This is a genomic window from Microbacterium sp. G2-16M, assembly GCF_055809115.1.
Map to the genome: position 1 here is coordinate 1532948 of NZ_CM147897.1, position 111201 is coordinate 1644148.

The following is a 111201-nucleotide window of genomic DNA, read 5'->3' on the forward strand; positions in this document are numbered from 1 at the left end:
GCGCAGCAGCACCGCCCCGTCGGCGCCGAGCGTGAGCGCGACCAGCGGTGCGGTCGCCAGCCGCGGCAGGTGCGCGTACTCCCCCTCGTTGACGATGAACAGACCGACCCGGTCCCACAGCACCGGCCCCAGCTCGCGGGCCGGCGAGACGTTCAGGGCGAACAGTCCGGTGCTCGTGCGTGCGACGTGGTCGACCACGTGCGGCGCGACCTCGAGCTGGGCCAGAACGGGCACGGCCGGATCCCGGTCGATCCGCTCCGGGTCGATCTGCAGATTCGCCCCCGGGCACACGACGATCGAGTTCTCGCCGGTCTCGTCCACGACGATCAGCGCGGTGCCGGTGGCCTCGTCGGCGGTCTGGACGGCCGAGACATCCACCCCCGCATCCGCCAGCGCGGCGCGCATCTGGTTGGCCGCGGCATCCGGTCCGACGGCTCCGAGCATCCGGACCGACGCCCCCAGCCGCGCCGCCGCCGTCGCCTGGTTGGCGCCCTTGCCTCCGGGCTGATGGGTGAGGATGCCGTCGGCCACGGTCTCGCCGGGGCGCGGCGCGCGCTCGACCCGGGCCACGACGTCCTGGTTGATCGCACCGAGCACATCAAGCCGAGGCACATCAAGCCGAGGCACATCGAGCCGAGGCACATCAAGCCGAGGCACATCGAGCCGAGGCACATCGAGCCGAGGCACATCGAGCCGAGGCACATCCCCCCGCGGCACATGCCCCGCCCCATCGACCCGATCCACATCCGGCCGCCCGGTCATGACCGCGCCTCGCGCGGCGCCTTCTTGGCGACGACCACCTTCACGCCGCGCTTGCGCAGCCGGTCGACGTGCGCGCGGTCGGTCTCGGCATCCACCACCACCGCGTCGAAATCGCTCAACGGGAGCATGGCGTGCAGCGCACGACGGTCGAACTTCGTGTGATCGGCCAGGAGGATGCGCGTGCTCGCCGACTCGAACATCGCGCGCTTGACATCCACGGTCTCCAGGGTCTGGTGGAACGCGATGTCGTCGGTGATCGCCGAGGTCGACATCACCAGCACGTCGGCGCGCAGCGAGGCGAACGCCTCGACCGCCATGCGTCCCATGAAGGCCGAGCACCAGTTGTAGAACTGCCCGCCCACCGACAGCAGCGTGATCCCGCGTGTGCCCTTGAGCTGCTCCATGATGGTCAGCGTGTTCGTGATCACCGTCAGCGGGGTCTTGGCGTGCAGCAGCGACACCAGGTGCAGCGTGGTCGTGGAATCGTCCAGGATGATCGCCTGGCCGGGCTCGATGAACTCCAGCGCGGCGCGGGCCAGCGCCTCCTTCTCAGCGAGCTGCCGGCTCGACCGGTAGACGTCGCTGGATTCGACCAGCGCCGTCGACATCGCCGTGGCCACCCCGCGGTCCTTGCGCAGCAGCCCCCGGCCCTCGAGCTCGTCCAGGTCGCGATGCGCGGTCATCACGCTGATGTTGAACCGGTCGGCGATCTGCTCGATCCGGATGGCGCCCTCGGCCATAACCGCCTCGGTGATCTCGCGCTGCCGCGTCTGCTGCCGGCTCTGCCGCGACTGCGGCTGAGTCGTCGGTGCGCTCACATCGCCTCCCGGGTCTTGGACTGCATCCTGTCAAGCTGCGTTCAGAGTAGCGCCGCGGCCTCTTCCACCACCCGCTCGAATTGGGCCGGGTCGTGCGCGAACCGGCCGAGGAACAGGCCGTCGACCGCCTCGCCCAGCGTGCCGAGCAGGCCCGGCCCGGCGCTGCCGCCGTAGAGGACGGATGCCGCGGCCACCCGCGGATCGTCGGCCAGGGCGGCGCGCACGGCGACCGCGACGGCGGTCACGGCCGCGGCCGGCGCGGGCTCCTGCGCGCCGATCGCCCAGACCGGTTCGTAGGCGACGATCAGCTCGTCGACCACGGTGCCGTCGGGGATCCCGGCCAGCGCCGAGAAGAGCTGCCCGACGCACGCGGCGGCGGCATCCTCGTCGGGGGTCTGCTCGCCCACGCACAGGATCGGGACCAGCCCGTTGCGCACGGCCGCCGCCAGCTTGCGGCGCACCACGCCGTCGTCCTCGCCGAACACCGAGCGGCGCTCCGCGTGGCCGACCTCGACGTAGCGGCAGCCCGCCTGCCGCAGGTCGGCGCCGCTCACGGCGCCGGTGTACGCACCCCGGTCCTCCCAGAACAGATCCTGCCCGCCGACCTGCACGCCGCTTCCCTCCAGCGCCGCACGGGTCGCCTCCAGCGCCGGCAGCGAGGGCAGCGCGATCAGCGTCACCGCACCGGAGCGCACGGACGCCTGGCGCCGCGCGATCGCGGCGACCTCGTGCGCCCAGCGGACGGTGGCAGGGATGTCCAGATACAGCTTCAGGCTCACGCCCAGAGTCACCGTGGTGCGCCCGCCCATCAGGCGGCGTCTCCGCCCGACCCGGTGCCGCTCGACCCGATGCCGCTCGACCCTGCGTCGCCGGACTCGTAGTCCTTGAGCACCGCGACCTTCGCGGCGGATGACGAGGACTCGTCGAACTCGTAGCCGAGCCATTCCTTCGCCAGGCGGCGGGCCAGCTCCAGCCCGACCACCCGCTGGCCGAAGGTGAGCACCTGCGCGTTGTTGCTGAGCACGCTGCGCTCGACGCTGTAGCTGTCGTGCGCGGTGACGGCACGGATGCCGGGGACCTTGTTCGCCGCGATCGCGACGCCCAGCCCCGTCCCGCAGACCAGCAGCGCGCGGTCGGCGTCGCCGGCGGCGACCTTCTCGGCCGCTGCGATCGCGACGGTCGGGTAGGGGGTGTGCGACTGCGCGTCCACGCCCACGTCGATCACCTCGGCCACCCTCGGATCGTTCTCGAGGTCGGCCTTCAGCGCCTCCTTGTACTGGAACCCCGCGTCGTCGGACCCGACGATCACGCGCCATGTGCGAGCCATCTCAGTTCTCCTTCTGTTCGTCTGCGTGCTCGTGGGCACGCTGCTCGGCCAGCAGAGCGGCCACCGCCGTCATCGCCAGCGCGAGCGAGACCGCGCCCGGGTCGGGCGTGCCCAGGCTCTTCTCCATGTGCGGACGGGCGCGACCCACCCGCGGCAGCAGGTCGGAGGTCGCCGCCGCCGCCGCGGTGGCCGCGGTCGCAGCATCCGTCCATGCCGCCGTCAGCCCGTCACCGGCGTCGACCCGCTCGGCGAGGCGCTGGACGAACGGCACCAGCGCGTCCACGAGGGTCTTGTCGCCGACCTCGGCCTTGCCGAAGCCCTGCACCGCGTCGCGTGCGGCGGCGACGGCCTCGGCCACCGCGCGCGGCCCGGGCGCGTCGGCGTCGCCGAACCGCTCCCCGACCGCACGCAGCCCCGTTCCCCACAGAGCCCCGGAGGTGCCGCCGGCCTTGTCCGCCCATGCGTCGCCGGCACGCGTCAGCACCGTGCCGGCACCCGCTCCGGCCGCCACCGCGTCGGCCGCGGCGGCGTCGGCGGCATGCACTCCCCGCTGCATGCCGATGCCGTGATCGCCGTCCCCGGCGATGGCGTCCAGTCGGCCGAGCTCGTCGACCTCCCGGTCGATCACCGCACGGATGGCGGACAGGGCGGATGCCGCGACCCGGCCCGCTGCGGCGGACTCCGGTGCTCCCGGCGGAATGGTCTCCTGCTCGCCCTGCTCCTCGGCGACGGCGGCGTCGCCGGTGGGCAGGTCGATGGCGCCCTTGCGATACGCGGGCGTGTAGGCGGGTGCGCGCCAGGCCTGCTCGAGGTCATCGTCGAGCCAGACCAGGGTGAGCGAGACGCCGGCCATCTCGAAGCTGGTGGCGTACTCGCCGACCTCCGGCTCGACGATCTGGATGCCGGCATCCTGCAGCGCCGCGGCGATCCCGCCGTAGAGCACGAACAGCTCCTCGGACTTGACCGAGCCCAGCCCGTTGACGATCACCCCGACGCGGTCGCCGGACGTGTCGGGGCGCTCGGCCAGCAGCCGCTGCACCAGCAGCGCCGCCAGTTCGTCGGCGGTCGGCAGCGGCAGCGTCTCGATGCCGGGCTCGCCGTGGATGCCCATGCCGACGGCCATCTGGCCGGCGGGCACGGTGAACAGCGGCTCGCTCGCGCCCGGCAGCGTGCAGCCCGAGAACGCGACGCCCATCGAGCGGGTGCGGTCGTTGGCACGGGCGGCCAGCGCGGTGACCTGGTCCAGCGGCAGGCCCCGTTCGGCCGCCCATCCGGCCACGCGGAACACGACGAGGTCGCCGGCGATGCCGCGGCGCTTCTCGCTCTCGTCCGGACCGGCGCTGCAGATGTCGTCGGTGACCCGCACCGTCTGGCACGGGATCCCCTCGGCGCGCAGCCGCTCCTGCGCCTGATCGAAGTTCAAGGCGTCGCCCGCGTAGTTGCCGTAGGTGAGCAGCACTCCGGCATCGGTGGCCACGGAGCGGGCCACCGAGTGCACCTGCTGTGCGCTGGGCGAGGCGAACACGTTGCCCATCGCCGCGCCGTGCGCGATCCCCGGACCGACGAGGCCGGCGAACGCGGGGTAGTGCCCGGATCCGCCGCCGATGACGACGGCGACCTCGCCGTCCGGCGTGGCCGCGGCTCGGGCGACCCCGCCGCGCACCCGGCGCACGAGGCCGCGGTGGACCGCGACGAAGCCGTCCGCGGACTCATCGGCGAACTCGGCGGCATCGTTGAGTACGTAGCTCATGGTGTCCTTGTCGGATGTGGGCGGGCGAAGATGCTGCCGGATCGGATCGGATCCGGCGGGAGGTACCGGGGGCGGATGCGTGGCATCCGCCCCCGGCGCCGGCCGCACGGGAGCGCACGGCCGTCTGCGGACCGGTCAGCCGCTGTAGGTGAACGGACCGGTCATCTTGTCGACGTTGTCCTTCGTGATGAGGATGCAGTCGAAGGACTGCTTCTCCTGCGCCGGCTTCTTGCCGGTGCGGATGTACTCATCCAGCTGCTGGACCGCCTTCTGCGCGAACACGGCCACCGGCTGCAGCACCGTGTAGGCCAGCTCGCCGGACTTGATCGCGTCGACCGCGTCCGGCGATCCGTCGAACCCGCCGACGACGATGCCGCCCTTGGTGCCGTCCACGGACAGCTTCTTGCCAGCCTGCTTGATCGCGGCGATCGCACCGAGCGCCATCTCGTCGTTGCCCGAGATCACGGCGTTGATGTCGGGGTGCGCCTGCAGGATCGACTGCATCTTCTGCTGCCCCAGCGCGCGGTCCCAGTTGGCGGTCTGCTGTGCGACCTTCTTCCAGTCCGGGTACTGCGAGATCACGGTCTTGTAGCCGTTCGACCGGGTCGCCGCGTTGTTGTCCGAGGGCAGGCCGAACAGTTCGGCGTAGCTGCCCTTGGTGCCGGCGGCCTTGATCCACTGCTGCGCGCCCAGGGCCGCACCCTGCGCGTTGTTGGAGACCAGCTGGCCCAGGGCGACGCCCTGCTCGTTGATCTCGGCGTTGACCAGGAACACCGGGATCTTCTTGGCCATGGCGCGCTTGATGTTTCCGATCGAGCCGTCGGCGTTGGCCGGGTCGAGGATGATGCCGGCGGCGTGCTTCGCGATCGCCGTGTCGATGATCGTCGACTCGGTGTTCACGTCGCCCTTGGACGCCGCGACGGATGCCGTGTAGCCGAGCTTCTCGGCCTCGGCCTGCGCGACGTTGCCCTCGGTCAGCCAGTACGGGTTGGACGGGTCGTTGACGACGATCTGGATGAAGCCGCCAGCCTTGCCGCCGCCGGCGCTCTCGGACGACGACGGGTTCGAGCCGCTCTGGCCGGAGCAGCCGGCCAGGGCCAGAACCGCGGTCAGCCCGAGGGCTGCGACCGCAGCGAATGATCTACGGGACATATCTGTTTCCTCTTCTTCTCTTCGGTGAGCAGGTGCCGGCGGTCAGCCGGCGTTCTCGGTGACGACTTTCTCGGCGGCGTCCGGTCCGGCCGCCGGTGGTGCGGCGGCGTCCGGCGGTGTCGCCGGGCCGGCCTTGCGACCCTTGCGCGAGCGCAGCTGGATGCCGTTCAGCAGCACCGCGAGCACGATGACGGCGCCGGTGAACACGGTCTGCACGTAGGCGGAGATGCCGACGATGGTCAGGCCCGCAGCCAGGAAGCCGATCACGAAGGCGCCCAGCAGCGTGCCGCGCACGTTGCCGGTGCCGCCCATCAGCGACGCCCCGCCGATGACCACGGCGGCGATCGCGGTGAGCTCGTACGAGGTGCCCTGGGTGGGCCCGGCGCTGGTCAGCTCGCTGGTGAGGATGACGCCGGCGATCGCGGCGCAGACGCCGGCGATCACGTAGGCGCGCACGCTGACCTTGCGCACCGGCACGCCCGACAGCTCGGCGGCCCGGCGGTTGCCGCCCTGCGCGTACAGCCAGCGGCCGTACACGGTGCGGCTGAGCAGCAGGCTGGCCGCGAGGCTGACCAGGACCATGATCCAGACCCCGACCGGGATGCCGAGGATCGAGTTGAACCCGAGCCAGGCGAAGCCGGTGTTTCCCAGCTCCTCCTTGCCGCCGAGGTTGTTCACGGTCAGGCCGTTGGTGGTCAGCTGGGCGAGGCCCCGCACGACGTACATGGTGCCCAGGGTGGCCACGAACGGGGCGACGTTCAGCCGCGCCACCAGCACGCCGTTCAGCAGTCCCACCAGGGCCCCGGCGGCCACCGCGAGGACCACCACCACCCACACCGGCGGGTAGAGGATCACCCCGCCGACCGGGAAGCCCTGCAGGGCGAGACCGGCGACCATGCCGGACAGTCCGAGGGTGGAGCCGACGGACAGGTCGATGCCACCGTCCATGATCACCACCAGCATCCCGATCGCGAGGATCGCGTAGACCGAGACCTGCTGGCACATCACGATGATGTTCGACAGGGTCGGGAACGCGGCGGGCGCGAGGAACGAGAAGACCGCGAAGATCACCACGAGCGCGAGGAAGGCCCGCGCTTCGAGGAGGACCGCGGCGGGCGTGAGCCCTTGGAAGGGGCGGCGCTTGCCGGACAGGAGTGCTTCAGCCATGAGATTTCCTTAGGGACGGGGGCTAGGCCCCGACGACCGCTTCACCGGAGGCGGCCATGATCTGTTCCTTGGTGACGGTGGGATCGAACTCAGCGACGATGCGGCCGCGCGCCATCACGACGATGCGGTGTGCGATGCTCAGGCATTCGCCGACCTCGCTGGTGGAGTAGACGACGGCAAGGCCGGTGCGGGCGCGCTGGGCGACGAGCTTGAAGACCTCGGCCTTGGCGCCGACGTCGATGCCGCGGGTGGGCTCGTCCAGCAGCAGCACCTTCGGCCCGGTGGAGACGATCTTGCCGATCACCACCTTCTGCTGGTTGCCGCCGGACAGTGAGCCGATCGGGGCGCCGCCGCCGTCGGTCTTCACGTGCACGTCGGCGATCGCGTCGGCGCTGTGCGCCTTCTCCTGCGCGCGGGAGACGAACACGCCCTTCACGAACGTGCTGACCGCGGCCAGCGAGATGTTGCGACCGACGCTGAGGGTCGGCACCAGACCGTCGCGCTGGCGGTCCTCCGGCACGAGGCCCAGGCCTGCGGCGAGCCGGTCGCGCAGGCTGAGATTGGTGATCTCGCCCTTGCTCATCCGGACCGCTCCGCCCACCGTGGGGCGACGCCCGGCGACGGCCTCGAGCAGCTCGGTGCGGCCGGCGCCCATCAGTCCGTAGATGCAGACGATCTCGCCCTCGCGCACCTGCAGCGACACCTGGTCGACCAGCATCCGGTCCGGCTCCTTCGGATCGGCGACGCTGACGTCGTCGATGTCGAGGGCGACGGGGCCGAACTCGTACCCGACCGGCGGCGAGCCCAGGTCGAAGTGCTCGCCCACCATGTTGCGGACGATCCACTCCAGGTCGATCTCGTCCGCCGGCGCCTTCGCGGTCATCGCGCCGTCGCGCAGGACGACGGCCTGGTCGGTGACCTGGAGCGCCTCCTCCAGATGGTGCGAGATGTAGACGATCGCCACGCCCTTGCTGGTCAGGTCCTCGATCACCCGGAACAGGATCTCGACCTCGTTGGCCGACAGCGCCGAGGTGGGCTCGTCCATGATGAGGATGCGCGAGTCGGCCAGCAGCGCCCGGGCGATCTCGATCAGCTGCTGCTCGCCGAGCCGCAGCTCGGACACGAGCACGTGCGGGTCGATGTCCAGTCCGAGGTCGGACATCGCCTCGCGGCTGCGCTGCTCCTGCCGGCGGTAGTCCACGCCCAGCCCGCGGCGCAGCTCGCGGCCCATGAACAGGTTGTCGCGCACGGAGATGTTCGGCGACAGGCTCAGCTCCTGGTGGATGATCGAGATGCCGTGTGCGCGCGCGTCGTTGGTGTCGGCGAACGTCACTTCGGCGCCGTCGAGCAGGATCGTCCCGTCGGTGGGCTGCTCCACACCGGACAGGATCTTCATCAGCGTCGACTTGCCGGCGCCGTTCTCGCCGAACAGGGTGGTCACCGTGCCGGGGTACACGTCGAAGTCCACGCCCTTCAGCGCGCGCACTCCGCCGTAGTTCTTGACGATGTGCCGGGCCGACAGGACCGGCTCTCCGAGCTGCTGTGGCGCGTTCATGCGATCACTTCTCCACCGTGATCTGCGACGGCGTCACGTTCCACTGCTGCGGGTTGATCAGGGTGAACGCCCCCTCGACCTTCACGGTCTGGCCCTCGAGCCCGGAGGCGTCCATCTTGGCGAGGTTCTTCTTCAGCTCCTCATTGATGGCGGCCCCGGCATCCTGGTACTGGATCTGGTTCTCGAAGTCGTTCAGCGTCACCGTGCCGGTCACGTCGCGCAGGTCGGTGCCGTTGACGGCCGGGCCCAGCTGCAGGCCGACCTTGATGTCGTCGGGCAGGCCGGTGACGGTGATCGGCGTGTAGCCGGATGCCGGGATCGTGCCGACCACGCCGGTGAACGTCACCGGGATGATGTAGGTCGCCCCGTCCGCCGACTTGCCGTACTGCTTCGCGGCAGCGGCGGCATCCGCCTTCACCGCTGTCGCCAGGGTGGACGCGTCCACCGCGTTCTTGGCGATGTAGTCCTGGATCTTCGGGAACTGCGTGGCCCCGTACTCGGCCGCGTTGAACTGCTGCGTGCCCTGGGCCAGTTCGGAGTCCTTGGGCACGACCTTGGTGCTCAGAGCCATCGCGATCACGAGGAGCACGAGCACGCCGATCCAGATCAGGCGCTTGACCAGGGGGCTGAGGCCCTTGCGCTTGACCGCGACAGAGGTGGTGGCGGCGCTCATGGGATCAGCACCCGGGACTCGCTGTCGTTCGGGCGGATCTGGAGCTTGCGCCCGGTGCCCGCGCGGAACATGTCCAGCGCCTCGGCGTAGTCGTCCAGCGTGAACGAGTGGCTGATCATGGCCTGGGCGTTGATCGCGCCCGCCTCGAACAGCTCGACGGCGCGGCCGAACGAGTTGAGCACGGCCATCGTGCCGACGATCGAGATCTCGTCGCGGTACACGCGGAACGGCGAGAACTGCGCCGTCCGGTCGGCCGGCGCCACGCCGAAGTCCTGGAAGAAGCCGGCGGGCTTGACGCGGGTCAGGGCGTCTTCGATCGCGCGGATGTTGCCGGTGCAGTCGATGACCACGTCCCACTTCTCGCGGTCGGCCTGATCGGCGCTGGTGAAGCGGTTCTGGATGCCGCACTCGGCGGCGACCTGCAGTCGGTCCTCGTTCAGGTCGACGATGCTCACCGTCGAGGCGCCGGCCCGGCCCGCGAGCTGCGCCATGAGCAGGCCCATCGTGCCGGCGCCGTAGACCAGGACGTGGTCGCCGAGGCGACGGGGCAGGACGTCCCAGCCGCGGATGGCGCAGGCCAGCGGCTCGATGAGGGCGGCCTGGTACAGGTCGGTCTCGGGCTTGAGCTTGTACACGTTGGTGGACGGCGCGGTGAAGAACTGCTGCGAGGCACCGTCGGAGGCGACCACGCCCAGGCCGTTCCACTTCGGGCAGAGGTTCTGGTGGCCGTTCAGGCAGAACTCGCACTCCCCGCAGGTGGTGCTGGGGTTGATCGCGACGTGGTCGCCGACCTGGAAGTCGTAGACGCCGTCGTTGACGCCCTCACCGAGCGCCACGATGGTGCCGGTGGCCTCGTGCCCGGGAACCAGGGGGAACACGGTCCCCTCGAACTCGCCGTCGAAGACGTGCGTGTCGGTGCCGCAGATGCCCACCGCCGCCGTTTCGATCAGGATCTGCTTGTACCCCGGTTCGGGGACCGGCCGTTCTTCGAGAGTGAGCTCACCCTCGGCGGCGAATACAACTGCGCGCATCTTTGCTCCCGTTCGCGGCGCGGCCACCGTTACGGGCGGTGGTCGTTCACCTCGTGTTATTTTCAACGTGATCTTGTCACATGATCACGTTAGATACACCATAGGAACAGTGGCGCACGGATGTCAACACACCGTGTCCGACTCGTGACCGAACAGAGGAGCCGACGATGCCCGTCCCCCAGAAGATGCGCGCTGCGGTGCTCGCGCAGGCCGGTGAGATCCGCCTCGAGGAGCGGCCGGTGCCGGTCCCGGCGGCCGATGAGGTCCTGGTCCGCGTGACCGCGGTCGGGGTGTGCGGATCCGACGTGCACTTCTACCACGAGGGCCGCCTCGGCGACTGGGTCGTGGACGAGCCGCTCGTGCTCGGACACGAGTCCGGCGGCGTGATCGTCGCGGTCGGGTCGGGCGTGGACCCGACGCGGATCGGCGAGCGCGTCTCGGTCGAGCCGCAGCATCCGTCGCCGTCGTCGCCCGAGACGCTGCGCGGCGACTACAACCTCGACCCGCAGATGCGCTTCTATGCGGTGCCCGGGACCGACGGAGCGTTCCAGGAGTACGTCACGATCCAGGGCCACTTCGCCCACCGTGTGCCGGACAGCGTCAGCGACCACGCCGCGGCGCTGCTCGAGCCGCTGTCGGTGGCGATCGCCGCCGGGCGCAAGGCCGGGTTCGCCGTGGGTTCGCGCGTGCTCGTGACCGGTGCGGGCCCGGTGGGCCTCGCCGTGGCGCAGGTCGCCCGGGCGGCGGGCGCCGCCGAGGTGATCATGACCGACATCAGCCCGGCCCGGCGCGAGGCGGCGCTCCGGTTCGGCGCGACATCCGCGCTCGACCCGGTGGCCGAAGCGGACGCCGTGGCCGGTGCCGCGGTCGATGCGTTCGTGGATGCCTCCGGCGCCGGTGCCGCGGTCCGGGCCGGGATCGACGCGCTGCGACCGGCGGGACGAGCGGTGCTGGTCGGGATGGGCCTGGCCGAGCTGCCGCTGCCGGTGACCCGGATCCAGAACAACGAGCTGGTGGTGACCGGCGTGTTCCGCTATGCGAACACGTGGCCGACGGCGGTGGCCCTGGCCGCCGACGGCCGGGTCGATCTGGACGCCATGGTGACCGGGACCTACGGCCTGGCCGACGTGCGCGCCGCCCTGGAGTCGACGACGGCGCCCGGCACCATCAAGAGCGTGGTCGAGCCGCAGCGCTGAGCCCGGGGGATGATAGCGGCCCGTCGGCGCGAAGTCAGTCCCCTCGACCGATGGGGTTTCGTCGTGTCCACTTGAGGCTCACCGTTGCGAGGAGTGTGCGATGAACGATCCCGATGGGGTGGCCGCCGACGATCCGGATGAGCCGCGGAAGGGGCAGGAACCCGACGCGGCGGGGGCTGAGGGTGGGGATCCGCCGCCCTCGGCCGAGAGCCTGCCCGACGGGCAGTTCGACGACGCCGAGATGCCGACCACCGACGGCGAGCCGGCGGAACGCGATCCCCGTCCCGATCCTCCGACGAGGCACGCCGACCGCAGCTGAGCCACACGGCGGTGCGGGAGCCCGTGGCCGTTTCGACTGCGCCGGTCTCCGGCATCCGCGTCGTCGATCGATCGGGCGCCCGGCCGCGGCGCCCTGACGAGGCGTCAGCGCGCGCGGCGACGTCGCCGCAGGCGGCGGGCCCGGGAGACGGCGCGCAGACGACGGATGCCGCGGCCGATGCGCTCGTGGAGGACCCAGTACGCGGCCAGCGCCAGCAGGGCGAACGGGAGCAGTTCGGGTGCGAGCAGGAACGTGCCCAGCAGCGCCTCCAGACCCTCGAAGCCGACGACGGCGGCCGCGCCGAGGATCATCCAGGTGTTCAGCCTCCACAGCGGCGCGGCCCACAGCTGCATTCGACGACGGGCTCGTAGCCGGAGCAGGCGGAGGCGACGCCGCAGACGGCCGCGGCGAGTGCACGGGGTGGACCGGGTGGCGAGAGAACGGAGAGAAGACATGGCGATGCTTTCGTGAGAGAACGAACACGGATGCGTGTGCCGCCTCGCTGCCGCAGGCCTGCGGCATCCAATCCGTCGTCGTGCATGCCGCATGCGGCATGCATCGAGCGGAGCAAGGCTGACCCGAGCATGTATGCGCGTCAGCGCGACCGTGTCAGCGCGGTGATCGGCACCGGACTGGCGTCAGCACACGCGTCAGCGCAGTGTCGTCAGCGCAGTGTTGTCAGCGCAGTGTCGTCAGCGCAGGCATGTCGACGCGGTGTCGTCAGCGCAGGGCGAGGCGGCCGAGCACGACGCCCGGGGCGCGGGGACCGCGACCTCCGTCGGGGCGGCGCGTCGTCGCCCGTGGCACGGCGAGGCGGAAGAACGGCTCGCGCTCGGTCGCGGGGATGGATGCCGCAGCCAGTCGGCGGACCACGGTGGCCAGCACCGCGGCTGCCACGATCGACAGGACGGCGAGAGCCAACAGGGTGGCAATCAGCATCGTCAGCGAGGTGGAGTGCAGTTCGAGCCAGGCCCAAGTCGACAGCGCGATGACGCTCTGTGACAGCAGGTCCACGCTCGTCCTCGTCTCGCTCTGTGTCGTCGGATCCCCGGGTGTGCCCATTGTGCCACGGCCGCCCGCCAGGCCGCCCATCTGTCTGCCGGCCTGCGGGCCTGCGGGCGAATGCCGTGCCTGCGGGCCTGCGGGCCGCGGGCCTGCGGCCGATGCCGGGCCGTCGTGACGCCGTCCGCGCCCGCGTCCTCGGCCCCGGCGAGCGCCCCAGGTCGTACGCGCTAGCGTTTTCCGCATCCGCGCATGATCCTTTCGGGCGCGAACACCGAAAACGACAGCGCGAGCATGGGCCACCGCCCAAACGACAGCGCAAGCCGGAAACGACCGCGCAACCGGGTCGCGCGCACACTCCCCCGCGTCGCGCTAGCGTTTTCCGCATCCGCGCATGATCCTTTCGGGCGCGAACACCGAAAACGACAGCGCGAACGTGTGCCACCACCCAAACGACAGCGCCAGCCGGAAACGTGCGCGCCAGCCAGCCGCCCGCCCACTCCCCCGCGTCGCGCTACCGTTTTCCGCATCCGCGCATGATCCTTTCGGGCGCGAACACCGAAAACGACAGCGCGAGCATGGGCCACCACCCAAACGACAGCGCCAGCCGGAAACGTGCGCGCCAGCCGGAAACGTGCGCGCCAGCGGGTCGCGCGCCCACTCCCCCGCGTCGCGCTAGCGTTTTCCGCATCCGCGCATGATCCTTTCGGGCGCGAACACCGAAAACGACAGCGCGAACGTGGGCCACCACCCAAACGACAGCGACAGCGCCAGCGCCAGCGGAAAACGACAGCACGATCCGACGCCGAGGCCCGCGCCCGGAGTGACCCCCCGCCGTCGCCGCCCGCCACAGCGCGGTCAGGGGCCGGAGGGCAGAGCCGGGGGCGCGGCGGCGATCTCGACCAGCATCCGGGATGCCCCACGGACGGCAGCACCCCGCCACAGGGCGGTGAGGGGACGGGTGACCGGATCCCCGGCGATCTCCACCCGGCGCACGCGGCCGAGGGCGACCTCGTCCGCGACGGCCAGCTCGCTGAGCACGGCGGGCGCGACTCCGGCCGCGACGGCCGAGAGCACCGCGACCGTGGTGGCCAGTTCCAGCGCGGGATCGGCCGGCTCCGCTCCCATCCGTTCCCGCACCGCCAGCTCGTAGGCGGTCCGCGTGCCACTGCCGCGCTCGCGCGCGACCAGCGGCATCCGCGCCAGCGTCGGCAGGTCGATTGCTCCGGTCCAGGCATGCCCGGGCGGCACCACCACGACCAGCCGATCCACGGCGACCGTCGTCGAGCCCAGGTCGGAGGGCACCAGCGGGCTCTCGATGAACCCGAGGTCCAGCATCCCGTCGCGCAGCAGCCGCGCGATCTCGACGCTGTTGCCCGAGCGCAGGCGCACGGCGGTGGCATCCTTCCCCGCCGCCAGCTGGCGCTCGCGCAGCTGCAGCATCCACCGCGGCAGCAGCCAGGCGGCGATCGTCTGGCTTCCGCCGACGGCGAGGGTCCGCTCGGGCGAGGCGTGCAGCAGATCCAGCGCCGCACCGAGCTTCTCGGCCGCGGCCAGGACGTCGCGCGTCCAGGCGACCACCGATTCTCCGTCGGGGGTCAGCCGCGCACCCTGCGGCGACCGCACGAACAGCTCGACGCCCATCCTCTGCTCGACCGCACGCACCCGGGTCGAGACCGCCTGCTGGGTCACGCGCAGCTCGCGGGCCGCCGCCGACATGCTGCCGGTGCGGGCCACAGCATCCACCAGTTCCAACGCCGCGAGCTCCGGCACCCGTCCACGCATCACAACCTCCGCTTGTATCCCCACAGACTATCCCCGCCTACCGCCGCGCCACCCGGCTGCGCAACGATGGAGCACGTGCAGCTCTCGCCCGTCGTCACCCTTCCGCATCGACTCGGAACCCGCGCCGCAGCCGTCTGGCCCGGCGTCGCCGTCTGCGTGGTGATCGCCGCAGTGGCCACCGTCGTCGGGCACTTCGTGCCGATCCTGGGTGCCGCCGTGCCGGCGATCGTGATCGGCGTCGTCATCACGCTCATCCGTCGTCCCGCCGAACGGCTGCGGCCGGGCATCGCGTACAGCTCGAAGTTCCTGCTGCAGTGCGCCGTGGTGCTGCTGGGCGCGCAGCTGTCCTTGGGCAGCATCGCCCGGGTCGGACTCGAGTCGCTGCCGGTCATGCTGTCGTCGCTGGCGGTGTGCCTGGCCGGAATGTGGGTCATCGGCCGGGCCCTGCGCATCGAGCCGCGCCTGCGCACCCTCATCGGCGTCGGAACCGGCATCTGCGGCGCCTCTGCCATCGCCGCCGTCGCGCCGGTGATCGGGGCGGCCAGCAGCGAGATCGCCTACGCCATCTCGACGATCTTCCTGTTCAACGTGCTTGCGGTGGTCATCTTCCCCGCCGTCGGACACCTGCTGTCGATGGATCCGCACACGTTCGGACTGTTCGCCGGCACCGCCGTCAACGACACCAGCTCGGTGGTCGCGACGGCCAGCGTGTTCAGCGCCGCCGCGCTCGGCTACGCGGTGGTCGTCAAGCTCGTCCGCACGCTGATGATCATCCCGATCACGGTCACGCTCGCCGCCGTCGAGGCGCGCCGCAGCGCCTCATCGGGCATGTCGCTGCGGAAGGTCGGCACGCTCGTCCCGTGGTTTCTCATCGGGTTCCTGGTCGTGGCCGTGGTGAATTCGCTCGGGGTCATCCCTTCGGGCGCCCAGGACTCCCTCGTGCAGGCGAGCATCTTCCTCATCGCGGTGGCGCTCGCCGCCATCGGACTGTCGACGGATGTCGCGGCCCTCCGCCGCGCCGGCTGGCGCCCGCTGCTCCTGGGCGCGATCCTCTGGATACTCGTCGCCGTGACCTCGCTGCTGGTGATCTGGGCCACCGGCGGCCTCGCCTGAACCGCGGGGTGGCGCGTCCGACGCGGCATCGGCACCCGGCATCGAGCACCCGGCACCCCGCACCCGGCGCAGCACCGTGACTCGTCAGAAGGGGTCGGAATCCTCGCACGAATTCCAGCCACTCGCGGCAAGTCACCGCTCGATGCGCGTGATGAACCTCCCGCTCACACAGGGCGACCGGCTCGGTGCACGCCCGGCGTGCCGCGGCGGACGGCCCGCGGCGGTGTGCCGCGGCGCGGTGCCGCGGCGCGACCCGGCGCGGCGCACGGCCCGCGACCGCCGGGCCGCCTCACCCGATCAGCGCGCGCAGGCGACGGGCATCGCGCACGGCGGCGCCCCCGAGGTCGTTGTTGAAGTAGGCGACCACATCGTGTCCCGATCCCCGCCACCGGCCGATCCGGTCTGCCCAGCGCTCGAGTTCCGCATCCGCGTACGAGTCCGTGTACAGCTGCTCCGGGTGCGGCCCGTGGAAGCGCAGATACACCGTCTCGGCCGTCGCCCGCGGCACGCACCGCAGCCCGGCCCCGCTCATCACGCAGTACGCCGCGCCGCGGCTCTCCAGCAGCGCGTACACCGCGTCATCGTCCCAGGACGGATGCCGCAGCTCCACCGCCACGCGGATCTGCGGCGGCATCGCCGCCAGCAGCGCCGCCAACCGCTCGTCGTCGCGCTCGGTGGCGGCAGGAAGCTGGAACAGGAGGAACCCGGCGCGGTCGCCGAGCGCCGCCATGCCATCCGCGAGCCGCGGCATCCACTCCTCCGGATCGCGCAGCCTCCGTGCATGCGTCAGTCCGCGCGGCGCCTTGACCGTGAACAGGAACCCTTCCGGCACCCGATCGCGCCACGTCGCGAACGTCTCCGCACGGGGCCAGTGATAGAAGCTGGCGTTCAGCTCCACTGTGTCGAACTCGTCCGCGTACACCTCCAGCCGCCGCGCGGCCGGCGTTCCCGGCGGATACAGCACGCCCCGCCAGTGGTCATAGCTCCACCCCGACGTGCCGATCCGCACGTCGCCGCCCCGGCGGCCACCACCGCGCACGCCGTCCCGACCCCGGCCGCCGCCCCGCACGACGCCGCCCTCAGACGCCGATCCACGCACCGGCCGCGACCAGCAGCGCCTCGGTGCCGGTCTGCAGCGTCGGCTGCATCACGGGCAGGAACAGCGGTGAGTGGTTCGCCGGGATGTCGGAGTCGGCCGTCCCCGCCTGCACCGCGGCATCCCACTGCTGCGGGTCCGTGCCGCCGACCGACCAGTACACGTACGGCACGCCCAGCGCGCGCGGGAGGTCGCTGAAGTCCTCGCTCGCCGTCTGCAGCGCCATCTGCTCGGCACGCTCGCCGAAGTGCGCGGCGAACGCCCCCGCGACGCGCGCCGTGGCGGCCGGGTCGTTCGACGTGAGCGGAAAGCTGTCGAACACCTCGAACTCGGGCTCGCGGGTCGCGCCGCTGGCCGCGCACTCGGCGCGCACGATCCGCTCGACGGCGTCGCGCAGCCGCTGCCGGGTCTGGTCGGTGTAGCTGCGCATGTTCACCTCGAGCACCGCCTCGTCCGGGATGATGTTGCTCTTCGACCCGGCATGCATCGACCCGACCGTCAGCACGGCCGGCTCGGTCGGCGCGATCTCGCGGGCGACGACGGTCTGCAGCCGCACGACGATCATGGATGCCAGGACCACCGGATCGATCGTGTTCTGCGGCATCGACCCGTGCCCGCCGCGTCCGAACACCCGGATCCGCATGCTGTCGGCCGCCGACAGCACCGGCCCTTCCCGCGTCAGCGCACGTCCCGATGGGCCCCGCAGCACGTGCTGGGCGAGGGCGACATCCGGTCTCGGGATGCGGTCGGCCAGGCCGTCCTCGATCATCCCGCGCGCGCCGTCGCCGGTCTCCTCGGCGGGCTGGAACAGCGCGATCACCGTGCCGCGCCACGCCTCGGGGCGCGCGGCGAGCAGCCGTGCCGCGCCGAGCAGACACGCGACGTGCACATCGTGCCCGCACGCGTGCATCACCGGGACGGTCTGGCCCGCGGCATCCGTCGCTTCCACCGTGCTCGCGTACGCGGCCCCGGTGGCCTCGCGGATCGGCAGCGCGTCCATGTCGGCGCGCAGCAGGACGGTCGGGCCGTCACCGCCGACCAGCACCCCGACCACGCCCGTGCCGCCGACGCCCTGCTCGAGGCGGTAGCCCCACGAGGTCAGCAGCCGCGCGACCTCGGCTGCGGTGCGGGTCTCGTCGTGCGACAGCTCGGGATGCCGGTGCAGGTCGCGATACGTGTCCTCCTGGTCGGCGCGGATCGATCCGTACTGCGCGACGAGGTCTGTGAAAGCCGACATGGATGCCTCCCCCGGCGTCGCTCCACGGGCGCCCGAGCGTCACGATACGCCTAGGGACGCGGGTGGAACCACGGCCCGCGCGCGTGCGGGATCCGCCACCGGAATCGCAGCGACAGCACCCGGAACGCGAACACGAGCGCGGTCACCGCATACAGTGCGATCGGCCCGTACCAGCCGACGTACCAGAGGCCGGCGATCAGGACGGCACCGATGAACGCGGGAACGGCGTACAGGTCGTTCGGATTGAACAGCTGCGGGTCGCGGTTGGCCACGACATCCCGCATCAGTCCACCGCCCACGCCGGTCGTGACCCCGAGCAGGATCGCCGCGATCGGGTTCATCCCCGCCGTCAGCGCCGTGACCGTGCCGGTCGTGCAGAAGACGGCGAGTCCGGCGGCATCGAAGACGAGCAGCGTGCGCGAGTAGCGCTGCACGAGGCCGCTGAGGAAGAACACGAGTACGGCCGCGAGCACCGGCGGGGCGAAGTGGATCGGCTGGGCGAATGCGGCCGGGGGCGCACCGATGACGAGGTCGCGGATGACGCCGCCGCCCAGGCCGGTCAGCGATCCCAGCAGCAGGGACGCGACGATGTCGAAGCCGCGCCGCGCGGCCAGCAGGCTCCCCGAGATGGCGAAGAAGAACGTGCCGAGCAGGTCCAGTGCCAGTCCCCACGTCACACGAGCACCTCCCGGTCGGGGCCAGTGTATCCGGCCGTGCAGGGGGCGCGGATGCGGCATCCGGTGGCCCGCTCACGCCGCCGCTGTCACAGATCGTGGGGCCGCCCGGTCACCCCTGTGGATGCCGCGGCCGGCGCGGCGGAGAGGGCGAGGACATGCGGATCACGGTGGTAGGCGGCACGGGACTCATCGGAACCCGACTCGTGTGGCGACTGAAGGCCGACGGGCACGATGTGGTCGCGGCGGCCCGTGCCACCGGCGTCAACTCGTACACGGGCGAGGGACTCGCCGACGCCCTGGCAGGCGCCGACGTCGTCGTCGATGTGTCGAACTCGTCGTACCTCGACGAGCGCGGTGCCCAGGACTTCTTCTATGCGTCGACCTTGAACCTGCTGACGTACGGGGCGGCGGCCGGTGTCGGACACCACATCGCCCTCTCGGTCGTCGGCACCGACCGGCTCGCGGCCGGCCAAGGCGGGTATTTCATCGCCAAGGCGCAGCAGCAGCGCCTCATCGTCGAATCGGGCCGACCGTTCACCATCGTGCACGCGACGCAGTTCTTCGAATTCGTCCGCAGCATCGCCGAGCAGGCCACCGTCAGCGGCATCACCCACGCGGCCGATGTGCTCATCCAGCCGATGGCTGCCGACGACGTCGCCGCGGCGGTCGCCGCCGCCGTCCGCGGCGGACCGGCGCAGGGCATCGTCGAGAACGCCGGCCCGGAGGTGTTCGAGCTGCGCGAGCTGCTCAGCCGCGATCTGCGCTTCCGCTCCGACCCGCGGCAGGTGGTCGCCGACCCGCTGGGAACGTACTTCGGCGCTGCTCTCGGCCGAGAGGATCTGCTGCCGGGCGCCGATGCGAGACTGTCCACGACACGATTCGCCCAGTGGCAGGAGGGAACGCGGTGAGCGACGACCTCGACCTCGCGGCGGCCCAGTTCGCCGAACACCGCCGTCGGCTGTTCGGCATCGCCTACCGGATGCTGGGCACCGTCGCCGATGCCGAGGACGTGCTGCAGGACACCTGGATCCGGTGGCAGACCACGGACCGATCGGCCGTCCGCGAGCCGGTGGCGTTCCTGACGACGGTCACGACGCGACTGGCGATCAACGCGCTGCAGTCCGCACGCGTGCGTCGCGAGACATACATCGGCCCATGGCTGCCCGAGCCGGTCAACACGGAGGACGATCCGGGTCTGGGTGCCGAGCGCGCTGAGGCGCTCGAATACGCGGTGCTGATCCTGCTCGAGAAGCTCACCCCGACCGAGCGGGCCGCATATGTGCTGCGCGAGGCGCTCGACTATCCGTACGACCGCATCGCGGACGTCGTCCAGACCACGCCCGTCGCCGCCCGCCAACTCGTCAGCCGCGCCCGCAGGCACCTCGCGTCCGAGCGTCGGGCGAAGGCGGATGCCGCTGCCCACCGTCGCCTGCTCGAGGCCTTCCTGGCCGCGGCCCAGCGCGGCGACACCGCACGGCTGGAGGCGCTGTTCGTCGACGACGTCGTCAGCTACACCGATGGCAACGGCGTCAAGCTCGCCGCCCGGATCCCGGTGCGCGGTCGCGCGCGCGTGGCGAAGTTCGTGGCGGCGTTCTCGAGCCACTTCTGGAAGGCCAAGCGGATCGACTGGGTGACCGTCAACGGCCTGCCCGGCGCCGCGCTCGTGCAGGACGGAGTGGTCACCACGATGCTCACTGTCCACGTGGGCGTTGACGGCATCCACCAGCTGCTGTGGATCATGAGTCCCGACAAGCTGCGCCACGTGACCGCGACCGGGCTGTGATGCGTCGCCGGCACGCCGGCGCGGACGCGGCAGCTCAGCGCCTGCTGGCGGCGTGGCAGGCACGGGACGCCGCAGCCGTGACTGCCGTGCTGCACCGCCGCGCTTCGCTGACCGCCGATGGCGTGGGCACCCTCACCGAGCCGGTCCGCGGCGCTGCCGATGTCACCGCGACGCTGCTGCATCTGACCGACGGCGCCGGTCGCCTTGAGCTCACCGAGGCCACCGGGATGCCCGCGATCCTGCTGCGCACGCCGAGCGGCGGGGTGCGCGGGGTGGTGATCGTCGAGTCGCGCCGACACCTGGTCATCCGGCTCTGGGCGATGTTCAACCCGGCCAAGCTGACGATGTGGACCTGACGGTGTCACAGCGCGCCGCGGCATCCGGTCACCACTGCAGAGCGCGCATCCGCGCGCGAAGCGAGAGGAAATGACATGGCACGCATCGTCGTCGTCGGCGGCACCGGACTGATCGGATCGAAGGTCGTCGACAAGCTCACGGCCCACGGACACGACGCGGTGGCTGCCGCGCCGAGCACCGGGGTCGACACCATCACCGGCGAAGGCGTGGCGGCAGCGCTCGCCGGCGCCGACGTCGTCGTCGACGTCTCGAATTCGCCGTCGTTCGAGCAGCGGGCGGTGCTCGACTTCTTCACGACCTCGACCACGAACCTGCTCGAGGCCGAGAGGGCCGCCGGCGTCGGACACCACGTCGCGCTGACCATCGTCGGCACGAACCGTCCGCAGCAGATCCCGTACTTCGCCGCGAAGATGGCCCAGGAGCTGATCATCCGCGAGTCGGGCATGCCGTACTCACTGGTGCACGCGACCCAGTTCTTCGAGTTCCTCGGCAGCATCGCCGACATCTCCGTGGTCGGCGGCGAGATCCGCCTTCCGGGCGCGCTGTGCCAGCCGATCGCCGCGGCGGATGTCGCGACCGCTGTCGCCCAGACCGCGGCCGGGGCGCCCGTGAACGGCGACATCGAGATCGCCGGGCCCGAGCAGTTCGGGCTCGACGAGTGGATCCGCCGCGGGCTGGCCTTCCGGAAGGACCCGCGTCGGGTCGTGCGCGACGACACGGCCCCGTACTACGGCGCCGTGATCGATGAGCGCACGCTCGTCCCCCTCGATGGCGCGCGCATCTTCGCGACGACGCTCGAGGAGTGGCTGCCCGCGAACCCCCCGCGCAAGTAGCCGTCGGGACGAGGGCGCCGCGCATGGTCTGCGCGGCGCCCTCGTGCTGTGGGCTCGCGCGGCTCCGGGCGGCATCCTTGCGCTGGTTCTTGTGCTCCTTGAGCGACCCCGGTGTCTGCCTTCTGGAGACTCACCAGTTGATCCGCCCCGGGGATCAACTGGTGAGTGCACACGACACATGACCGTCGCCGCCCGGGACGGGAGTCTCCGGACGGCGACGGGATCTGCGACCCGCGGCCGGTCACGCCGGCGTGAGCGAGGCGATGTACGCCTTCCCGGCCTCGGCGATGGTCGCCGCGACGGCATCCGGCTGCGACACCGAGATCGCGTGCGATGCGCCGCCGATCTCGGTGATGCCGCGCGAGGCCGCGCGGGCGGCACCGGCGCGGTGGACGGCGACGGGGATGTTCAGATCGGCGTCGCCGAACACGTGCCACGACGGAATGCTCTTCCACGCCGGGTGCGCGGTCGGCAGCGGTTCGGACAGCGCCGCCTCGGTCACCGGGCGCTGGGTGACGGCCATCACGGCCGCCTCGTCCGCGGCCACGTCCGCGGCGAACTGGTGCGCGAACACCTCCTGGCGGATGGCGAACTCGTTGCCGCCGGTGGCCACCGGGGAGGCGTTCAGCGCCGCGCCGAGCGTGCTGCCGGGCGCGCTGGTGGACAGCTCGAACGCGCTCTGGCCGGTGTCGGGCACGAACGCGGCGACATAGACGAGGCCGACGACCGCGTCGTTGTCCGCGGCGGCTTCGGTGATCACCATGCCGCCGTACGAGTGGCCGACGAGGATGACGGGGCCGCCGATCGCCGCGATCACATCGTGCACGTACGCGGCGTCACCGGACAGACTGCGCAGCGGGTTGGCCGCCGCGACGGTCTTCACATCGTGCTCGCGCAGTCGCGCGATCACGCCGCTCCACGAGGCCGACTCGGCGAAGGCGCCGTGAACCAGGACGACGGTGGGCTTGCTTTCGGACATTTTCTTCTTCTCTCTCTATTGGGGGTGGATGTCACCGTGTGGTGGATGTCACGCGCGGCCGAGAGCCTTGCGCAGGATGTGCACGGCCTGCTCGACCGCGGCCGTGGTCGCCGCGGAGGGCCGCAGCGGGTTCAGCATCATGAAGTCGTGGATCGTGCCGTCGTAGCGCACGAACGTGGTGCGCACGCCGGCCTGGATGAGCTTGCGCGCGTAGGCCTCGCCCTCGTCACGCAGCACGTCGTTCTCGTCGACGATGAGGAACGTCTCGGGCAGGCCCCTCAGGTCGTCGACGGGTGCACGCAGCGGCGAGGCCGTGATGCCCTTGCGCGCATCGAAATCGGGCAGGTAGCAGTCCCAGAACCACGCCATCGCCGCGGCGGTCAGGTGATACCCCTCGGCGAACTCGGTGTAGCTGGGGGTGTCCATGGCCGCATCGGTCACGGGGTAGTACAGCGACTGGTGCACGAACACCACGTTGCCGCGGGTCTTGGCCAGGAGCGCGACGACGGCGGCCATGTTGCCGCCGACCGAGTCGCCGGCGATCGCCATCCGCGAGGCATCCAGCCCCTTCTCGGCGCCGGAATCGGTGATCCACTGTGCCGTCGCGTAGGCCTGTTCGATGGCGACGGGGTGCTGCGCTTCAGGCGAGCGATCGTATTCGACGAAGACCACGGCCGCCTCAGCGCCGCTTGCCAGCTCTCTGACGAGCCGGTCGTGCGTGCCGGCGTTGCCGAGCACCCAGCCACCTCCGTGGATGTAGAGCACAGTCGGCAGCGTGCCGACGGCGCCGGCCGGACGCACGATGCGCACGCGCACGTCACCGACGCTCGCGGGCACGGTGATCCACTCATCGACGACCGCGGGCATCTCGATCGGGGCTGCCTGCACACCGTCGAGGAGTGCACGGGCACCGTCGACGCCGCGATCGGCCAGGGCCGGCGGTGCGGCAGCAGCCTCGGCGAAGGCGCGCGCTTCCGGCTGAAGGATGTGATCGAGCATTTCTGCTCCTTTCCTGTAGGGGATACAGGGCAGACCTGGCAACCCGACCTCTTGTGACAGCGACGCCCGATTTCATGACACTATTTATATGCTTCCTATTTCCTCGTGCACGATGTATTCTGCCGATCAGAGAAGAAGTGAACGGACGCCGACCCCAGTCATCCAGGCTCCCGCCGGCGTCGCACGACGGGAGCTCATCATGGCCATCGAGACACCGGAATCGCGGCCGGACGACGGATTGTCCGACTTCATCGCCGCACGAGGAGGCATCTTCGCGGCGGCCTATCGGCTGACCGGCCGGGCCGGCGACGCGGAAGACGCCGTGCAGGAGACCTGGCTGCGATGGCAGCGCCACGATCGCAGCGGCGTGCGGAACCCTGCCGCGTTCCTGGCGACCACTGCGCGCCATGTGGCGATCAACGAGCTGACCAGCGCGCATGCCCGACACGAGGTGGCCACTGCCGAATGGCAGGACTGCGCCGCGCGCGAAGACGACCCCGCCACCCATGCGGAGCGCACCGCAGCGCTGGATGCGGCCGCGGCGAGACTCGCCGCGCATCTCACGCCCGCCGAGCGGGCGGCGTTCGTGCTGCGGGTGGGTTTCGACTACCCCTACGCGCGGATCGCGGCATTGCTGGAGACATCGGCAGCGGGAGCCCGTCAGCTCGTCAGCCGGGCTCGGCGCGACCTTCTGTGCGCACCCGCACGGTCCGAGCCCGGCAGCGTCGCGCACCGCCACCTGCTGCGCGAACTGATCTTCGCGTGTCGCACGGGCGACCTCGAGCGTCTCGAGATGCTGCTTCGACGCGATGCCGGTCTCGGCACCCGGCGACGCCGAGACCCCGCTGCAGGCCGATCCGTGCACGCGGGATGAGGGGTCGACAAATTCACTCGTACACAATGTGATCGCATACGATGGATCGGTGTTATCGTCGTGATGTGACCGATCCCGAATCCCCGAACATCGCCCTGGATGACATGGTCTGCTTCAACCTGCACGCGGCGTTCCGCGCGGTGACGGCGGTGTACCGGCCGCTGCTCGAGCCTCTCGGCCTGTCGTACCCTCAGTACCTCGTGTTGGCGGTGCTCTGGGACCAGGGCGACGTGCCGGTCGGCGATCTGGTCGGGCGCCTGCAGTCCGATTACGGCACCATCACGCCATTGGTCAAGCGGATGGAGCAGCAGGGGCTGGTCACCCGCACCCGCAATCCGAAGGACGAGCGGTCCGTCGTGGTCTCCACCACTCCCGCCGGGCAGGCACTCAGCGAGCACGCGCCGCAGATCTACCGCACCATCACCGAGACGTTCGGGTTCACTCCCGAACGCGCGGAAGTCGCCCTCGACGTACTCCGGTCCATCTCCTCGCGGGCTTTGAAGACCGCCTGATCCGTCACATCACCCGCCGGCATCCGGTCACTTCTGGCGAACGGGTCGAGACACAACCCCGGACGGGAGACGGACTCATGCGCATCGTGGTCTTGGGCGGTACCGGACATATCGGCAGACTCGTGGTGGACCGACTGGAGAGGCGCGCCGAGGCCGTGGTCGTGGCATCCCGCCGCACCGGCGTCGATGCCGTGACGGGTGTGGGGCTCGACCATGCTCTCGCACTCGCGGACGCCGTCATCGACGTGACGAATGCGCCCCACCCGGATGGAGACGGGGCTCGTGACTTCTTCACGACGATGACCGCCCGGACGATCGAGGCGGGGTTGGCCGCCGGTGTACGCCACCACGTCATGCTGTCGATCGTCGGCGCCGATCTTCCCGAAGGCGACGGCCACTTCGCCGCGAAGGCGGCGCAGGAACGAGTCTGCTGCTGGCCGATCGAGACGAACGCTTCGTCGTCGCGGATGAGAATGCTCGCCCGCACGGATTCAACATCGCGTCATCGGTTCTGCTGCCCGGCGACGATGCGATCGTCGGCGAGACGACCCTCGACACCTGGATCCGTGAGCCGCGGCGGCATTGAGCGCGCCACCCTCCCCCTCACCGGGTCCGGGTTTTGTTTCGCCCCGTTGCGGCCCGCTTCGGGATGCCGCCGGCTCCGCCTACTCTCGAGGGATCCCGATCAGAAGGAGATCCCCGTGAACACGCCGCCGACCCGCACAACGCCCCTCTCGGTGCGTGAGCGTGTGGCGTGCATGTGCCAGCACGGCGATGTGTGCTCCTCGTTCGCCCCGGGGCACGCGCTGCATCTGATCCAGGCGCGCCTCGCGTCGGCGACGCCGGCCGAGTGGGTCGACGCCGTCGTGACGGACGTGGATGCCGCGGCCGGCGTGCTCACCGCGCACGCGCTGGACGGCACCCGGCACACCGTGTGGAACGCGGGCGGCGCCGCACTCGAGGCGGCGCCCGGCACCCCCGTCGCACTCCACGTGCGCTATGGCGTGCTGGCCGTCGGCCGCACGCAGTTCAACGTCGCGCTCGCCGCGTGACGACGCACGTCGCGTGACGATGCGACTTCGCTGACGGCCGCGGCTCAGGCGGCCGCCATCATCGCGTCGCGCATCTTGCCGCAGGCATCCATGCACGCCTTGCACGACTGCGCGCACATGCGGCAGACCTCACTGTGGTCGGCGTGCTCCATGCACGCGTCCATGCACATCTGACACATCGCCACGCACGCGTCGAGCATCGCCATCATCGCCGCCGGCGTCATGCCCTGCATCCGCATCATCCCGCGCATCATGGTGTTGCACATGTCGGCGCAGTTCATGCATGCCGGGGCGCAGTCCATCAGCTGCATCGAGCACACGGTGCACGCCTGCTCGCACGCCGAGCAGGCGTCCATACACTCCTGCATCATCGCCATGTCCATGGCGGGCATGCCGGGCATCGACATCATGTCCTTGCTCATGGCGCCCATCATCATCGCGTCCATCCGAGATCCGCCTTCCTCCGGTACGGCGGGCAGGATGTCCGCCTGAGCCTCAGGGTAGCCCTCGCCACGCACGGCGTCGATGGGTGTGCGCCCGCCCTCCGCACGGGCTCGGATCACCGCTGCCGAGCGGCGACGGCCTATCATCGCCGTCATGCGCATCGTCGCGATCCTCTGGCGCTCGACGCACCCCGGGCCGACCGTCGTCGTCACCGTGATCGCGTGCGCGCTCGGGCTCGCGGCCGGCCTCGGCCCGGTCCGGCTGGTCGCCCTGACCGCGGCGGTGCTGGCCGGCCAGATCTCGATCGGACTGTCCAACGACGTCCTCGACGCCGCCCGCGATCGCGCCGTCGGACGCTCCGACAAGCCGCTCGCCCGGCCTGACGCCCCGGTCCGGGCGGCGTGGACCGCGGCGGTGATCGCCGCGCTCGTCGCCCTCGCCGTCTCGGCCGCGCTCGGGTGGTGGCTCGCCCTGGCGCATGCCGTGTTCCTCGGCTGCGGCTGGGCGTACAACGCCCGGCTGAAGTCGACGATCTGGTCGGCCGCGTGCTTCCTGGTCGGATTCGGCGTGTTCCCCTCCCTCGCCCCGCTGGCCCTGCCCATCCCCCACGTCGCGGCGGGGTGGGCGTGGGCGACCGGTGCGGCGCTCGGCGTCGCGATCCACTTCTCGAACGCACTGCCCGACCTGGAGGACGACGCCCGCACGGGGGTGCGCGGGCTTCCGCACCGGCTGGGGGCGCGGGGGTCGGCGGTGGTCGCGTTCGTCGCGCTCCTCGCCGGCACCGCGGCGGCCGTCGTCGGGCCGCTCGCAGCAGGGGCGACCGGCGTGGCGCCGATCACGGCGACCGCGGGCGTGGCGGTGACGGCCGTCGCGGTATGGGGGCTGGCGGCGTCGCTGCGGGCGCGTCCGGGGCGGCTGGTGTTCCGCCTGGTCATGCTGGCGGCGCTGATCCTGGCCGCACAGCTGGTCGTCACCCGGTGAGCCCGTGCCCCGTCCGTCCCGTGCCGATCCGCCCGTCGCGGTCCAGGCCCATGGCGTAGGCGCGGGCCAGCATCGGCCCGAACGGGCCGGACAGCGCACCGGCGAGGGCACCGGTCACGACCCGATGCGCGAGCGCCGATCGCGGTCGCCCCAGAGCGGTGTTCGCCGCGGCCAGCCGCACGGCCGTGCGGGCCGAGGCGAGGCGCTGCCGTTCCCACCGCGCGAGCTCGTCCGAGGACTCCACCTGCGGCAGCCAACGGGCGATCAGCGGCGCCAGGGTCGCGACATCCAGCAGCCCCAGGTTCATCCCCTGCCCGCCGATCGGGCTCACCTCGTGCGCGGTGTCGCCGACGACGAACACGCGTCCGAGGCGCAGGCGGCGGGCGACCGCGCGACGGATGCCGAACCCGGTCACCCGCTCGATCCGCGCCGCCAGGGCGTCATCGCCGGTGCGGTCGGCGACGGCGCGACGCAGCCGGTCGACCGCCGCGGCATCCGAGTCGTCGAGCGGTGCAGAACCGCGATCGGATGCCGCATCCCAGGCGACGAGCCGGCGGCCGCCACCGGGCAGTGGAAAGGACTCGAGCACGCCCGCGGCATCCAGGGTGACCGCCGCGACCTCGGCCGACTCCACCGACGGCCCCGGCACATCGGCCATGAGGTACCGGTCGCGGTAGGCGTGGGATCGGACGCCGGCCGCGGGCACGAGGTGCCGGCCGCCGGCACCGGCCGCGACGACGACCGTGCGCGCGGTGAGCTGCTCGGCGGCCTGAGGCACGGACGGGTCGCCGACGCGACCGGTCTCGCGGGCGGCCGGCGCCGCCACGAGCACGTCGACGACCGTGCCGCGGTCGTGCACGGCGACCGCCCGTGACGCGCGCCGCGGCGGCGGCCCTCCTGCGGCCACGGCCGCCTCGGTCAGCGCCTGGGGCAGCGTCGCCACGAACGGGAATCGGGTGTCGAGCCGGTCGAAGCGCACCTCGCCGAGCACCCGCCCGCCCGCCCGCGCGACGCCGCGCGGCACGCGCGCCGCATCGGCGAGGATGCGGTCAGTGGCGCCCGAGGGCTCCAGCGCTGCGAGCACCGGAGCGTGCACCCCGATCGCGCGACTGCCCGGCGCCGCGTCGGGGCGCGCCTCGAGCAGCACGACATCCAGGCCGAGTCGGGCCAGCTCGGCGGCGGCGAACAGCCCGGTCGGCCCGGCGCCGATGACGATCACGTCGTGGTCGGGACCGCCGCTCACCGCGTCACCGGCCGGTGCACGGCGAGCAGGCGGAACGGCCGGGCGCCGGCGACGGCCCAGCCGGGCGGCAGCGCGGCCGCCAGCTCGCCGGCGGTGAAGCTGCGGCGGATGCTGCGCAGCCCGTCCGTGCGCAGGAAGGTGCCGGGCGCCAGGGGCAGGATGCCGATCGCGTAGGCCGCGTAGGCGGTGCGGCTGCGGGCGATGTCGGCGTGGACCGCCAGCCGGGTGGCGAGCCTGGAGGTGTCGGCGAACAGCGCGGAGCGGTCGCGGTCGTCGAGGTGATGCAGCACGTGGTTCGAGATGACGATGTCGAAGGCATCGCCGGCGGCGACCAGCTGCGCACTCGTCGCGGCGCGGTAGGCGACGCCGCGTTCGGGTCGCGCGGCGCACGCCACCGCGATCGCCCGGGGGTCGGGGTCGATGCCCACCCCCGTCACGGCGAAGCCGTCGGCACGGGCGGTGCGCACGAGGCGGCGGAGGATGTCGCCGCCCCCGCACCCGATGTCGAGGATGCGCACCGGTCCGGCGGCGTCGGCCAGCGCGGGCCGCAGGTGCGTGCGGTACACGCCCGCCCATCCGGCCACCAGCCGGTTCACCAGGGCGAACCGCTCGAGCGTGCGACGCAGGCGCTGCGGATCGCAGGCCGGATCGTCCATCAGCTCGGCGAGCCGGTCGGCGCGCACCGCGAGGCTCACGCCGTCGCCTCCCGGCGGACGAACTGGGCGGTCTCGACGGTCAGGCCCGGTCCGAACGCCAGCCCGACCACCCGTGCGTCGTCGCCGAGCGCACGGTCGGCGAGGATGCGCTGCAGGATGAACAGCACCGTGGCGCTGGACATGTTGCCGAACTCGCGCAGCACCGCGCGCGAGGTCGCCATCGCGGCATCCGGAAGCCCCAGTCCCGCCTGCACCCGGTCGAGGATGCTGCGCCCACCCGGGTGCACGGCCCAGGCGTCCACCGCGGCGATCCGGGCGGCATCGTCGCGGCCGTCCTCGGGCTCGGCGGGGCCGCCGAGCGCGGCGCGGACCACACCGCGGATCTCGCGCCCGACGATGCGCGGCACCTCGGCGGTCAGGATCATCTCGAATCCGGCATCCCCGACGGTCCAGTCCATCGCGGACTCGCCGTCGTCGGTGATGCTGGTCGAGAACGCCCCCAGCTCGAGCACCGCGGCGTCGCGCCGCGGCGGTGCGCCGGCCACCACGGCGGCTGCCGCACCGTCGGCGAAGACGGCCGAGGCGACGATCTGGTCGGGGTCGCTCGATGAGCGCAGGTGCAGCGAACACAGCTCGGCGCACACCACGAGCACGACCGCCTCGGGCTGGGCGGCGCAGATCCGCGCCGCGGCCCGCAGGCCCGGGAACGCGGCCGCGCATCCCATGAACCCGAGGTGGTAGCGCTCGGCGCCGGCCGGGATGCCGAGGTCCCGCACCAGCCGGAAGTCCGGTCCGGGCGCGAAGAAACCGGTGCACGAGACCGTGATCACATGGGTGACCTGGGCCGCCGACATCCGTGCGCGCCGCAGGGCGTCCAGCGCCGCCGCGGCGAACAGCCCGGGGGCCTCACGCCGGTAGACCTCGTTGCGCGCCCCGGTCGACGGCGACCGCAGCCGGTCGTCGGCATCGAGGAACAGCCCCTCCCCGCCGGCGAGTTCGGCGACGACGCTGTGCCGGTGGTCGATCGCGGCATGGTCGAACGCCGCGCCGATCAGCCGCACCGCGCGACGGTCGATGCCGGCCTGCCCGGCGAACAGGTCGCGGATCCGCTGCTGGGTCAGTCGGGTGGGGGGAGCGGCCGTTCCGACCGAGAGGAGTGCCGCCGTCATGTCCCCAGCATGCAACCGCTCCCCCCGGTCACGTCAACGGGCTCGCGCATCCGTCTGCGACCGGCGGCTCGACGAGCCTCGTCCCCCGCCGCGTAGCATGCCGGTGTGACCGCCTACTTCGAACGACTCGGCCCGACCTCGTTCCGCGCGACCGATCACACCCGCGGCGCGTGGGATCCGACCCAGATGCACGTGGCGCCCACGATCGGGCTGCTCGCACACGCTATCGAGTCCGACCGGGACGCCCGCCGCGACGACGGCCTGCTGCTCACCCGCCTCTCCGTCGACATCCTCGGCACCATGCCCGTCGGCACGCTCGAGGTCGCGGTGCGCGTGCTGCGCCCGGGCCGCACCATCGAACTCGTCGAGGCCACGCTCGCGCACGACGGCCGCACGGCGCTCATCGCCCGCGCGTGGCTGCAGCAGGGGTACGACACCGGTGCAGTGCAGTGGAGCGCGCTGCCGTCGATCCCCGGCCCCGACCAGTTGGAGGCCTTCGATCCCGCGGCGGGCTGGGCCGGCACCTTCGCGCGCACGATCGAGGCGCGGCGGCGGCTGGTCGAGCCGGGCCGCGGGCAGGTGTGGCTGCGGCTCGGGATGCCGCTGCTCGACGACGAGCCGGTGAGCACGACCGCGCAGGTGCTGGGCGTGGCCGACATCGTCAACGGGATGACGCCGCGGCTGACCCCGGAGGTCGCGAACTACCCGAACCTGGACCTGACGGTGCACCTGTTCCGGCTTCCCCGCGACGCGTGGATCGGCTTCGACACCGAGGTCTCGATCGGCGCCGACGGCATCGGCCTGACCCGTGCCGCGCTGCACGACGCCGACGGCCCGATCGGCGCGAGCGCCCAGACCCTGACAGTGCGGCTGCGCGACGAGTAACGCACCGGCCCGGCGGCGGTCGGCCGGCGGCTCAGACGGCCGGGTGGTCGTCCAGCCCGCCGGCCTCGACGAACGAGCGGTACATGTCGGTCTGCAGCAGGGCCGAGCCGAGCATCCCGCTGCGCGAGAGCTGCTCCCAGCCGGCCGACCAGGTGAGGCGGGATGCCACGTCCCACGTGGTCGCGTGGGCCTCGGCGGCGATCGCCGCGGCGACCTCGCGCGCCCGGCGCAGGGCGTGGGCCGCCGCGGATCGGCGCCGATCGCCGAGCCCGCGGAAGCGGTAGCCGTGGCCGGGTGCGACATCCCACTCGTCGTACGGCGCGAGCACGCGCAGCGAACGCAGGTAGTCGGCGAGGGGATTCGTCCCCAGCTGGGCGCCGAGTCCCAGCCCCGGGTAGACGGTGGGCAGGATGTGGTCGCCGGAGAACAGGATGCGGCGCTCCTCGTCGGCGATGCAGATGTGCCCGGGCGTGTGCCCGGGGGTGAGCACGGTCCGCCACCGCAGGCCGTCGACCGGGAGCTGGTCGCCGTCGTCCACGAGGATGTCGGCGGTCAGGGCGATCCGGTTCGGGCCGCCGTGCTCGGCCATCCGCTCGCGGAGCGCCCGGGCCGCGGCATCCGGCACGCCCCAGGCCTCCAGCGATGCGAGCTGGTCGGCCGCGCCGCCGGCGCCCGCGGCGTCGATGGAGGCCTGCTCGCGGCGGCCGAGGACCACCCGGGCACCGGAGGCAGAGCGCAGCCGCCCGGCCGACCCGATGTGATCGGGATGCGCGTGCGTGACGACGACCGTGCGCACGTCGGCGAGCCGGCGGTCGATCGTGGCGAGGAAGGCGTCCAGCGCCGAGATCACCGCGTCCGAGTCCCACCCGGGGTCGATCACGGTGACGGCACCGGATGCCGCGCGGTGCACGACGCCGAGCGTGTATGTCAGGAACGAGCCCGGCATCGGCAGCGGCACCGACCACAGCCCGTCGTCGATCCGCTCCGGCTTGGGGATGCCGCCCGTGGTGGCGGCCTGATGCTGCTGCGCGCTGATCGGATGCATGTCAGAGGCGAGTCCCACTGATCCGGTCCGGTCGTTCGCGCACCCGACCGAGCCTACGCCGCGCACGCGGGTGCGCGTGTCACCCGAGCGCGGCGCGCAGCGGGTAGTCCTGGTCCTCGAGGATCACCTGGGATGCCGCACCCGAGGTGCGGTTGACCACCACGGGGGCCAGGAGGTTCACGCTCACCCCGTCGCGGCGGGGGTGGGCCACGACCAGCAGCATCGCGTCGTCCGGCGAGGCCAGCCCGAGGTCGGCCACCTGCTCCTCGCTGAGGATCGGGGCGTAGTCGGATGCCACGGTCTGCGGATCCACGAGGAAGACCCGCAGCTCGGGCTGCTCGGCCGCGTGCATCGCGAACAGCCCGTCGGCCCCCTCGATCGGGGTCAGGGCGAACGCGGTGTGCGGCGCGAAGCCCGGCGGCGGCGCGACGAAGGACAGGGCGACGAAGGACTCGGCGACGGAGGAGGCGGAATCGATCATCGCAGGAAGTCCATCAGCGACGGCTGCAGCACGCGCCCGGTCACGGCCAGCGCGGAGCGGTACACGAGCTCCTGCGACTGCAGCCGCACCAGCACCTCGACCGAATCGACATCCTCCACGGCCGCGCGGCGGGCCTCGAGCGAGACGGCATCGTCCACGGCGGCCTCCTTCGCGCGCTCGATCTGGGACTGACGGGCGCCGACGGCGCCCTGGGCACTGAGCATAGCGGTGCGCCGTTCGTCGATCGCGGTGAGGTGGTGGCCCACATTCGTCCCCGAGCGCAGGTCGGCCACGACCGAGTCCAGCAGCGCGAACACCGAGTCGGCACCGGTGCCGAAGACGGCCGCGCCGTCGGCGTCCACTCGCACGGTGACCCCGTCCGAGATCCGTCGCTGCACCTCGGCCCCCGGCGTCCCGGTGAACCCGTAGGCGGGGTCGAAGGCGACGCCGGCGTCGGATGTCCCGGCGAAGACGGTGCGGCCCAGCAGCGTGGTGTTGGCCTGGGCGAGCAGCTCGGCCCGGATGCCCTCCAGCTCGGTGGCGATCGCCTCCTTGGCCGTGGCATCCAGCGCCCCGTCGTTGGCGCCCTGCACGGTGAGGTCCCGGGCGCGGCCCAGAAGCGCGGTCGACGACGAGATGGCGCTGTCGGCCGTGGTCACCCAGGCGAGCCCGTCGTCGATGTTGCGGGCGTACTGCTGGGTGCGCTGCTGCTGCGCGTGCACCTGCAGGGCGGTCGCCGCGGCGGCCGGGTCGTCGGAGGGCACCGCGAAGGCGCGCTGGGATGTCGCCTGCTCCTGCAGGCGCGCCAGCTGGGCGAGGTTCGCCTGCAGGTGTCGCATCGCCGACTGGGCCATGGCCGGGGCCGTCACACGCGAGATCATCGTGCTCCCTCTCTCATCGGCCGACGATTCCGGTCTTGTTGATCAGCACGTCCAGCGCCTCGTCGATGGCGCTGAGCACGCGGGCGGATGCCTGGTAGGCGGCCTGGTAGGTGACCAGGCTGAGGGTCTCCTCGTCGCCGTCGACGGCCGCCACCGACTGCTGGGCAGTGGTCGCGGCCACCGCCGAGGTCTCGGACAGCCGGGCGCGCTGCACGTCCCCGGCGGTGGACACCCCGAAGCGGAGCACCTGGTCGGCCCAGACGGCGTCCGGCGAGCCGTCGCCGGTGCCGAGCTGCGACATGGCGTCGGCGTTGGTCGCGTCGAACGCGCCGGCGCCGGGTGCGGCCAGGGCCAGATCGGCGCCCGAGGTCGGCACCACGCTCAGCCCGAGCGCGGCCGGACCGGTCGCGGCCAGCGCGAAGAAATCGCCGCCGGCGGTGCCGGCTGCCGTCACTCCCAGGTGGTGCTGCGCGTTGACCCGGTCGGCGAGGGTCGTCGCGACGGTGTTGTACGCGGCGGCGAGCTGGGCCAGCGGTCCGCCCTGGCCGGCCGGCGCGAGCACCGAGAGCGCCCCGCCGAGTTCGCCGTCGCCGAGCGCGACCGGGAACGCGGACCCCTCCCAGCCCAGCGTCACCGGCTGCCCGCCGTCGATCGTGGTCGGACCGCTGACGACGAGGTGCCGGGCCTGGGCGCCGGACACCAGCGCGTTCCCGTCGACCCGGACGGTGAGGGTGCCGTCCGGTTCCTCGCTCGCACGCGCGCCGGCCATCCGGGCGACGTTCTGGGCGAGCACGCCGCGCTGGTCGATGAGCTCGTTGGCGGTGCGGCCGGAGGCCACGGCATCCCGGATCTGGCGGTTCAGCGCGGCGATCTGATCGGCCGCGCCGTTGATCTGCGACACGGTGCGGTCAACGCCCGTCCGGGCGTCGCTCCACTGCCCGGCGACGGTGCGGTACCCCTCGGCGAGGCGGCCGGCCAGCTCCTGGGCCGAACTGAGCACGACCGCGGCGGCGGCGCCGGAGTCCGGGGCGTTCGAGAGATCCTGCCATCCGGACCAGAACGCCGACAGCCGGGCCGCCATGCCGTCTGCGGTCGGCTCGGCCAGCGCCGCCTCGGCCGTGGTGGCGGCCAGCGCCCGCGTCGACCAGAAGCCCGATGCGGCGAGGGTGTCGCGCACCCGGGCATCCAGCAGCGCGTCGCCCAGCCGGGCGATCCCGTCGACGGCCACGCCCTGGCCCGGCACGGCGCCGGTCGAGAACCGGCCGGCCTGGGCCACCGCGGCGATCGCATGCGTGTTCACGCGCTGCCGCGTGTACCCGTCGGTGGTCTGGTTCGCGATGTTCTGCCCGACGACATCCATCCCGCGACGCGCGGCGGCGAGCCCGGATGCCGCGGTGTTCAGCCCGCTGAAGGTGGACATGCTCCCTCGCTCACATCTCGGTGTCGATGATGCGGGCCGCGTCCTCGCGCGTGCGCCCGCCGTGGGTCGTGTACTCGCCGGTGTCGGCGCCGAGTCCGGCGATCGTCTCCTGCGTGGCGCGCATCACCGACGTCAGCTGCTGCACGTTGACGTCGCGCAGCTGTCCGATCTCGGCGACGAGCTGGGTCAGCACTCGGAGGTGATCGGTGAACACGTCGCGCCACGGGTCGGTGGGGGCGTGCTCGACGAGCTCGCGCAGGGTCGCGCCCTCGGGCGCCCCCCACTCCTCGGCGACCGTCGCCGCATCGACGACGCGCGCGATGCCCGTCGTGCGCAGCCGGTCCAGCACCTGCTCGATCTCGTGCGTGGCGAAATGCATCCAGCGGCCGTCTCCGGCGGCCAGCAGCAGCTGCTGGACCTCGAGTTTGAACAGGAGCATCTCCAGCAGCTCACGCTCATGCCAGAGCCGCATCGACAACTCGTTCGTTCCCATCGGCTCCTCCTTCCCCAGTGATCCCCAGTCGCGACGCGCCGATTTCAGCGTTCGTCTTGTCCTATCGACCGACTCTCCCCTATGGTTATGCACGAAGATGAGCGTTTTCTCATTTTCCCCGATCGCGGGGAGAAGGAGAGGCGTCGCATCGTCGGTTCCCAACCGGAGCCGTCGTGATCTGGGGACACCGAAGCTGTCGGGGGACAGCCAAGTAGTGAGAGACATCCAGATGCAGACGCGAGCCGAGCGCAACCGCCTGATCGAGGACAACCTGCCACTGGTCGGATACCTCGCCGCCGAGACCCACGCGCGCGCCACGAACGTGCCGCGCGAAGAGCTGGCCGCCGTCGGCGCCCTGGCACTGGTGACCGCGGCGGACGCGTTCGACCCGACCCTGGGCGTGCCGTTCGGCGCCTACGCCCGACGCCGCGTGCTGGGCGCCTTCGCCGACGAGATGCGCGCGATGGACTGGGCCTCACGCGGCACCCGCAAGCGCATCAAAGAGACCGTCGCCGTCCGCGACACCCTGACGGCAGGGCTGGGCCGCACCGCCACGGTCGCCGAGATCGCGACCGCGATGGGCGTGCCCGCCGAGACCGTCAGCGACGCGCTGGCCGACGCCGCGCGCACGGTCACGACCCTCGACGACCCATCCGCGCAGGATCTGGCCGGCGACATCCCGCTCCCCGAGGAGTCGGCACTGCTGGCCGAGCGCCGCGAGGTGCTGGAGTGCGCCGTCCGGGCCCTCCCCGAGCGGATGCGGCACATCGTGCAGGCCGTCTACATCGACGAGCGGCCGGTCAAGGAGATCGCCGACGAGCTCGGCGTCTCGCACTCCGCCGTCTCACAGCAGCGCTCCGAGGCCGTGCGGCTGCTGCGCGACGCGCTGGACCAGTTCTTCGCCGACGGCGACCGGCCCGAACCGGTCTCGCGGGTCTCGGCATCCGTGCGCGAGGCGTTCTTCGCGCGGATGATCGAGGCCGGCGGCCCGCGGATGGCGAACGCGCTGCGCCCGCGCACGGCCGTCGCCGTCTGAGAGATCCCGACGCGCGCCTAACGACGGCGTATGCGGCGCCGATAGCTGTCTTCGGAAGCCCACGGATGGGCTCCCGGGTACCCCATCACGGAGGAGAAACACCATGGGTATGCAGATCAACACCAACGTGTCGGCACTGAACGCCTACCGCAACCTGTCGAACACGCAGAACGACCTGTCGAAGTCCCTCGAGAAGCTCTCGAGCGGCCTTCGCATCAACCGGGCCGCGGACGACGCGGCGGGCCTGGCGATCTCCGAGGGCCTGCGCTCGCAGGTCAACGGCCTGAACGTCGCGGCCCGCAACGCCCAGGACGGCATCTCGGTCATCCAGACCGCGGAAGGCGCCCTGACCGAGGTCCACTCCATCCTGCAGCGCGTGCGCGACCTCGCGGTGCAGGCCGGAAACGACTCGAACAACGTGGACTCGCGCGCGGCCATCACGCAGGAGGTGACGGGGCTGGTCGATGAGCTCGGCCGCATCGCCGACTCGACGAACTTCAACGGCATCCAGCTGCTGGACGGGAGCGTCGCCTCGCTGTCGTTCCAGGTCGGTGCGGACGGGTCCGCCGCGAACCAGATCTCCGTCGACCTGAGCGGTGCCGACATCAAGACGCTCGCGACCGACCTGAAGACGGCGATCGTCACCACCGACGGCTTCGCCGACGCGACGGTGGCGGCCACGACGATCACCACCGTCAGCGACGCCATCACCACCGTCTCGACGGCCCGCGCGGGCCTCGGTGCGGCACAGAACCGGTTCGAGTCGACCATCAACAGCCTCAACGTCTCCTCGGAGAACCTGGCTGCCGCCGAGAGCCGGATCCGCGACACCGACATGGCGTCCGAGATGGTCAAGTTCACGGCGAAGAACATCCTGTCGCAGGCCGGCACGGCCATGCTCGCCCAGGCCAACCAGGCCAACCAGGGCGTGCTGCAGCTGCTGCGCTGATCACGCTGAGACACCGGGCGGCTCCGCGGGTGACCGCGGGGCCGCCCTCCCCCACCTGACGCGGAAGGACACCCATGGGACTCTCCCTGGACGGCCTCGTCTCGGGCCTGGACACCACGGCCCTGATCAAGTCCCTGATGGACGTCGAGGCGATCCCGCGCAACCTGCTGTCGGCGAAGCAGACCGACAAGAGCGGCATCATCTCGCAGCTGCAGACCCTCAACGCCTCGATCCAATCCCTCGCCGACCGGGCGAAGAAGGCCGCGTCGGGCACGGCTCTCGCGCAGTTCACGACCACCTCGTCCTCCCCCGCCGTCATCGTCACGGCGGGATCCGGCGCCGCGCCCACCTCCGCCGACATCGTGGTCGACAAGGTGGCCCGCGCGCACACCGTCGTCTCCGCGGCATCCGCCACCTGGCCGGACGACCCGCCCGTGCTCACGCTCGAGAACGCCGCCGGCGAGCGAGTGGAGGTCACTGCCGCATCCACGTCGATGCAGGATGTGGCCCGCGCCATCACGGATGCCGGAGCCGGCATCACCGCCACCGTCGTCCGGGCCGGCGCCGACGCCGACGGCAGCCCGGCCTACCGGCTGCAGCTGACGGCGGACGAGACCGGGGAGGCGGGAGCGTTCCGCGTCCTCCGCGGCGATCTCGGCGCTGCCGCCGCCGGGACCGCCGCCGACATCACCACCGCACCGGGGGGCGCGGTGGTGACGGTCGGCAGCGACGCACAGCTGCGGCTGTGGGCGGGGACGGCCGCCGAGCAGGTCGTCACCTCGTCCGGGAACACGTTCACCGGCCTGTTTCCGGGCGTCGACGTGACGGTCGCCGCGGCATCCGCCGAGCCGGTCTCGATCGGCGTGGGCGTCGACGACGCCGCGCGCACCAAGACCGTCGGCGACTTCATCACGCAGGTCGCCTCGATCCTCAGTCGCATCGACAAGGGATCCACCGCCACGGTCGCCGATGCCGCCGGCGGCACCACCACGCTCGGCGTGTTCACCGGCGACAGCACCGTGCGCGCACTGCGCCAGGCGGTCGCCGACGCGATCCAGCACCCGGTGGACGGCGTCTCGCCCTCGACCATGGGGATCTCCATCGACCGCTACGGGGTGCTCTCGTTCGACAGCGAGAAGTTCGCCGACGCCGCGGCCGCCGACCCCGCGGCCGCCGAGGCGATGTTCACCGGCATCGCCGCCCGCGTGCAGGATGTGTCCGAGCGGTACTCCGACAAGTACGACGGGCTGCTGACCACGCGCATCGTCGGACAGCAGAGCGAGGTGAAGGCGCTCGGCGACCAGATCGCCCGCTGGGACGTCCGGCTCGAGCAGCGCCAGGCGTCACTGCAGCGCACGTATGCGCACCTGGAGACGATGCTCTCGCAGATGCAGTCGCAGTCCTCGTACCTGACCACGCAGCTGGCCAGTCTCTCCACCTCGCAGAGCGGATCGAGCTCGTGAACGCCGCGCTGAGGGCCCAGCAGCGGTACCGCGACGACGCCGTCCTCTCGGCCCCGCCGGAGCGGCTCGTCACGATGCTCTACGACCGCCTGCTGCTGGACATCGAGCGCGGCGAGGCTGCGCAGCGGGCCGGCGACTGGGCGGCCGCGGGCATCCACCTGCAGCACGCGCAGGCGATCGTCGCCGAGCTGTCCGGCTCGCTCACCGACGCCTGGGACGGCAGCGACGGGCTGCGCGCGCTGTACACCTTCGTCACCCAGACCCTCATCGGCGCGAACATCGGCCGCGACGCCGACCGCACGCACACGTGCCATGAGCTGATCGCGCCGCTGCGCGACGCCTGGCACGAGGCCGCGGCGCAGCTGAGCGGCGTGCCCGCATGACGGATGCCGCCTGGCCGGCCCTGCTCGAGCGGTTCGAGCAGGATCTGGGCGCCGACGCTTCGGTGCGGCCGTGGGCGCCGCCGTCGACCCCGCTGCCACCCGAGCTCGCCGAACGGGCGGGGCGGCTCTTGGCGCGACAGCAAGAGCGCATCCGCGAGGTGCACGACGAGCTGGACGCGCTGCACCGCGAGATCGTCGCCCTGCGCCGCATCCCGCCGGTGCGCGGCGATGCGCCGGCGCTGCTCGACCTCGATCTGTAGGAGATCGACCCAAAAGAGATTTATGAGAGCCGTCTAACGTATCGCTCCGGGCCGCCGATAGAGCACCGCGAGCAGGGATCGCTCGACACTCGGCCAGGGAACGGCCGCCACTGACCGACTCGACATCGGGAGACGGGGCCGTGCTCGATTCTGTGACCATCTCGGCGCTGACCAGCGCGCTGAACGGGCTCTCGCTGCGGCAGCGCACGATCGCCGACAACATCGCCAACATCAACACCCCCGACTACCACGCCAAGCGCGTGCAGTTCGAGGACGCGCTGGCCGCCTCCGTCGCAGCCGGTGACGGGAGCGCGACCGCGACGGTCGGCGAGTCGCTCGAGCCGACCCGGCTGGACGGCAACAACGTCAACCTCGACACCGAGACGCTGTCCAGCATCGACACCATGCTGCGCTTCCAGTTCGCCTCGCAGGCGGTCGACGGCTCGTTCTCGGCGGTCCGCACGGCGCTGAGGACCACCTCATGACCTTCGACGCGATCGGCATCGCCGGCACCGGCCTGACCGTCCACCGCAAGTGGCTGGACGCGCTCAGCGACAACATCGCCAACATCAACACGGCCGTCGCGCCCGGCGACACCGCGTTCCGCGAGCGCTACGTCCGCGTCTCGGCGGGCGAGATCACCCCCGGCGCGTACGTGGCCGGCACGGCGCTGGGGGATGCCGAGGGCCGCCTCGTGCAGGAGCCGGACAACCCGCTGGCCGACGCGGACGGCTACGTGCGCTACCCCGACATCGACCTGGGCGACCAGATGGCTCAGCTCATCCTCGCCCAGCGCGGCTATGAGGCGAACGCCGGCGTCGTGGACCGGGCCCGCACCACCTACGAATCCGCACTGCAGATCGGACGAGGCCGATGAGCTCCATCCCCGGCATCGGCGCCGTCTCGGCCGCCCTTCCCCCGGCCACGACCACTCCCGCCGTCGCGGCCGTCGGCGACGACTCCGGCTTCGCGTCGAGCCTCGCCGGCGCCGTCGACGACCTGCGCGGGCTGCAGACGACCGCCAACCAGCTCAGCGTGGCGGCGGTGACCGGCGACCTGGATGACATCCACTCCGCGATGATCGCCTCCACCCGCGCCGCGGTCACGCTCGAACTGGTCAGCGCCGTGCGCAACAAGGGCGTCGACGCGTTCAACGAGATCATGCGGATGCAGGCCTGATGCCCCAGCCCGTCACCACCGCGCTGCGCCGCGTCGGAGCCTTCATCGCGGGCTTCACGCTCGCGCAGCGCACGATCGCCATCATCGGGCTCGCCGCCGTGGTCCTCGGCGGTGTCGCGCTGTTCAGCTGGCTGTCCCGGCCGGAGTACACACCCCTGTTCTCCGGGCTCAGCGCGTCGGACGCGAACGCCGTGGTCGAGCAGCTGCGCTCGTCCTCGGTGTCGTACGAACTCGCCGACGGGGGCGCGACCGTGCTGGTGCCGAAGGACGACGTCTACGACCAGCGCCTGGCCGCGGCATCCGCCGGCCTTCCCACCGCCAGCTCCGGCGGCTACACCCTCCTGGACGAGATGGGGGTGACGGCATCCGAGTTCCAGCAATCCGTCACCTACAAGCGAGCGATCGAGGGCGAGCTCGCCGCCACCATCTCGTCCATGGACGGGGTGACGGCGGCATCGGTGAAGCTCGCCATCCCCGAGGAGAGCGTCTTCGTCTCCGAGACGAAGGACCCGACGGCGTCGGTGTTCGTCGAGCTCGGCGACCGCTCGACTCTGTCGGCGCAGAAGGTCGAGGCGATCGTGCACCTGACCTCGGCGGCGGTCAGCGGGCTCAAGCCCGAGAACGTCGCCGTCGTCGACCAGGCCGGGCACACGCTGTCGGCGGTCGGTGCCGGCACCGCCGGCAGCGTCGACGAGCAGGCGGGCGACTACGAGACCCGGATCGCGGCGAGCGTGCAGAAGATGCTCGACTCGGTGGTCGGCGTGGGCAACGCGACCGTCACCGTCGCCGCCGAGATCGACCACTCGTCGAACCAGCGCCAGGACGAGACGTACACGCCCGCCGAGGGCGCGCCACCGGCGAACGAGCAGACCAAGACCCAGACATCCAAGGGCAGCGCGAGCGACGCCGGGGTGCTGGGGCCGGACAACATCGCCGTGCCGTCGGGCGACGCCGGCGGCGAGAGCCAGACCACCGAGGTGACCCGCAACAACGTCGTGAACAAGTCGGTGCAGACCACCACGACCCCGGCCGGAGAGCTGCGGCGCCAGTCCGTCTCGGTGGCCGTGGACGCGACCGCCGCCGGCAGCGTCGACGCCGATCAGCTGCGCGGGCTGATCGCGACGGCCGCGGGCATCGACCAGAAGCGCGGCGACACGGTCGCGGTGGAGTTCGTCCCGTTCAGCCAGACCGAGGCGACCGCGGCGCAGGAGGCCCTGCGCGCGGCGAAGGAGGCGGAGGAGGCCGCCCGTGCCGCCACGCTGCGCAACACCATGATCATCGCCGGGGCGGTCGCCCTCCCCCTCCTGATCGCGGTCATCGCGCTGATCGTGCGCGCGCGTCGGCGTGCGGACGACGAGGACGAGCCCGAGTACGTGCCCCTGCTGGACGGGCGTCCGCGCTCGCTGCTGGGCGCACCGGCGGCCGCGGCGACCGAGCGGCTCGAGCCGGCCCCGGTCGCGACGCTGGAGTTCACCGACCCCGAGCCCGCGCCGGAGCAGCCCGATCCCGAGCACGAACTCGAGCCCGCGCAGGTCAGCCTCGAGCGCCGCCGCGGCGAGATCGACGCGTTCGCCCGGCAGGATCCGCGGCGCACCGCCGAGCTGCTGCGCAGCCTGCTGGACGAACGGCAGGACGCATGACCGTGCTGACCGGGCGGCAGACCGCCGCCGTCGTCGTCCTCAACCTCGACGGCGCCCACGCCGTCGAGGTGATGAAGCATCTGTCCGAGTCCGAGGCCGAGGCCCTCGCGGCCGAGATCGTCGCCATGCGGCAGCTGGATGCCGAGACCACCGCCCGCGCGCTGGGCGAGTTCCATCGGCTCGCCTCCGGCCACCTCCCGCCGGGGCGCGGCGGCCGTGACATCGCCGCGCGGCTGCTGGAGGCATCCCTCGGCTCCGAGCGGGCCGCGAGCGTCCTCGGCCGGGTGACTGCGACGAAGGCGAGCGCGGCCTTCGACTTCCTCGCCGCGGCCGCTCCCGCGGAGCTTGCGACCCTGCTGGACGGCGAGCTGCCGCAGACCGTGGCGCTCGTGCTGGCGCACCTGCCGGCCGAGCAGGCCGCCACCGTGCTGGCGGCACTGCCCGATCCCGCACGCACCGACGTCGCCCAGTCCATCGCCACGATGGGCACCGCCACGCAGGAGGCGATCGCGATCGTCAGCGACGCGCTGCGCGCCCGCACCGGGGTGTTCGCCACTCGCGAGACGCCGGAGATGCTCGGCGGCGTCGAGCCGCTCGTGGAGATCATCAACAGCTCGGACGCCACCACCGAGAAGGCGCTGCTGGCCAGCATCGAGGCGCGCGACAGCGCGCTGGCCGAAGACATCCGCTCGCGCATGTTCACGTTCGCCGACATCGTCCGGCTCGAGGACCGCGACGCGCAGCGCGTGCTGCGCGGCATCGACATCCGCGCCCTCGCCCTCGCACTGAAGGGCGCCCAGCCCGCGATCGTCGAGCTCATCCGCGGCAACGTGTCCGAGCGCAACCGCGAGGTGCTCGACGACGAGACGCGCGCCCTCGGGCCGGTGCGGATGTCGCAGGTCGAAGAGGCGCGGGCCGAGATCGTGCGCACCATCCGGGCGCTGGAGTCATCCGGCGACATCATGGTGCGCCGTTCGGACGAGGACGAATATGTCAGCTGACGCCTTCGCCCCCGCCGTCTTCCCGCGCCTGCACGACGCCGACCTCGAGGCCGAGCGCGAACGTGCGCGCCGGCACGGATTCGTCGCCGGGCACGCGGCCGGGTTCCGGGCGGCGGCGCTGGCGACCGAGGCCGAGACCGAGACCGCACGGGCGCACCGCGCCGCGGCGGACGCCGAGGCGGCCCGCCGGGTGCCCGAGGCCGTGGCGATGCTGCAGACGGCGGCCGCCGCGCTGACCCGGCGCACGCGCGAGCTCACTGCGGCGACGCAGGCGCAGGTCTTCGCGCACGCCGTGGAGCTGGCGACGGTGCTTCTGGCGGGCGAACTGGCCGACGGCGAGACATCCGCCCGGGCCGCGGTGCGCCGCGCGCTGGGCACCGACGACGCCGCCGAGGTTCGCGAGCTGCGGCTGCACCCGGACGACCTGGCCACCCTGGCTCGCCTCGACATCCGTCCCGATGGCGTCGTGCTCACCGCGGACGCGGACCTCGCGCCGGGGGATGCCGTCGCCGTCCTGGACGAGGGGCACGTCGACGCGCGAGTCGGCGCGGCCCTGGAGCGGGCGCGCCGCGCGATCGCGGAGGCGACGACGTGAGCGCCTGGGGCGCGGTCGTTCAGGCCGCCCGGCCCGAGCGCGTGGGGCGGATCTCGCAGGTGCGCGGACTGAGCGTGCAGGTGCGCGGACTGGAGTGCGCGGTCGGCGACCTGGTCTCGCTGGCCGACGGCCGGCACGCCGAGGTCGTCGCCACCGGAGACGACGGGCTGCGCTGCATGCCGCTGGCCCCGCCCGACGGGCTGATGGTGGGCGCGCCGGTCCGCGCCCTGGGCGGGCCGCTGCGCGTGCCGATCGGGCGCGCCCTGCTCGGCCGGGTGGTCGACGGGCTCGGTCGGCCGATCGACGGCCGCGGGCCGGTCACAGCGCCCCGGGTCGGGCTCGACCACGAGCCCCCGTCGGTGATGGGCCGGGACCGCATCGCCGCGCCGCTGCCCCTGGGCGTGCGGGCCATCGACACGCTCACCACGATCGGCCAGGGCCAGCGGGTCGGCCTGTTCGCCGGGTCGGGGGTCGGCAAGTCCTCGCTGCTGTCGATGATCGCGCGGGGAACCGAGGCGGACGCCGCCGTCATCGCCCTGGTCGGCGAGCGCGGCCGCGAGGTGCGCGAGTTCATCGACGACGACCTCGGCCCGGAGGGGCTGGAGCGCGCGGTCGTGGTGGTCTCGACATCCGATCAGCCCGCCATGGCCCGCCTGCGGGCCGCGTTCACGGCCACCAGGATCGCCGAGTCGTTCCGCGACGAGGGGGCGCACGCCATCCTGATGATGGACTCGCTGACCCGCGTCGCGATGGCGCAGCGCGAGATCGGGCTGTCCGCCGGCGAGCCGCCGGCCACCCGCGGATACCCGCCGTCGACGTTCGCGCTGCTGGCCCGGCTGCTGGAGCGCGCCGGCACCGACCGGCACGGCTCGGTCACCGGGATCTACACCGTGCTCGTGGACGGCGACGACCACAACGAGCCCATCGCCGACGCGGTCCGGTCCATCCTCGACGGGCACATCGTGCTCGATCGCGCACTCGCGCTGACCGGGCATCACCCGGCCATCGACGTCCTCGGCTCGGTGTCGCGGGTGGCCGGCAAGGTCGCCTCGGCCGATCAGCGCGCGCTGGTGACGACGATGCGCGCGGTGCTCGCGGCCCGACGCAGCGCGAACGATCTGATCGACATCGGCGCCTACCACTCCGGCGCGAATGCCCGGGTGGATGCCGCGATCGCGCATGAGCGCGAGATCTCGGACTTCCTCACCCAGGGCCTGGGCGAGACCAGCCCGGCGGAGGAATCGTGGCGGCGACTGGCCGCGCTGGTGTCGAGCTTCGGAGGTGTCGGATGAGCCGATCGTTCTCGCTGGCGGGACTGCTCCGGGTGCGCAGCGTGCAGGAGCGCGAGGCGGCGCAGCGGCTGTCCCGCGCGGCCGTCGAGGCGAATCAGACCGCAGCCCGCGACCGGCGGCTGCGCGCGGCGCTGGGGGGTGCCGACCCGGAGACCATGGACTCCGCGTCGCTGGCCGCCCTCGCGGCATCCCGCGCGTCGGCGCGTGCCATGCTCGCCGATGTGTCGGCGCTGTCTGCGCTGCAGCAGCAGGAGGTCCGGACCGCGCGCACTGCGCACGACGCCCGGCGCCGCGAGGTGCGGGGGCTGGAGAAGCTGGCGCAGGCCCACCTCCGGCAGGTGCGCGCGGACGAGCTGCGCGCGGAACAGGTCGAGCTCGACGAGATCGCCCTGCGGATGCGGGCGGAGGACGCATGAGCGGGCTGCGGGGTGTCGCGGCGGGTGTCTCCGGGGCCGGTGGCCGGTGGCCCTCGGCTCGGGCGAGGAAATCTGCCGAGGCGAGGAGCGAATCGGCCCATTCGGCCCTCTCTTCGGCAATTCCCCTCGGCTCGGACGAGGAGGTGGCCGCGTGAGCATCGCGAGTCTCATCGCCGGCCCGGCGGCGACCGGCCCGCGCACCGCGGCGTCTGCGCCCGCCACGGGCGACCCGGCCGCGGCCGCGGCGTTCGACGACGCCGTGCGCGGCGTCGTCGGATCCCCGCCGAACGACCGCCCCGGGCATGCCCGCGGCTCCGGTTCTCCGTCGACCCCCGGTGACGAGACCACCGACCCCGGTGACACGGGCGAGGCGGATGCTGCGACGGATGCGGTATCCGCGGTGCGGGGCGGCGCCGTATCCGGTTCCGTGCCCGGGGATCTCATGCCTGGCCTCGTGCCTGGGGATCCCACGGCGGGCCTCATCCTGGCGAGCCTGGTGGGCGGCAGCCTGGTCGGCGGCGCTCCCCTCGGCGGCAGCCTGGTCGGCGGCGCTCCCCTCGGCGGCAGCCTGGTCGGCGGCGCTCCCCTCGGCGGCAGCCCGGTCGGCGACGACGGACCCGACGCGACCGGCACACGCACCACATCCGGTACACCCACCGCAACCAGCACGGATGCCGCCATGGTCTCAGCCGCCGCCACACAAGGAACGACGCCTCCGCCCACGGGCGCGACAGCACAGACGTCGCCCCTGACACCGAGCTCACCCACGACACCGGGCGGGCAGTCCCCGGTATCCGCCGCCGCGCCCGCGCCTGTCACGACCGTGGATGCCGCCGCCTCGCCGGCGACCGGGCTTGCGCCGGCATTGGGGCCTCCGCCGGCGACCGGGCTTGCGCCGGCGACCGCGATGCCTGCGCCTGGCCGGTCGCCGGGCGACCTCCCACCGACCGGCCAGACCGCGGCATCCAGCGCGCACAGCCGGATCGCCACGTCGACCGATCCGACCCGGCCCGCATCCCCCACCTTCGCCGACTCGGCGAACGGCGCGGCTGCTCCGGTCGCCGCTCCGCCGCTGCCGGCCCCTGCCGCGACCGTCGCACCCGCCGCTGCGCCGACCGCCGCACCGGCCGCCGCACGGGCCGGGCTGGCGCCGCAGGTCTCGGCGCCGGTGCTCGCGCTCGCGCAGGCGCCGAACGGCGACCACCGCATCACGCTCACGGTCTCGCCCGACAACCTCGGGCCCGTCACCGTGCGCGCGCACGTCTCCGACGGCGTCGTGCGGATCGAGCTGCACGCGCCCACCGACATCGGACGCGACGCCCTGCGCGCCATCATCACCGATCTGCGCCGAGACCTGGCCGGCACCGCCCCGCAGGCCTCGATCAGCGTCTCCAACGGGGATGCCCCAGCCGGCGGCGGAGGCGGGCAGCTCGGAGGCGGGCAGGCCGGAGGCGGGCAGGCCGGAGGCGGCTCATCGGGTCCGACCGGCGGCGCGCCCGGACAGGGACGGCCCGGTGCCGCCGACCCGGACCGCCGACCCGACGACGCCCCGACAGCCCGGCCGGCGCGCCCCTCGGCCGACAGCCTGACCTCGACCGGGATCGACATCTTCGCCTGACGCGGAAGGACATCATGACCACCATCGACCCTGTGGCCCCCACCGGCCTCTACACCGGCAGCACCGGACCCACCACCGAGCGCAAGCAGACGCTGGATTCCGAGGTGTTCCTGAAGCTGCTGGTCACCCAGCTGGCGAACCAGGACCCGAGCTCGCCGATGAACACGAACGAGATGATCGGGCAGACCACCCAGCTCGCGTCCATGGAGCAGCTCACGGCGCTGGCCACCACCTCGTCCGAGGGCTTCGCGCTCAGCATGCGCCAGACCGCCGCCGCCCTGATCGGGCAGCAGGCGCAGTACCTCGACGCCGACGGCGTCGAGCAGACCGGCAAGGTCAGCGCCATCTCGTTCGCCGGCGCCGTCCCGCAGCTCACGATCGGAGACGCCAGCATCCCGCTGGATGCCGTCTCCGGCCTGTCCCTCACCTCCTGACCCCCAAGAAAGGCACCACCATGCTCCGTTCGCTCTACTCCGGCATCTCGGGCCTGCGTTCCCACCAGACCATGCTCGATGTCACCGGCAACAACATCGCCAACGTCAACACGACCGGCTTCAAGGCGTCATCCGTGCAGTTCCAGGATTCGCTGTCACAGCTGGTGAAGAACTCCACGCTGCCCCAGTCCGGATCCGGCGGCTCCAACCCCGCCCAGGTCGGACTCGGCGTGCAGGTGGCCGGCATCAGCACCAACTTCGCCCAGGGCGCGTCGCAGTCCACCGGCGTGCCGACCGACCTGATGATCGCCGGCGACGGCTTCTTCGTCGTGCGCTCGGGGGCCGAGACCCGCTACACCCGCAATGGCGGGTTCACGTTCGACGCGAACGCCCGGCTCGTCAGCGCCGACGGCGCGCTCGTCCAGGGCTGGACCGCCCAGAACGGCGTCATCCGGCCGGGACAGGGAGTCGGAGACATCCGCCTGCCCGTCGATGCGACCCTGCCGGCCACTCCGACGACCGGCGCGACGGTCACCGGCAACCTCCCGGCCGAGACCGCGGTCGGCGACCAGCTGGTCCGCGACGTCCGCGTCTACGACGCCGAGGGCGGCAGCACGATGCTCGCGCTGACGTTCACCCGCACCGCCGGTGGATGGGATGTCGCGGACGGCGCCGGCGGGACCGCCTCGCTGGCCTTCACCGACGGGAAGCTGACCGGCGGCGGCACGCTGGTCTCGGGGGGCGTCACGGTCGACCTGACGACGGTCACCGGCTTCGCCGATGTGAACACCGTCGCCTTCGACACGCAGAACGGCGAACCCGCCGGCACCCTGCTGTCGTACGCGCTGTCGGATGACGGGAGCCTCATCGGCACGTTCAGCAACGGCGAGACGCAGGTGCTCGCCCGCGTCGCGCTGGCGACCTTCACGAACCCGGGCGGACTGGAGAAGACGGGCTCGTCGCAGTACGTGCCCAGCGTCAACTCCGGCCAGCCGACGCTCGGCACCGCCGGCGCCGACGGCATGGGCAAGATCGTCAGCGGCGCCCTGGAGATGTCCAACGTCGACCTGTCGCAGGAGTTCACCAACCTCATCGTCGCGCAGCGCGGGTTCCAGGCGAACGCGCGCATCATCACCACCAGCGACGAGGTGCTCCAGGAGCTGACGAACCTGAAGCGCTGACGCATCCGGATGCGCCGTCGATGGCAGACGCTCGCATCGGTTCCTCCACAGGCGACGTGCCGGGAGAGTTATCCACAGAAAACACCCATGACCGGCCATTCCCGTCTCCGTCGATGTCGGAGGTGGCCGGCATGATGGGAGGATGAACACGTCACCGGCAGACCTGATCGAGGCGCTCACGCACCTCGACGACCTGCTGGACGGCGACGTGCGAAACGCCCTCGATGAGGACGTCGGGCGGGTGATGACCGACGACGAACTCGTTGCGTTCACGAGGGTCACCGAGTCACTCGGGCGACGCGTGGACGCACTGCGGGTCACCGCGGCCGGCGAGCTCGATGACCGGTCCCGCACCGAACTCGGCGAGGAACGGCTCTCCGCCCGGGCCGGGTGCATGAATGCCGCTGATCTGCTGACCCGGCTCACGGGGATCGGTGGGACCAGCGCGCGCGTCCGGATCCAGCACGCGCACGCGATCGCGACTCGCACGACACTGACCGGTGAACCTCTTCCTGCCCGGTTCCCGGCGGTGCGCGACGCACTGAGCGACGGGGCGATAGCGGTCGACAGTGTGACCGCGATCGTCACCGCCCTCGCTCCCCTCGCCGACCGGTGCGACCCGACCCATCTGGCCGCCGCCGAGCACGAACTGGTCGCCGCAGCGATCGGCGCCGCCCCTGACGGCGCCCCGGCGTGCTCGGCGGATGACACCCGCATCCAGGCGAAGGTGTGGGCCCTCGTGCTCGACCCCGACGGCACCCTCCCCGACGACGAACGCGCGCTGCGCCGACGCGGGTTCCGGCTCGGCCGGGAACGCGACGGGATCGTCCCGGTCACCGGGAATCTGCTGCCCGACGTCGCCGCCCAGTTCCAACGCCTCGCCGACGCACAGCTGAATCCGCGCGTCGAAGACCGCACGGACGACCCCGGCGTCCGGTTCCGCCCGGCACCCGACAGCGCCGACGCCGGGGCCGACGGAGACGAGCCGCGGGACACCCGCACCCACGAGCAGAAACTGCACGACGTGCTGGCCACCATCCTCGGAGTCGCCGCCCGCTCCGCCGAAAGCCCGACCCTCGGCGGACTGCCACCCACCCTGCTGGTGACCATTGCCGCCGACGAACTCGACCGTGACGACGGGGTCGCATTCATCGACGGAACCGACAGCACCGTCCCCGCCCTCGTCGCCCGCCACGTCGCCTGCTGCGGCGGCATCCAACGCCTCATCTTCAACACCGACGGCCGGATATCGAACTCGGTACCCCCCAGCGCGGCTTCACCGGCCAGCAGCGCCGGGCCATCACCGCCCGCGACGGAGCCTGCATCATCCCCGGCGGTCAGGTCCCGGCAGCCTGGTGCGAAGTGCACCACGTCGAAGAACACGCACGCGGCGGACCCACCCACGTCGACAGCGGCGTTCCGCTCTGCTGGTACCACCACCGCACCATCGACACCAGCGGCTGGGAGATCCGGATGAGCGACGGCGTTCCCCACGTCCGCGCCCCCGCGGCCATCGATCCCACCCGGCAATGGCGCCCCACGCCCGGATCACTCCACCGCGCCCGCGACGCGCTACGGCGACAGCTGCTGGGATGAGGCGGTTGCCGATCTGGCGGACGGCCTGGCTGGCGCGCCACGCATCCGCGTCTTCACCGTGGCAGCCTCACCGGGCCGGAGTTCGACAGCGAGAAGCAGATCGACAGCGAGAAGCACTGAGCGCCCCACACGCCTAACCAACCGCACCCGAGTGCCGAAAGTCCTGTGTGACGGTCCAGGAAGGACCGCCCGCTGCCACCCCGTACAGGGCGGCGCACACTCTCCAGGATGGAAGACCGATGATCGTCGTCACGCGCTTGAACCGCACTCGGTTCGCGGTGAACCCCGACCTGGTCGAGCGGATCCAGGCCGCACCGGACACCACCATCACCCTCGTCGACGGGGCCACGTTCGTGGTGACCGAGACGATGGACGAGGTGATCGAGCAGATCACCCGCTTCCGCGCCCGGGTGCTCGCCACCGCCGCCGCATGGCCGCAGGACACCGCCCCGCAGGACACCGCCCCGCAGCACACGGCCGCGCAGGACACCGCCCCGCAGGACACCGCCCCGCAGGACACCGCCCCGCAGCACGCCGAACACCACCCGGCCGGCTCCGAGGGGGTGCGCTGATGGATCCCGCATTCATCATCGGGCTGGTCCTCGCCTTCGGCGGGCTTCTGGCCATGATCGGGCTGGAGGGCGGCTCGGTCTCGGCGCTGCTGCTGCCCGCCCCCATGGTGCTGGTGTTCGGCGCGACGATCGCCGTCGGCATCGCCAGCGGCACCCTGCGCGACGCGGTGTTCGCGGTCAAGTCGCTGCCCCGTGCGTTCCGCGGCGACAAGCGCACCGCCCACAGCATGATCGCGACCGTCGTCGCGTACGCCGAGAAGGCGCGCGCCGAGGGCCTGCTCGCCCTCGAGCAGGCCGTCCCGGACGAGGACGACCCGTTCGTCCGGCAGGCGCTGCAGGGCATCGCCGACGGCACGGATGCCGAGGAGCTGCGCATCGTGTGGGAGGACGAGATCGCGTCCACCGCGGCGCGCAACCGCGCGGCATCCAAGTTCTATTCGACCCTGGGCGGGTTCGCCCCCACCGTCGGCATCATCGGCACGGTCGTCTCGCTCACGCACGTCCTGGAGAACCTCGACAGCCCCGACACGCTCGGGCCGATGATCGCCGCCGCGTTCGTGGCGACCCTGTGGGGCCTGCTCTCGGCGAACTTCATCTGGCTGCCGATCGGCGGTCGGCTGCAGCGGCTGGGCGAGCTCGAGCTGGAGCGGATGACGCTGCTGATGGAGGGGATGCTGGCGGTGCAGGCCGGTTCGCCGCCGAAGCTGGTGAGCGAGCGGCTGCGCGCAATGGTCTCGCAGCGCCCGACCGAGAAGGCCGAGAAGAAGCCCGCGCCCGAGCGGCGCGCGGCCGGCGAGCCGACCGCGAGTCCGGTGACGTCCCCATGAGCACGCGGCGCCGGCGCCGGGCGGCGCCGGAGGAGCACCACGGCCCGGACGAGCGCTGGATGGCGTCGTACCTCGACATGGTCACGGTGCTGATGTGCATGTTCATCGTGCTGTTCGCGATGTCCACCGTCGACGCGGAGAAGTTCGTCGCACTGAGCAACTCGCTCGCGACCGGCTTCGGCCAGGAGGCGTCGAAGACGGTGGATGCCGCAGAGGGCGTGGTCGTGCCGGCAGAGCTGCTGGATGAGGACGCCGTCGGCTTTGCCGACATCGCGATCGCCGAGGCGCGCGCCGAGTTCGATGAGCTCTCGGCCCTGCGCGACCGGCTGCGCGAGGCGCTGAAGAAGGAGGGGCTGGAGCGCACCGCCACCCTGACGATCGACGAACGCGGGCTGACGATCGGCCTGGTCAGCGCCGACACCTATTTCGCCACCAACAGCACCAGGCTCTCGCCGAAGGCCATCCACGTGCTCGATGCGCTGGGCGGTGTGCTGGTGGATGTCACGCATCAGATCTCGGTCGAAGGTCACGCCGATCGGCGCACCGCCGCCGCCCCGTTCCCCACGAACTGGGAGCTGTCGGCGGGACGATCCACCCAGGTGCTGCGGTATCTGGTCGAGGACCGCGGCCTGGATCCCGGGCGCGTCAAGTCGGTGGGCTTCGGCGACGCGCACCCGGTCGCCACCGGATCCAGCGCCGCCGCCCTGGCCCAGAACCGCCGGGTGGACATCGTCGTGCTCTCCGATGCCCAGGAGGAGGTGCGCCGGCTGCTGCCGCAGTTGCAAGCAGCGCAGAAGCCGCTCTGATCCCACTCCCGCGCCGCCTTACGCACGCCGGTCGCCGCCCGATAGTCGAGGGCGTGGTGATCGAGACGAGTGCGCCCCTCGACGTCCCTGCAGAGGCCGGGGCGTCCATCGAGGTCGAGGTCTACGACTTCGGTCGTCCGGCGACCCTGTCGCGCGAGCACGCGCGCCTGCTCGAGCTCGCGTTCGAGACGTTCTCGCGCCAGTGGGCGTCCCAGCTGTCGGCGAAGATCGGCGTGCGCACGCACGTGTCGGTCGAGCTGGTGACCATGCAGACCTACGACGAGTACGCCGACTCGCTGCCCGCCACCACCACCATGGTGGTGTGCGCCCTGCCTGAATCGGACGAGCGCGTCATCCTGCAGTTCCCGCTGTCGGCGGCCATCTCGTGGATCGTGCAGATGGTGGGCGGCAAGCCGGTCGCCCAGCCCGAGGAGCGGCCGTTCAGCCCGATCGAGCAGGCCCTCGTGCGCGCGCTGATGACGGATGCCGCCGACAATCTCACGAATTCACTCGGCGGGCTGCTGCCCGCCCTCTCGATCGCCGGCATCCAGTACAGCTCGCAGTTCGCCCAGGTGGCGGCGGCCAGTGACCTGGTCATCGTCGTGCGCTTCTCGATGCGCCTGGGCGACCGCACCATCCCGGCCAGCGTCATGCTTCCGGCATCCGTCGTCCTGGAGAGCCTGACCTCGCAGAACCCGGACCGGACCGATGCGGCCGCACCCGGGCTGCTGCGCCGGCAGGTCGAGGCCACGCCGGTCGAGGTCGCGCTGCGGCTCGCCCCGCGCACGGTGCTGCCGCAGGAGGTCCTCGGCCTGATGGTCGGCGACGTCATCTCGTTCCCCCACGCGGCCGACCGGCCGCTCGACCTGGTCACCGACGACCATCTGATGGCCACCGCGGCCGCCGGCACCAGCGGCGCCCGGCTGGCCTGCGTCATCACCGCGACCGCGCCCGATCCCGCCGAGGAGTCCCCGTGACCAGCACCACCGCCCACGAAGCCGCCGTCGCCGCCGCGTTCGCGGCCACCCTGCCGACGGCCGTCCCGGTCACCGCACGCGCCGCCCAGGCGTCCGGCGACACCGGCGAGGCCGTCGTCGTCAGCTACATCGGCGAGACGAGCGCGCAGCTGGCCGTGCAGATCCTCGACCAGGAGTCCCTGATCGACGGCCTGCTCGAGGCCCCCCTGCCCGACCGGCTGCACGGGGCGATGGCCGCCGCGGTCGCCGCCCTCGGCCCCGGGACCCTGGGCGAGGCCAGCGTCGAGGACGCCTCCCGCATCTTCGCGCACCCGCTCGCCCAGGTCTTCGACCTGCAGGACGAGAGCGGTCGCGCGATCGGGCGGCTCGCGGTGCGGATCACCCACACCGCCGACACCGCCGGCCACGCCTCGACGCCTTCTCGGCGGCTGCACCGCATCGCCGGCGTCGAGATGGAGCTGACCGTGGAGATCGGCCGCACCCGCATGGCCGTGCGTGACGTGCTCGACCTGGAGCCCGGCCGCATCGTCGAGCTGGATCGCTCGGCCGGCGCGCCCGCCGACGTCAAGCTCAACGGCCGGATCATCGCCCACGGCGAGATCGTCGTGGTCGATCAGGACTACGCGGTGCGGATCACCCGCATCCTCGAGAACGCCGAGGTCTGAGCTGGAAGACCTGCTGCTGGCGCTGCGCGTCGCCGTATCGCTGGCGGCGGTGCTCGGCGCGCTCTGGTACCTGCAGCGCCGGCTCTCGCGTCGCACGGCAGGTGCCGGAACGCGCCGCCGCGCCGAGCAGAAGGTCACCGTGCTCGGCCGCCAGGCGCTGGGGTCGAAGGCCCAGCTGGTCATCGTCCAGACCGAGGACGCCCGCTACGTGCTCGGGGTCACCGAGCACGGTGTCAGCGTCGTGGATCGGCTGCCGGCGACCCCGCTCGCCGCGGACGAGCCGGCATCGATCGAGCTGCGCCGCAGCGCGCCCACCCGCGCGCAGGGCCCCGCCGCGATCGCGTCGTTCGACAGCATCCTCACCGCCGCCTCGACCACGGATGCCGCGACCTCCCTCCCGCTGCGCGCCGATCGCCGCGCGGCTGCGCCGTCCGCGTCCGTCCTCCTCTCCGCTGAACGCGCCGCGGCCGGGCGTCCGCCCCTCAGCCCGTTCGCGTCGCTGACGACGCTGGGCGGCCTGTGGCCGCGCGGCATCGGTGCCGGCCGCAGCGTCGGCCGCCCGGCATCCCGCGGGCGGCGCACCCTGCGCTGGACGCTGCTGATCGCCGGCGTGATCGTGGTCGGCGGCATCCTCGCGATGACCATCGGCACCCCCGCGCACGCCGCGGTCGTCGACCCGACGCCGCCCACCCCGCCGCCCAGCGGCATCACGATCGACATCAACGGCGACGACGGCTCGCCCTCCGCCTCGATCCTGGCCCTGCTCGGGATCACGCTGCTGTCGGTCGCCCCGGCCCTGCTGCTGATGATGTCGTCGTTCACGAAGATCTTCGTGGTGCTGGCGATGACCCGCAACGCCCTGTCGCTGCCGACCATCCCGCCCAACCAGGTGCTCGCCGGGCTCGCCCTGTTCCTGTCGCTGTTCATCATGTGGCCGGTGCTCACCGACATCAATCAGGTCGCCGTGCAGCCGTATGTGGACGGCACCCTCACGTTCGCGCAGGCGATCGACGTCGGCCAGGGACCGCTGCGGGACTGGATGCTGTCGTACACGCGTGGGGAGGACCTCGCGCTCATGTCACGGGCGGCGGGGGTGGCCAACCCGGCCGATCCGCAGAGCGTCCCGCTGCACACGCTCATCCCCGCGTTCATGATCTCCGAGCTGCGCGCCGCGTTCGTGATCGGGTTCGTGATCTTCGTGCCGTTCCTGGTCATCGACCTGGTCGTGGCCGCGGCGCTGATGTCGATGGGCATGATGATGCTGCCGCCGGTGATGATCTCGCTGCCGTTCAAGATCCTGCTGTTCATCCTCGTGGACGGCTGGGGTCTGATCGTGCGGTCGCTGCTGGAGAGCTACGGAGGCGGCGGATGAGCCCCGAAGCCGCCCTCGACATCGGCGCGCAGGCGCTCGTCATCGCGGCGAAGCTGGCCGCTCCCATCCTCGTGACCGCACTCGTGGTGGGCTTCGCGATCTCGCTGCTGCAGTCCATCACGCAGGTGCAGGAGGTCACGCTCTCGTTCGTGCCGAAGGCGATCGCCGTCGGCATCGCTCTGCTGGTGGCGGGCAACTGGATGATCACCGAGATGATCTCGTTCACGAACGAGATGTTCACCCGCATCCCCACCCTGCTGTCGGGGGGATGACGTGCACATCCCCGTCGACTTCGCCTGGCTCGAGGTGACGATGCTGGCCGCCGTGCGCATCACCGCGTTCCTGTTCATCGCCCCGCCGTTCTCGTACGGCGCGATCCCGGCGCGCATCAAGGGCATGCTCGCGGTCGGGCTCGCCCTCGCCGTGAGCGGCACGGTCGCACCCGGGTACCAGAACCTCGACACCGGGCCGTTCCTCGGGGCCCTGGTGCTGCAGCTGATCATCGGGGCGCTGCTCGGCTTCCTGGTGCTGCTCTGCTTCTCGGCGGTCCAGGCGGCCGGCGGGCTGATCGACGTGTTCGGCGGCTTCCAGGTGGCCCAGATGTTCGACCCGCAGGCGCAGGTGAACGGCGCCCAGTTCGCCCGGCTGTTCCAGATGACGGCGCTGGTCCTGCTGTTCACCTCGGGCGGCTACCAGCTGATCATCGCCGGGCTGACCCGCAGCTTCACCGCCGTGCCGGTCGACGGCCCGTTCGCGGTCGCGGCATCCGCCCGCCTGCTCGTGGACGGTCTGTCGCAGATGCTGCTGGCGGCCATCCAGATCGCCGGCCCGCTCATCCTCGTGCTGTTCCTGGCCGACGTCGCGCTGGGCCTCGTCACCCGCGGGGCTCCCGCGCTGAACGCGTTCGCGCTCGGCATGCCGGTGAAGGTGCTGCTGACCCTGGTGCTCGCCGGTGCGGTCTACCTCGCCCTCCCGCACATCGTCGAGTCGCTCGGCTCGGACGCGCTGCGCATGATGCGGGGGGCGGGACGATGAGCGGCACCGACAGCGGCGAGCGCAGCGAGAAGGCCACCGACCGTCGCCTGCGCGAGGCGCGGCAGAAGGGCAAGCTGTCGCGCAGCCAGGACCTGACCGCCTGGCTGGGCATCGGGGCGGCGGCCCTGTGCATGCCCGCCGCCATCGCGGCCGGGGCCTCCGCCGGCACCGAGCAGATGATCGTGCTGAGCGCGGTCATGCGCGACCCCACGCCGGCCGCCGCGATCAGCGCTCTCGGCCGCGGACTCGGCTCGGTGCTGGCCACGCTGGGGCCGCTGCTGGCCACCGTGAGCATCGTCACCCTGGTTGGCTCGGTCGCGCAGGGCGGCGTGCACCTGCGGCTGCCGACCGGACGGTTCCAGCAGTTCGACCTGGTGAGCGGGATGAAGCGGCTGCTGGGCGCACAGGCACTGTGGGAGGGCGCGAAGGCGCTGCTGAAGACCGCCGCCATCGCGATCGCGGTGTGGGCGGTGATCGCCGGGCTGATGCCGGTGCTGGCCGCCAGCGGCGCCCACTCCGTCGCGCTCCTGCTCGACACGGCCGCCGACGGCACGGCGGCGCTCCTGCAGGCCACGGTCGGCGTCGGCCTGGCGCTTGCGGCGCTCGACGTGTTCGTCGTGATGCGCCGCAACATGAAGCACACGCGCATGACCAAGCGCGAGGTCAAGGACGACAGCAAGAACACCGAGGGCGACCCGCTCGTGCGCCAGCAGCGCCGTTCGCGCCAGCTCGCGATGAGCCGCAACCGGATGATCAGCGCCGTCGCCGACGCGGATGTCGTCGTGGTCAACCCCACGCACATCGCTGTGGCGCTGCGCTACGAGCCGGGCAAGTCCGCCCCGCGGGTCGTCGCGAAGGGCAGCGGGGTGATGGCCGAGCGCATCCGCGACAAGGCGACGGATGCCGCGATCCCGCTGATCCGCGACATCCCGCTCGCCCGCGCCCTGCACGCCGCGTGCGAGCTCGGCCAGGAGATCCCGGAAGACCTGTACACCGCCGTGGCGCATGTGCTCGTGTTCGTCGACGCCCTGCGTCGGCGGGGAGCTGCCCGCGGCATCCACTCCCTTCCCAAGAGGAGGACCGCATGAAAGACCTGCTGCGCAAGCTCGCCGTGCCGATCGGCGTGGTCGGCATCCTGATGCTGCTGGTGGTGCCCATCGTCCCGCTGCTGCTGGACACGCTGATCATCCTGAACATCATGTTCGCGCTGGTCGTCCTGCTGACGACGATGTTCGTCAAGAAGCCGCTCGACTTCTCGGTGTTCCCGTCGCTGCTTCTGGTGGCGACGCTGTTCCGCCTCGGCCTGAACGTGGCCTCGACCCGGCTGGTGCTCGGCGAGGCGTACGCCGGGCAGGTGATCGAGGCGTTCGGGCAGATCGCGGTGGGCGGATCGCTGATCATCGGCGCCGTCGTGTTCCTCATCCTCGTGGTGATCCAGTTCGTGGTGGTCACCAAGGGCTCGGAGCGCGTGGCCGAGGTCGGCGCGCGCTTCACCCTGGATGCCATGCCCGGCAAGCAGATGGCCATCGACGCCGACCTGAACGCGGGGCTCATCACCGACGTGCAGGCACGGGAGCGGCGGGCCGAGGTCGCCGCCGAGGCCGACTTCTACGGCGCGATGGACGGCGCCTCGAAGTTCGTCAAGGGCGACGCGATCGCCGGGCTCGTGATCATCATCATCAACATCGTCGGCGGCATCGCGATCGGCATGGTCCAGCGCGGGCTGTCGATCGACGAGGCGGTCAGCACCTACACGCTGCTCACGATCGGCGACGGCCTGGTCACCCAGATCCCCGCCCTGCTGATGGCCGTGTCCACCGGCATGATCGTGACCCGCTCGGGCGCCGACACCGAGATCGGGCAGGCGGCATCCGCCCAGCTCGGGCAGTCGCGGCACGCCCTCGCGATCGCCGGGGGCGCCGCCATCGCGCTCGCGCTCATCCCGGGGATGCCGATGCTGCCGTTCGCCACGATCGGCGCCCTGCTGCTGCTGGCCTCGCAGCGGGTCAAGGCCGGCCAGGCCCGCCGGGCCGCCGCCGCCGAGCCGGCGGCCGTCGCGCCGGCCGCCGAGGGGACGGACGAGCTGCTGGACCGGATGCGGGTGCACCCGCTCGAGATCCTGCTGGCGCCCGACATCGTCGACCTCGTGGTGGGCGGCCCGGACGATCTGCTGGCGCGGGTGAAGGCGCTGCGCCGCCGGATCGCGCTCGAGCTGGGCCTGGTCGTGCCGCCCGTGCGCACCCGGGACAGCGTCGAGCTCGGCCCCTCCAGCTACGTCATCCGCGTCGCGGGGGTCGAGACCGGCCGCGGCACCGCACCGGCCGGATCGGTGCTCGCGCTCGGCCAGGGGCTGGACACGCTGCCCGGCTCGGCCGTGCACGATCCGGTGTTCGGGCTGCCGGGCAAGTGGATCCCGGCGCAGATGCGGCACAGCGCCGAGGTCGCCGGGGCCACCGTGATCGACCGCGCCAGCGTCATCGTCACGCACCTGTCCAGCGTCATCCAGTCCGCCGCGGACCGCCTTCTCAGTCGCGAGGACGTGCGACAGATGACGGATGCCCTCAAGCAGGTCTCCCCCGCCGCCGTCGAGGAGCTCACCCCGTCGCTGCTCTCGCTCGCCGAGATCCAGCGGGTGCTGCAGGGGCTGCTCGCCGAGCGCCTCCCGATCAACGACCTGGCCCGCATCTACGAGGCGCTCGCCCTGCGCGCTCGGGTCTCGACCGAGCCGGAGGGGCTGACCGAGTCCGCTCGCGCGGCGCTCGGGCCGGCGGTCGGGGCGCGCTTCGCCGAGGCCGGCACGCTCCGGGTGATCATGTTCGCGCCGCTGCTGGAGCAGGCACTGCTCGAGGGCATGCGCACGGCCGAGGACGGCTCGCACATCGTGCTGGAGCCGGATCGGATGGAGGCGGTCATCGCCTCGGTGAAGCAGACGGCCGCCGCGGCCGGTGACGGCGGCGAGACGGTCCTGGTGTGCGCGCCGAGCCTGCGGGTCGCGGTGCGGCGGCTGGTGTCCGCGCAGACCGACGGGCTGCCGGTGCTCTCGTACACCGAGGCCAGCAGCGCGGGAGTGGCGATCGAGACGGTCGGCGTCGTGCGCGAGCAGGTGCCCGGCGCCGCATCCGCGAAGGCGGTGGCGTCCCAGTAGGGTGGGAGGATGCTGGTGTTGACGAGGCGGATCGGCGAGAGCGTGCTGATCGGCGACGACGTCACGATCACCGTGCTCGAGGTCAAGGGCGACAGCATCCGCATCGGCATCGACGCTCCGCGCTCCACGCGCATCCAGCGTGCCGAGATTGTCGCGGCGGTCGGCGAGGAGAACGTCTCGGCCGCAGCCGACGCCGGCGCCGACGCCCAGAGCGCCATCGTCGCCGCGCTGTCCCGGCGCCGTCCCTCCGACCGGTAGCAGCCCGCGGCGGCAGCGGCCGCACGACCCGGCGCCCGGTGGGCTCAGGCCTCGTCGACGACCCGGTCGAACAGCTCCTCGCGGGGCACGTCCGGGTCGGGCCCGCTGCGCACGCCGGTGTCGAGCGCGTCGATGCGCGCAAGCTCGGCGGGTGAGAGCTCGAAGTCGAAGACGTCGAAGTTCTCGGCGATCCGCTCGGCGTGCACCGACTTCGGGATCGCCGAGCGCCCCTCCTGCAGGTGCCAGCGCAGCATGATCTGCGCGGGCGACCTGCCGTGGGCGGCGGCGAGGTCGGCCAGCGTGGGGTCCTCCATGACGCTGCGGCGCTCGTCGCCCCACGGTCCGGGGTAGAACGTGATGCCGCCGATCGGCGACCAGGCCTGCGTGACGATGCCGTGCGCGGCATCCATCGCCCGCACGTCCGGCTGCGAGAAATACGGGTGCAGCTCGACCTGGTTGATCGCCGGCACCACATCGGTCGCCGCCAGCAGCCGGGCGAGGTGATCGGGCATGAAGTTGCTGACCCCGATCGCCCGGACCCGGCCGTCGGCGAACAGGGTCTCGAGCGCCTTGTAGGCGCCGATGACCGCGTCGGACCGGCTCGGCGCGGGCTGGTGCAGGATCAGCAGATCGAGGGTGTCGACACCCAGCTTTCCGGTCGCCTTGTCGAACGCGTGCAGGGTCTTCTCGTACCCGTAGTCCGACACCCACACCTTCGTCTCGATGAAGATGTGGTCGCGGGCGATGCCGGAACGGCGGATGCCCTCGCCCACCTGGCGCTCGTTGGCATAGGCCGCCGCGGTGTCGATGTGCCGATAGCCGACCCGCAGCGCGGTGTCGACGGCGGCCGCGGTCTCTTCCGGCGGACTCTGGAACACGCCGAGCCCCAGGGCGGGCATGATGACGCCATTGTTGAGGGTGATCTCGAACATGGATGCTTCTTCCTCTGCGATGACCGGGCCGACGGCGGCGGTCAGATCTTGATCGGGAACGTGAGCATCACCACGATGAGCACGATCGCGATCACGACCGCCAGGCCCAGGAGGGTCCGGCGGACCCAGGGCGCGAACTCCCGCTGCGACATCGCGGTCAGGAACAGGACCAGGGCGAACATCACGGTCAGGAGCGAGAAGTTGTCGCCGCGCTGGTTGTCCACCAGCGCCTGGGCGAACTTCGCGTCCGCCCGGGCGCCGAGCTCGGCGGCCTGCTTCGTGCCCGGGGGCACGTATTCGTCCATCGCGAGCGGGCCCTGCTCCTTTCGGCCGTCGGCCATCCAGGCGTCGAACGCCACCCGGAACTCGGGGCTGAACCGCTGCTCGACGTATGCGGCGAGGCCCTTGTCGCCCTGGGCGTCGGCGAGCGCCCACTGCACGTACACGGTCAGGTCGAACTGGCGCGCGTCGCGCGCGGCACCGTCCGCCGAGGACTGCTGGATCCGCGCGCTGGAGGCCTGACTGAACGCGATCGACATCTCGCCGCCCCATTTGGACGCCTCGAATCCGCACCAGGCGGTGAGCACCGCCGTGATCGACAGCGTGAACACCGTGACGATGTCGAACAGGTGTCGTCGCCGTGCCGAGACGGCGTTCTCGTGCTCACTCATCCCCGTGCGCCATACTCACCGTCGTGCCCCATCGAATCCACTTCCTCGCGATCCGGCCGCTGATCCGATCCTGCCCTGAGCAGGCCGACGCGGGCCGGAATGTTCGCCCATTGCGGGTGACGACTCCGCGGTCTAGCACGACCCGGGTCCTGCTGGCGCACAGGAATCACCCGTGATGGGGGATGACAGAAGCGCATCCGGTGCGCCAAGCTGGGCGCGTGGGCCGTGCGGTCCACTTCCTAAGAGGGGTGACAAATGACTTTCTGGTCGAGTTTCTGGGACATCATCTGGTGGTTCTTCTGGGCCTTCGTGTTCATCTCCTACCTGTTCGCGCTGTTCGCGATCATCGGCGATCTGTTCCGCGACCGCAAGCTGAACGGCTGGTGGAAGGCGCTGTGGATCATCTTCCTGATCTTCGTGCCGTTCTTGACGGCACTGGTCTACCTGATCGCCCGCGGCAACGGCATGGCCGAGCGCAGCGCCGGGCAGGCCAAGGCGGCGCAGGCCGCGGCCGACGACTACATCAAGTCCGTCGCCGGCGCGAGCCCGAGTGACGAGATCGCCAAGGCGAAGGCGCTGCTCGACTCGGGCACCATCACCGCCGACGAGTACGCCAAGATCAAGGCACGCGCGCTCGCGGGCTGACGGTCCGACACGGCCGGGCTCCGGCATCCGTCTGACGGATGCCGGAGCCCGGTGCGTGTCCCGGGGCAGCGGCCGGCGCTCACCGGTCCAGCACAGGAACCACCGGTAGGATGCTGTTCTCGGCGATCTCCGCCGGATCAGGGAAGACTTCTCGTTGAACGTCGGGCTCGTCCGCCCGGCCGCGATTGCGTCGCCTCCTCTGAACTATTCAGAGGACCGCCATGTTCCCGTCTCCCTCCGTCCCCGAACTCATCCCGGCTTCCCTGCCCCGCGGGTCGACGGCCGTCGTCTACTGCGAAGGCCAGTTCGGCGAGCAGGACGGAAAGACCGCCAACGGGCTCGTGCGCCACTCCGAGCGCTACGAGATCCTGAGCGTGATCGACAGCACCCGCGCCGGCGACGACACCGGATTCGTGCTCGACGGCGTGCGCAACGGCATCCCGCTGCTGGCGAGCCTGACCGACGCCATCGCCCACGCCGGCGGTGTGCCGGACTACCTCATCTGCGGGATCGCCCCGTCCGACGGGCTCCTCACGGCCGATCAGCGCATCGTCCTGCTCGACGGGATCACCCGTGGGATGCACATCATCAACGGCCTGCACGAGTTCCTGGCGGACGACATCGAGTTCGCCGCCGCCGCCCTGCGTGCGGATGTGACCATCACCGATGTCCGCCGCCCGAAGCCGAAGAAGGACCTCCACCAGTTCTCCGGCCGGATCTTCGACATCCCCTGTCCGCGGATCGCGATCCTCGGCACCGACGGGGCCATCGGCAAGCGCACCACCGCGACCCTGCTCGTGGAGGCGCTCAACGACCGAGGCGTCAAGGCCGTCCTGGTGGGCACCGGACAGACCTCCCTCATCCAGGGCGGCAAGTACGGCGTCGCCCTGGACGCCCTCGTCCCGCAGTTCTGCGCCGGCGAGGTCGAGAACCAGGTCGTCGCCGCATATGAGACCGAGCGCCCCGACGTCATCGTGGTCGAGGGGCAGGGCGCGCTCAGCCACCCCGCCTACCTCACCTCGGCGTACATCCTCCGCGGAAGCAGACCGACCGGCGTCATCGTCCAGCACGCCCCGAAGCGCAAGACGCTCGGAGACTTCCCGATGATCGCCATGCCCACCGTGGCCAGCGAGATCGCCCTGATCGAGGCGTTCGCCGACACCCAGGTGATCGGCGTGACGATCAACCACGAGAACATGAGCGACGCCGAGATCGGCGCCTCCATCGACGAGTACGAGCTCGACCTCAACCTGCCGGCGACCGACGCGCTGACCCGGCCGCTGGATCGCCTGGCCGAGATGGTCCTGGACGCCTTCCCGGGCATCGAGGCGGCCCGCTCCGCCCGTGGCACCGCCGTCGACGGATCCGGCACTCCTCTCGCCGGGTCAGCGAGTCCGGTGGCGCCGCGCTGATCCGACGGGGCTCCGGGCCGGCGCGACCGGCTCGACGAACTCGGTGGCCGTCCGCTCCCCGAGCTTGACGACGATCACGCCGACGAGCACGAGCACCGCGCCGACCGCCTGCAGCGGGTCGGGCAGCTGGCCGAGCATCAGCCAGCCGAACAGCAGCGCGGCCATCACCTCGGCCAGCGCGACGAACGAGGCCAGGCGCGAGCCCAGCATCCGGGTCGACGTGATGCCCAGCACGTACGCGAGCGCGGTCGCGAGCAGTCCGATGGCCAGCACCGGCACGAACCACGGCACGGTGCCGAACCGGTAGGCGACGTCGTGCGTCGTCCATCTCATGGGCAGCACGCCGACGGCGCCGGCCAGGGTCAGGGCGACCGCGCCGACCAGCAGTCCCAGCCCGGCGAGCGAGATCGGCGGCAGCCCGGTGTCGCCGCGTCCGGACAGCACGAAGTACGCGGCCGCGCCGATCATCGCCCCGAGCGCCCACAGGATGCCGGGCAGGCTCACGCGGGCGCCGGTGAGGATGTCGAGCATGAGCACGAGGCCGGCCAGCGCGATGACCGCGCCGAGGATGCTGCGCCCGCTCGGCCGCTCGCCGCGGCGTGCCCACAGCCACAGCACCACCGCGACCGGGGCGGTGTATTCGATCAGCAGCGCGATGCCGACATCCATCACGGCCACCGCCTGGAAGTAGAACAGCTGGGTCGCGGCCACGGCCAGCACCCCGTAGGTGACGATCAGGCCGGCATTCCTGCGCACGATCCTCCACCGCCCGCGCAGCGCGACCAGGGTCGGCACGAGCAGCACGAGAGCGGCGACCCAGACGCGGGCGGTGACGGCGGCCCCCGGGGTCCAGCCGGCGTCGATGAGCCCACGCGCCCAGGCCCCCGACATCCCGAACGCGAAGGCGGCGCCGAGCGCGACCAGCAGTCCGACTCCGATGCGGGAGCGGACGTCATTGGTCACTGTGCTCATGATCCATGACGCTAGCCCTGTCCGATGTAACATGTCAACATGATCTTCGCCGATGACACCGAAGACGCCCTGCGGGCGGCCGTGTGGCTGGCCAACAGCGCGGAAGCACCGGACACGCTGACCTCGCTCGCTGATGTCGACCGGCTGCTGCAGGAGTTCCCCTACTCCGGTCGCATCGACCGGGACGAGGCCGAGCTCGCCGGACTGCAGGCGCTGCGGCGGCAGCTGCGCGGGATGCTGCTGGCTCCGCGCGACGAGATGGTGGCGCGGGTGAACTCGGCCCTCGCCGCCGTCACGCTGGCGCCCCGTCTGACCCGCCACGACGGGGCCGACTGGCATCTGCACGCCGTGACCGATGATCGGCCGCTTCCCGAGCGCATCCTCATCGAGACGACCATGGCGCTCATCGACGTCATCCGGGCCGAGGAGGGCAGGCGGATCACGGTGTGCGCCGACGGGGACTGCGCAGCGATCGCGCTGGATCTCTCGCGCAACCGGTCCAGGCGGTACTGCTCGACGACGTGCGCGAACCGCAATGCGGTCGCCGCCTATCGGGCCCGGCAGGTGGCGGGCTGAGCGCGACGCGGTAGGCGTCTCGGCCCGCGCTGTCGAATTCCGCTGACGCGCCCGAATCTTTCATGCGCGGATGCCGGAAACGGGCGCGCGAGCGACCAACCTCGCGCGCTCAGGACGGATCGAGCAGCTGCGACACCCGATCCAGCGCACCCGGGACGAGGGCGAAGTAGGCCCATGTCCCGCGCTTGCTGCGGGCCAGGAACCCCGCCGCGGTGAGGACCTTGAGGTGGTGCGAGATCGTCGGCTGACTCAGCCCGACGGCGTCGACGAGATCGCACACGCACGCCTCGGTGTCCGGCGCCGCCGCCACGATCGACAGCAGCCGCAGACGGGCCGGATCGGCGAGCGCCTTCATCGTGGTCGCGAGCTGCTCGGCTTCGGCGATCGTCAGCGGCTCCCGCACGAGAGGCGTGCAGCACGCGCCGGCGGAGACGTCGATCACATCCAGCATCCGGGTCATACATCGATCATAATCGATATTGACAGTCGTCGATAGATGGCGGCAGAATCGACCTGTGGCACCCACCGACATCCCCCGGAGGCAGCTGTGACGTTGCTCGATCTCACCCCCCGCGCCGCGACGACCGAGAGGCTGTCGACTCTCCCGGTCGCGATCATCGGCGCCGGCCCGATCGGCCTGGCGGCCGCGGCCAACCTCGTCGAGCGCGGCATCGACTTCATCGTCTTCGAGGCCGGCGACCGGATCGCGGCGAGCGTGCAGGAATGGGGCCACACCCGCCTGTTCTCGCCGTGGAAGCATCTGGCCGATCCGGCATCCCGGCGGCTGCTGGAGCAGCGCGGCTGGGCGCTTCCCGATCCGGAGCGGGCCCCGAGCGGCGCCGAGTTGGTCCGGCAGTACCTCGTGCCACTGGCCGCGCTCCCCGAGATCTCGTCCCGGGTCCGGCTCGGCGTCGAGGTCATCGACCTCGCCCGCGAGGGAATGGACCGCACCCGTACGAGGTCGCGCGCCGCGACGCCGTTCACGGTGCGGATCCGCGACCGGCAGGGCAGGATCGAGGATGTCGCGGCCCGGTCGGTGATCGACGCGTCGGGCACGTACCGGTCGCCCAATCCGCTGTCGGCCAGTGGGCTCGCGCTGCGGGGGATGTCCGAGATCGAGGAGAGCGTCGTCCCCGCCCTCCCCGATGTGCTCGGCCGTGACCGGGCGCGGTTCGCCGGAGCGCACACCACGGTCGTCGGCGCCGGGCACTCCGCCGCCAACACCCTTCTGGGGCTGGTGGAGCTTGCGCGCAGTGAACCGGGCACCGCGATCACCTGGCTGATCCGCAGTGCGCAGGCCGCGCGCGTCTCGTCATCGGCCGACGATGAGCTCGCCGATCGTGCACGGCTCGGCGCACGCGTCGATCAGGCCGTCGCCGAGGGCATGGTCGAGGTGGTCTCGGACTTCGAGATCATCAGCGGCCGCCGCGCGGGCGATGCCGTCGAACTGGTCGGTCACCGTCGGGGCGAGGTCGTCACGCACCGCACCGATCTGGTGGTCAACGCCACTGGCTTCCGCCCCGATCTCGGCTTTCTGCGCGAGATCCGCCTCGAGCTCGATGAGATCGTCGAGGCGCCGAAGCGGCTTGCCCCGCTCATCGACCCCAACCTCCACTCGTGCGGGACGGTCGAGCCGCACGGGTTCCGCGAGCTCGCCCATCCAGACCCGGGCTTCTTCATCGTCGGGATGAAGTCCTACGGACGCGCACCCACCTTCCTGCTGGCCACCGGCTACGAGCAGGTGCGGTCGGTCACCGCGTGGCTGGCCGGCGACACGGCGGCGGCATCCCAGGTCGAGCTGGTGCTGCCGGCCACCGGAGTGTGCTCCACAACCGACGGCGGCGGATGCTGCGCGTGACCGCGATCCGCGAGCTGACGGCCGCCGACTGGCCCGCGATCGAGCGGATCTATGCGCAGGGCATCGAGGACGGCGAGGCGACGTTCGAGACGACCGTGCCCACGTGGGCGGCCTTCGACGCCGGGCGACTCCCCCGGCCGCGCCTGGTGGCCGTGGACGATTACGGCGCGGTCGACGGCTGGGTCGCGGCATCCGCCGTCTCATCCCGCGCCGCCTACCGCGGGGTGGTCGAGCACTCGGTCTACGTCGACCGGGCGGCGCGCGGACGAGGCCTCGGCCGCCTGCTTCTGACGGCCTTCATCGCGGCCGCCGAGGATGCCGGCATCTGGACGATCCAGTCGAGCATCTTCCCCGAGAACACTGCCAGCCTGCGGCTGCACGAGGCGGCGGGGTTCCGCACCGTCGGCCGACGCGAGCGCATCGCGAAGGCCGAGGCGGGCCCGCACGCCGGCCGGTGGCGCGACACGATCCTGATCGAGCGGCGCAGCGCCGCCGACCAGTGACGGCCGACCGGCCGCTGCGCTGATCCGAGCCGGGCCGGACGGGCCGCGCACAGGGGTCAGATCGAGTGGTTGTGGATGCCGCTGGTCAGGGTGGTCCCGTTGAGGTCGAGATAGAGCTGGTGCTCGGTCACCGACAGCGTCATGGTGTTGCGTCGTCCGAGGGCGGCCGCGGCCGCCTCGACGAAGCCCGGATCGAAGCTGTGCACCGCGATCGCGTCGGCGCGGTAGATGGTCTTGCCGGTCCACTGCGCGATCACCCGGACAGGGTCGCGGTGGGTGTACACGGCGGTGCGGTCGGCGAGCTTGCTGCCGAAGTGCAGGCGCGCGGCATCCGGGGCTCCGACCTCGATCCACGCGGTCACCGCGCCGGTGCGGTCTCGCACGAGCACCGCCGGCTCGTCGGCCGAGGCGATCCCCTCGCTGAACGCGATGCCCTCTTCGAACTCGAGGCAGTAGGCCAGCACCCGCGTCATCATGAACGCGTCGGTCTCAGAGGCCTGGCGGGCCACGCGCAGCGTCAGATCGTCGTACACCCCGCGGTCGACGTCGGCCAGCTGCACGGCGAACGTGTGGATGACCGCGCCGATCGACATAGGGCCCGAGTCTACGCCGGGGACGACGGACTCGGCCGTGCCCGCGGCCCCGGCCGCGCCGGCGGTCGGGGCGAGGTCGCGCATCAGCGCGGCGCGGATCGGCGGAGCGAAGCGCGCATAGCCCGCGGCGTTGAAGTGCAGGCGGTCCGGGCCGAACAGCGAACCGTCGATCTCGCCGTCCGGGGTGAGCAGGCTCGGTGCGGTGTCGATGAAGGTGATCTCGCCCGACTCCTCCGCCCACTCGCGCAGCAGACGGTTCGCCAGGGTGATCTCGCCGCGCACCTTCGCCCGCGACGGCGTCTCGGTGATCGCGACGTAGAAGATCGGGACTCCCGGCAGCCGGCGGCGGACGTCGGCGAGATACCGGCGGACGCGCGCGACGACGTCGGCTCCTGTCTTGGACACGAACGGAAGGCCGTTGATGTCGTTCGACCCCGCATAGACGACCACCGCGCGCGGCGCGAAGGGCAGGACGAGGCGGTCCAGATAGAACGCCTGGTCGCCGATCTTCGTGCCGCCGATGCCGATGTTGGTCGTGTGGAGCGGGGCCAGGTCGTCCGCAGACGAGGTCCAGCGCTCGAAGAACGAGCTGCCGGTGAGCAGGATGTCGCCGTTCGGCCGCTTGCCCCGGTAGCGCTGCTCGATCTCGGCGACCTTGCGCCCGAACACCCGCGGGTGATCGCCGCCGAACAGCCAGAGCATTCCCGCCCAGCCGGCCGCCGCGACCGCGAGCAGCGCACCCACCACGATCCCGCCCACGCGAGCGGCCCGCCTCCCGCGCGCACCGCGCACGCTGCCGGACGAGTAGTTCACCACACGTGTCGCGATCCGCATAGAGGCCACGGTATCCCCCGGTGGCCGACCAGGGGGACGCGAGGTCGACCTCAGCGCATCCGGGCACATGGTCCACTATGTTCGGGAACGTGACCGCCACCGTCTCCACGTCCACGCCGGTCCGGAATCTGCCGCTGCGGCAGAGACCGTTCGACATCGCGTTCCTGGTGGTCTTCTCGATCTTCATCGTGACCTGCATCATCAGCGACTCGGTCGAAGGCCTCGGACTCGATCAGGTCGCCGACTCGCCCAACCTGCTCGTGCAGTGGAACTACTGGTACGCGAGCAACTTCGACCCGCTCTATCAGTCGCACCCGCTGTGGCTGCGGTTCATCAGCGGCACGTCCGCCTTCGTCTACGTGATCTTGTACGTGCTGCTGATCATCTCCATCGTCCGCGGCTGGAACTGGATCCAGCTGCCCAGCGTCATCTACGCGACGATGATCATCGCCCTGACCGGCATCCCGATCTTCGGTGTCGAGTTCTTCGGCCGACCGGGCGAAGCCAGCCCCAACATCCCCGTGTTCCTCGCGTTCAACCTGCCCTATATCGTCTTCCCGCTGCTGCTGCTGATCCGCATGCGCAAACCGCTGCCGTTCGCCCGGCGCTGGTGACCCGCCCTCAGCCGAGGAGTTCGGCGGCCAGCGCCTGGATCCGGGTCTTGATCTCGTCACGGATGGGCCGGACCGCCTCGATGCCCTGGCCCGCGGGGTCATCGAGCGTCCAATCCTCGTATCGCTTGCCGGGGAAGAACGGGCAGGCATCGCCGCAACCCATGGTGATCACGACATCCGACGCCTGCACCGCTTCGGTGGTCAGCACCTTGGGCGCTTCCGCGGTGATGTCGATGCCCTCCTCGCGCATGGCCTGGACGGCGACGGGGTTGATCCGGTCGGCGGGGAGGGAGCCGGCCGAGCGCACCTCGATGCGATCGCCGGCGACGCGGCGCAGGTAGCCGGCCGCCATCTGGGATCTCCCGGCGTTGTGGACGCAGACGAAGAGCACGGAGGGCTTCTGAGCGGGCATGAGGAAATCCTTCGGATCAGTGGGCGACCAGAGTCTCGAGCAGGGTGCGGACGCGGGTCTCGATGTCGCCACGGATGGCGTCGACGCCCTCGGCCGAGGCGAGGGCCGGATCGCCGACTGACCAGTCCTCGTAACGAACGCCTGGGATGATCGGGCAGACATCGCCGCAGCCCATGGTGACGACGACATCCGCGGCTCGCACCGCATCGTCGGTGAGCGGCTTCGCGAACGCGGTGTCGGCCGCCTGGCGTCCCGCGATCTCGGAGAGAAGGGAGCGGACCTGCGGGTGGATGTCCGGGGCCGGGGTGGAACCGGCGGAGCGGGCGACGACCTGCCCGGCGCCGAGCCGGTTGACGAGGGCCGCGGCGAGCTGGGAGCGCCCCGCGTTCTGCACGCAGACGAAGAGCACCTGGGGCACCGACGTCTCGCGGTCACGGCTGAGGTCGGCGAGCCGCTGCCGGGCGAAGCGCTCCGTCAACGGAATCAGATGCTGCGTGAGCCGGGCGGAGCGGACCAGCCCCGCGTACGACTCGCGCACGATCGCCACCACCAGATCACGGTGCAGGTCGGTGAGCTCCGCCGCCAGCTCCTCCGCGAGGCGGGTGACCCGGGCATCCATCGTGCGCAGCGCGTCCGCCTGCTCGGCGCCGTCGTCTCCGGTTTCAAGGACGACCGCGGGAGCGAAGGCCTCCAGCAGCGCCGTGGTGGCGGCACGGCGGGCGGGGGCGATGCGGTAGTAGACCCAGGTGCCGCGCCGTTCGGAGAGCAGCATCCCGGTGTCCTTGAGCACCTTGAGATGATGCGACACCGTCGGCTGTGAGACCTCTGCCAGCTCGGCCAGGTCGCAGACGCAGCATTCGCCGCGGGGGTCCGTGGCCAGCGCCGACAGCATCCGCAGCCGGAGCGGATCGGCGAGGGCCTTCAGGGAGTCGGCCAGGGCTGCCGCGTACTCCGGTCCGATGGCGTGGGATGACGAGGGCGCACAGTCTTCGGCGGCGAGGGCGGTGCTCATGCGGCGTTCCCTTCGTTTGGGTCGGTGTGGAACCAGGCGCGGGCGGCCCAGAGCGAGACGTAGACGAGTGCGACCAGCACCGGGACCTCGATCAGCGGGCCGACGACTCCGGCGAGGGCCTGACCCGACGCGGCGCCGAATGTGCCGATGGCCACAGCGATGGCCAGCTCGAAGTTGTTGCCCGCGGCGGTGAAGGCGAGCGTGGCGGACCGGGCGTAGCCGAGTCCGAGCCCCCGGCCGAGGAGGAGCCCGAGGAACCACATCAGACCGAAGTAGGCCAGGAGCGGAAGGGCGATCCGGGCGACGTCGAGGGGTCGGGAGGTGATCGCCTCGCCCTGGAGCGCGAACAGCAGCACGATGGTGAACAGCAGACCGTAGAGGGCCCAGGGGCCGACTCGGGGAAGGAACGTCGCCTCGTACCAGTCCCTCCCCCGGCGCCGCTCACCGATCCAGCGCGAGGCGAAGCCCGCGACGAGCGGCACACCGAGGAACACCAGCACGTTGAGGGCGATCTGCCCGACCGACACCTCGAGCCGATGGGAGTCGAGGCCGAGCCAGCCCGGCAGCACGGCGAGGTAGAACCAGCCCAGCAGCGAGAACGCCACCACCTGGAAGACGGAGTTGATCGCCACCAGCACGGCGGTGGCCTCACGGTCGCCGCAGGCGAGGTCGTTCCAGATCACCACCATGGCGATGCAGCGGGCGAGGCCGACGATAATCAGGCCCGTGCGGTACTCCGGAAGGTCGGGCAGCAGCAGCCAGGCGAGGGCGAACATCAGCGCCGGGCCGACGAGCCAGTTCAACACCAGCGATGAGACGAGCAGCCGCCGGTCGCCGGTCACCGCCGCAACCCTGTCGTAGCGCACCTTCGCGAGCACCGGGTACATCATCACGAGCAGTCCCAGCGCGATGGGCACCGAGACTCCACCGACCTCGAGCCGCGCGAGCAGCTCCGAGACGCCGGGCACCCCCCGTCCGAGGACGAGACCGGCGACCATGGCGAGCACGATCCAGGCCGGAAGCCATCGGTCCAGGGTCGACAGCCGGCGGACGGCGGGGCGAGCCGCGGCTCCGACTTGATTCGACATTCTTCTATATTGATGGATGTCGAATCAGACCGCAACCTGCTCGCGTCGGCGAGCCACGATCTGGCGGCGACATCCGATCGTCGACACGTGTCGTCATGTGATGCGTGTCGGACGTGTGCGGGAGAATCGCGGCATGGAGTGGAGCGAGCGACAGATCGAGTTTCTGAACGAGAACCATGCCGCGGCGATGATCACGATCGCGCGGGACGGCACCCCCAAGGCGGTGCGTGTCGGCGTCGCCCTGGTCGACGGCAGGCTGTGGAGCAGCGGCACCGCAGACCGGATCCGCACGACCCGGCTCCGCCACGAGCCGCGGTGCACGCTGTTCGTGTTCGACAAGGCATACGCCTACCTCACGATCGAGTCGACCGTCACGCTGCTCGAAGGGGCCGACGCGCCGCAGCGCAACCTCGAGCTGTTCCGCGTGATGCAGCGGCGCCCGACCGGCCCGTTGACCTGGTACGGCGAAGAGCTCGGCGGGGATGCCTTCCTCACCCGGATGGCCGAGGAGCATCGGCTGGTCTACGAGTTCGCTCCGACGAAGGCCTACGGCCTGCTGTGAGACCCCGGGCGCCTGACTGCGAGCGACTGCCGAGCTCTAGGTCCCCTCGCCCGCCGGTCGGGTGCCTACAGGCGGCATCTGGCCGACATCGGTCCAGACCTCGGTCATCCGATGGATGAGTCCGTCCCGGAGGTGCACGAACGTGGCGCACTCGAAGTGGTCCGTACCGCTTGCGCCGTGGCCGGTGACGTGTGATCGGCAAGCGGCTGCATCACCGCCGCCGACCAGCTCCTCGACGCGCAGCCGGTCGAAGCCTGGATACTCGGCGTTCAGTCGAACCCACGAGTCCCGGTCGAGGTTCTCGCCGGTGTGCACAAAGCGACAGACGAAGTCCGGGTGCAGGTACTCGCCCAGCGTGTCCCACCGGCGCTCATCGATGGCCTGCATGAGTGTGCTGAGGATGTCCGCGGCGTCCATCGCCAAAGACTAAGAGCGCGCGCCGACATCCCGCTGTGTGCTGCGTGCGAGTCCGGCTGCCTCGGCCGCCTCGCGATGGAGCTGCACCTGGTCGGCGGCGGTGAGCGTCTCGTCGCCATCGAACCTGTGCGGCGCGCCCACTCCGGTCTCGATGAACTGCGTGAGGCTGCCGTTCACGAACATGGTCCACGCGTTCGAGCAGACCTCGTAGCACTCATCCTGGGGCTTGAGGCCCTCGTGCGTGAAGATGATCCGCGTTCCACCATCGGTCTCATCGATGTCGAATCGGACGGTGGTCCCGGTCCACTCCTGCTTGTCAGCGATGAAGTCGAGGTAGCTGCCGGTGACGAGCCACGCGACCCGCCGCTCGGGGGCGATCTCGGTGACTCGGAATCCGCTGTAGTGCACACCGGGGACGAGGTAGACGAACTCGTCGCCGACTGCGGCGGTCGAACCGGTGATCCGTCCCCACCATCCGGCGACGTCATTGATCGCGTCGAACGCTTCTCGCGGCGTGGCATTCACTGTGATCGTGGTCGTGAAGTTCGCGGTCATCTGTCTGCTCCTCTGCGTGCCTCTCACGAATGGAAGGCGGGTGGACTTGTGTGATGCAAGTCACCGTAACCCAACTCGCTTGCATCACGCAAGTGATAGAGTCGAGCCATGTTGGGCAAGACATACGACACCCAGGTGTGTTCGATCGCGCGATCACTCGAGCTCGTCGGCGAGCGGTGGAGCCTGCTCATCATCCGCGACGCGCTCTTCGCTCGAGTGACCCGCTTCGGCGACTTTCAGCACAACCTCGGGATCGCAACCAACGTGCTCACAGCGCGACTGGCGTCGTTCGTAGACAGCGGCATCATGGAGCGCGAGGGTTCCGTCGACTACATCCTCACCGCAAAGGGTCACGCACTGGCTGTCGCGCTGATAGCCCTCACCGAGTGGGGCGATTCGTGGGCATCACCCATCGAACCGCCGATCCTCTACCGACACACCGCGTGCGACGCCGGCGCGGTGCACGCGGTCGCCGTATGCGAGAAATGCGGCGTTGTCCCCGCAGAGGAGATCACCGTAAGCATCGGCCCGGGAATGCCGGCCGAATACCTCGCCGAGCGGCGCGGCGGAACCCGCTAGGGAATGCCGGGACGATTGCTGGGACGCGAACTCAGGCAAGGTCGGCCGCCGACGAGCAGCCCGCGTCTGGCCGGACGATGTGAAGCCGTCGGTCATGATGCATGCGGATGCCGAACGCGAACGTGATGTCTCGGGCATCCGTCGCGAGGGGGATGTGCAGGAACCCTCACGCCTTGTAGCGTCGAGGGCATGGATATCGCGTCGATGATCATGGGCGGCGCGATCGCGTCGATTGCGTGGATCGCCCTCACGCCCTGGAGCAAGCTCAAGCGACTGAAGCAGCTCGAAGCCGGCGAGGAGGATGCTTAGTCTCCCCCGCCGTTCCACAGTTGTTCCGTTACCGCCGCGTTACCGCTGACGCTGAATGAGATTCCGACCGGGTCACTGGTCCTGCAGCCCTTCGACGGGGAGCTGGTTCGGCCCTCGCGACGCTCGGCCATCGCGTGTGTTGCCGCGACCGCCGGCCTGCGTTGGAAAAGCTGCGCCACGTCCATAGGTGATGCTCGGGCCACGTGTTGCCTCAGAAGGGATGGCGGGGGATTCATTGTGGCGGTGACGGTGGGAATTGAACCCATGCACCCGAGATGTATCCCGATCTCGAACCCCGGTTCCACGCGGATTCGCGCAACTCAATCTCTCGCACGTGGTCAGTGTTGAGGAGTCAGGGACAACTTGAGTTCAAGCGCATCCGCGAGTCTGCTGATGGTCGCCACAGTGGGGTTCGCGGCGCCCGATTCGATACGGCTGATCTCTGACTGCTGGATACCGGTGACGGCCGCCAGCGCCGGCTGACTCAGCGACTTTGCGGTACGTGCGGTGCGGAGTTGCTCGCCGAGCTCGGTGCGGGCCGCCATCTCAATCTGGAACACGCGCACAGCCGCATCATGAACACGTCGTTCGTCAGCGGTCCAACTCTGCTCAACCCGTCACCAAGAGGCTTCCCCCACTCGCCCGGCAGATGTCGATCCCGTGGACCTTCAGCACGTGGCTGATCGCGGCGGTGAGCACGCCTGCTCGTAGCCGCCGAGTTTCGAGAAGAGGCGCTCGAAGTCCGCGCCCTCGTACTCGATGCTCCATGCGCGCGCGTCGCCATCCATCACGCGAAGCTACCTCAGCCCACCCCCACGACCGACGGGCGATTGTGGATCGACGCCGATCGAACCGGACCGAAACGGAACGAATCCCGTCTCAGCTGATCGAAACAGACTGAAACGGGATTCGAAAGTGGCGGTGACGGTGGGATTTGAACCCTTACTCATCACGCCGAGTTCGATGTGATTCGGGGCGACTTCGTTGAATTCACACGGATTAGATGCGTCGCCGTCTCCGGTTCGATAGCCGTCGCCGGTGTTGGATCGCGTACGTTTCGATTCAGTTTTACCCACGGCGTTCCCACGAATGGCCCGCCAATCAGCACCGACGGGCCAGCGCACCAACACGCGGATGCCTCACTAGTCATCGAACACATCTGCGGATTACCCTCGACGTGACCGGATCTGTCGAAGCGAAGAGAGCGAGTTCGGCAGCGTCCGATGGTCCCCATCGTGGCGGAGGGGATGCGCTTCGCGCCTGGCTCACGAAGCCTGTTCACGGTCGAGTTCGGCGAGCAGACGCACGCTGATCAGGTCCGCGGCCTCATCCAGGTCGTAGCCGTTGGGCCAGGCGGCCACGAGCGGGTCGAGATCGTGCCTGAAGGTGGCGTCCTCGAGCTTGCGGGCGAGGTTCTCCTGCGCGCGGGCGGCGGTGAGCCCGGCGGGGCGGTAGGGGGCGAAAGCGGCGAGTATGTCGGTCGGATCCAGCTGCAGGTGGTCCAGGGCCAGCCAGAGGTCGAACAGGTCGCGGCCCTTGGACCGTTGGTACAGCGCGCGGATCTTCGTGGCGACAAGTTCCGCAGGTTGGAACGTGGAGACCAGCGCGGCGCCGCTCCACCAGGCGGACTCGACGCGGTGCTCGTGGCGCAGCAGCGGCAGCGCCGGGGCACGTTCATGCGTGTTCACCTCGATCTTGATCCGCAGCGGCACTCCGCTTTCAGCGATCGTGCGCCAATAGACCTTCGGATGCTCGCCGATCCGGGTGCGCACCTCGAAGCCCAGGTCGGTACCCAGCCGGGTCAGCGTCCGGGTGAGTGGGGCGATGCCGCCCGCGGACGAACGGACGTAGTCAAGGTCTTCGCTGTAGCGGTAGGCACGGTCCAGGTGCAGCTTGTGCAAAGCGGTGCCGCCGCGGAACACCAGTTCGGCACCCAGATACTCGTCGGCGGCGATCGCGCAGATCGCGCGGGACAGCAACAGGTCTTGTTCGACCTGCTCCCGTGTGGGCCACGGCCGGTCCACACCCCACGCGGTGATCGCGTTCGCGGGGATCATACGTCCGGCTCCACATCCCGGTTCAGGTGCAGCATCCATTCGTCATCGACCGGCCCGGCGGCGGGCTGCGCGGGGTCCAGCCGTGACGGCGCACGCGAGGCATCACGGACAACAGCGTGCAGCGGTCCGAGATCAGTGCGCCCGGCGAACTGCGTAAGCACCCAACCCAGGCGCCGGCCCGCCGCCACGGAGAACCGGGCCGCCAACACGGCCACGTCCGTGATGTCAAACGCCTCAAGCTCAGCCAGCTCCACGATCACCGTCGCAGCGTTGTCGATGCCGCCCGCCAGCCGGACATCGGCAGCGACATCGAGCGCAGTCGCCGCAACCGACGACACCCGGGCGGTCCCCGACCGAGTCGGGTGCTGGATGGTCGGGATCGCCGCGACCCCCCGCTGCGCGAACACGAACCGGGTGCGCCCCACCGTGCGGTCGCGCACCTCGCGGCTCACCGCGACCTGGAACACCTGCGGCGCCTGATGCGCGGCCCCATGCAACCCGGCCGCGGTCAACCAGCCCACGTAGTAGCCGACACCGAGGTGCCGCATCATCGCGTCGACCAATTCAATCCCCGGCGGTGCACCCCAGGTGCGGAACTCGGCCGGCACCGGCACCCACAACCCGCGTACCGGCATGACCCACTCGCCACGCCGGGACGGAGCATGCAGCCGCTGCCGCACCTGCCCCTGCGGAACCCCGAGAGCATCCGCAAGCTCGGCGCCGGTCAACGGACCCAGGCCGCGCGAAAGCGCCCAGTCCGCCGCATCCGGCGCCCGAACCACCACCCGCCCCCGCCGCTCCATATCGACAATCGTCACAGAAACCGTGACGTTCCGCAAGATAGAGCGCATCGGTCGGGGCGGGAGCACCTCCACCCAATCGCGGCGCAAACAAGGTGGAGTACTCGAGCGCCCGAGGATGCCCACCCCGAACAGCTCCGTGAGGTCACGTTGCGCGCCCGCCGGCAATGCGCCACGGTGTTCACGACGACCGCAACGGTCAGCACCGGTGTCACCGGGAGCAGGTCGAGGATCTTCAGCACCAGCGCGTCGCGGCGCGGCACGGCCGGCGACCTGCCTGCGCGCGCCGGAACGCCGTCAGCTCATCCCGGATCCGCGCATCCAGCGCGGCGAAGTCAGCCGCCAACAGCACCACCCCGGCCGCGGCACGCTCCGCCGCCGTGGCGAACCCGATCACCCAGTCATCCACCCGCGGCGCGTCCGCACGGAACGCCGTCAAACCGGTGATGTAAGACCCGGTATCGCCGGCGAACACGGTGCTGATCGAGATCTTGCCTCTCAGAACGGGTAGTCCGCGATATCGCCCTGCACAGTGATCCACTGGGTCTCGGTGAAGGTGTCGAGGTTGGCGTGCGGTCCCCCGAAGCGTCCTCCGACACCCGACGCCTTCGTGCCGCCGAACGGGATGGATGCCTCGTCGTCGACGGTCGCGTCGTTGATGTGGATGGCGCCCGACTCGATGCGGTCGGCCAGTTCGTACGCTCGGAATGCGTTGCCGGTGAGGATCGACACCGACAGCCCGTACTCGCTGCGGTTGATGATCTCGATCGCCTCGTCGATGTCGTCGTAGACGAGCACCGGGGCGACCGGGCCGAAGATCTCCTCGGTCCAGGCGCGGTTGTCCTCGGTGACCTCGGTGAGCACGGTGGGCTGGTAGAAGAGCCCGTCGTGCGTCCCGCCGGCCACCAGCGTCGCACCCTGGGTAACCGAGGTCTGCACGATGTCGTCGATGTGGGCCAACTGCCGGTCGTCGATGATGGGGCCGAGGACATTGTCGCCGTCACGGCCGTCTCCCACGCGCAGGGCGCGGGCCTTCTCGGCTAGCAGGCGCACGTACTCGTCGGCGATCGACCGGTGCACGAGGTGACGCCCGGTGCTCATGCAGATCTGCCCCTGATGCAGGTATGACCCCCACGCCGCCACCGACGCCGCCTTCGCGACGTCTGCATCGGGCAGCACGAGCTGGGCGTTGTTGCCGCCGAGCTCCAGGTGCACCCGCTTCAGCAGCGGGGCGGCGGATGCCGCGACCCGGCGCCCCGCGGCCGTCGACCCGGTGAACGAGATCGTCGCGATCTGCGGATGCTGCACGATCGCCTCACCGACGTCCCCACCCCCAGGGAGCACATGCAGAACACCTTGCGGGAGCCCTGCCTCCTCGAACAGGGCGGCCAGGGCGAGTCCACCCGAGATGGCGGTGCGAGGGTCCGGCTTGAGGATGACGGCGTTACCCAGTGCGAGAGCCGGGGCGACCGAGCGCATGGAGAGGATGCCGGGGAAGTTGAACGGCGAGATCACCCCGACGATACCCACCGGCAGCCGCCGGGCCAGCGACATCCTCGGCTTCATTGAGCGCAGCATCTCACCGTAGGGGTGGGATGCCACCGCCGCCGACTCCTGCAGCTCGGTGGTGACGAGCATGGCCTCGAAGCCGGCCTTGCCCTGCGCAGAGCCCGCCTCGTCGACGAGCGAGTCGATCAGGCGGGCGGGATTCTCCTGCAGCAGCTGTGCCGCTTTCAACAGCACGGCGACCCGCGCCGGGTAGGGCTGCGCACCCCACTCGCGCTGCGCCACCACGGCGCTGGCGACGGCACGGTCGACGTCGGCCGGGCTCGCCCCGGCGACAGTGGCGAGAAGGCGACCGGTGGCCGGCGCGCGCACCGCGATCGATGCACCGGTGCCCTCCGTCCATCCGTCGCTGAACAGCTTGCCTTCCCACATCGGGGTCTGGTTCTCGGTCATGGTCATCGTCGACGTATCCTTTTCTTGGCTCGAGGGAAGATCAGGCTTCCAGCTCGAGGACGATCTCTTTCAGGGTGGTGATGTACGCGGCGATGTCGTCGTCGCTCATCGGGACCGAGAGCGAGAACTCGCCGCGGTGCACGGGGAAGAAGCCGCGGATGGCGAGCTCGAGCGAGATGATCTGGGTCTTGTCTGCGTCGAGGTTGCGCCAGTAGTCGCGGTGGTTCCGCAGTGCCAGCCCGGGGCGGTTCAGGTACCCGTATGCGAGGTGCGAGAACCCCTTTCCGTACATCGTGAACGGGCTGTTGCGGGCGCTGCTCCACTCGCCCAGCTCGGTCTTGATCCGCTGTGCCTGCGTATTTAGCTTGGTGAACGCGTTCTCGTCGAGCGCGGTCATGCACGCAACGCCGGCCACGAGCGCGAGCTTGTGGCCGTGGTGGGTGCCCGAGATCGTGACGGTGCCGTTCTCGAGCACGCTCATGACATCCTTCGACCCGCCGACGGCACCGAGCGGCATCCCGCCGCCGATGATCTTGCCCATCACGGTGAGGTCTGGAATCACCCCGTAGACGCCCTGCAGCCCGTGCATCCCGGCGCGCAGACTGATCGTCTCGTCGAAGATCAGGACGATGCCGAGTTCACGGGTGATCTCCCGCAGTCGCTCGACGAACTCCTGATCGAGGACGACCAGACCGCCCGCGCCGCTCTGCAGCTCGACGATCACCCCGGCGACCTCATCGGCGTGTGCGCGCAGGATGCGTTCGGTGCCCTCGACGTCGTTCTGGGTGAGAATCACGGTGTTGTCGATGTCGGCCTGCGGAATGCCGCCACTGTCGCGGACCGGCTGCGGATCGGCATCCGTACCACCGTCGTCCCCCGGCCCGGTGTGCGAGGAGATGTGCAACGTGTCGCTGAAGCCGTGGTATCCGCCCTCGAACTTGGCGACCTTCGTCTTGCCGGTGAACGCGCGTGCGATCCGGATAGCGCTCATGCACGACTCGGTAGCCGAGCACGAGAATTGCACCTTCTCGACGGAGGGGACCCGGTCCACCAGGATCTGCGCGAGCTGCGGCTCGGCGGGACTCGGGTTCCCGAACGAGATCCCGCTCGGGATCGCCTCGATCAGCGCCGACGTGATCGCGGGATGGTTGTGACCGAGCACGTTGACCGTGAAGTTGTTGTTCAGATCCAGCAGACGGTGCCCATCGACCGTGACGATGTGCGACCCGTCGCCGGAGGCCGCGAACACCGCGTGCGGGCCGAAGTTGAACGAGTTGCGACTGTAGCCGCCGGGAATCAGCTCTTTGCCGTGGCGGGTCATCTCTGCGGAGGTCGCGAACTTCGTGGAGAAGTCCTTGACGCTCTTGGGGAGGCTCAGATTCGGCATGGGGTCTCTTTCCGTACAGGCGACGAGAATGGGGGTGGCTCCGGTCGCAGCTCCGGGCGCGACCGTGCGTCTCATCCATCGTGCGGGGATACCGCATCCGCTGGCAATCATCGATCCGCGATCGTGCGATCGCGTGAGCAGATCGGCGCCAGGACGGACGGCTACCGGTCAGAGTTCCGTGGGGTGAAGGCGCACCGCACCGGGGATGAGATGCAGGTACCGATCGACGACGCCGGTGGCGACCTCGCGGAAGCGGGATGCGGCGTCGTCACCGTCCGCCGATGCGGCCGAGACAATGGCGAGGCCGGACAGCTCGGCGTCCGTCAGCGGGATGAAGCGTACGCCGGGGTGGGGGAACATCGAGGCGGCCGTGACCGGGTAGGTGTCCACGGCATGACCGTACGCGACCGCCGCGAGGCTCTCGGGCACCGACCTGACCTCGCCACCGACGCGGCTCACCCCGCCGCGCTCGTCGTCGAACGACCAGTACGAGCGCCAGTCCACCGGCGCACCCTCGGCTGCTACGGCGAACGGCTTGTCGATCAGATCCATCACGCTGAGGCTCGATGCCGCCGCGAGCTCGTCGTCGGCGGGCACGACGGCGACCCGCGGCTCGGCATACAGCGGTTCGACGTGCAACGAAGCATCGGTGACCGGCAAGCGGAGGAGCGCGACATCCACGTCGCCGTTGCGCACCGCATCCAGCTGATTGACCATCGACAGTTCCACGTACTGGAGCTCGACGTCGACCGCAGCCTCGCGGAACGCAGAGAAGATCAGATGGGTCAGGGGCCCGGCGCCCTCGGCGAACGTCCCGACGCGCAGTCGCCGCGGTGCTCCGCGCGCGACATCCCGCGCGCCGGACACGGCCGCCCCGAGTGCTGCGAGCGTCTGCTCGACCTCATTCAGGAACACCGTGCCCGCCGGGGTCAGCGAGACGTGGTGGCTGGAGCGGTCGAACAACCGGAAACCCAGCTCCGTCTCGAGCGACTGGATCTGAGTGCTGATCACGGACTGCGAGACGAACTCCTTCGCCGCGGCGCGGCCGAAGTGCAGCGTCTCGGCGACGCGTACGAAATACCGCAACTGCCGAAGTTCCACGTCACCTCCCACGCTGGCGATCTGTCCAGGCGATCGCACAATCGCGGATCCGTCGTTGACCGGCACAGCACATCTATTTGACGATGATACGACGCGTACCCGATCGCGTGATGCCTGTGCCGCACCGCTGCGGCCACCGGAATGAGGAGCGCCAGAGATGTCCCATACTCCACTCGAACCTGCCAGTGAGTCCCTCGCCGCGCGCGAGCGTCATGGGACGACGCTGAAGAAGGGGTCGCTCGGCGTACCGGCGATCATCTTCTTCGTCGTCGCGACAGCGGCGCCTCTGGCTGCAGTCCTCGGTGCGGGTCCTGTGGTGTTCACCTTCGCGGGTGCCGGCGGGCCGGCGATGTACGTCATCGCAGCCGTCGTACTGCTCCTGTTCGCCATCGGCTTCGCGGCGATGAGTCGCCACGTCACGAGCGCCGGCGGGTTCGCCGCGTTCGCGGCCAAAGGCCTGGGCCGGTACGCCGGGTACATCTTCGCGGGCGTGGCAGTGATCGCCTACGCCGGGATGCTCATCGGCTTGTTCGGCCAGTTCGCGGTCTTCACAGCGGACTTGTTCTCCAGCGTGCTGGGATGGAACGTCCCCTGGCAGATCATCGCATTCGCCGGCGTCGTGCTGGTCGGGGCGTTCGGCTATCTCGACGTCCAGCTGTCGGCCTCCGTGCTCGGCGTCTTCATGATCCTCGAGGTGCTCATCCTCGTGGTCTTCGACGTCGCGGTCTTCGCGTCGGGCGGTCAGTCGGGCGTCAACCTGGAGGCCTTCTCCCCGGCGAACGTCTTCACCCCGCAGATGGGCGCGGGGCTCCTGTTCGCATTCTCCTGCTTCGTCGGGTTCGAAGCCACCGTCATCTACGGGGAGGAGGCAAAGCGTCCGCGGCGGACGATCCCCCGCGCCACCTATGGCTCAATTCTCATCATCGGCGTCATCTACACCGCGACGATGTGGGCGCTCGGGCTCGCGTACGGTTCGGGGAACGTGCAGGATGCCGCTACCAGCGACCCCGTCAACTTCGTGTTCGCGGCGAACACGAAATACGTCGGCGAGTGGTCGACCACGATCATGCACATCCTCGTCGTGACCAGCCTTATCGCGGTGCTGCTCGCCTTCCACAACACTCTCGCCCGTTACCTGTTCTCACTGGGCCGCGCCCGCTTCCTCCCTCAGCCTCTGGGCCACACGCACCGCAGGTTCCAAAGCCCGAGCATCGCCAGCATCGTCTTGACGATCGTGACCGCTGTGGTGCTGGGCGCGTTCGTCATCGCGCAGGCTGACCCGTTCCAGACCCTCTACCTGTGGCTGGTCGGAGTCGGGACGCTCGGCCTCCTGCTGCTGCAGGCCGCGGGCGCGGCATCCGTCGTCGGATTCTTCGCCCGGCATCCGAACAAGCGCGCCAGCACGTGGACGAGCTTCATCGCGCCGACCCTCGGCGGTCTGGGCCTCGTGGCCGCGCTGGTGTTGGCCGTCGTCAACTTCCCACTCCTGACCGGGGTAACCGAAGGCCCTGCGACACTGCTGCCGGTGCTCATGATCGTCGCAGCCGCGATCGGTCTCCTCATCGGCGCCGTACGATCACGCGGCGGCCGCGAGGTGGACCTCGCCACCGGGATCATCACTCTTGAGGATGCCGCGCTCGAGGAAGCCGAGACCGACGCGTCTCGTGGCGGCGTTCGGTAGGCGAAGACGACCCTTCCGTCTGGCCACAGCCCGGCGTCATCACACCATCGACACCCACAACTCGATCATGGAGCGGTACTGATCCGAGACGGACGGATCCCCACGCTCCATACAAGAACCCCGGAAGCGTCGACTACAGGGCCCAAACACGTCCATCTAGCCAAAAGTGGTACGAGTCAGGTCTGCAGGAACGCGATCGCGAACGCCGAAGCCCCATCCGTGTCGCGGAAGGCGCGAGCATGGTGGCCGAAGCGCTCGCTGGCAGAAATCGGGCTCGCTACCTCTCGGTCCTGCGGATTGCATCCGTGACGCTCATTCCGGCCAGTGCAGGCACGCTGACTCCGGCGAGCGGGGCGTCAAGCGTCACGGCGTCAGGAATCCACGCCACGCCGAACAGCGCTGCCGCCGCTCCTCCAGACAGGGCGGCAAGCGTGGTCCCACTCCGTCCGCTCGCGATCGCGCCGAGGAGGAGTCCGTCCGCGCTGGTCGCGACGGCCACATGGGCGAGGAGGACTGCGAGTGTCTCCGGCGCGGCGACTGGGTAACTGTAGATCCAGTCACAGACCTCGTCGTTGAGGGCATTGGCGAGATCGAGCGGTTGGCGCGCGCGTAGCGCGACGTTAAGTGCAGTCTCGGCCAGTCGACGGGACCAACTCCCATCAGGGAGGACGTCGACGGCCCGCTGTGCGGCCTCCCGTCCAGGTGCTCCGTGAAGCAGCGCACGGAACAGCACGACTGTCGCATCAGCACACCAGACGCCGTCGAGGTCGTGTGTGGTGTGTGCGTCAGCATTCGCGAGGGCGCGGGCCAAGTCGTCACTTCCTGGTGCCGTTGCAGCGGCAACGGCCCTGACCATCGCAAGGTCGTCGAAGTAGTGCGGATTGTCATGGCCGGACTGCGGTGGCCGCAGGCCACGGCGCATGTTTGCGAGTGCGATCTTGGTTCCAACTCGTTGTCGGCCTTCGTCCGCAGTAGCGAGTTCGAGCCAGCCCGAGTCGATCGTGGCGACGTTGCCGGAGGCAACCAAGCCAGCGGTGAAAGCAAACCACTCGATACTCTCGCCTGGTCCCCGGAGAAGGCGCGGGGATGATGAGTGGGCGTACGGACGTGTGGGTGTTGCCTGACCATGCTCGCGATCGAATGTGCGCAGGACTTCTATCCGCGCCAGTCGCTTCGGCGGTAGTGCGTGCACGCGAAAATCCGTGTTTGCGGGGTGGCTGGCCTCTCCCGCAAGCATTCCTCTGACGACGTCGATATTCATTTGGAGTGTTCCGCGAGTTCTGTGAGAGCGTCAGCCGCGTCAAGCGGATGGATGCCGGCGGTCGACCGGATGCATGATCCTTCCACAGGATGCAGAGCATCGACCCAGTCGTCGGGTATGGCCTGAATGCCGCAGATCGCGCCAGCGATACTCCCGGTCATCGCGGCAATGGTGTCGGCATCCCGCCCGAGATTCACTGCGAACAGGACACCCGACCGGAAGTCTCCGTCACCTGCGAGCAGAGCAGCCATAGCGAAGGCGACAGCCTCCGGAGCCATGTCCGCACAGTAGTAGTCGGTGATCGCGAGAGCATCATTCAGCGCGATTGCCAGAGCTGCTTGGTCCGGTTCCGTATCGACGAGATGCCGTGCGGTCGCGAGGTTGCGGGCCATCCAAGAATCCGCCGGGATCGCGCTCAGGGCGACAGCGAAGGACTCCCGCGCAGTTGCCCCGCTCATCCCGGCAGCTATCGCGGCAGCCACCGCCACCCCTGCGTGGATGCCCTCACCGCTGTGGCTGACTTGACCATCCGCGGTCGCGAGGCGAACGGCGACGGCGAGGTCTCCCCCAGACACGATGCCCAGCGGGGCGACGCGCATCGCGAGACCGTCGCTCCACGCATGTATGTGCGCTCCCGACTGTGGGGGCCGGATGCCGCGTCTGAGGTTGTCGATGGCGGCCATCTCACTGAAACCACCGCCCGCGAAGTTGTCCAGTTGCGGGAGGACGTCCTCGATCCATGTCTGGGCGAAGTCGGCGGCAGTCGCGTCGACGCCCACACGGCTCAACGTCCGTGCGGTGAGGAGCGCATACTCGGTGTCATCACTACCGGCCGGCGGCCACTGCAGGTAGCCCTCGACCCTGCCGTAGCGCTCCTGAATCTCTCTCGCAGACAGGCCCTCGACTGGACGACCGATCGCGTCCCCGATGGCAAGGCCCGCCATGGAACCCCGCGCACGATCACGGACAGACAGTGTGGTCATTCTTTGCCCTCCTTCACAGCAAGCAACAAGGTTCGATGGGCCAGATCCCATATCTTCACACCGCTCATGCCGGGAAGGCTCGTGGCGATTCGGTCTTGCAACGGAGCTATCCAGTCCGCTGGCAATGCACGTGCGCCGCGTAACGCGCCACAGACGCTGCCGACTGTTGCACCAACCGAATCGGTGTCCCAGCCGGCCATGACCGCCAGCGGTACTGCGTCCTCCAGCTTGCCGGTGCCGCGAGTGAGTGCCCAGGCGATGGTGGCGGCGTTGTTGAGCACGTGGACCCAGTGCATCCCCGTGAATCGTGCCCCCAGGGCCGTCAAGTCGCTGTCCAAGGATCCGCCGCGGTGGCCGAGGCCGCGCCCGAAGCGCACGGCCTCGGCCAGGTGGCTGTTGCTGGGGATCACGCTCTGGCCGGCATCGAGGACGGTCTCAACGTCATCGCAGACGGTTGCGGCGGCGGAAAGTCCGGACGCCCACAGCTCGCCGTAGAGCCCGTTGCCGGTGTGGCTAATTCGGGCGTCCTCGTAGGCCATGCGAGCAGCCGCGGCCGGATCTCCTGGGCTGACCCAGCCGAAGACATCCCCGCGAATCAATGCTCCGATCCACTCCCGGAACGGGTTCCTGGTGCGCGCACAGCGATCTGGGTCCACGCCTTCCAGGAGGTTGCGATACGCCGCGCGTTCCGCGGTGAACACACGTCCTGCGGGGAGCTCGTTGAGCCATGCGGATGCGATGTCGTCCACGGTGAATTCGCGCCCAACCCGCTCGAGCACCCCCAGATTCAGGATCGGGTAGTTCAGGTCATCGTCCTCCGGCATTCCGTCGATGTTCTCGACCAGAGAGTTCACCGCGCTTCGGCGGTTCCACGGCCACCGTTCAAGAACCTTGCGCGGCACATCGGCCCCAGAGAAGTAGGACGTCAGCGGCCAACGGCCGGCCGCAACCAGTAGCTCACGGATACCTTCGGGTGGGATCTTCTCCACAGGCTTGCCGAGGAGGCAGCCTGCCGCTCGGCCCAGCCATGCACCGTAGATGCGGTCTTCGATATCGGCACCCGGTGCGGGCAAATGAGGTGCCGGCGGGGTGGCTGAATATTCGCGTTTCTGAGCGCCAGGGGTATTGCGGTTGAGCACCGGTTGCCCGTCGATGTGATCGTGTTCGTGGGCGCCGCTCGATATTCGGGGTGAGCGCCACCCTCGTAGGCTCCTCCTGCCGTGTGGCCAATCACGCGGCAGGAGGAGTGATTCGGATGGTACGCAAGATCAAGGCGAAGCTGGTGCTTCGGCTTCGCGCGGAAGGCCTCACCGGGCGGCAGATCGCCGCGCAGGGCATGTCCCGGCACTCGGTAGCCGCAGTCATCGACGCAGCCGACCGAGAAGGCATCGGCTGGGACGATATCGCCGACCTCGAGGAAGCAGCCGTGTATGCGCGACTGTTTCCCGGGAGGGGCGAGCATGAGAGCGTGCACGCGCAACCGGATTGGGAGCGGGTGCACCGGGAGCTCGCGAAGGTTGGGGTGACTCTGAAGCTGCTGCACGGTGAGTATGTCGATGCGTGCCGTGCCAAGGGTGAGACCACGATGGGCTATGACCGGTTCTGCAAGACCTACGCGCGGTACGTCCTTATCGCCGGGGCCGCGTCCCGCGTCGGTCACAAGGCGGGGCAGACGGTCGAGGTCGACTGGTCGGGGCCGACGATGCAGCTGACTGACCCGGTCACCGGCGCGTCGACGGCGCGGGTCTATCTGTTCGTCGGCACGTTGCCGTTCTCCCGGTACGCGTTCGTTGAGCCGACGCTCGACATGAAGCAGGACACCTGGCTGCGTGCGCACACGGCGATGTTCGACTGGTTCGGCGGGTCCGTCCCACGGGTCGTGCCCGACAACCTGAAGACCGGGGTGATCAAGCACCCAGCCGAGGGCGAGGTGGTCCTCAACGACGCGTATCGGGAGCTGGCCGCGCACTACTCGGCCGCGGTACTGCCGGGCCGGGTGCGCAAACCGAAAGACAAGGCGAGCGTGGAGAACACGGTCGGCAACATCGCCACCTGGGTGATCGCGTCCCTACGCGACCGGCCGTTCGGGACGCTGCCGGAGCTGCGCTCGGCGGTCTATGAGCGCGTCGCCGCGTATAACGCGGAACCGTTCCAGAAACGCGCCGGGTCCAGGTCGAGCGTGTTCGAAGCGGAGGAGAAGCCATTGCTGCGACCGCTGTCGGCCGTGGCGTTCGAGATCGCCCGATGGGTCTACGGACGCCGCGTCCAGAAGAACGGGCACGTGGTGTTCGAGAAGAACTTCTACTCCGTCCCCGCCGCCCACATCGGTGCCAGCGTCGACCTGCGGGTCACCGACACGACGATCGAGGTGTTCGCGGGGCAGGATCGGCTGACCAGTCATCTGATCGCCCCGGCCGGGATGGTCAACGAGTATCGGACGCATGATGGTGACCTGCCCGACGGGTCCCGCTACCGGCAGTGGGACGCGGCCCGGGTCCGGGAGTGGGCGGCCCGAATCGGGGAGAACACGACCACCGTCGTGAACCGGATCTTCGAGGCCGTGCCGGTCGAGGAGCAAGGCCTCGACGCGGCCCTCGCCGTGCTGCGGTTGACGCGCCGATACTCCGCCACCAGGGTCGAAGCCGCCGCGGGCATCGCGCTGGCCTCACGAGTGAGATCACCACGTTACGCGCACCTGCGGCCGATCCTCGCCTCGAACCAGGACCAACGCGGCAGGGGTACCTGGCTCGAACCCTCCGAGCCCACGGCCGAGCCTGGCGGGTATGTTCGCGGCGCGGACTACTACGCCGATGGGGGCGCCCGGTGAGCCGGCTCGACTCGGAGACGAAGCGGAAGCTGCGTGAGATGGGGGTCACATCGCTGGTGGACGCGTTCGACGTGCAGGACGACACCCTCACGTTGGGGATGGTGTTCGAGGAGCGCATCAAGCTCGCCGTCGACGACGCCCACGCCACATTCACCCAGTCGAAGGTCGAGGGACTCATCCGACGTGCGGGCTTGCGTTACCCGAACGCGGACCTGCGCCGCCTCGACCTGCTCGAGCAGCGGGGCCTGGACCGGGGCGTGATCGCGCAGCTCGGGACCTGCCAGTTCATCACGAGGCAGCAAAACGTCGTGTTCCAAGGCTTCACCGGGTCAGGGAAGTCCTACCTCGGGTCCGCGCTCGCGAAGCAAGCCTGCAAACACCGCTACCGGGCCCACTACATCCGCATGCCCGACCTCGAAGAGGCCTGGGCCGTCGCTCGAGACAAGCCCGCCGGGAAGGAGAAGTGGCTGCGCAAATATTCGGCGTTCACGATCCTGGTGATCGACGAATGGCTCCTCGACCCGCCAACGGACGACGTTCGGAGCATGCTCCTCGAACTCCTTGAGCGGCGCTACGACGCCGCTTCGACGGTGTTCTGCACCCAATACGCGAAGAAGGACTGGCACCAACGCCTCGGCGGTGGCGTCCACGCCGACGCGATCATGGATCGCATCGTGCACAACACGCTCTGGATCGAAACCGGCGACGTCAACATGCGCGAACACGCCGCGATGACCAGCTGACCCAGCCCGCCGGTGAGCGTCGCGCCGCGGGTGGCGCTCACCGGCGATACCCGGCGGCCCCGAAACGCAATACCGGGTGGCGCGCCACCACAATATTCACTGGCGCTCAGAGGTGCAAATACTCATAATCGGGCTGAAGGGCTACGTCACCAACCTTCCAGTCGTGAAGGTCCCCGCCGCACAGGTCGTGGCCGCCTATCACGACCTGTTCCAGGTCGAGGCGTCGTTCCGGATGGCGAAGACCGACCTGCGCGCGAGGCCGATGTTCCACCACGAGAAGGACTCCATCAGCGCGCACCTCACGATCGTGTTCTGTGCTCTCGCCATCACAAGACAGCTCACCGACGTCACCGGCTACAGCATCCGACGCATCGTCCGCGCCCTCCGGCCCCTCCGCGACGTGGTGATCAGCGTCCAGGGCCAGCAGATCACCGCGACCACCCCGCCCGCAGGCGAAGCCGCCGACATCCTCTCAAAGCTCCAAGCCGCAACGGGGCACTATTACGAGAGTTGAACGTGACGGGTCAGGCGGCGGTGGGTGTGATCACCACCTCGTAGCCGAGGTTCTCCAGGTCACGGACCGCCTTGTTTCTGGCTCTGTCGGGGTTGAGTCGTGAGTAGTGGTCGGGTCCGAGGTCGGCGTATACCTCGCCGTTTCGGAGCATGTGCCAGACGGCTGTGAGGATGGTGTGCTCGATCGCGACGATTGCGCGAACGGGGCCGCGGCGGGCGGTCAGGCGTCGATATCGTGCGGCGAGGTAGGTGCCCTTCGATCGGGAGGCAGACATCGCCGCGACCCCGAGTGCTCCCTTCAAATACGCGTTCCCGTGCGTGGTTGCGGAGGACTTAATCTTGCCCGCGGATTCGTTCATCCCGGGACAGACCCCGGCCCAGGAAGCCAAGTGCGCGGCAGTGGGAAAGACGCTCATGTCCGCGCCGGTCTCCGCGATGATGATCTCCGCGACGGTCGTCGACACCCCCGGGAGCGTCACGAGCGCGTCCCGGGCCGGACGAAAGGGCTCGATGCTCTCCTCGATCCGTGTCGTGAGCGCGTCGATCATCTGCTGGTGCGCGTCGATCTGGGCCAGGTACTGGCGCACCATGAATGCATGATGCTCCGTGAACCGGCCCTGCAAAGCATCAACCAACTGCGGGATCTTGTGCCGCATCGTGCGCTGGGCAAGGTCAGCGAGCACGACCGGATCGCGTTCCCCGTCGCAGAGCGCTTCGAGCATCAACCTGCCGGACTTCCCGATCAGGTTCGACGCCACCGAGGAGAGCTTGATCCCGGAGGATTCGAGGTGCTTCTCCAGCCGTTGCACCTGCCGGCCCCGATCCCGCGCTGCGACCGACCGGGCCCGGGTCAGATCTCGCAGCTCCCGGATCGGTTCCGGCGGCACGAACGACGCACGCAGCAAGCCGTGCGCGGCCAGCTGCGCCAACCACGCCGCATCCGACACATCGCTCTTGCGACCGGGGATGTTGCGAGCATGCTTGGCGTTGACCAGCATCACCGGCAGGTCGTTCTCCATCAGATAGTAGAACGGCTTCCAATAGTCGCTCGTCGCTTCCATCACTACGGTCGTGACCTGCTGCGAGGCGAGGTAGTCGATCAGTTCGAGCACCTGAGACGTGGTCGACCCCCACGTCGTCACGTCCGTGGTGAACGTGCCCTTCCGTTTCCCCGGCACCCGAACAGCGACCTTCGCGTCGCGTTTGGAGATATCGATCCCCGCCGATCGCTCATGGATGATGTCCATCGCCTGCTCCCTTCCCGACGTGGCGGACTGGACGGCGCCGGTCGTGGAGAGGACAGGATGAAAGCTGGAATCTAATACTCGTGCTCAATGGCAACAATCCACGGTCCCCGTGGGGTCCTCCGCGTCAAGCTAAATTGCGGGCTGCGATGCACCATAGTGCGTCGACGTCGACCACGACCGGACAGCCTTCAGCATGCGCCTCCAGAACCCGAGCCGACAAGAGCCGACCGCCCCAATACTCTCAACCCCCCACGGCGCGGACAGCGACCCCTCAGAAGCTAAAGTGGCACGACTCAGGCCCGACGAGGATCTGCGGGTCCACGCGGCGTTCCTTGCTCATCCCGACCTTGCGGAGCCCGTCTTCGTACTCCGCCTCGAAATACAACGTGGTCACGTCGTAGAGCACCACCGTGAGCGGCCCACCCCGGGTGGCGTGCGCGTATGCCGCTGCGGCGAACTGGGACCGCCAGTCCTCTTTCACGCACCGGGCCAGGGTGCGCCAGATCGTCCGCAACGACGCGGACCGCACCCCCGCCTCACTGAGGACCCTGATCGAGTCGGCCTTGCTCGTCGGCTCGATCACCCGGCCCAGCACGAGCTGCTTGAACGCTTCCGTGCCGACGCCGTCGAATCCCAGCCGCGCATAAGCGGCGTCCAGCACCTCCCACAGCACCCGAGACCGGGAGCCGATCACCGTCGGCGCGGACGTCACCGGTTCCGGCGTCAACGCATCCAGATCGAACGCGAGTTGCCCGGCCTGGATCTTCGTCTTCGCGACCTCGATCAGCGCCGCAAGCTCCGGCTCGGCATGCGCGGACCCGACGTGTTCCACGATCGTGCGCACGCCACGCGTCTTCGAGACGATCTGCACCGCCGTCGCACCCGACGCGGTGCGCACCTTCCGCACGAACAACCCCACCAGAAGAGTCTAGAAGCCCTCGACTTAGTGCCCCGCCCGAACACCAAGAACCCCGGAAAATCAACGAACCAGCACCCCGGGTGACACGATCCAGCCCAAAGTGGCACGAGTCAGGTCAGTGCAGCGACCTGGGACAGCACACAGTGCCGTTCAACTGGCCGATCGCGATCCGGGGCGCCTCGCTGCCGCACGCGCTGCTTACCGGCAACACCGTGATCGTGAAGGTGCCGCCGACAGCCCCTCTGGCCACGGCACGCGTCGTCCAACGCGTCGCCGAGAAGCTCCCGGCGGGCGTGCTGAACGTCATCAGCGGCGAGGACGAGAACATGACGGGGCTCATCACGGACGTCAACAAGGTATGGTTCACCGGTTCGGTCAACGGCGGCAAGCGCATCATGGAACTGGCCGCCACCCCCATGACCCCCACCGAATGTCCGAAGAGCCGTCAAACTCGACCACCCGCCAGACGGCCTCGTTTAGAGATCTTTCACTCCTTTAGACATCCTCTCCACGCCGAGCGTAGCCCGAAAGTGAGTTTCGTAGTCGTTGAGCGCCGTCAGCATCTGGATCGCTCCTGCGAAATCCGTTACCGTTGGCACGTCGAATTCACGCGCAGAGTCGGTAAGTGCTCGGCGAGCCTCGTCTGCTTCCACGCTCCCATCCGAATTCAAGACCAACACCGCCGTCGAGTCGACGGCGTGCTCACGGAGCAATGGCAGCGAATCAGAAAGAAAGCCTCTGAAGCCAGCCTGATAGATAGGCCCTTGAAGCATTGCCGCCAGGTTAAGGTGCACGACGATGGCACTCGGCCGCTCACGCTCCAAGACGAGTCGCAGCAAGGCCGAACAGAGCCTACCCTTTTCGTGGGCAAAGACGCCCGCTGGAAGATCCACTGGGTTCACAACGCTGGCTCCCGGAGGAAGTGCCAGATCCTTAGCCGCCCGGATGACCTCAGCCGACATGGGAAGAACTGCCAGGCGTGCCCTGGCAAATTGATCGGCTGCCAACACATTTACCCCGCCACCATTTCCCAGGAGTACAACATTCTGCCCGCGAGAAATTGGCACGCGACTCGTATGCTGAAATACAAGCAGAGAGTGCAAGAACTTGTCGAGAGTATCCACAAGTGTCAAGCCGAACTGCCGCGCCAACCCTGTCCATAGTCTCTCGTCGGTCGCAGCCGCACCCGTATGTGACGCGGCCGCTCGACTTCCTTGGGCCGTCAACCCGCCCTTCAGAATGACGATCGGCTTTCTCTTGTCGGCACGCCGTAACAGTTCCACGAACCGCCGACCGTCCGCGAGGTGCTCAAGGTAAAGACCTATTGCGTTCGTACCGGAATCGGCGAGATAATGCTCGACAAGCTCGATCGGGCCAACATCCAATGCATTTCCCACGCTGACAACCGAGCGAAACTCCAGTCCCAATGCGCGCCCACGACGGACCATGTCGACGCTCAGCCCACCACTCTGCGAAACGACGGAAATCGTCCCTTCCGGAGAATCCGCTCCACCGACATAACTGAGATGGCCGCGAGGCGAGTGAGTGCCCAACGAGTTCGGCCCAAGGATTCGGACACCGGCCGTGTGCGCCGCATGTGCAAGTTCCGCCGCCAGATTCGCTCCCGTGCCGTCTCCCTCGCCGAAGCCGCTGGAGATCACTTGCGCGAACCGCACCCGACCGGCCCCCGTCGATATCAGCTCCGCGACGTTCTTCGCGGGAATCGCGATGTACGCGTAGTCAATGACGCCAGGAACTTCAGCGAATGATGGAAACGCCGGATACCCTTCGATGCTTGTTGCAGTCGGATGAATAAACACGATCTGACCGTCGTAGCCGGCCGTCTGCAGCTGGTGCAGGAAGGCGTTCCCTTGCGCACCACCCCTTGCCGACGCTCCTGCTATCGCAATAGTCGCCGGCTCAAAGAGCAGATCGAATCGCTTCAAAATCTCTTCATGCTCAGTCGACGTTATTTCAAGTTCCGTACTCATCGAGCCCCTCCTTCGGCAGGAAGAATTCGGACATCGACCGCGCACACGTCCGACGGACCGACGAGCAGCGGATTGATGTCGAGTTCCGAGATGGTGTCTTGATGGGTCATCATGAGTCCGCTCGCGCCTCCGATTCGGGTAATGACGTCGATCGTGGCGTCGAGGTCGATCTCTTCCTGTCCGCGGGTTCCGAGAAGCAGTGGCGCGATTCTGAGTTCGTGCAGCATCTCCCGGGCATCGTCAGCAGTGATCGGGCAGATGCGAACCGACACGTCGTCGAGGACGTGGACGTAAATGCCTCCCGCGCCCACCATGACGATCGGCCCGAACGAGGGATCAACCCGAGCACCCACGATCAGCTCAATCGCACCGGTAGCCATTTCCTCGACCAGATATCCAGACAGGAGATTTGCGGGGATGCGCTGGTCGCCTTCCATCTCGTGGATCGCCTCTGCGATCCCTCTCTCACTCGTCAGACCCACCTTCACGCCGCCGATATCAGACTTATGAAGCGGCGTGTTTGACAGCACTTTGGCAACGTAGGGCGGGTGAAGCCGCTCGGTTATCAGAGGAATCTCATCAGCCGAAGAAATCCTCATGCCCCGAGGAACAGGTATGCCGAATCGCGCGGCCAACTTTTTGCTCTCGTGCTCATCTATACCACTTCCGATGTCGGCAACCATTGAGCTATTCTCCTCTTTCGGGACGACGTTGATCACAGCGTTGACGGCCAATTCGACATTAGGTGGTCCCCAATCGGATCAGCGCGCCGCAGCTTCAGCACGCTCTTCAGATATGCTCGCGTCTCACGGGGGTCGATAATGTCGTCGACCGCGAAGTTGCCTGCTGCGTCGTACGGTGACGTCTCGCGCGCGAGCTCGGCGGTCTTTGTCTCCAGCACGCTGGCATCGGCTGCACGATCTCCTAGGAGCACGCGTGCGCCGAACGCCGGATTCATGAAGCTCAGTTCCGCTGTCGTCCACGCACACGTATGGTCGGCAATTCCACTCAAACCCATATTACCCACAGCGGCTCCGTACGATTTTCGGGCTACGATCGCAACAATTGGAACGGTGCATAACGTCAGCGCGTGCATCCAGTTCATCACTCGCCCGGTCATACCCTTGCGCTCTCCGTGCAGCCCAATGAGAAATCCCGGCTGATCCGCAACAAAGACCAACGGAATGTTAAATGAATCACAGAGGACGATGAAGCTCGTCACCTTGACGCATGCCTCCGCAGTGATGGCACCACCCAGATGCAGCGGGTTGCTCGCGACCACCCCCACGGTCTGACCGTCGACGCGAGCCAGCGTCGTGATGATGGATTTGCCGAACGATGGTTTCAGTGGAAAAAGGGAACCAGGGTCGACAAAGCAATCGAGCACGGCATGCATGTCGTAGCTCTTATTGAGAGTCTCGGGGAGAATGGTCAAGAGCCGCCGGGCGCGAGACTCATCGTCCTCGTCGCGTTCCGCCTCGACGGTCGGCGGCTTCTTCGTCGAGTCCGATGGCAGATAGGAGAGAAACCTCTTGACCGCCTCGATAGCTTCTTCGTCGGTCTCGACGGCAATATCGGCAAGCCCACTCACCTGGGTGTGCAATCGCCAACCGCCCAGTTCCTGAGGATCAACCTGCTGCCCTGTTGCGATCGATATCAGGCGTGCACTGGCCACGCCCAGCGTTGCATTCTTGTGCATCACGACGAAGTCGGAAATCGATGCATACCACGCCGAAGACCCATAGCTTGATCCGAGCACAGCCGAGACCCATGGCGAGTGACGCACACGCTGATACTGCAGGCGATCCGACCCGCCTGCGATACTCGTGGCTCCCATGACGTCGGGCATGCGTCCGCCGGACGACTCCCCGAGAAAGACAATCGGAGCACCCACCTTCGCAGCCACTTCCTTGAGCCGCTTCAGCTTCCGGTTGTTGACCGCGCTGCTTGACGCTCCCAGCACCGTGAAGTCATTCGAGGCGACAGCTGTCGTTCGTCCAGCAATTTCACCGAGACCGGTGATCTTTCCGTCCGCCGGGGCCCGCTTACCGCTTGGAGCGGTGGCGAGCAGTCCCATTTCGACAAATGTCCCGGGATCGAGCAGCTCATCGATCCGCTCGCGTGCCGTGAGCCGGCCATCAGCGCGCAGCGCATCAATCTTGTCCTCAGCCCCTCCTGCCAGCGCATCGGCACGGCGTTGTTCGAGCTGGAGTCGAAGAGAATCAATGCTCACGTCAGGATCACCTACTGATCTGTTGGATGGGCGAGATGGAGGGGGGTCGACTATTTGCGTCGAAGGCGCGTTCGTGGTGACTGCGCGCTGAGCGGACCGTTCGAGGGACGCATCAATAGGATCGTCCGAGTCGAGAGCCGCGCTGCCTTATCGGCAGAGGGTGGACGCCTTGCCGCTGCGGCTCGTGCACGCCGCCGCCCTAAGAGCAGGATGCCGATGCCCAGTGTGGAGGTCACGATGCTGACAAGTGCTCCCATCGCGGCCAGCTGCCCATACGTTCCGCCGTCCTTCAGGTCCATCATCACGAACCCGACGACTGGCGAGCGCGGCCCTGCCAGCATGACCGATGCGGTCAGCTCCCCGGCAGCCAAGACGAACACGAGAATCCATCCGGCAATAAGGCCTGGACGCATCAGCGGCCCGACGATCTTCCGGAAGGTGCGCCAGGAGCCAGCGCGTGACATGTAGCTGGCTTCGGAGAGCACGGGCCCGACTTGTGACAAAGCATCGTTGGCACTAATGCTCGCCTGGGGCATAAATATGATGATGTATGCGACTAGCACGAGCAGAATGCTTCCTTGCAAGCCCACCGGCGGAGCGGCCAGAGCCGCCAGCAGTGCGACAGCAATCACCACGTGAGAGATCGCCGCCGGCACCTTCATGGCACCATCGATGAACCGGCTGAGCGGGTTGCGTGGTTGGTTCTGGGCGACGAAGGCGACGACCGCGCACGCAAGAACGCCGGCGGTGGCCGTCACCACCCCGAGCCCGAGGCTGTTCACTAGCGCGGACAGCGTCGTTGAACCCCTGGCAAATATCGTCTGCCAGTTGGTCAGCGTGAAGTTGGCAGCACTGATGCTTCCCGACCAGTACGACTGAAAAGACACGACGAGCAGCGCCAAAATTGGGAGTAACACCATGAGCGCCAGATATAGGAGCATGGTGATGCGCGCCGGCCATTTCCAGAGGCCGAGCGACAGCTTGTTGCCGGCAGAAAATCGTCCCTCAATCGTCGCGTGCCGCGCACGCCGACTGGTGCGCCGTTCAAGCAGCCACGCTGAACCGATCACCGCCACGACGATGAGTCCGAGCACCAAGGCGCCCGCCAGGTCCGGTGGATACTCGCTCGTCGTCAACCGGACGATGCGAACCGTGAGCACGTCGATCCCGGCCTGGTCCCCCAATAGCACGGGGATCGAATAGATTGCGAAGCCGGCAGCGAGGGCCAGCAGCATCCCGCTAAACAGCGATGGGCGAATTGCGGGGAGCGTCACGCGAAGGTACGTGCGGAACACTCCGCTTCCACTGACCCGAGACGCTTCCTCCAGCGCGGGATTCGCGTTGCGAAGTGCCGCCGAAATCGGCAAGTAGCAAAAGGGGACCAACGTGACGATGTAGAGAAACACCATGCCCGGCCATGTGTAGACGTTGAGCGGTCCTTCGGTGGGCGGCACCAAACCCATGCCAGCGATGGCACCGCGGATCACCGTGTTCAAGAGTCCTGGACCGGGCGTGGCCAGCATGACCCACCCCACGGCACTGGCGATCGGAGGCACGAACAACGGCAGTACCGGGAGGCTGTCAGAGAGCCAACCCATGCGGGCGTTCGTACGCTCTGTGAGCCATGCGAAGAAGGTGGCGACGATGACTGCACCGAACGTGCTCAGTGTGATCAGGACGGCGGTGTTGAGCAGAACCTGGCCTAGCCACGGCTTCTCCCAAATGCGCACGAATGCCTGGACGTTAAATGTGTTGTCGGGAAAGAAGAGTCGGAAGATCGTCACGATCAGCGGGACGGCAATGAGCGCGGCGATGAGTATGCCGAGGCTCCATCCGAAGATCACGAATGTGCTGTGGGAGCGCCGCGCGGGCTTCGCCACGCCGGCCGCGATCGAGTTCATGACTCTCGCCTAAACACCAGGAGGTCCCGTGGGTCTTGAGCGATCGTGACGACCGTCCCCGACGCCTTCTCGTCCTCATGCGCGACGCAGACCCGGAAGACGCCTTCCTCTGTCCGCACGAGGTACTGGGTTCGGGACCCTGCAAGATAGGTTGCGCTGTCGATTGTTCCGGTGAGCCGATTCACTCCGGGCGCAGAACCTTCTGTGAGCCTCCATCGTTCGGGGCGGACCATCACGACTACGTCGCCGACGACATCATCGACTTGCGCCTGCCTGTTGATCTGCCAGTTGGTCCGACCCGCGGCTCGGACATGGAGTGTCGTACCAGTCTGTTCGGTTGCGGAGCCCTCGAACTCGTCCACACTCCCGACGAATGCCGCCACGTAGGCGCTTGTCGGATCTTCGTAGATCCTGCGTGGGGTGTCGATCTGCGCGACAACTCCCTCGTCCAATACTGCGATACGAGTTCCGAGTGTCATGGCCTCTTCTTGGTCGTGAGTCACGTAGAGGGCGGTGAATCCGAGTTCCTGTTGCATTCGGACGATCTCCATCCGCAGCCGATCCCGGACCTTAGCGTCAATGTTCGACAGCGGTTCGTCGAACAGGATGACGTCCTGAGAGGCGACAATCGCTCTCGCAAGGGACACCCGCTGCTGTTGGCCACCGCTCAGCTGGTTTGGATACTGATCGCGCAGGTGTGCGATGCCAGCGATCTTCAGAACTTCGTCGACGCGTGATCGCACTTGTGCCTTGGCAACGCGTTGGCTTCTCAGCGGGTAAGCGATGTTGTCGAATGCCGTCATGTGCGGCCAGAGCGCATACGATTGGAAGACCATGCTCGCGGGGCGCCGCTCCGGTGGAACATCGACCCGGTTGGCGGCGTCGAAGAGGGTTGTGCCATTGATGGTGATGCTGCCGCGATCAGGCCTCTCCAACCCCGCGATCATCCGCAGAAGCGTCGTCTTTCCGCATCCGCTCGGGCCGAGCAATACCAGAAACTCGCCGGGCATCACGTCGATCGACACGTCGTTGACCGCCCAGACCGACGTACCGTTCTCTCGCTTGAAATTCTTGGCCAGGCCACGGATCCCAATGCGCGGACGTGGCGACACCGATTCGCGGCCCGCATCCGCGCTCGCCGCGCCGGAAGCGGGGAAGGACGCACTCATCGCGGTTCGCTGATATTGTCCACTGGCAGATGACTCCGTACGCAGAGTCATCCCGGCTGTTGTTTCCTTCATGTCCTCAAGTTTCTTCAATGAATCTTGCAGTTCTGGATTTCCTGGGTCTCGCCCGCCTCGCCCACAAGACGGCGTCGCAGCGCTATTCGATCGTGGCGATGAGATCGCTTTCGTCTACGGAGTCCCCTTCGGCGACATGCAACGTCTTCACAATGCCGCTTTCCCCGGCGAGTACGGGAATCTCCATCTTCATTGACTCGAGAACGACCACGACAGTGTCAGCAGTGACCTCCTCACCGACGCCGACATTGACCTTCCAGACGCTTGCTACCATCTCTGATCGAACTTCGAACACTGTCTTACCCTCAACTTTCACCGTTATGATTTCGGTCATCTGCGTATGCGTGCCTAGACCCGGAAGGTATGCGCACGTGTCTTCAACTGCTCGGGGAGCAGCCGATAGGCGTCCTCCGCCCACTGATGCAAAATGCCGGGGGTGTCAGCAGGGTCGATGATGTCTTCCACTCCAAAGCGTTCCGCGGTTCGGAACGGCGACTCGAAGCGGCGGTAGTGCTCCGTCAACTCTGCCCGGAGGCCGTCCGGGTCGTCTGCTGCAGCGATCTGGCGTCGATGAGCGGCATCCACGCCACCTTCGATCGGGATAGATCCCCAATGCGCGGAAGGCCAGGCCAGCCGTACGCTCGCGCGCTTGGTGGGAGAGAGTATGCCGCCACCAAGACCGAAGGACCGCCGAAGGACAACGGTGCACCAGGGCACGGTGCTCTGTTCGATTGCGAGCATGAGCCGAAGCGCAGCACGCACTGTGCCGTCTTCCTCTGCTTGGCGACCCACATACACGCCGGGCTGATCAACAAGCGAGACCATGGGAAGGTGGAAGGCATCACACATATCAACGAAGCGCGTGGCCTTCTCTGCCGCCGCGGCGGTCAGCGCGCCCCCGATCTGGTATGGGTCACTCTGAATAACGCCGACTGGGCGGCCGTTGAGTCTTCCCAGTGCGGTGATCATGGGGCGGCCCCAATATCTGCCGATCTCGAAGACCGACCCCTCGTCCAGTAGCTGCGCTAAGATGCGGCGCGCCTCATACGGCTTGCGGCGGTCCCGGGGAATGGCGGAAGTCAGCGCCTCAACGCGGAGCGGGCTGCTGGCTCCTGTCGAAATAACGGGCGGAAGCTCGAAAACGCTCGAGGGAAGGTATCCCAAGAACCGCCGGACCTGTGCAAACGCATCTTCTTCGGATACCGCGTCGTTGTCAACAACGCCCGACCCACGCGCATGCACGCGATAGCCGCCCAGAGACTCCTTATCGATGCTCTGACCCACGCCTGGAGCCACCACGAGCGGGCCGCCGCTGAAGACCTGGCTCGTACCCTGCACCATTACCGAGAAGTGAGCCAGGCACACCTTGATCGCGCCAAGCCCGGCGCAGGGGCCTAGCGCCACGCCCGCGACCGGCACGGTTCCCAAAAGTTCAGCGACTCGCCACGACGGATAACCGCCGAGTTTCGTCGATTGCGCCTTCTCGAGAAGCTTGATGCTCCCTCCTGCGGCATCGACGAGCCGAATGAGGGGGGTGCGGTGTTCCGTAGCCCAGGTCTCGGCGTAAATCCACTTCTCTGGAAGCGATGCTTCTGAAGATCCACCGCGCACGGTGAAATCGTCCCCCGCGACCATCACGCGCCGGCCATCGATGCGAGCGCGTCCGATCACGGAATTTGCAGGGGTGACTCCTGCGAGGCTGCCATCTTCGGAATACGACGCCGAACCGGTGAGCGCCCCGACCTCGTCAAAGCTCCCCTCGTCGGCCAGGATCTCCATACGCTCCCGCACAGTATGGTGGCCTCGCGCGTGGTGTGCCAGGACCTTCTCTCGCCCGCCAAGCGCCGAAGCCATCGCCCTCCGGTCGCGGAGCTCCTCCAGCTCTGGTTGCCACTCAGATGAAGTCCCGGCGTCCGTTGGCTGAACGGGCGGTGTTGGCGCGGAGCCGGCGGGCTCGCGTCTGGTTGGGTCCGTTGTCTCTACACCTTCCAACGCCAATGCTCCATTCACTCGTGACCGCTTGATCGCGGTCGTCATCGAGTCTGCGGCCGCCCGGCGTGCTTACACAAGCAGGAGAAGGATTGAACTGTAATAGGCCGTGCCTATCAATGAGTCGTCTCGAGCGCTCTTCGCAACGGAACCGGCGTTCTGGCCGGCCTGGGGTGTCAGCTACCGCGCGATCGTGTGACGCAGCGCGACTTCCTTCATGATCGCGAGGAATGCCGACGTCGGCGGAGACGGGTACTCGTCCTTCCTGCGAATCGCCATCGACACCGTCGATAGCTGAGGAGCGTCCAGCGGCAGCACTCGATACTTTCGTGACTGAATGTGGTCGGCGGGAATTCCGAGCGCGGGAAGCAGCGCAACCCCTACGCCAGCCGAGACCAGGGCCTGCGCCGTGTCGATGCTGGCGGTGTGGAAGACGGGGGTCAGACGACGATCGGTATTCAGCTTGTCGAAGATGCGCCGAAGCAAGAATCCCGGCTGGAACACGATCATCGGCTCATCTACCAGGTCTTCCGGGCTGACGACCGACTGCTGTGCCAGCGGGCGTTCGGGTGAGATGGCCACGACGACGTCACTCGCGATCAAATCGACAGTGGCGACGCCGTCTAAGGGCGCATCCGAGGCCAAACGAGAGACGAAGCCCAAGTCGAAATCCGCGTTCAAGACCCCCGCATGGACCTGATGACTGCCCAGCTCCGTCACTTCGAAGCCGATGTTGGGGTGGGCGATGCGGAACTCGACCACTGCCTCCGGCAGCACCGAACGGCAGATTGTCGGTACCGCCCCGATCCGCAATTCGCCGGCGCGGGAACTGCTGATGACGCTGGCCGCCTGGCGCATCGCCCGCTCGGTTCGCAGAATGGCGCGAATGTGCGGCTCGAGGAACTGCGCGGCCGACGTCGGGCTTATTCCCGTGGCTGAGCGCACGAAGAGCACGACTCCCAGATCCTCCTCGAGACGTTGAATCTGCTGGCTCAGCGAAGGCTGGGTGATCCCGAGGTCCTGCGCAGCTTGGCGCATAGACGCCGACTGGAGCAGAGTCGCCGCGTACTGAAGCTGGTTGATTCTCATCGTGGCTTATCCTATCGCTCTGCAAGGCAGCGCCTTCTTCCATGGCAACAGGCTTGCTGTTCAGAATGGGCACGCACCCGTCACTCGCCTGGCGCCTCAGAATGCCGCCAATGGAGTGTTCTCTCATCGAAGCAGTGGAGGCCATGAAAGTGTTCAAGCGGATCCTCATTGCCAACCGCGGCGAGATCGCGCGCCGGATCACGCGCACTTGCCACCGGCTCGGGATCGAAGTCGTGGCGATCTTTTCTGACGCGGACTCTGATGCCCTCCATGTGAAGGAAGCGGACCGTGCCGTGCGTCTAGGCCCCGCACCAGCGTCAACGTCATACCTGGATATGGATCGTGTGCTGACCGCAGCCAAAGATGAAGGCGCCGAAGCGATACATCCCGGATACGGCTTTCTTTCAGAGAGCAGCGAATTCGCAAGAGCAGTGATCGATGCCGGCGTTACCTGGATCGGCCCCTCCCCCGCTGCCATTGCTGCGATGGGAGACAAGGCGCATGCCAAGGCAGCTGTGGCAGCGGAGGGCGTCCCTGTCGCGACGGGCATCGCACTGCCGTTGCTCGAACCGGAGGAAGCACTGCCCCACGCCGCGAAGGTGGGCTATCCGATCATGATCAAGCCGAGCGGAGGGGGGGGCGGGATCGGCATGACAGTCGCATTGAGCGAAGAGGACTTCGTGCACGCATGGACAACAGCCGTCAGCCGAACCCGTTCGCTGTTCGCAGGGTCGACCATGCTGCTGGAACGGTATACGCAGCACGCTCGACATGTCGAGATCCAGATACTCGGGCTTGGCGATGGCCGCATCCTCGCGATCGGTGAGCGTGACTGCTCGGCACAGCGTCGACACCAGAAAGTGGTCGAAGAGTCCCCCTCGCCCGCGGTCTCACCGGATCTGCGTGCTCGGATGTTCGACGCCGCGATCGCAGTCGGCAGGAGCGTCGCCTACCGCGGCGCTGGCACGGTTGAGTTTCTTCTTGATCGTGACACCGAACGGTTCACGTTCCTCGAGATGAACACTCGGCTTCAGGTGGAACACCCTGTCACTGAAGCTGTGTACGGAATCGATCTCGTCGAAGCGCAGTTGCGGATCGCTGCGGGAGAGGCCCCCGTTTTCGACCCCAACGAACTTGCGCCCCACGGGCATGCCCTTGAATTCCGCGTCTACGCGGAGGACCCCGTCACGTTTTTGCCCGGTCCCGGCAAGATCTCACGGTGGATCGAGCCGGAAGGGGCGGGTGTGCGGGTTGATTCCGGCTACACCCTCGGCGACACCGTGTCACACTTTTACGACCCACTTCTGGCGAAGCTCTGCGTGTGGGGGCCGTCCCGCGACGACGCGCTGCGTAACGCGGATGCCGCTCTCGCCCGGTTCATCATCGAAGGACCGAAGAACAACCTCCCTTTCTTCGCGCGCCTGCTGGCCTCACCGGTATTCCGTTCCGGCGACTATGGCACTTCGCTTATCGAAGAAATCACGAAGGAAGATTCACTCGCTCGGTAACCAACCGCCGCGTTCTTCCCGCCCCCTGAAAGGAAATCAATGATGATTCTACCCAAGAAAATGGTCGCGCTCGCGGCCATCGTTGCGACCGCCACCATCCTCTGCAGTTGCACCCCCACGGATCAGAACCCCGCCTCGACGTCCAGCGGGGGCCCGACGAACAGTGCCGTTGACGCGATCTACCAGGCGGCGCTCAAAGAGGGATCCGTCACCTGGTACTCATCCGCCCCCTCCGATGCACCCAAGGCCTTTGAAGCGGCATATCCTGGCATCACCGTCGACTTCATCCGCCTCCCTGCAAGCCAACTCGGCACCCGATACGAGCAGGAGCGCGAAGCGGGGGCGGCACCGGCTGACGTCCTGACGATCGCCGACGAACTGTTCATTGACAGCGCTCGGACGAAGGGCTGGATCGAATCCGATCTCACGGACCTGCCAGCGATGGCGAACTGGCCGCAAGAGTACTATGACAAGGGCGTCGTCACAGCGACTATTGGGCCGCTCGGCATCGCGTACAACACCGATGCTGTCACGGACCCCCCTCAGACGTGGGAGGACGCTCTCTCTCCCCGCTTCAAGGGTAGAATCCAGAACGGTGACCCGAGGACGGCACCTGTATATCTCGCACAGATGTACCTGCTGCGAAAGACGTACGGTGATGAGTTCCTCAAGAAGCTCGCCGGAATGGGTACCACGTACGAGGCGAGTCAGGTTTCGGTAACTCAAGCGCTGGCTGCGGGGGCGCAGGATCTGACTCTCAGCAGTTCATATCAGATGGCCCAATCGCTCATCGCAAAGGGTGCGCCGCTCAAGTTCCACGATATGTCGCCGACGACCGGGACCGTCAACTTCGGCGCAGTCTCGACGGGCGCGAGGCATCCGAATGCCGCGAAGCTGCTGATGAATTACCTTCTGACACCAGCAGGACAGACGGAGTTCTCGCGAGACCTTGCGTCGCCGCTCGGCACGGATGCCGTCCCGACGAGTGTGCCGCTGCCGAAGGGATTTGAGAGGGTCTCTGCCGCTGACGTCAACGCAGACAAGGCCGCGATTCTCGCAGACCTCGGGTTGCAGTAGGTCGTGCGGCGGCCCGTTGCTAGCTCTACGACCGCCCGCCGCCCGGAGGTACCTCCGTAGGCGGCGGGCTGAATGCCAGAACGCGCCCCGAAGGAGAGGGAGGCTGACGTCAGCAGCAACATTGGCCAGGAACACTGGACGGCGTCGACCAAGCGTTCCCTCCAAGTCCCGCCTCCCAGCCGAAGGACACCGATAGTGGCACTGCGATGAAGCGGACCGTCTCGAACGCGTTTGCCGTGGTGCTGAGCCTGCAGGTGCTTGCCGTCATGTTGGCGCTCACGATGCCACTCGCCGAACTCGTCGCCGGGGCGCTGACCCTGTGCCTCATCCCGCTCGGGCTTGTCATCGCGACACCGTCGCAACGGGTCGTGGTTTGCGTCCTACTCGCAATCGGCCTGTCGTTGCTTGCAACGGCGCTGGCGCTCGGCGGCGCGGTGCGGGTCGACGACATGCTCTCGCTCAACCAGAACCTGATCGGCATGTTGGCCGCAGTCTCCTTTCTGGGCTTGCTCGCCACGCGCGGCGGGCCCCCGCCATCCCGGCTCCATGGGACCGCCGCCGTCTGGCAGACTGCGGCACTCGCCCACTTCCTGGGTGCGGTGATCAGCGCCAGCGCGGTCACGATCGTCGCGGACCACCTCAGCCACGGCGGCCGTCTCAAGCCGCCCGACGGCGTAATGCTCTCTCGGGTGCAGGCCAGCGGCTCGCTCTGGTCGCCGTTCTGCGCCGCTGCCGCCGCAGTGCTCGTGCTCGCTCCGGGCGCACGTCTGTCCGCCCTTGTCGGCATCGGGGTGCTGCTCGCGGTGGCTACGCTTTCGGTGACGATGCTCACCGTTATTCATCTGCACGGCGACGAGTTGCCGTCCTACGCTGGCTTTCCGCTCTCGCGGAGCCTTCTCACGACCCCCATCGCCCTCACCGTCGCAGTGGTCATCGCCCACCTGATCGAGCCGGCCGCGCCCGTGCCTCCGATCATCGCGGTCGCGGCTATCGCCGTCACGGTGAGCGTGCTGTGCATCCGGCACCGCGTGACCGCCGCACGCACGTTTGTGCGTCATCTGCGAGAAGGGCTACCGCTCCAACGCGGCGAGGCCATCTTGTTCGCCGCCGCGGGGGTGCTGGCCATCGGCTTCAGCGAGCTGCTCCGCGTCGTCGACTTCGACCTTCCAATTCGTGCGTTCACATTGCCGATGGCGTGGCTGGGAGTGCTCGCGATGATCGTGGCGGCGTTGGCGGGAGTGCATCCCGTGATCTCGCTCGGAATCCTCGGCGGCTTGATCCTTCCATTGGACCCCGACCCGACGCTGTTTGCCTTTATGGGGATGATCGGCTGGGGCGGGGGCGCCGTGGTCGGGCCACTCTCGGGCATTCAGATGTATCTGCAGGGCCGATACGGAGTCAGCCCCACGATGACCACGCGGCGCAATATCCCGTATGTGGCGGTGATGCTCGTTCTTGCCTGGCCCGCGCTCTACGCCATCGGTGTGGTGGGGTGACTCGGCATAATCCATCGATCGGACGACCCACAGCCATGAGGACGACGAACACGACGGTCGTCATTGCGCACCGCACGTTCCATGCCGAGAATGAGGTCATTGACACCAGCATGAATATAATCGCTAGCGGTCCAGGGCGTTGTCGCGTCGGGGTTCGAGTGTACGTGTATGGTCACCGGCTGCTGAAGAACACAACCCCATGCGACGCGCGGACGCCAGTAATCGCGCCGCCACGAAGTTCCACGCGGTCGCCGCTGCGCCCAGCGTTGCATGGCTCACCCTTTGACTGCGCCGACGGTCATTCCGGCGATGACTTGCTTCTGGAAGATCGCGTAAATGATGAGCTGTAGCAGGAGGACCGGGGTTTGCCGACGCCATCATCCCGCCGTAGTCGACGGTGAACTGGCCTTGGAATCTGGACACAGCCACGCCGCGCTCGAAGCGGCACGGCACTGCCCATCCCGAGCGATTCGGTTCGCGGTTGCGGGCGCCCGCTGAAAACGATGAGCGACGGGAGGGACGTGGGCACGCAGCCGATTGCCCACCCGTGATCCGTCGCCTCCAGCGTCTCGATAGCTGGAAGGAGCGCTACCGTGCCGAGCGGGATGCGGACCCAGCCTCAAGGCAGACGGTCGAGGTCGACTGTTCGGGCACGACGATGCCTACAGCTCTCCGATGGCGATTCCGAGCTGAAAGTACATCTCGCTGACAGCTGCGTCGTTGACAGTGTACTTGATCCGCTGACCCCGGGTCGTCTCGCCCAGTGGCGGGTCGGCCAGCAGCATCCCCGATGCCGTCAGGGACTGCAGGGCCTTGGCCACGGTGGAGACGGGGATGCCGACCCCGGTCGCGATCTCGCCGCGGGTGGATGCGCCGTGGTTGCGAATGTACCCGAGGATGCCGGCCCGCACCATGTTCCCTAGAGCTTTGATGGGGTCCTCCACGTTGTGAGCGTCGAGGGGTCTGGCGTATCTGGGCACGTGTCCATTGTGGCGCAGCTCCCCGGCTAGAGCGAATAATTTAGGGGTTCCCTTTTGAAGCGTACCGTTATAGTATCCCCTCATGTCAAGCATGAAGCTGGCGGTCGAGGAGGCACGGATGCGGCGCGATGCGGCGCCCGTGTCCCCCAAATGGCCGACAGACGCGGCAGTGAGCCCAGGGATAGCGTGGCGATCACTTCTCATGTGTGCGTTCGATCGGGACCGTGACGGGGATGACCGCTCGCTCGGCCACCACCAGACCCGACCTGTGTGCCAAAGCCGGGTGACGCGAACAGCCCATTTCCCCGCCGACGGGCTCCGGTCATGACCTCGTCAACCGCACGCCGCAACATCACCTGGGCCGTGATCGGCGGCGTCGTCGTGGTGATCGCGATCGTTGTGATCCTGGTCTCGGCCCTGACTGGCGACCCGGATGCATCGCCGACGAACAGCCCCACGGTCTCAGGCCCCACGCAGACCACATCGCCATCCACCCCCGTGCCATCCGCCTCGTCTGTCGTGGACGGCTCGGTAGAACGATTCGGCTGGGTGCCTGAGCCGGTCACCCAGGATCACGACGCGTATATCCGGGCGGCACTGGCGGCGGCATCCACGTTCGATCCGGCGAAAGCGACGCGCGACCAGTTCCTTGCCTACGTCGCAACCTGGTTCACGCCCGACACTCGCCGGAAGACTGATGCTGACCGGGCGAGTGCACGACAGCGTTACCTGCAGGAACTCTCACAGTCCGTCGTCCTGCCTGAAGGAACCTGGACGTCACTGCGCAGCGAGCAGGCGAAGGTTGCCGCCACCGTAACGGGGCCGATCACGTATGTGCAGGTGCCCGATGACCCGGGCGGCATGTTCATCGGCACCGCGGACGTCACCGTCACGTACTCGTCGACGGCCACACCGTCCACGATCGCACTGAACGACGAGAAGGTCCGGGTGAGCGTGCAGGTGCTGTGCGGGGCCGGCTCGGTTCCGACGCCGAACTCGCCCCAGCAGGCGGGTGACTGCAAGGTCATCCGGTACTTCGATTCGGCGATCGAGCACTGACCATGGGCGCCCCGGCCGTTGCAGTACTGACAGTGGCCAGGTCCAAGACCGGGCGCCGGTTGCTCATGCTGGCAGTCATTGTGTGCTGGGGACTCTCGCTGGTGATCATATTCCCGCTGATTGCGGTCGCGTTCACCGCCGCCGGCGCACCCCCCTCCTCGGCCACCGCACCACAGGCAGCAGGAGCCAGGGGTCCGCAGATCCAGGGGCAGTGGGGGTATCCCCTCGCGGGCGCCTATACGAAGGGTCGGGGCTTCGGTCCGGATGCCGGTATCGGCCGGGTCTGCGCATACTGCTCCACGAACCACATGGGATACGACATGGCCCAGGGCTGCGGCGCTACGGTCTACGCCGCCAGCCCCGGACGGGTCGATGTGGCCGGCCGCTACTTCGGCTATGGCAACGCGGTGGTGGTCAACCACCGCGGCGGTGTGATCACGATCTACGGGCACATGCGCTGGGGGTCCCTGCGCGTCGCGGTCGGTGACGCCGTCGCGGCCGGAACGCCGATCGGCGCCGAAGGCGATACCGGCGACTCGATGGGCTGTCACGTGCACTTCGAGGTGCGTGTGGACGGCGTGCCGATCAATCCGCAACCGTTCATGGCCGCACGCGGTCTTCCTCTCACCTAGTGATCACAGACAGGAGCAGTGTGATGTCTCCCACCGAAGTACCGGCGGCCGTGGATGTGCCACCGATCAACCCCAATTTCTCCGCCCCATGGATGGCCGGCCTGCAGTTGATCGCGTCGTACGTGCTGGGGACGGCGCTGATCGTGGTGCTGATCCTATTGATCCTCGCCGGCGCGGCACTGGCATTCCGCGGGCTCGCATCGGAGCGGGTTCGCACCTGGGCCGGCGAGAACATCCTGTGGATCTTCATCGCCGCCGCGGTCCTCGGGTCGGCATCCGGCCTGTTCCAGTGGTTCGTCGGGTTCAACTTCGGGTTCTGATATGCACGTCGTGCTGCGAGCGGTCGCCCGTGCTCTGATCGGCCTGGCCGTCGCGTTCACCATCGGGATGCCGGCATCAGCCGCCGAACAACGACCGGCTGCACCGACACAGGTCCCGACATCCAGCCCGGTCACCGGGCAACCGTGGTCCGCTCCCGCCTACCCGGTGTCGTGCCAGCGTGAGCAGAACCAGGTCACCTGCACGCCAACCGATGCCACGGAGGTGCGGGAAATGACGTGCTTTGTGGGTGTCATCGTGAATGGCACCACAGCTACCGTGTGCACCACGTATCCAGGACACCAGGACGCGATCAAGGCGGCGGGCGGAAACACAGCGACCGTTGATTTCGGCTGCTCGTTCGGGGACATGGTGTGCAACACCTTCGAGACGTTCGGTCGAGGTGCCGCGATGTTGGCAACGTCGATGATGTTCTTCGTCCTGCGAGCGACGCGCTTCGATGTGGGCGGGAGCCTGTGGAACGCCGCCACCCAAGGATGGTCGTTCTGGGCATGGGCGACGCTGATCATCGTGTTCATCGCGATGGTCTGGGCCATCACCGCCGCAGCGATCTCCGGGCAAAGAGATCAACTGGTCGGGGCGATCATCCGCTCGTTCATCGCGATCCCCGCCGTCCCAATCACCCTCTGGCTGACCGGCTACGCCGTGCAGGCTATCGATGGGCTGACCGAGTACCTCGTCGCCCAGCACAGCGGCACCTCGGGACTGTTCACCACCCTGCAATCAGCGATGTGGGCTGGCGGGCAGGCCGGGTACGTGTTCGGCGTCGCGATCTTCGCATTCCTGTTTCTCGGCATGCTGCTGATGCTGATCGTGTTCCTATTCCGCAATATCGCCCTGGCAGCGTTGATCATGGTCGGCCCGGTTGCGTGGATGGTGTTTCCCGCGAGGTCCGTTGGCCCGCAGTGGGTCGTCCGCTACATCTCGGCCGTCGTCGTGCTGTTGCTGACCGGACCGCTGACTCTGGCGTTCTTCTCTCTGGTTGTGAACGGGCTCGCTTCCGTCCACACGATCTGGGATCCGGCAGCCTGGCCGTACCTGGTGGGGCTGGTGCTGATCACGTTCGCGCCGTTCGCGGTGTTCGGCCTGTTCACGTTCGTCGGCGGCGTCGCGGCTGACTCGATCGGCTCGCGGCTGGGAAGTCACGCTGCGTCTATCGGCTCGCGCGGCGCCCGCACTGTGGCCTCGCTTCCGACC

The 111201-nt window shown here is 69.2% G+C and carries 115 protein-coding genes and 5 pseudogenes (2 of these 120 only partly in view); 61 read left to right on the plus strand and 59 right to left on the minus strand.

From position 1 onward, the window contains the following. The 10 genes from AC0L6F_RS07220 to AC0L6F_RS07265 form a co-directional block, all read right to left on the minus strand. A protein-coding gene (locus AC0L6F_RS07220) for a ribokinase (protein ID WP_473539717.1) crosses the window boundary here: on the minus strand, positions 1–612 show its 5' portion. Its footprint begins 216 nt before the window's first position; 612 of the gene's 828 nt are visible here — the first part of the coding sequence; it begins with the start codon at positions 610–612; its stop codon lies beyond the left edge, outside the window. 146 nt (positions 613–758) lie between these two features. Continuing rightward, positions 759–1580 carry a DeoR/GlpR family DNA-binding transcription regulator gene (locus AC0L6F_RS07225; protein ID WP_473539718.1) on the minus strand — a complete coding sequence of 274 codons (822 nt, stop codon included), beginning with the start codon at positions 1578–1580 and terminating at the stop codon, positions 759–761. 41 nt (positions 1581–1621) lie between these two features. Beyond that, a complete protein-coding gene (locus tag AC0L6F_RS07230) occupies positions 1622–2389 on the minus strand; it encodes a triose-phosphate isomerase (protein WP_274635970.1) in 768 nt (255 codons plus the stop codon). Continuing rightward, positions 2389–2907, minus strand: a complete 519-nt coding sequence (locus AC0L6F_RS07235; RefSeq protein WP_274635971.1) for a ribose-5-phosphate isomerase — start codon at positions 2905–2907, stop codon at positions 2389–2391. The genes AC0L6F_RS07230 and AC0L6F_RS07235 overlap by 1 nt, the downstream gene beginning before the upstream one ends. 1 nt (position 2908) lies before the next feature. Further along, on the minus strand, positions 2909–4657 hold the full coding sequence (locus tag AC0L6F_RS07240; protein ID WP_473539719.1) for a dihydroxyacetone kinase family protein: 1749 nt from the start codon (positions 4655–4657) through the stop codon (positions 2909–2911). Between the two features lie 135 nt (positions 4658–4792). After that, positions 4793–5809 carry a D-ribose ABC transporter substrate-binding protein gene (locus AC0L6F_RS07245; RefSeq protein WP_274635973.1) on the minus strand — a complete coding sequence of 339 codons (1017 nt, stop codon included), beginning with the start codon at positions 5807–5809 and terminating at the stop codon, positions 4793–4795. Between the two features lie 42 nt (positions 5810–5851). Continuing rightward, positions 5852–6976 (minus strand): ABC transporter permease, encoded by a 1125-nt coding sequence (locus AC0L6F_RS07250; RefSeq protein ID WP_473539721.1) that lies wholly within the window; start codon positions 6974–6976, stop codon positions 5852–5854. Positions 6977–6998: 22 nt separating this feature from the next. Continuing rightward, entirely contained in the window at positions 6999–8531 is a 1533-nt protein-coding gene (locus AC0L6F_RS07255) for a sugar ABC transporter ATP-binding protein (protein ID WP_259612672.1), read from the minus strand. Positions 8532–8535: 4 nt separating this feature from the next. Next, a complete protein-coding gene (locus AC0L6F_RS07260) occupies positions 8536–9204 on the minus strand; it encodes a DUF2291 family protein (protein ID WP_259612673.1) in 669 nt (222 codons plus the stop codon). After that, complete coding sequence (locus tag AC0L6F_RS07265; RefSeq protein WP_473539722.1) at positions 9201–10235, minus strand: zinc-dependent alcohol dehydrogenase family protein; 1035 nt, start codon at positions 10233–10235, stop codon at positions 9201–9203. The genes AC0L6F_RS07260 and AC0L6F_RS07265 overlap by 4 nt, the downstream gene beginning before the upstream one ends. A gap of 167 nt (positions 10236–10402) precedes the next feature. Between AC0L6F_RS07265 and AC0L6F_RS07270 the strand changes: the two genes are divergently transcribed. Both AC0L6F_RS07270 and AC0L6F_RS07275 read left to right on the plus strand, forming a co-directional pair. Further along, on the plus strand, positions 10403–11431 hold the full coding sequence (locus AC0L6F_RS07270; protein WP_473539724.1) for an NAD(P)-dependent alcohol dehydrogenase: 1029 nt from the start codon (positions 10403–10405) through the stop codon (positions 11429–11431). 100 nt (positions 11432–11531) lie between these two features. Beyond that, positions 11532–11750 carry a hypothetical protein gene (locus tag AC0L6F_RS07275; RefSeq protein WP_473539725.1) on the plus strand — a complete coding sequence of 73 codons (219 nt, stop codon included), beginning with the start codon at positions 11532–11534 and terminating at the stop codon, positions 11748–11750. Positions 11751–11854: 104 nt separating this feature from the next. Here AC0L6F_RS07275 and AC0L6F_RS07280 read toward each other — a convergent pair whose 3' ends face one another. The 3 genes from AC0L6F_RS07280 to AC0L6F_RS07290 all read right to left on the minus strand — a co-directional run bounded on the left by AC0L6F_RS07280 (position 11855) and on the right by AC0L6F_RS07290 (position 14537). Further along, the gene (locus AC0L6F_RS07280; protein WP_473539726.1) at positions 11855–12103 is read right to left on the minus strand and encodes a hypothetical protein; all 249 of its coding nucleotides are present in this window, start codon (positions 12101–12103) and stop codon (positions 11855–11857) included. 367 nt (positions 12104–12470) lie between these two features. Continuing rightward, positions 12471–12764 carry a hypothetical protein gene (locus AC0L6F_RS07285; protein WP_259612677.1) on the minus strand — a complete coding sequence of 98 codons (294 nt, stop codon included), beginning with the start codon at positions 12762–12764 and terminating at the stop codon, positions 12471–12473. An 846-nt stretch (positions 12765–13610) separates the two neighbouring features. Beyond that, on the minus strand, positions 13611–14537 hold the full coding sequence (locus AC0L6F_RS07290; RefSeq protein ID WP_473539727.1) for a LysR family transcriptional regulator: 927 nt from the start codon (positions 14535–14537) through the stop codon (positions 13611–13613). Positions 14538–14612: 75 nt separating this feature from the next. Here AC0L6F_RS07290 and AC0L6F_RS07295 point away from each other — a divergent pair, with 75 nt between their 5' ends. After that, positions 14613–15650 (plus strand): YeiH family protein, encoded by a 1038-nt coding sequence (locus AC0L6F_RS07295; protein ID WP_473539728.1) that lies wholly within the window; start codon positions 14613–14615, stop codon positions 15648–15650. A gap of 289 nt (positions 15651–15939) precedes the next feature. On the opposite strand, the gene AC0L6F_RS07300 is transcribed toward AC0L6F_RS07295, so the two are convergent. The 3 genes from AC0L6F_RS07300 to AC0L6F_RS07310 form a co-directional block, all read right to left on the minus strand. Continuing rightward, positions 15940–16659, minus strand: a complete 720-nt coding sequence (locus tag AC0L6F_RS07300) for a DUF72 domain-containing protein (RefSeq protein ID WP_473539729.1) — start codon at positions 16657–16659, stop codon at positions 15940–15942. 70 nt (positions 16660–16729) lie between these two features. Then, positions 16730–17983 carry an amidohydrolase gene (locus AC0L6F_RS07305; protein WP_473539730.1) on the minus strand — a complete coding sequence of 418 codons (1254 nt, stop codon included), beginning with the start codon at positions 17981–17983 and terminating at the stop codon, positions 16730–16732. Between the two features lie 50 nt (positions 17984–18033). Beyond that, complete coding sequence (locus tag AC0L6F_RS07310; protein WP_473539731.1) at positions 18034–18660, minus strand: trimeric intracellular cation channel family protein; 627 nt, start codon at positions 18658–18660, stop codon at positions 18034–18036. Between the two features lie 155 nt (positions 18661–18815). Between AC0L6F_RS07310 and AC0L6F_RS07315 the strand changes: the two genes are divergently transcribed. The 4 genes from AC0L6F_RS07315 to AC0L6F_RS07330 all read left to right on the plus strand — a co-directional run bounded on the left by AC0L6F_RS07315 (position 18816) and on the right by AC0L6F_RS07330 (position 21633). Continuing rightward, on the plus strand, positions 18816–19568 hold the full coding sequence (locus tag AC0L6F_RS07315; protein ID WP_473539732.1) for an SDR family oxidoreductase: 753 nt from the start codon (positions 18816–18818) through the stop codon (positions 19566–19568). Continuing rightward, positions 19565–20443, plus strand: coding sequence for an RNA polymerase sigma-70 factor (locus AC0L6F_RS07320; protein WP_473539733.1), 879 nt, complete (start codon positions 19565–19567; stop codon positions 20441–20443). Before AC0L6F_RS07315 ends, AC0L6F_RS07320 begins: the two co-directional genes overlap by 4 nt. Further along, complete coding sequence (locus AC0L6F_RS07325; RefSeq protein ID WP_473539734.1) at positions 20443–20799, plus strand: sigma-70 family RNA polymerase sigma factor family protein; 357 nt, start codon at positions 20443–20445, stop codon at positions 20797–20799. The genes AC0L6F_RS07320 and AC0L6F_RS07325 overlap by 1 nt, the downstream gene beginning before the upstream one ends. 75 nt (positions 20800–20874) lie before the next feature. Then, positions 20875–21633, plus strand: a complete 759-nt coding sequence (locus tag AC0L6F_RS07330) for an SDR family oxidoreductase (RefSeq protein WP_473539735.1) — start codon at positions 20875–20877, stop codon at positions 21631–21633. A gap of 241 nt (positions 21634–21874) precedes the next feature. Here the strand turns inward: AC0L6F_RS07330 and AC0L6F_RS07335 are convergent, their stop codons facing one another. Further along, complete coding sequence (locus AC0L6F_RS07335; protein ID WP_473539736.1) at positions 21875–22612, minus strand: alpha/beta fold hydrolase; 738 nt, start codon at positions 22610–22612, stop codon at positions 21875–21877. Between the two features lie 48 nt (positions 22613–22660). After that, positions 22661–23611, minus strand: a complete 951-nt coding sequence (locus AC0L6F_RS07340; protein WP_473539737.1) for an alpha/beta hydrolase — start codon at positions 23609–23611, stop codon at positions 22661–22663. Positions 23612–23723: 112 nt separating this feature from the next. Here AC0L6F_RS07340 and AC0L6F_RS07345 point away from each other — a divergent pair, with 112 nt between their 5' ends. The 3 genes from AC0L6F_RS07345 to AC0L6F_RS07355 all read left to right on the plus strand — a co-directional run bounded on the left by AC0L6F_RS07345 (position 23724) and on the right by AC0L6F_RS07355 (position 26049). Further along, entirely contained in the window at positions 23724–24485 is a 762-nt protein-coding gene (locus AC0L6F_RS07345) for a sigma-70 family RNA polymerase sigma factor (protein WP_473539739.1), read from the plus strand. Positions 24486–24550: 65 nt separating this feature from the next. Continuing rightward, positions 24551–24997 carry a MarR family winged helix-turn-helix transcriptional regulator gene (locus tag AC0L6F_RS07350; RefSeq protein ID WP_259612688.1) on the plus strand — a complete coding sequence of 149 codons (447 nt, stop codon included), beginning with the start codon at positions 24551–24553 and terminating at the stop codon, positions 24995–24997. Positions 24998–25074: 77 nt separating this feature from the next. After that, positions 25075–26049 carry an SDR family oxidoreductase gene (locus AC0L6F_RS07355; protein WP_473539740.1) on the plus strand — a complete coding sequence of 325 codons (975 nt, stop codon included), beginning with the start codon at positions 25075–25077 and terminating at the stop codon, positions 26047–26049. 44 nt (positions 26050–26093) lie between these two features. Here the strand turns inward: AC0L6F_RS07355 and AC0L6F_RS07360 are convergent, their stop codons facing one another. Further along, entirely contained in the window at positions 26094–26654 is a 561-nt protein-coding gene (locus AC0L6F_RS07360; RefSeq protein WP_274635990.1) for a four-helix bundle copper-binding protein, read from the minus strand. Between AC0L6F_RS07360 and AC0L6F_RS07365 the strand changes: the two genes are divergently transcribed. Beyond that, positions 26647–27474 (plus strand): UbiA family prenyltransferase, encoded by an 828-nt coding sequence (locus tag AC0L6F_RS07365; protein WP_473539741.1) that lies wholly within the window; start codon positions 26647–26649, stop codon positions 27472–27474. The two genes, AC0L6F_RS07360 and AC0L6F_RS07365, sit on opposite strands and share 8 nt — an antisense overlap. On the opposite strand, the gene AC0L6F_RS07370 is transcribed toward AC0L6F_RS07365, so the two are convergent. Genes AC0L6F_RS07370 through AC0L6F_RS07380 form a run of 3 tightly spaced genes read right to left on the minus strand, consistent with a single transcriptional unit; the run spans position 27464 to position 30542 of the window. After that, the gene (locus AC0L6F_RS07370; RefSeq protein ID WP_473539742.1) at positions 27464–28717 is read right to left on the minus strand and encodes an FAD-dependent oxidoreductase; all 1254 of its coding nucleotides are present in this window, start codon (positions 28715–28717) and stop codon (positions 27464–27466) included. The two genes, AC0L6F_RS07365 and AC0L6F_RS07370, sit on opposite strands and share 11 nt — an antisense overlap. Further along, complete coding sequence (locus AC0L6F_RS07375; protein ID WP_473539743.1) at positions 28714–29412, minus strand: methyltransferase domain-containing protein; 699 nt, start codon at positions 29410–29412, stop codon at positions 28714–28716. Before AC0L6F_RS07375 ends, AC0L6F_RS07370 begins: the two co-directional genes overlap by 4 nt. Continuing rightward, positions 29409–30542, minus strand: coding sequence for a type III polyketide synthase (locus tag AC0L6F_RS07380; protein WP_473539744.1), 1134 nt, complete (start codon positions 30540–30542; stop codon positions 29409–29411). Before AC0L6F_RS07380 ends, AC0L6F_RS07375 begins: the two co-directional genes overlap by 4 nt. 105 nt (positions 30543–30647) lie before the next feature. Between AC0L6F_RS07380 and AC0L6F_RS07385 the strand changes: the two genes are divergently transcribed. Next, positions 30648–31427, plus strand: a complete 780-nt coding sequence (locus AC0L6F_RS07385) for a thioesterase family protein (RefSeq protein WP_473539745.1) — start codon at positions 30648–30650, stop codon at positions 31425–31427. Between the two features lie 31 nt (positions 31428–31458). Here the strand turns inward: AC0L6F_RS07385 and AC0L6F_RS07390 are convergent, their stop codons facing one another. The 5 genes from AC0L6F_RS07390 to AC0L6F_RS07410 all read right to left on the minus strand — a co-directional run bounded on the left by AC0L6F_RS07390 (position 31459) and on the right by AC0L6F_RS07410 (position 35747). Continuing rightward, complete coding sequence (locus AC0L6F_RS07390) at positions 31459–32472, minus strand: MBL fold metallo-hydrolase (protein WP_473539747.1); 1014 nt, start codon at positions 32470–32472, stop codon at positions 31459–31461. A gap of 79 nt (positions 32473–32551) precedes the next feature. Continuing rightward, positions 32552–32953: a flagellar assembly protein FliW gene (gene fliW / locus AC0L6F_RS07395; protein ID WP_473539749.1), complete on the minus strand. Its 402-nt coding sequence runs from the start codon at positions 32951–32953 to the stop codon at positions 32552–32554. After that, positions 32950–33822 (minus strand): flagellar hook-associated protein FlgL, encoded by an 873-nt coding sequence (gene flgL, locus AC0L6F_RS07400; protein ID WP_473539750.1) that lies wholly within the window; start codon positions 33820–33822, stop codon positions 32950–32952. The genes fliW and flgL overlap by 4 nt, the downstream gene beginning before the upstream one ends. A 25-nt stretch (positions 33823–33847) precedes the next feature. Next, a complete protein-coding gene (gene flgK, locus AC0L6F_RS07405) occupies positions 33848–35254 on the minus strand; it encodes a flagellar hook-associated protein FlgK (RefSeq protein WP_473539752.1) in 1407 nt (468 codons plus the stop codon). 10 nt (positions 35255–35264) lie between these two features. After that, positions 35265–35747 carry a flagellar protein FlgN gene (locus tag AC0L6F_RS07410; protein WP_274636000.1) on the minus strand — a complete coding sequence of 161 codons (483 nt, stop codon included), beginning with the start codon at positions 35745–35747 and terminating at the stop codon, positions 35265–35267. Positions 35748–35976: 229 nt separating this feature from the next. On the opposite strand from AC0L6F_RS07410, the gene AC0L6F_RS07415 reads away from it, so the two are divergent. From AC0L6F_RS07415 to csrA, 29 genes and pseudogenes are all read left to right on the plus strand, one after another. Next, the gene (locus AC0L6F_RS07415) at positions 35977–36783 is read left to right on the plus strand and encodes a sigma-70 family RNA polymerase sigma factor (RefSeq protein ID WP_473539753.1); all 807 of its coding nucleotides are present in this window, start codon (positions 35977–35979) and stop codon (positions 36781–36783) included. A gap of 103 nt (positions 36784–36886) precedes the next feature. Beyond that, the gene (locus tag AC0L6F_RS07420) at positions 36887–37732 is read left to right on the plus strand and encodes a flagellin N-terminal helical domain-containing protein (RefSeq protein WP_259612699.1); all 846 of its coding nucleotides are present in this window, start codon (positions 36887–36889) and stop codon (positions 37730–37732) included. 74 nt (positions 37733–37806) lie between these two features. Continuing rightward, positions 37807–39195 carry a flagellar filament capping protein FliD gene (gene fliD, locus AC0L6F_RS07425; RefSeq protein ID WP_473539755.1) on the plus strand — a complete coding sequence of 463 codons (1389 nt, stop codon included), beginning with the start codon at positions 37807–37809 and terminating at the stop codon, positions 39193–39195. Further along, a complete protein-coding gene (gene fliS, locus AC0L6F_RS07430; protein WP_473539756.1) occupies positions 39192–39578 on the plus strand; it encodes a flagellar export chaperone FliS in 387 nt (128 codons plus the stop codon). Before fliD ends, fliS begins: the two co-directional genes overlap by 4 nt. Continuing rightward, complete coding sequence (locus tag AC0L6F_RS07435; protein WP_473539758.1) at positions 39575–39838, plus strand: hypothetical protein; 264 nt, start codon at positions 39575–39577, stop codon at positions 39836–39838. Before fliS ends, AC0L6F_RS07435 begins: the two co-directional genes overlap by 4 nt. A 140-nt stretch (positions 39839–39978) precedes the next feature. Further along, on the plus strand, positions 39979–40323 hold the full coding sequence (gene flgB / locus AC0L6F_RS07440) for a flagellar basal body rod protein FlgB (RefSeq protein ID WP_259612702.1): 345 nt from the start codon (positions 39979–39981) through the stop codon (positions 40321–40323). Next, positions 40320–40715, plus strand: coding sequence for a flagellar basal body rod protein FlgC (locus AC0L6F_RS07445; protein WP_259612703.1), 396 nt, complete (start codon positions 40320–40322; stop codon positions 40713–40715). Before flgB ends, AC0L6F_RS07445 begins: the two co-directional genes overlap by 4 nt. Further along, a complete protein-coding gene (gene fliE, locus AC0L6F_RS07450; protein WP_473539760.1) occupies positions 40712–41017 on the plus strand; it encodes a flagellar hook-basal body complex protein FliE in 306 nt (101 codons plus the stop codon). Before AC0L6F_RS07445 ends, fliE begins: the two co-directional genes overlap by 4 nt. Continuing rightward, positions 41017–42657 (plus strand): flagellar basal-body MS-ring/collar protein FliF, encoded by a 1641-nt coding sequence (gene fliF, locus AC0L6F_RS07455; RefSeq protein ID WP_274636006.1) that lies wholly within the window; start codon positions 41017–41019, stop codon positions 42655–42657. Before fliE ends, fliF begins: the two co-directional genes overlap by 1 nt. After that, on the plus strand, positions 42654–43658 hold the full coding sequence (fliG, locus tag AC0L6F_RS07460; RefSeq protein WP_274636007.1) for a flagellar motor switch protein FliG: 1005 nt from the start codon (positions 42654–42656) through the stop codon (positions 43656–43658). The genes fliF and fliG overlap by 4 nt, the downstream gene beginning before the upstream one ends. Then, positions 43648–44253 carry a FliH/SctL family protein gene (locus AC0L6F_RS07465; protein WP_473539761.1) on the plus strand — a complete coding sequence of 202 codons (606 nt, stop codon included), beginning with the start codon at positions 43648–43650 and terminating at the stop codon, positions 44251–44253. Before fliG ends, AC0L6F_RS07465 begins: the two co-directional genes overlap by 11 nt. Then, positions 44250–45545, plus strand: a complete 1296-nt coding sequence (locus AC0L6F_RS07470; protein WP_473539762.1) for a FliI/YscN family ATPase — start codon at positions 44250–44252, stop codon at positions 45543–45545. Before AC0L6F_RS07465 ends, AC0L6F_RS07470 begins: the two co-directional genes overlap by 4 nt. After that, on the plus strand, positions 45542–45961 hold the full coding sequence (locus tag AC0L6F_RS07475) for a hypothetical protein (RefSeq protein WP_274636010.1): 420 nt from the start codon (positions 45542–45544) through the stop codon (positions 45959–45961). The genes AC0L6F_RS07470 and AC0L6F_RS07475 overlap by 4 nt, the downstream gene beginning before the upstream one ends. A gap of 151 nt (positions 45962–46112) precedes the next feature. Beyond that, positions 46113–47579 (plus strand): flagellar hook-length control protein FliK, encoded by a 1467-nt coding sequence (locus AC0L6F_RS07480; RefSeq protein WP_473539763.1) that lies wholly within the window; start codon positions 46113–46115, stop codon positions 47577–47579. Positions 47580–47593: 14 nt separating this feature from the next. Continuing rightward, a complete protein-coding gene (locus AC0L6F_RS07485) occupies positions 47594–48013 on the plus strand; it encodes a flagellar hook assembly protein FlgD (protein WP_259612707.1) in 420 nt (139 codons plus the stop codon). Positions 48014–48033: 20 nt separating this feature from the next. Continuing rightward, positions 48034–49194, plus strand: a complete 1161-nt coding sequence (locus AC0L6F_RS07490) for a flagellar hook protein FlgE (protein WP_473539764.1) — start codon at positions 48034–48036, stop codon at positions 49192–49194. A gap of 142 nt (positions 49195–49336) precedes the next feature. Next, positions 49337–50671 carry a DUF222 domain-containing protein gene (locus AC0L6F_RS07495; protein ID WP_473539765.1) on the plus strand — a complete coding sequence of 445 codons (1335 nt, stop codon included), beginning with the start codon at positions 49337–49339 and terminating at the stop codon, positions 50669–50671. Positions 50672–51029: 358 nt separating this feature from the next. Beyond that, complete coding sequence (locus tag AC0L6F_RS07500) at positions 51030–51362, plus strand: flagellar FlbD family protein (protein WP_473539766.1); 333 nt, start codon at positions 51030–51032, stop codon at positions 51360–51362. After that, entirely contained in the window at positions 51362–52189 is an 828-nt protein-coding gene (locus tag AC0L6F_RS07505; protein ID WP_274636015.1) for a motility protein A, read from the plus strand. The genes AC0L6F_RS07500 and AC0L6F_RS07505 overlap by 1 nt, the downstream gene beginning before the upstream one ends. Then, on the plus strand, positions 52186–52995 hold the full coding sequence (locus AC0L6F_RS07510) for an OmpA/MotB family protein (RefSeq protein ID WP_274636016.1): 810 nt from the start codon (positions 52186–52188) through the stop codon (positions 52993–52995). The genes AC0L6F_RS07505 and AC0L6F_RS07510 overlap by 4 nt, the downstream gene beginning before the upstream one ends. A 53-nt stretch (positions 52996–53048) precedes the next feature. Beyond that, positions 53049–53972 carry a flagellar motor switch protein FliM gene (locus tag AC0L6F_RS07515; RefSeq protein WP_473539767.1) on the plus strand — a complete coding sequence of 308 codons (924 nt, stop codon included), beginning with the start codon at positions 53049–53051 and terminating at the stop codon, positions 53970–53972. After that, positions 53969–54637, plus strand: a complete 669-nt coding sequence (gene fliN, locus AC0L6F_RS07520; protein ID WP_473539768.1) for a flagellar motor switch protein FliN — start codon at positions 53969–53971, stop codon at positions 54635–54637. The genes AC0L6F_RS07515 and fliN overlap by 4 nt, the downstream gene beginning before the upstream one ends. Before the next feature lie 49 nt (positions 54638–54686). Continuing rightward, positions 54687–54986, plus strand: a pseudogene (locus AC0L6F_RS07525) (flagellar biosynthetic protein FliO); the annotation flags it as partial. A 288-nt stretch (positions 54987–55274) separates the two neighbouring features. Further along, positions 55275–56009: a flagellar type III secretion system pore protein FliP gene (fliP, locus tag AC0L6F_RS07530; RefSeq protein ID WP_473539977.1), complete on the plus strand. Its 735-nt coding sequence runs from the start codon at positions 55275–55277 to the stop codon at positions 56007–56009. Then, a complete protein-coding gene (gene fliQ, locus AC0L6F_RS07535; protein WP_274636018.1) occupies positions 56006–56281 on the plus strand; it encodes a flagellar biosynthesis protein FliQ in 276 nt (91 codons plus the stop codon). The genes fliP and fliQ overlap by 4 nt, the downstream gene beginning before the upstream one ends. Before the next feature lies 1 nt (position 56282). Further along, on the plus strand, positions 56283–57044 hold the full coding sequence (fliR, locus tag AC0L6F_RS07540) for a flagellar biosynthetic protein FliR (RefSeq protein ID WP_473539769.1): 762 nt from the start codon (positions 56283–56285) through the stop codon (positions 57042–57044). Next, a complete protein-coding gene (locus AC0L6F_RS07545; protein ID WP_473539770.1) occupies positions 57041–58132 on the plus strand; it encodes an EscU/YscU/HrcU family type III secretion system export apparatus switch protein in 1092 nt (363 codons plus the stop codon). Before fliR ends, AC0L6F_RS07545 begins: the two co-directional genes overlap by 4 nt. Next, positions 58129–60189, plus strand: coding sequence for a flagellar biosynthesis protein FlhA (locus tag AC0L6F_RS07550; protein WP_473539771.1), 2061 nt, complete (start codon positions 58129–58131; stop codon positions 60187–60189). The genes AC0L6F_RS07545 and AC0L6F_RS07550 overlap by 4 nt, the downstream gene beginning before the upstream one ends. Positions 60190–60198: 9 nt before the next feature. Continuing rightward, a complete protein-coding gene (gene csrA, locus AC0L6F_RS07555; RefSeq protein WP_259612715.1) occupies positions 60199–60447 on the plus strand; it encodes a carbon storage regulator CsrA in 249 nt (82 codons plus the stop codon). Between the two features lie 44 nt (positions 60448–60491). Here csrA and AC0L6F_RS07560 read toward each other — a convergent pair whose 3' ends face one another. Beyond that, a complete protein-coding gene (locus AC0L6F_RS07560; RefSeq protein ID WP_473539773.1) occupies positions 60492–61379 on the minus strand; it encodes an aldo/keto reductase in 888 nt (295 codons plus the stop codon). Positions 61380–61420: 41 nt separating this feature from the next. Beyond that, positions 61421–62050, minus strand: a complete 630-nt coding sequence (locus AC0L6F_RS07565; protein ID WP_473539774.1) for a hypothetical protein — start codon at positions 62048–62050, stop codon at positions 61421–61423. A gap of 255 nt (positions 62051–62305) precedes the next feature. On the opposite strand from AC0L6F_RS07565, the gene AC0L6F_RS07570 reads away from it, so the two are divergent. Further along, positions 62306–62695: an SHOCT domain-containing protein gene (locus AC0L6F_RS07570; RefSeq protein ID WP_274636025.1), complete on the plus strand. Its 390-nt coding sequence runs from the start codon at positions 62306–62308 to the stop codon at positions 62693–62695. 221 nt (positions 62696–62916) lie between these two features. Continuing rightward, positions 62917–64107, plus strand: a complete 1191-nt coding sequence (locus AC0L6F_RS07575) for an N-acetyltransferase DgcN family protein (protein WP_473539775.1) — start codon at positions 62917–62919, stop codon at positions 64105–64107. Here AC0L6F_RS07575 and AC0L6F_RS07580 read toward each other — a convergent pair. Next, complete coding sequence (locus tag AC0L6F_RS07580; RefSeq protein WP_473539776.1) at positions 64081–65079, minus strand: EamA family transporter; 999 nt, start codon at positions 65077–65079, stop codon at positions 64081–64083. The two genes, AC0L6F_RS07575 and AC0L6F_RS07580, sit on opposite strands and share 27 nt — an antisense overlap. Positions 65080–65118: 39 nt before the next feature. Between AC0L6F_RS07580 and AC0L6F_RS07585 the strand changes: the two genes are divergently transcribed. Next, on the plus strand, positions 65119–65655 hold the full coding sequence (locus AC0L6F_RS07585; RefSeq protein ID WP_473539777.1) for a CGNR zinc finger domain-containing protein: 537 nt from the start codon (positions 65119–65121) through the stop codon (positions 65653–65655). 109 nt (positions 65656–65764) lie between these two features. Here the strand turns inward: AC0L6F_RS07585 and AC0L6F_RS07590 are convergent, their stop codons facing one another. Next, on the minus strand, positions 65765–66115 hold the full coding sequence (locus AC0L6F_RS07590) for an ArsR/SmtB family transcription factor (RefSeq protein WP_274636029.1): 351 nt from the start codon (positions 66113–66115) through the stop codon (positions 65765–65767). Positions 66116–66202: 87 nt separating this feature from the next. Between AC0L6F_RS07590 and AC0L6F_RS07595 the strand changes: the two genes are divergently transcribed. Next, positions 66203–67513: an FAD-dependent oxidoreductase gene (locus AC0L6F_RS07595; protein ID WP_274636030.1), complete on the plus strand. Its 1311-nt coding sequence runs from the start codon at positions 66203–66205 to the stop codon at positions 67511–67513. Further along, complete coding sequence (locus AC0L6F_RS07600; RefSeq protein WP_473539778.1) at positions 67501–68016, plus strand: GNAT family N-acetyltransferase; 516 nt, start codon at positions 67501–67503, stop codon at positions 68014–68016. The genes AC0L6F_RS07595 and AC0L6F_RS07600 overlap by 13 nt, the downstream gene beginning before the upstream one ends. A 56-nt stretch (positions 68017–68072) precedes the next feature. Here the strand turns inward: AC0L6F_RS07600 and AC0L6F_RS07605 are convergent, their stop codons facing one another. Next, on the minus strand, positions 68073–68609 hold the full coding sequence (locus AC0L6F_RS07605; protein WP_274638456.1) for a YaeQ family protein: 537 nt from the start codon (positions 68607–68609) through the stop codon (positions 68073–68075). A 117-nt stretch (positions 68610–68726) separates the two neighbouring features. Beyond that, positions 68727–69512 (minus strand): annotated as a pseudogene (locus AC0L6F_RS07610) (GDSL-type esterase/lipase family protein); the annotation flags it as partial. 20 nt (positions 69513–69532) lie between these two features. Between AC0L6F_RS07610 and AC0L6F_RS07615 the strand changes: the two are divergent. Further along, positions 69533–70057, plus strand: coding sequence for an EXPERA domain-containing protein (locus AC0L6F_RS07615; RefSeq protein WP_473539779.1), 525 nt, complete (start codon positions 69533–69535; stop codon positions 70055–70057). Between the two features lie 7 nt (positions 70058–70064). On the opposite strand, the gene AC0L6F_RS07620 is transcribed toward AC0L6F_RS07615, so the two are convergent. The 3 genes from AC0L6F_RS07620 to arsB are packed head-to-tail and all read right to left on the minus strand — an operon-like array spanning position 70065 to position 72569. Then, positions 70065–70469: an arsenate reductase ArsC gene (locus AC0L6F_RS07620; protein ID WP_473539780.1), complete on the minus strand. Its 405-nt coding sequence runs from the start codon at positions 70467–70469 to the stop codon at positions 70065–70067. Positions 70470–70485: 16 nt separating this feature from the next. Then, positions 70486–71481, minus strand: coding sequence for a metalloregulator ArsR/SmtB family transcription factor (locus AC0L6F_RS07625; RefSeq protein ID WP_473539781.1), 996 nt, complete (start codon positions 71479–71481; stop codon positions 70486–70488). After that, complete coding sequence (gene arsB / locus AC0L6F_RS07630) at positions 71478–72569, minus strand: ACR3 family arsenite efflux transporter (protein WP_473539782.1); 1092 nt, start codon at positions 72567–72569, stop codon at positions 71478–71480. Before arsB ends, AC0L6F_RS07625 begins: the two co-directional genes overlap by 4 nt. 133 nt (positions 72570–72702) lie before the next feature. Between arsB and AC0L6F_RS07635 the strand changes: the two genes are divergently transcribed. Next, entirely contained in the window at positions 72703–73131 is a 429-nt protein-coding gene (locus AC0L6F_RS07635) for a pyridoxamine 5'-phosphate oxidase family protein (protein ID WP_473539783.1), read from the plus strand. Positions 73132–73167: 36 nt separating this feature from the next. Here AC0L6F_RS07635 and AC0L6F_RS07640 read toward each other — a convergent pair whose 3' ends face one another. Further along, the gene (locus tag AC0L6F_RS07640; protein ID WP_473539785.1) at positions 73168–73548 is read right to left on the minus strand and encodes a nuclear transport factor 2 family protein; all 381 of its coding nucleotides are present in this window, start codon (positions 73546–73548) and stop codon (positions 73168–73170) included. A 9-nt stretch (positions 73549–73557) separates the two neighbouring features. Then, a complete protein-coding gene (locus AC0L6F_RS07645; protein ID WP_473539786.1) occupies positions 73558–74103 on the minus strand; it encodes an SRPBCC family protein in 546 nt (181 codons plus the stop codon). A gap of 111 nt (positions 74104–74214) precedes the next feature. On the opposite strand from AC0L6F_RS07645, the gene AC0L6F_RS07650 reads away from it, so the two are divergent. Further along, entirely contained in the window at positions 74215–74682 is a 468-nt protein-coding gene (locus AC0L6F_RS07650) for a winged helix-turn-helix transcriptional regulator (RefSeq protein WP_473539787.1), read from the plus strand. A gap of 647 nt (positions 74683–75329) precedes the next feature. Here the strand turns inward: AC0L6F_RS07650 and AC0L6F_RS07655 are convergent. The 7 genes from AC0L6F_RS07655 to AC0L6F_RS07685 all read right to left on the minus strand — a co-directional run bounded on the left by AC0L6F_RS07655 (position 75330) and on the right by AC0L6F_RS07685 (position 82295). Beyond that, on the minus strand, positions 75330–75557 hold the full coding sequence (locus tag AC0L6F_RS07655; RefSeq protein WP_274636041.1) for a helix-turn-helix domain-containing protein: 228 nt from the start codon (positions 75555–75557) through the stop codon (positions 75330–75332). A gap of 699 nt (positions 75558–76256) precedes the next feature. Continuing rightward, complete coding sequence (locus tag AC0L6F_RS07660) at positions 76257–77048, minus strand: nucleotidyl transferase AbiEii/AbiGii toxin family protein (RefSeq protein WP_473539788.1); 792 nt, start codon at positions 77046–77048, stop codon at positions 76257–76259. Further along, positions 77045–77866: a type IV toxin-antitoxin system AbiEi family antitoxin domain-containing protein gene (locus tag AC0L6F_RS07665; RefSeq protein ID WP_473539789.1), complete on the minus strand. Its 822-nt coding sequence runs from the start codon at positions 77864–77866 to the stop codon at positions 77045–77047. Before AC0L6F_RS07665 ends, AC0L6F_RS07660 begins: the two co-directional genes overlap by 4 nt. Before the next feature lie 217 nt (positions 77867–78083). Continuing rightward, complete coding sequence (locus AC0L6F_RS07670) at positions 78084–78323, minus strand: hypothetical protein (protein ID WP_473539790.1); 240 nt, start codon at positions 78321–78323, stop codon at positions 78084–78086. A gap of 23 nt (positions 78324–78346) precedes the next feature. Then, complete coding sequence (locus AC0L6F_RS07675) at positions 78347–79813, minus strand: aldehyde dehydrogenase family protein (protein WP_473539791.1); 1467 nt, start codon at positions 79811–79813, stop codon at positions 78347–78349. A 34-nt stretch (positions 79814–79847) separates the two neighbouring features. Continuing rightward, positions 79848–81194, minus strand: coding sequence for an aspartate aminotransferase family protein (locus AC0L6F_RS07680; RefSeq protein ID WP_473539792.1), 1347 nt, complete (start codon positions 81192–81194; stop codon positions 79848–79850). A gap of 168 nt (positions 81195–81362) precedes the next feature. Beyond that, the gene (locus AC0L6F_RS07685) at positions 81363–82295 is read right to left on the minus strand and encodes a LysR family transcriptional regulator (protein WP_473539793.1); all 933 of its coding nucleotides are present in this window, start codon (positions 82293–82295) and stop codon (positions 81363–81365) included. A 157-nt stretch (positions 82296–82452) separates the two neighbouring features. On the opposite strand from AC0L6F_RS07685, the gene AC0L6F_RS07690 reads away from it, so the two are divergent. Beyond that, the gene (locus tag AC0L6F_RS07690) at positions 82453–83976 is read left to right on the plus strand and encodes an APC family permease (protein ID WP_473539794.1); all 1524 of its coding nucleotides are present in this window, start codon (positions 82453–82455) and stop codon (positions 83974–83976) included. Between the two features lie 277 nt (positions 83977–84253). On the opposite strand, the gene AC0L6F_RS07695 is transcribed toward AC0L6F_RS07690, so the two are convergent. Genes AC0L6F_RS07695 through AC0L6F_RS07705 form a run of 3 tightly spaced genes read right to left on the minus strand, consistent with a single transcriptional unit; the run spans position 84254 to position 87359 of the window. Next, on the minus strand, positions 84254–85237 hold the full coding sequence (locus AC0L6F_RS07695; RefSeq protein WP_473539795.1) for an ADP-ribosylglycohydrolase family protein: 984 nt from the start codon (positions 85235–85237) through the stop codon (positions 84254–84256). After that, complete coding sequence (locus AC0L6F_RS07700) at positions 85234–86220, minus strand: ADP-ribosylglycohydrolase family protein (RefSeq protein ID WP_473539796.1); 987 nt, start codon at positions 86218–86220, stop codon at positions 85234–85236. Before AC0L6F_RS07700 ends, AC0L6F_RS07695 begins: the two co-directional genes overlap by 4 nt. Further along, a complete protein-coding gene (locus AC0L6F_RS07705; protein ID WP_473539797.1) occupies positions 86217–87359 on the minus strand; it encodes an ADP-ribosylglycohydrolase family protein in 1143 nt (380 codons plus the stop codon). The genes AC0L6F_RS07700 and AC0L6F_RS07705 overlap by 4 nt, the downstream gene beginning before the upstream one ends. Positions 87360–87475: 116 nt before the next feature. Between AC0L6F_RS07705 and istA the strand changes: the two genes are divergently transcribed. The 3 genes and pseudogenes from istA to AC0L6F_RS07720 all read left to right on the plus strand — a co-directional run. Then, entirely contained in the window at positions 87476–89047 is a 1572-nt protein-coding gene (gene istA, locus AC0L6F_RS07710; protein ID WP_473537820.1) for an IS21 family transposase, read from the plus strand. Next, positions 89044–89790, plus strand: coding sequence for an ATP-binding protein (locus AC0L6F_RS07715; protein WP_473537819.1), 747 nt, complete (start codon positions 89044–89046; stop codon positions 89788–89790). The genes istA and AC0L6F_RS07715 overlap by 4 nt, the downstream gene beginning before the upstream one ends. Positions 89791–89914: 124 nt before the next feature. After that, positions 89915–90304, plus strand: a pseudogene (locus tag AC0L6F_RS07720) (IS1634 family transposase); the annotation flags it as partial. Positions 90305–90314: 10 nt separating this feature from the next. Here the strand turns inward: AC0L6F_RS07720 and AC0L6F_RS07725 are convergent. After that, a complete protein-coding gene (locus tag AC0L6F_RS07725) occupies positions 90315–91550 on the minus strand; it encodes an IS110 family RNA-guided transposase (RefSeq protein WP_473539798.1) in 1236 nt (411 codons plus the stop codon). Positions 91551–91848: 298 nt separating this feature from the next. After that, positions 91849–92469, minus strand: a pseudogene (locus tag AC0L6F_RS07730) (IS1634 family transposase); the annotation flags it as partial. A gap of 143 nt (positions 92470–92612) precedes the next feature. Between AC0L6F_RS07730 and AC0L6F_RS07735 the strand changes: the two are divergent. Further along, positions 92613–92834: pseudogene (locus AC0L6F_RS07735) on the plus strand (aldehyde dehydrogenase family protein); the annotation flags it as partial. A 111-nt stretch (positions 92835–92945) separates the two neighbouring features. Here AC0L6F_RS07735 and AC0L6F_RS07740 read toward each other — a convergent pair. From AC0L6F_RS07740 to AC0L6F_RS07775, 8 genes are all read right to left on the minus strand, one after another. Beyond that, positions 92946–94460, minus strand: a complete 1515-nt coding sequence (locus AC0L6F_RS07740) for a CoA-binding protein (protein WP_473539799.1) — start codon at positions 94458–94460, stop codon at positions 92946–92948. Next, positions 94457–95143 (minus strand): acetate--CoA ligase family protein, encoded by a 687-nt coding sequence (locus AC0L6F_RS07745; protein WP_473539800.1) that lies wholly within the window; start codon positions 95141–95143, stop codon positions 94457–94459. Before AC0L6F_RS07745 ends, AC0L6F_RS07740 begins: the two co-directional genes overlap by 4 nt. 32 nt (positions 95144–95175) lie before the next feature. Next, the gene (locus tag AC0L6F_RS07750; protein WP_473539801.1) at positions 95176–96693 is read right to left on the minus strand and encodes an acyl-CoA carboxylase subunit beta; all 1518 of its coding nucleotides are present in this window, start codon (positions 96691–96693) and stop codon (positions 95176–95178) included. 50 nt (positions 96694–96743) lie between these two features. Continuing rightward, entirely contained in the window at positions 96744–98594 is a 1851-nt protein-coding gene (locus AC0L6F_RS07755) for an ABC transporter permease (RefSeq protein ID WP_473539802.1), read from the minus strand. Further along, positions 98591–99835, minus strand: coding sequence for an ABC transporter ATP-binding protein (locus tag AC0L6F_RS07760; protein WP_473539803.1), 1245 nt, complete (start codon positions 99833–99835; stop codon positions 98591–98593). Before AC0L6F_RS07760 ends, AC0L6F_RS07755 begins: the two co-directional genes overlap by 4 nt. Positions 99836–99917: 82 nt before the next feature. Beyond that, the gene (locus AC0L6F_RS07765) at positions 99918–100169 is read right to left on the minus strand and encodes a biotin/lipoyl-binding carrier protein (protein ID WP_473539804.1); all 252 of its coding nucleotides are present in this window, start codon (positions 100167–100169) and stop codon (positions 99918–99920) included. A 14-nt stretch (positions 100170–100183) separates the two neighbouring features. Beyond that, positions 100184–101872, minus strand: coding sequence for an acyl-CoA carboxylase subunit beta (locus AC0L6F_RS07770; protein ID WP_473539805.1), 1689 nt, complete (start codon positions 101870–101872; stop codon positions 100184–100186). A 132-nt stretch (positions 101873–102004) separates the two neighbouring features. Further along, on the minus strand, positions 102005–102913 hold the full coding sequence (locus AC0L6F_RS07775; RefSeq protein ID WP_473539806.1) for a LysR family transcriptional regulator: 909 nt from the start codon (positions 102911–102913) through the stop codon (positions 102005–102007). Between the two features lie 110 nt (positions 102914–103023). Between AC0L6F_RS07775 and AC0L6F_RS07780 the strand changes: the two genes are divergently transcribed. The 3 genes from AC0L6F_RS07780 (at position 103024) to AC0L6F_RS07790 (ending at position 106994) form a co-directional block, all read left to right on the plus strand. Then, positions 103024–104421 (plus strand): acetyl-CoA carboxylase biotin carboxylase subunit, encoded by a 1398-nt coding sequence (locus AC0L6F_RS07780; RefSeq protein WP_473539807.1) that lies wholly within the window; start codon positions 103024–103026, stop codon positions 104419–104421. A gap of 42 nt (positions 104422–104463) precedes the next feature. Then, the gene (locus AC0L6F_RS07785; RefSeq protein ID WP_473539808.1) at positions 104464–105498 is read left to right on the plus strand and encodes an ABC transporter substrate-binding protein; all 1035 of its coding nucleotides are present in this window, start codon (positions 104464–104466) and stop codon (positions 105496–105498) included. A 206-nt stretch (positions 105499–105704) separates the two neighbouring features. After that, positions 105705–106994 carry a hypothetical protein gene (locus tag AC0L6F_RS07790; RefSeq protein WP_473539810.1) on the plus strand — a complete coding sequence of 430 codons (1290 nt, stop codon included), beginning with the start codon at positions 105705–105707 and terminating at the stop codon, positions 106992–106994. A gap of 662 nt (positions 106995–107656) precedes the next feature. Here AC0L6F_RS07790 and AC0L6F_RS07795 read toward each other — a convergent pair. After that, positions 107657–107938 carry a winged helix-turn-helix domain-containing protein gene (locus tag AC0L6F_RS07795; RefSeq protein WP_473539811.1) on the minus strand — a complete coding sequence of 94 codons (282 nt, stop codon included), beginning with the start codon at positions 107936–107938 and terminating at the stop codon, positions 107657–107659. A gap of 399 nt (positions 107939–108337) precedes the next feature. Here AC0L6F_RS07795 and AC0L6F_RS07800 point away from each other — a divergent pair, with 399 nt between their 5' ends. The 4 genes in view from AC0L6F_RS07800 to AC0L6F_RS07815 are tightly spaced (at most 23 nt apart) and all read left to right on the plus strand, a layout consistent with a single transcriptional unit that may run on beyond the window. Beyond that, entirely contained in the window at positions 108338–109033 is a 696-nt protein-coding gene (locus AC0L6F_RS07800) for a hypothetical protein (RefSeq protein WP_473539812.1), read from the plus strand. A gap of 2 nt (positions 109034–109035) precedes the next feature. Further along, positions 109036–109665, plus strand: a complete 630-nt coding sequence (locus tag AC0L6F_RS07805) for a M23 family metallopeptidase (RefSeq protein ID WP_473539814.1) — start codon at positions 109036–109038, stop codon at positions 109663–109665. Positions 109666–109688: 23 nt separating this feature from the next. Further along, the gene (locus AC0L6F_RS07810; RefSeq protein ID WP_473539815.1) at positions 109689–109985 is read left to right on the plus strand and encodes a hypothetical protein; all 297 of its coding nucleotides are present in this window, start codon (positions 109689–109691) and stop codon (positions 109983–109985) included. A 1-nt stretch (position 109986) separates the two neighbouring features. After that, on the plus strand, positions 109987–111201 hold the 5' portion of the coding sequence (locus tag AC0L6F_RS07815) for a hypothetical protein (RefSeq protein WP_473539816.1). It continues 252 nt past the right edge of the window; 1215 of the gene's 1467 nt are visible here — the first part of the coding sequence; the start codon lies at positions 109987–109989; its stop codon lies off the right edge, out of view.

Coding starts and splice junctions, on each gene's coding strand:
- fliW (WP_473539749.1), bottom strand. CDS start 32,953: ATGATCGATTCCGCCTCCTCCGTCGCCGAGTCCTTCGTCGCCCTGTCC.
- AC0L6F_RS07420 (WP_259612699.1), top strand. CDS start 36,887: ATGGGTATGCAGATCAACACCAACGTGTCGGCACTGAACGCCTACCGC.
- fliQ (WP_274636018.1), top strand. CDS start 56,006: ATGAGCCCCGAAGCCGCCCTCGACATCGGCGCGCAGGCGCTCGTCATC.
- fliP (WP_473539977.1), top strand. CDS start 55,275: ATGACCATCGGCACCCCCGCGCACGCCGCGGTCGTCGACCCGACGCCG.
- AC0L6F_RS07235 (WP_274635971.1), bottom strand. CDS start 2,907: ATGGCTCGCACATGGCGCGTGATCGTCGGGTCCGACGACGCGGGGTTC.
- AC0L6F_RS07510 (WP_274636016.1), top strand. CDS start 52,186: ATGAGCACGCGGCGCCGGCGCCGGGCGGCGCCGGAGGAGCACCACGGC.
- AC0L6F_RS07680 (WP_473539792.1), bottom strand. CDS start 81,194: ATGCCGAATCTGAGCCTCCCCAAGAGCGTCAAGGACTTCTCCACGAAG.
- AC0L6F_RS07805 (WP_473539814.1), top strand. CDS start 109,036: ATGGGCGCCCCGGCCGTTGCAGTACTGACAGTGGCCAGGTCCAAGACC.
- flgK (WP_473539752.1), bottom strand. CDS start 35,254: ATGTCCACCTTCAGCGGGCTGAACACCGCGGCATCCGGGCTCGCCGCC.
- AC0L6F_RS07550 (WP_473539771.1), top strand. CDS start 58,129: ATGAAAGACCTGCTGCGCAAGCTCGCCGTGCCGATCGGCGTGGTCGGC.
- fliE (WP_473539760.1), top strand. CDS start 40,712: ATGAGCTCCATCCCCGGCATCGGCGCCGTCTCGGCCGCCCTTCCCCCG.
- AC0L6F_RS07410 (WP_274636000.1), bottom strand. CDS start 35,747: ATGGGAACGAACGAGTTGTCGATGCGGCTCTGGCATGAGCGTGAGCTG.
- AC0L6F_RS07360 (WP_274635990.1), bottom strand. CDS start 26,654: ATGCGCATGACGGCGATGATAGGCCGTCGCCGCTCGGCAGCGGTGATC.
- AC0L6F_RS07365 (WP_473539741.1), top strand. CDS start 26,647: ATGCGCATCGTCGCGATCCTCTGGCGCTCGACGCACCCCGGGCCGACC.
- AC0L6F_RS07315 (WP_473539732.1), top strand. CDS start 18,816: ATGCGGATCACGGTGGTAGGCGGCACGGGACTCATCGGAACCCGACTC.
- AC0L6F_RS07495 (WP_473539765.1), top strand. CDS start 49,337: ATGAACACGTCACCGGCAGACCTGATCGAGGCGCTCACGCACCTCGAC.
- AC0L6F_RS07485 (WP_259612707.1), top strand. CDS start 47,594: ATGACCACCATCGACCCTGTGGCCCCCACCGGCCTCTACACCGGCAGC.
- AC0L6F_RS07390 (WP_473539747.1), bottom strand. CDS start 32,472: ATGCATCCGATCAGCGCGCAGCAGCATCAGGCCGCCACCACGGGCGGC.
- AC0L6F_RS07265 (WP_473539722.1), bottom strand. CDS start 10,235: ATGCGCGCAGTTGTATTCGCCGCCGAGGGTGAGCTCACTCTCGAAGAA.
- AC0L6F_RS07790 (WP_473539810.1), top strand. CDS start 105,705: ATGAAGCGGACCGTCTCGAACGCGTTTGCCGTGGTGCTGAGCCTGCAG.
- AC0L6F_RS07270 (WP_473539724.1), top strand. CDS start 10,403: ATGCCCGTCCCCCAGAAGATGCGCGCTGCGGTGCTCGCGCAGGCCGGT.
- AC0L6F_RS07605 (WP_274638456.1), bottom strand. CDS start 68,609: ATGTCGATCGGCGCGGTCATCCACACGTTCGCCGTGCAGCTGGCCGAC.
- AC0L6F_RS07645 (WP_473539786.1), bottom strand. CDS start 74,103: ATGACCGCGAACTTCACGACCACGATCACAGTGAATGCCACGCCGCGA.
- AC0L6F_RS07565 (WP_473539774.1), bottom strand. CDS start 62,050: ATGAGTGAGCACGAGAACGCCGTCTCGGCACGGCGACGACACCTGTTC.
- AC0L6F_RS07280 (WP_473539726.1), bottom strand. CDS start 12,103: ATGCAGCTGTGGGCCGCGCCGCTGTGGAGGCTGAACACCTGGATGATC.
- AC0L6F_RS07465 (WP_473539761.1), top strand. CDS start 43,648: ATGTCAGCTGACGCCTTCGCCCCCGCCGTCTTCCCGCGCCTGCACGAC.
- AC0L6F_RS07600 (WP_473539778.1), top strand. CDS start 67,501: ATGCTGCGCGTGACCGCGATCCGCGAGCTGACGGCCGCCGACTGGCCC.
- AC0L6F_RS07355 (WP_473539740.1), top strand. CDS start 25,075: ATGCGCATCGTGGTCTTGGGCGGTACCGGACATATCGGCAGACTCGTG.
- AC0L6F_RS07330 (WP_473539735.1), top strand. CDS start 20,875: ATGGCACGCATCGTCGTCGTCGGCGGCACCGGACTGATCGGATCGAAG.
- fliF (WP_274636006.1), top strand. CDS start 41,017: ATGCCCCAGCCCGTCACCACCGCGCTGCGCCGCGTCGGAGCCTTCATC.
- AC0L6F_RS07570 (WP_274636025.1), top strand. CDS start 62,306: ATGACTTTCTGGTCGAGTTTCTGGGACATCATCTGGTGGTTCTTCTGG.
- AC0L6F_RS07590 (WP_274636029.1), bottom strand. CDS start 66,115: ATGACCCGGATGCTGGATGTGATCGACGTCTCCGCCGGCGCGTGCTGC.
- AC0L6F_RS07380 (WP_473539744.1), bottom strand. CDS start 30,542: ATGACGGCGGCACTCCTCTCGGTCGGAACGGCCGCTCCCCCCACCCGA.
- csrA (WP_259612715.1), top strand. CDS start 60,199: ATGCTGGTGTTGACGAGGCGGATCGGCGAGAGCGTGCTGATCGGCGAC.
- AC0L6F_RS07690 (WP_473539794.1), top strand. CDS start 82,453: ATGTCCCATACTCCACTCGAACCTGCCAGTGAGTCCCTCGCCGCGCGC.
- AC0L6F_RS07290 (WP_473539727.1), bottom strand. CDS start 14,537: ATGCGTGGACGGGTGCCGGAGCTCGCGGCGTTGGAACTGGTGGATGCT.
- AC0L6F_RS07230 (WP_274635970.1), bottom strand. CDS start 2,389: ATGGGCGGGCGCACCACGGTGACTCTGGGCGTGAGCCTGAAGCTGTAT.
- AC0L6F_RS07245 (WP_274635973.1), bottom strand. CDS start 5,809: ATGTCCCGTAGATCATTCGCTGCGGTCGCAGCCCTCGGGCTGACCGCG.
- arsB (WP_473539782.1), bottom strand. CDS start 72,569: ATGTCGAATCAAGTCGGAGCCGCGGCTCGCCCCGCCGTCCGCCGGCTG.
- AC0L6F_RS07240 (WP_473539719.1), bottom strand. CDS start 4,657: ATGAGCTACGTACTCAACGATGCCGCCGAGTTCGCCGATGAGTCCGCG.
- AC0L6F_RS07620 (WP_473539780.1), bottom strand. CDS start 70,469: ATGCCCGCTCAGAAGCCCTCCGTGCTCTTCGTCTGCGTCCACAACGCC.
- AC0L6F_RS07635 (WP_473539783.1), top strand. CDS start 72,703: ATGGAGTGGAGCGAGCGACAGATCGAGTTTCTGAACGAGAACCATGCC.
- AC0L6F_RS07760 (WP_473539803.1), bottom strand. CDS start 99,835: ATGAAGGAAACAACAGCCGGGATGACTCTGCGTACGGAGTCATCTGCC.
- AC0L6F_RS07305 (WP_473539730.1), bottom strand. CDS start 17,983: ATGTCGGCTTTCACAGACCTCGTCGCGCAGTACGGATCGATCCGCGCC.
- AC0L6F_RS07725 (WP_473539798.1), bottom strand. CDS start 91,550: ATGGACATCATCCATGAGCGATCGGCGGGGATCGATATCTCCAAACGC.
- AC0L6F_RS07335 (WP_473539736.1), bottom strand. CDS start 22,612: ATGTCCGAAAGCAAGCCCACCGTCGTCCTGGTTCACGGCGCCTTCGCC.
- AC0L6F_RS07340 (WP_473539737.1), bottom strand. CDS start 23,611: ATGCTCGATCACATCCTTCAGCCGGAAGCGCGCGCCTTCGCCGAGGCT.
- AC0L6F_RS07700 (WP_473539796.1), bottom strand. CDS start 86,220: ATGACCACACTGTCTGTCCGTGATCGTGCGCGGGGTTCCATGGCGGGC.
- AC0L6F_RS07545 (WP_473539770.1), top strand. CDS start 57,041: ATGAGCGGCACCGACAGCGGCGAGCGCAGCGAGAAGGCCACCGACCGT.
- AC0L6F_RS07415 (WP_473539753.1), top strand. CDS start 35,977: ATGCAGACGCGAGCCGAGCGCAACCGCCTGATCGAGGACAACCTGCCA.
- AC0L6F_RS07275 (WP_473539725.1), top strand. CDS start 11,532: ATGAACGATCCCGATGGGGTGGCCGCCGACGATCCGGATGAGCCGCGG.
- AC0L6F_RS07765 (WP_473539804.1), bottom strand. CDS start 100,169: ATGACCGAAATCATAACGGTGAAAGTTGAGGGTAAGACAGTGTTCGAA.
- AC0L6F_RS07505 (WP_274636015.1), top strand. CDS start 51,362: ATGGATCCCGCATTCATCATCGGGCTGGTCCTCGCCTTCGGCGGGCTT.
- AC0L6F_RS07560 (WP_473539773.1), bottom strand. CDS start 61,379: ATGTTCGAGATCACCCTCAACAATGGCGTCATCATGCCCGCCCTGGGG.
- AC0L6F_RS07575 (WP_473539775.1), top strand. CDS start 62,917: ATGTTCCCGTCTCCCTCCGTCCCCGAACTCATCCCGGCTTCCCTGCCC.
- AC0L6F_RS07475 (WP_274636010.1), top strand. CDS start 45,542: ATGAGCCGATCGTTCTCGCTGGCGGGACTGCTCCGGGTGCGCAGCGTG.
- fliD (WP_473539755.1), top strand. CDS start 37,807: ATGGGACTCTCCCTGGACGGCCTCGTCTCGGGCCTGGACACCACGGCC.
- AC0L6F_RS07435 (WP_473539758.1), top strand. CDS start 39,575: ATGACGGATGCCGCCTGGCCGGCCCTGCTCGAGCGGTTCGAGCAGGAT.
- istA (WP_473537820.1), top strand. CDS start 87,476: ATGGTACGCAAGATCAAGGCGAAGCTGGTGCTTCGGCTTCGCGCGGAA.
- AC0L6F_RS07585 (WP_473539777.1), top strand. CDS start 65,119: ATGATCTTCGCCGATGACACCGAAGACGCCCTGCGGGCGGCCGTGTGG.
- AC0L6F_RS07260 (WP_259612673.1), bottom strand. CDS start 9,204: ATGAGCGCCGCCACCACCTCTGTCGCGGTCAAGCGCAAGGGCCTCAGC.
- fliG (WP_274636007.1), top strand. CDS start 42,654: ATGACCGTGCTGACCGGGCGGCAGACCGCCGCCGTCGTCGTCCTCAAC.
- AC0L6F_RS07755 (WP_473539802.1), bottom strand. CDS start 98,594: ATGAACTCGATCGCGGCCGGCGTGGCGAAGCCCGCGCGGCGCTCCCAC.
- AC0L6F_RS07490 (WP_473539764.1), top strand. CDS start 48,034: ATGCTCCGTTCGCTCTACTCCGGCATCTCGGGCCTGCGTTCCCACCAG.
- AC0L6F_RS07640 (WP_473539785.1), bottom strand. CDS start 73,548: ATGGACGCCGCGGACATCCTCAGCACACTCATGCAGGCCATCGATGAG.
- AC0L6F_RS07660 (WP_473539788.1), bottom strand. CDS start 77,048: ATGATCCCCGCGAACGCGATCACCGCGTGGGGTGTGGACCGGCCGTGG.
- AC0L6F_RS07785 (WP_473539808.1), top strand. CDS start 104,464: ATGATTCTACCCAAGAAAATGGTCGCGCTCGCGGCCATCGTTGCGACC.
- AC0L6F_RS07445 (WP_259612703.1), top strand. CDS start 40,320: ATGACCTTCGACGCGATCGGCATCGCCGGCACCGGCCTGACCGTCCAC.
- AC0L6F_RS07695 (WP_473539795.1), bottom strand. CDS start 85,237: ATGAATATCGACGTCGTCAGAGGAATGCTTGCGGGAGAGGCCAGCCAC.
- AC0L6F_RS07250 (WP_473539721.1), bottom strand. CDS start 6,976: ATGGCTGAAGCACTCCTGTCCGGCAAGCGCCGCCCCTTCCAAGGGCTC.
- AC0L6F_RS07345 (WP_473539739.1), top strand. CDS start 23,724: ATGTATTCTGCCGATCAGAGAAGAAGTGAACGGACGCCGACCCCAGTC.
- AC0L6F_RS07780 (WP_473539807.1), top strand. CDS start 103,024: ATGGAGTGTTCTCTCATCGAAGCAGTGGAGGCCATGAAAGTGTTCAAG.
- AC0L6F_RS07325 (WP_473539734.1), top strand. CDS start 20,443: ATGCGTCGCCGGCACGCCGGCGCGGACGCGGCAGCTCAGCGCCTGCTG.
- AC0L6F_RS07255 (WP_259612672.1), bottom strand. CDS start 8,531: ATGAACGCGCCACAGCAGCTCGGAGAGCCGGTCCTGTCGGCCCGGCAC.
- AC0L6F_RS07810 (WP_473539815.1), top strand. CDS start 109,689: ATGTCTCCCACCGAAGTACCGGCGGCCGTGGATGTGCCACCGATCAAC.
- AC0L6F_RS07500 (WP_473539766.1), top strand. CDS start 51,030: ATGATCGTCGTCACGCGCTTGAACCGCACTCGGTTCGCGGTGAACCCC.
- AC0L6F_RS07745 (WP_473539800.1), bottom strand. CDS start 95,143: ATGGTTGCCGACATCGGAAGTGGTATAGATGAGCACGAGAGCAAAAAG.
- AC0L6F_RS07580 (WP_473539776.1), bottom strand. CDS start 65,079: ATGAGCACAGTGACCAATGACGTCCGCTCCCGCATCGGAGTCGGACTG.
- AC0L6F_RS07770 (WP_473539805.1), bottom strand. CDS start 101,872: ATGACGACCGCGATCAAGCGGTCACGAGTGAATGGAGCATTGGCGTTG.
- AC0L6F_RS07675 (WP_473539791.1), bottom strand. CDS start 79,813: ATGACCATGACCGAGAACCAGACCCCGATGTGGGAAGGCAAGCTGTTC.
- AC0L6F_RS07775 (WP_473539806.1), bottom strand. CDS start 102,913: ATGAGAATCAACCAGCTTCAGTACGCGGCGACTCTGCTCCAGTCGGCG.
- AC0L6F_RS07740 (WP_473539799.1), bottom strand. CDS start 94,460: ATGAGTACGGAACTTGAAATAACGTCGACTGAGCATGAAGAGATTTTG.
- AC0L6F_RS07625 (WP_473539781.1), bottom strand. CDS start 71,481: ATGAGCACCGCCCTCGCCGCCGAAGACTGTGCGCCCTCGTCATCCCAC.